The sequence below is a fragment of the uncultured Roseivirga sp. genome (genome assembly GCF_963973945.1).
Lineage (GTDB): Bacteria > Bacteroidota > Bacteroidia > Cytophagales > Cyclobacteriaceae > Roseivirga.
The window spans coordinates 1-90,648 of record NZ_CAXBBV010000015.1 but is presented as its reverse complement, the minus strand read 5'-3'; the positions used below and the strand labels follow the sequence as shown (position 1 = coordinate 90,648).

The following is a 90,648-nucleotide window of genomic DNA, read 5'->3' as shown; positions in this document are numbered from 1 at the left end:
GATCAGGGATCAGGGATCAGGGATCAGGGATCAGGGATCAGGGATCAGGGATCAGGGATCAGTTAAGACTGAGTTTTTTCCAGCAATTTGAGTTCCCCACTTCACTGTTTTTTTTACTTTATTATTTCCTGATTTACTTGTTTACTGCTTTACTGATAACTGATTTCCGATTTATTGATCAACTGTTTTCTATTTTCCTGATCAACTAATCCCCCATAACTAACTACCAAATTTACCCCGTAAGGCAGCTAACTTACTGGCCATATCTCCTTCTGATTCTTTTTGAACTTTGGCTTTTGGTTTCGGCTTTTCGCTCTTCTTGACTTGAGGTTTTGCTTCGCCTTTCATTGAAAGTGAAATTCGTTTTCGGCTGGCATCCACTTCGAGTACCGTAACTTCTACCCTTTGCTGAACACTGACAATGTCGGCAGGATTGCTCACAAATGTATCGGACAAATGGCTGATGTGCACCAAACCATCCTGATGCACACCAATATCTACAAATGCACCAAAATTGGTCACGTTGGTTACAATTCCCGGTAGTTTCATGCCTGCCCTTAGGTCTTCCATGCTATTCACACCCTCCATAAAACTGAAGGCTTCAAACTGCTCTCTAGGATCACGACCTGGCTTGGCCAATTCGCTTAGAATATCCTTTAGGGTGGGTAAACCAATTTGATCGGTGATGTACTTTTTCAGGTCGATTTGCTTTCGGAGTTCCTCTTTCTGAATGAGGTCCGTAACCGAGCATTTCAAATCCTTCGCCATTTGGTTGACAATGGCATAAGATTCTGGGTGAACCGCACTCTCGTCCAAAGGATTGACGGCTCCGCGAATTCGTAAGAAACCAGCCGCTTGTTCAAAGGCTTTTTCACCCAAACGGGTTACATTTTTTATAGAGGCCCTGTCCTTAAACGGACCGTTCGAATTTCTGTATTCTACAATATTTTTGGCCAACTGTGGCCCCAAGCCCGCTACATAGGTAAGCAATTGCTCAGAAGCCGTATTGACTTCCACCCCAACGGCATTTACACAACTCATCACCACATCGTCCAATGAATGCTTTAATGCGCCTTGGTCTACATCGTGCTGGTATTGCCCCACTCCTATGGATTTCGGGTCAATTTTTACCAATTCCGCCAAAGGATCCATCAGCCTACGTCCAATAGATACCGCTCCTCGCACGGTAATGTCTTCATTCGGAAATTCATCTCTGGCGATTTGCGAAGCAGAATAAATAGAGGCGCCACTTTCATTCACCATCACCATGGTAATGGATTTTGGCAGCCCCAAGCTATTTACAAAAGTTTCTGATTCTCGGCCCGCAGTTCCGTTGCCAATGGCGATGGCTTCGATATTAAATTTCCCTGCCAAATGCTTAATGGTAGCGCCCGCTTTGGCGGTTTGTCTTTGTGGTTCGTGTGGGTAAATAGCTTCAAAATGAAGCAGTTGCCCTTGTTTATCTAAACAGACCAATTTACAGCCCGTTCTAAAACCCGGGTCGATGGCCATTACATTTTTACTGCCCAAAGGAGCTGCCATCAGTAGTTCTTTCATGTTTTTAGCAAATACCTCGATGGCTTCTTCATCTGCTTTTTTCTTGGAAATCATGCGTAGTTCCGTTTCCATACTCGGCTGAAGCAAACGCTTATAACCATCTCTAATGGCCAATTTCATTTGTTCTGCACTTTGCGAATTTCCTTGTATCAAGTGTCGATCGAGCAATTCAATAGCATCCTCTTCTGGCGGAACGGTATCCAACATCAGGAACATTTCGCTTTCGCCCCTGCGCATGGCCAAAACACGGTGCGAAGGAGCCTTGGCTACGCTTTCCTCCCAGTCGAAATAATCTCTGTATTTCTGCGCTTCTTCTTCCTTACCCGGATATACACGGGCTTTGAAAACGGCTTTTTCTTGGAAGAACCTACGCATTTTTGCCCTTACCTCCTGATCTTCATTGATCCATTCGGCCATAATATCACGCGCACCTTGTAAGGCTTGCTCAATATCTTCCACTTGCTTTTCAGCATCTACAAAGTCAGCGGCTTTGACGTAAGGATCAGCATTGGTTTGTTCAAAAATAAGTTTCGCTAAAGGCTCTAGTCCTTTCTCGCGGGCAATGGTGGCCTTGGTTCTGCGCTTTGGCTTATAAGGCAGGTAAATATCTTCTAAGCGGGCCATGGTTTCGGCCTCGTTTACCTGTTTCTCAAGCTCGTCTGTAAGTTTGTCTTGCTCTTTTAGTGACTTTAAAACCGCTTCTTTTCTTTTGTCCAGTTCGCGCAGTTGCAACACTCGATCACGAATGGACGCAATTTCAACTTCATCTAAACTGCCTGTTAATTCCTTTCTGTAGCGAGAAATAAAGGGCACTGTACCTCCTTGGTCCAAAAGTTCTACAGTGGTGGCTACTTGTTTTGGGTTGATAGAAAGTTCTGTAGCGATTCGCTGAAAATGTGCTTGCATGTACTGGTCGTGTTCTTAAAGGCAACAAAACTAAACAAAGATGAATTGCGAGAAAGGGTTTAAACCGAAAAGATGTAAACAATTCAGAGTTTAGAATTTAAGGATTTAAAGTTTAGAGTTTAAGGATTACGAATAAATTCTTCTTTGGAAGCGTTCAGGCTTTTCTATAAAGCATATACACATATTACTCACGAAGGATTGAAAAAATAAAATCACCCTTGGACAATATATACCTTCAGTAAACTTCCTTATAGCGACCAATATTTGGATGCTATAAGAAAGTTTTAATAAATTACATGAGATACATGAGCCAAAACGTGGCGTATACATAACGTTGTGCGCAATGTCTCGAACGACAGTAACAAAGAAAAACGGGAAAACTGAAAACCGATTAGAGTAAGCACCTTAAATTAAAACTGACCAAATATGACATCAACTTTTAAATTTTTACTTTCTGTGATTTGCTTTACAGCATTTTCGACTATTTCTGTTTTAGGACAAACAACTGATGAACAAAAGCTTTTGTACAAAACTGGAAATCCAGCAGATTGGCCTAAAGACCAAGATGCAGTTGTGTCTGCACCAAATAACCATAAAATTTTATTTGAAAATGACAAAGTAAGAGTTTTGGAAGTAACTCTTGCGCCAAAAGAATTAGAACCTGTCCATCATCATCAGTGGCCAAGTGTACTTTACATAATGGAAGCAGGAGATTTCATAGACCGTGATGGAGAAGGGAATATAATTATGGATACTCGTAAAATACCTGAACCTCTTGTTTTTCCTTTGACAATGTATAAGAACCCAGAAGCACCACATTCGGTGGAGAATTTAAGTGACACTAAAACAATTAGGTTGATTAGAGTGGAAATGAAGCCGTAAAAACTTCTACAGTTAACAAAATTACGAACGCATAACAATGGCTATAAATAATTGCTTGCTCTCGCCTACTTACGAAAATCTCCGCGAATTATCAGTTTGGTGTGTACTTGCAAACTTAATCGCTAAACCACGCTACTACTCATACACGAGACCGTTAAAACAAAGGTTCGGGCACTTTTGGAAAGCAACCACATTATTAATTTCATAAGTTCAGCGTCAATATTGAGTTAAATGCCCAACCCAAACCTCCAAATCATTACAGACAATTTCTACAAGCCACTACGCTTTGAACTCACCAACTTTGAAGCAGAAAAGGAAAGTCAAGATTACGGAGCCTGCACATTCGAGCTAAATGGTTTACAGATTGTGAGTAGAAATGCGAAGATCACTCCTACTAAAATTGGGCAGTTTGTTACGCTTTGGAAACGATTAAACAATGGCCCAATCCAGCCTTTTGATGTTTCGGACAGTTTTGATTTTGTAATCATCAATGTGCGTTCTGAAAATCAAATTGGGCAGTTCATTTTCCCAAAAAAAGTATTGATTGAAAAAGACGTTTTTACCACTCCTTCCAAAGAAGGAAAAAGGGCCATTCGGGTGTACCCTTTATGGGACAAACCTTTGAGTAAGCAAGCCCTCAAAACACAGCAATGGCAATTGGATTACTTTCTAGCGATTGATGAGGTCGGTAAAACGGATGTACAACGCGCCAAAAAGCTGTATTCAAAAGCCTAAACCTAATCTTCAAAGAAGCTAAATAAGGAGTATGGATTTGTCTTATTGACGGGCTTCGTCTATCTTCCTGTCATCGTCCCATTAGCTTGGACGCATTTGATTCTATTCTACTAAAGAAATGCTTATGAAAAAATCATCGGTACTGAATATAGCGGCTTACTTTGTGCTGCTCTTTTTGGGCTTTTTACCAACGGCCAATGCACAAAAGGCCGTTCCTGTATTCGAAAATGGCGAAGCACAGATTGTTCCCGCCTTCAACGATCCTGAAAAATGGATTCGACATGACCTTTGGGTTGAAACTGAATTTGACACGGATGGAGACGGCAAACCAGACCGTATGCATGTGGATGTTACCCGTCCGTACCAAACCGATACAGAAGGTTTAAAACTGCCGATTGTTTACGAATCGAGCCCGTACTTTGCCGGAACCGCTTCTTTGGCTGACGGTGTATTATGGAACGTTAAACACGAATTGGGCGCTACCCCACCTGCAAGGGTAAACCCTACAGTAACGCGCAGAGGCGAGCGACCAATCATTTCAAATTCTCAGATTAGAACTTGGGTGCCGCGCGGCTATATCGTGGTGCATTCTTCCTCTCCGGGCACAGGCCTTTCTCAGGGCTCTCCTACCGTGGGTGGCGACAATGAATCATTAGCACCCAAAGCGGTGATTGACTGGCTGAACGGAAGAGCAAAAGGCTACACCAGTCCTGACGGAAATGAAGAAGTAAAAGCATTTTGGAGCACTGGAAAAGTGGGCATGACGGGTACTTCCTACAATGGAACATTGCCATTGGCAGCTGCTACCACGGGTGTTGAAGGTTTGGAAGCCATCATTCCTATTGCACCGAACACCTCCTACTACCATTATTATAGATCAAATGGCTTGATTAGATCTCCGGGAGGCTATTTAGGCGAAGACATTGATGTGCTTTATGATTTCATTCACAGCGGTGATGAATCGAAACGTGCTTATAACAATAAGGCCGTAAGAGACACGGAAATGAAGAACGGCATGGACAGAATCACGGGTGATTACAATGACTTTTGGGCAGGCCGTGATTACTTGAATGATATGGGGCCAATGAAGGCTGCTTTACTGATGTCGCATGGTTTTAACGATTGGAACGTGGTGCCAGAGCATAGCTTACGTATTTCTGAAGCCGCCAAGGCAAAAGGCATTCCTACTCAAATATATTACCACCAAGGCGGACATGGTGGGCCTCCCCCTATGTCGATGATGAACCGTTGGTTTACGCGCTATTTACATGGCGTTCAAAATGGAGTAGAAAATGATGCGAAGGCTTGGATTGTCAGAGAAAACGACCCCAATGACAAGCCCACTGCTTATGCCGATTACCCGAATCCAGAAGCCAAACCTGTACAGTTCTTTTTGTCGAAAGGTGCTCCAAAAGCAGGTGGCATCAGCACAAAACGTTTGGCTAATCAAGGCAAAGAGACTTTGGTAGATAATTACTCTTTCTCAGGCTCCACTTTAGCCCAAGCCGAAATCACCGACCACAGATTGCTCTACGTTTCTCCAGTACTTACTGCGCCAGTGCATATTTCTGGTACCGTGAAGGTTTCCATTAAACTAGCGAGCAGTAAACCAGCCGCCAACCTTTCCGTTTGGTTGGTTTCCTTACCATGGACAGAAGGTAGAAACTCTAAAATTACCGACAACCTGATTACCCGCGGTTGGGCCGATCCTCAGAACTATAAATCATTAAGAGAAAGTGAGCCTTTGGTACCGGGTAAATTCTACGAAATGTCTTTTGAATTGCAGCCTGACGATCAAATCATTGCTGCTGGACAGCAAATTGGCGTCATGATTATGTCTTCCGACCGTGAGTTTACGCTTTGGCCAGCACCAGGCACCGAACTCACCGTTGATTTAGACGGCACCAGCATTTCCATTCCTATTGTAGGTGGCACAGCCGCTTTTGAAAAGGCAGTGAAGAAGTAATGAGTACTGTGTAATTGGTATTGCGTAAAAAAGATTAAAGCCCGTTTCTTCTGGTAGAAGGAACGGGCTTTTTTATTGGGTATCTCACTAATCCTCGTTTGCAACAATGATTTCAGAATAAGTCAAATTCACCTCTGCGTCACTCCGCGCTCCGTGCGGTTTAATGATCGTTCTGTATTGCTGAAAAACCCCGAGGCTTCGCGGGCTTACAGGGCAGCAAGCTTATTTGGTCAAAAAACATCAACTACAGAATGTTCAACACTAAGTCATTCCGTAGGAATCTTTTCACGACCCACAAATCAATTCCCTCTGTGTTTCTGGAAAAGACCTTTACAAGGTGACTGTTCTAGGCGGTAAACTATAAAACAAGCTATTCAGTGGCAGCCAAAATGGTTAAAACCATTGCTCAAAACATTCATTCCTATAGCCCACGGTTTAAACCGTGGGCTATGTGTTCCCCCTGCCTATCTCAACCGTTTTAACGGTTTCTACTGATAGACCGAGACATTCCGCCCTAACTATTCTTCTTCACCAACAAGCCACCTAAGGATGGAAAACGATATAGTCATCAGAACACCCTCATAGCCTGCACTATCCTCTCTTGTTATTGCCATTAAGTCCAGTTAACATATTATTCATTTAGCAATAGGAAATTTCTATATTGCTATTTGTCAGTTTATTATGCTTATTACAGGTCATAAACCCTGATTTTTTGCTAAAACTATAGGGCAATTGCCAACAAACACTACCTTCCATAAATTTACTGTGCTTTATGCATAGTCTGGTACGGCAAGGTGTTTTTACATAAAAGCAAAAAGTACAGCTTATGGGTGACGGTTGTCATTGAGTGTATTATTAATACTAAAAACTAAGAGATATGAGAAATGCCTTATGTTATGTACTCCTCTTTATTATTATTTCCTGTAAGCAAGAAGAAGTATTAGTCATTAATGATGAACCGAACGCTGCTTTCCCTTTAGTATTGTCAGTTAACGACATCGTTCCCGGTGAAATTCAGCTTACTAGTATCAAATTGCATCCTTCTTCAGAAGGTGGAATATACTTGGCAGGTTACAGCTCAGGAGTGAATATTAGTGATAAAGGACAACTTAACTGGCAAATCAATGAGAGAGTCTTCCATGACAACAATACAAAAGAAGTAGTCAGGCATGACATTAATGATAAAGATGTAAGAATATTTCAAATCAATAATATCGGGAAAGATCAACTGTTATATAGTTTTTCAAATGACCACGGTATACTAGGATCTTCCAGCTTGATCCGGATGGGTACTTCTCTTTACTTTTATTGGAGGACAGGACAACCAGGATATGAGCAAGTTGTCAATATCGCATCTCTGAATTCAGAGGGCCAATTAAACTGGAAGAAAGAAATTGACTTTGCGGATTATGTTTATGAAGATATCGTAGCACATAACGGCTTTTTGTTTGTGACGTATGGTGACCGTAATAATCTAACCAGGGTTAATGGTATTTCGGTGACCATTCTTAATGACTCAGGAGATATCGTTAACGATTTTGAGTTGACAACAGATTTGGCAGATTGGAATATCGCTGAAACGTTTGTAGAAATACAAGCAGACGATGGTTACATTTATTCCAATACCGCCAAAAATGATTCTGGGCTATTGCGCAAAAGCAGAATCGCAAAATATACGTACGGTGGCGAATTAGTGAGTGAGGTTGAGGTTCTTTATTCCAAAGATTTTCATGTTGTTGACAAGCAAGTATATACCGTTGGTAATGAATATGAAATTGACCCTGACACACGCAAAGGTCACCCATTCGTTATACACTTAGATGAAAATTTAAACGTTTTGAACATCAGGAAATTCGATAACATCGAGACCAGTTGGAATGCAATTACGGTTTCTAATGATGTGGTCTATTTCTATTTTCACACATATACATGGAATCCTGAATCACCTCTGGCACCTGATAGCCTATATATAGATACGTTAACGTTCAAATAAGGGGAGTATCAATTTTCAATGCATCCAATTCTCAACTGAGTGTAGTCTGCAACTAGGCTTTCCCACTAATCCTCTGGTCTTAGCGAGACGCTATCACTAGCGGGGTAATAGCCTACAAAATGGTTAAAACCATTGCTCAAAACATCCATTCACATAGCTAAGGATTTAAACCTTGAGCTATGTGCTCCCTTTCCAATTTCAACCGTTTTAACGGTTTCTACTGATAGACCGAGACTATTCTGCCCTTATTGATCTCACTTTGGTCTTCGCCTCTCCCTTAAATCCGAATTGTCATTGAAAAACTAACAGATGTAGATTTGAGTTTAAGAATAATGAATAGTTAAAAAACTGCCTAGAACACCGAATATGGCCAATTGAAAAATGGAATAGAAAATTAAAAAATCCGGCATGTGTTCAACCGAAAGGATAATGCTAATTTGCACGCAACGAGCCATATAAAAGACCGCTAGCCACTAGCAAATTAAAACATTGTGAATGAACGAAATCAGAAGGTTTATTGAAAATATAACTCCAATGAACGACTCTGATTGGCTGTTTTTTTCTTCAAAGCTGCAAGAAGTAAAACTCAAAAAACATTCTATTCTATTAAATTCTGGAGATGTTGAGAATCATTTATCCTTTATATCAAAGGGAATAGTCCGACTGTATATACCAAGAGAGGAAAGTGATTTAACTTTTGGCTTTGTATTCGAAAATGAGTTTGTCACAGCTTACGATTCATTTTTAACACAGGTTCCTTCCGAATATCAAATTGAAACATTGGCCGAAACAGTTCTTTGGAAAATTTCTCTCGAAGACTTACAAGAAGTTTATGAAAGGACAAGCAGTGGAAACATTATCGGACGTAGAATGGCTGAAAACATGTTCTTACTAAAATCTAAAAGAGAACTTTCTCTATTGAGCAAAACAGCAGAAGAAAGATATTTGGATTTGTTCTCCAGCCGTCCAAAGTTACTACAGCAAATTCCATTAAAATATATTGCCTCGTACATTGGTGTTACTCCACAAGCATTGAGCAGAATAAGGAGGCGCATTACTTAACTTGGGTTCATTGTATCCACCTAAGTGTTTTCTGAAATTTGTATTTCATACTTCAGAAAAACATGAAACCACTAATTCTACTTTTACTAAGTTTTACAGTCTCGATTTTTGTAATTAAAATCATCAAAACAGAGTATGATTTTGCCTTATCCGCAAGAATTGCAATGTCGATAATGCTTCTTTTTACAGCCATTGGACATTTTGCCTTTACGAAAGGAATGTCAATGATGATACCTGAATTTGTTCCTTTTAAAGAAAGCGTAGTTTACTTAAGCGGAATATTTGAAATTCTGTTAGCATTAGGTTTACTAATTCCTAAATTTCAAACAGTATCTGGGTGGGCACTTGTTATTTTTCTCCTGCTAATGTTACCAGCCAATATATATGCTTCTATGAACAAAGTGAATTACCAAAAAGGGACATTTGAAGGAAATGGTCTTACTTATTTGTGGTTTAGAATCCCATTACAATTCCTGTTTATTGTATGGACGTATATAAGTGCAATCAAAAGTAATTTCTAAGAGTATCAAGTCAGGGCTAACAAGGTATAGAGATACTAAGGGTTAAACATCAAGCCCAAAGGACAGCTCAAGCCTTAAAAAAATTCTCAACGTGTTCTTTACCAATGGGTCAAGAATCATAACACGATGTTTTTCGGAAAATTAAGTATTCATTCAGGTGAATGAGTAATTAAAAAGCTACGTTTATACTGGCGTATCATTTATATAGGTAAATAAAAAATTTCAAGGATATACGTCACTTTTGTGACTAATACATAACGTGGGCACTAATTGGAAAACATAAAATGACAAAAATCTATTTCATAATAATTCTTCTTTTTACAGTAAACAGAGTTGTATCCCAAAATTTATACGAAGAAAAGGGGTTTGGCAGTTCAATAATTCTAAAATCTGAAATTTTACAAGAAGACAGAGATATTCAAGTTTTCTTACCTCTTAACTACAACGGGAATTCAAAAAAGTATCCAGTTCTTTATGTGTTAGATGCCCAGCGCTATTTCTTAAATGGCATCGCATTTCAACAAAACCTTACTTGGCAGGAAATTGCCCCAGAATTCATTGTTGTTGGAATTAATACTGACCCGGTAAAAAGACGTAATTTATTTTATGAAGAGTCTTCTAAGTTCATCCAGTTCCTAGAAGAGGAACTGATTCCTGAAATAAACTCAAAATACGAAACACTCAATGAGCGAATTTATTTTGGATGGGAAATGGCAGCGGGACTCGGTGTTCAGATATTTGCGAACAAACCTTATCTTTTTAAAGGTTTTCTTTTATCAAGTCCTACACATATATCAAAAGATCGCTTAGAAAGCGTAAGCAAAATGTTGAAAACTAATACGCAAAATGAGTTAAAGCTATACACGGCATTAGGAACTGTTGAAAATTGGGCAACAGAATCCATGTCTTCCTTAGATTCTATTTTTCAAAGGCATCCAGCAAAAAACGTACAATGGAAATACAATCTTTCAGATAAAGAGAATCACTACACAACTCCGTTGACTACTATAAATGAGGGGTTGAAACTATTTTTTAGTGACTATGGACCAATCCGATTTTATTCAATTAATGAGTTCTTAGATTTTGGTGGTATTAAAAGACTTAAAGAACACTATCAAGATAGAGGTAGAAAATATCAAATTTCAGAAGAGATTCACGCTGACACAAAACACTATCTTTTGTTACAAGCTCATAAAGAAAACAATTTTATAATATTTAAGGAGCTAGTATCGGAAATGGATGGGAAAAAATTCATTAAAAATTACTATCGACAAGCTAGCTGGTTCAGTAGGTTTTCTAGTTTTTATCTTGACAATAATAAATTGGAAGACGCTCTAGAAATTTTAGAATTAGGGCTCGAAAAATTTCCCAATACTTCAATTTTACAAAATGAGATGGGAAATTATTTTAAGCATGGTGGAGAACTAAAAAAAGCAGAGAAATGGTATAAAGAAGCCATTGCTACTGCAAGAAAAAATAGAGAGCCTGAATTATCTATGTATCTAAAAAACTTAGAGTCATTACAATAAGACGTCACTCGGCACAACCGAGCGACTGGCTGTAGTAGCCTATAAAATGGTCAAAACCATTGCTTCAAACATTCATTCCCATCGCCCAGGGTTTAAACCGTGGGCTATATGCTCCCCTACCAATTTCAACCGTTTTAACGGTTTCTACTGATAGACCGAGCATTCCATTAATCCTCATTTGTAACGAAGATTTAAGCCAAACTCACTGAGGCATAGTATTACTACATCTCGTTCTAACCTTATCATCTCGCCTTCTTTTACTCTTAGCGAGACGTTAAAGCTAGTAGAACCTATATACTGATAAAGAAATTTTAATAAATTACATGAGCTTTATTAAGCGTAAAAGAGCATTGAGATAACATTGAGCATACTGAAGTGAAATGAATACCTCCCAATTTTTTGAAAAGATAAGAACCTACTATAATATTTCTGAACAAGCAGAACGGGCTTGGGAAAGGCTTTTACAACAAAAGGAGTATAGAAAAGGCGACAATGTTCTTAACATTGGACAACACCCCAAAAAAATGTCCTTCGTTGTAAGTGGACTACTTTCGCAGCATTACATTGGAGAAAATGGAGATGCAGTAATAAAGTATTTTTTTCCAGAACAGCGAATAGCTGCTTCGTTGAGTGCGATGTTGGCTAACAAGCCAAGTGAGTTTTCCATTACCGCACTTGAAGACACCACCGTTCTGGAGTACGACTTTTTTGAGTTTAGAAAGTTGTTTGACCCTTTTCCAGATTTGGCTCGTTTTTACATTGCCTACAACGACCTTCATTGGATCATAGAAAAGGAGCCACTAGAAATTACTTTTAGAACAGAAACTGCGGCTAAAAGATATGACGACTTTCTTCAAAAGTACCCAACATTGGTTCAACGCATTAAAAAACATCACATCGCTTCTTACTTGGGCATTACCCCAACACAATTGAGTAGAATACTTCTTACCAACAAGTAATTTTTTTCACTTTCTCAACATATGTAAAAGTTTAAATCCACTGGTTGCCAAATCTTTGTGTCATCATTAACAACTAAAAAATAAAAAGATGGCAACAAAAGTTTTTATTAACCTACCGGTAAAGGATCTCGACAGATCTATGACATTCTTTAAAGATTTGGGCTTCAGCTTTAACCCTCAATTTACCGATGAAAATGCAGCAAGTATGATAGTGAGCGAAAACATATTCGTAATGCTGCTTACAGAAACGTATTTCAAAACATTTACCAAAAAACCAATTAGCAATGCAAAAGAAAGTACGGAAGTACTTATAGCATTGGACACAAATTCAAGGGATGAAGTCCAACAGATTGTTGCAAAAGCCCAAGAGTTAGGTGCTACTATTTACAATGAACCGCAAGACCACGGCTGGATGTACCAACACAGTTTTGCAGACTTAGATGGACACCAATGGGAGTTTGCATACATGGACATCACACAATTTCCAAATGAATAACCTTAAACCTTATTAAAATGAAAAAGAATAGAATAATTTTTTGGATCACAACAAGCATCATCTTTTTGTGGGAAGGACTGATGCCACTAAGTACCTTACTATTTGCGCCCGAATACATTAATGCAGGCACAAAACCTTTAGGCTATCCTGACTATTTCGCTTATGTATTAATCATCTGCAAAGTATTGGGAGCAATAGCCATTATGCTACCAAAATTACCAAACAAATTGAGAGAATGGGCTTATGCTGGTTTAACATTTAACCTAATATTTGCTGTAATCAGCCACATTGTGGTAGACGGGAACATCGGCTACATTTTAACTCCTGTAGCAATCGGTGGCATACTTGCAGCCTCATACATTTATAACTTAAAAATGAAAACAAATGGCTAAGACAGACTATAGAACAATTGAAGAGTATCACAAAGTGTTTAGTGGCGACACACTAGAAAGAATGCAAACAATTAGGGAACTGGTGCACAAAGTTGCACCAGAAGTTGAAGAGGTAATCAGCTACCAAATTCCTGCTTTCAAGTTAGGCGACAAATATCACTTAATTTACTATTGTGCTTTTCCCAAACACCTAACCATATCAAGTCCTTGGAGCGAAGCAATGCTGAAAGAATTTGAAGTAGAATTGAAAGATTACAAAGTTTCAAAGTCGGCTATTCAACTTCCGCTAGGCAAACCTTTGCCCTTAGATTTAATAAAAAGAATTTTAGAGTTTAGGAAAAAGGAATTTGAAGCAAGAAAGAAGTAAAAACTGCCTAAAACAAAGTATTGCCACGGTGGGGGCTGACAGAAGTAACTGATCAGTTGCGCTGCTATCAGCTTTTGTTTATACATTCGGCTGACGATGCTCAAAGTCCCCCATTGCGGCAATGGCAGAAGTAAATACAGCTAAGCAAAGAGCTGCTATTCAATAGTGAAAGTCACATTAGAAAAACAACGTGGAAACGACAAACAAAAAAATAGATAAGGCACTCATTGACAAGTTGTTTCTTTTAATTCCATCAGGCACAGTTGAAATGAGAGATGACAGAACCAAAGAAGCTTGGTTGTCCGAAATAGACTCATTCAAACTATCGAAATTTCTAGTGACGCAAGAGTTATATGAAGCAGTAATAAAAGAAAACCCGTCAACATTCAAGGGAGAGAAATTACCTGTTGAAACCGTTTCGTGGATTGATGCGGTAAATTTCTGTAATGAACTATCTGAATCTTTAGCAAAAGATAAATGCTATACTATTGACTTAGCAACTGAAAGTATAACCTTTAATTCAAAGGCAAATGGGTTTCGGTTACCAACAGAAGCTGAATGGCAATATGCTTGTCAAGCAGGAACTAAAGAAATCAGGCACGGTGAATTGAGTAACATTGCTTGGTTTAAAGCTAACTCAAATAACCAAACTCAAACAGTTGGACAAAAGAAGCCTAATGAATGGGGACTTTATGATATGCTAGGTAATGTTTGGGAATGGTGTTCAGACATCTATGACGAATCTGTTTATGGGTCTTATCGCATTTTTCGTGGTGGCGGTTGGTGCGACCAAGAAAGGAGCGTTATGGCAACCAATAGAAGAAGGAGTCATCCAATAAAGTTTAAAATTGATGACCTTGGGTTTAGAATTGCGCAAAACAAATAGCACCCCACTAACCCTCATCTATAATGATGATTTAGGTCGACCCATCTTAAAAAACCTAACGCACTCTTCTGAACTGTCATTCAGGGCAAACGAGCGCACTCACATTCCCATGGATTAAACCGTGTCTCATGTCCTCCCCTACGGTCCGCAAAGCTGAGAAAATGCAATCGCCATTGTACAAATTATCACCAAACTTTTAACTTTAAATTTGAGTACTATACAAAGGTTAGCGGTCACAATAAATGAGTTTTAAACTTTGAATAAAACAACAGACATAAGGAAGGTTTTTATGCCGTTTCAACCTGCCACAAGGTTTGAACCTGAATTTACACTCTATAAAGAACATCTACCCGATTCAAGACTGGCTCCTTATATCTATTACTACTGGGAGTTTAAAACTATTAAGCCTTTACTAAATGGCCTAGAGTATAGAGTTGTACCTAATGGTTGTATAGATATTTATTTTGAGCTACAACAGCCCAGCAAAAGCATTGTAACCGGATTTAGCGATAAAAGCTCTAGTGTAACATTACAAAACGAATTTCATTATTTCGGCATTTGCTTTATGCCATCCGTTTTTCCCTTGATTTACAATATCAATGCAACAGAACTTACAAACAGGTACTTCGATTTAGGTTTGGTAGCACCAAACACCGCTAATTTTATTACAAATGAATTAGACGCAGAGCTTAGCTCGTCAAGAATAATTGATTCACTAAATACTCATTTTTTGAATTTGACGAATAGTAAAGCTTTTAGAATTGACTATAGATTGCTTGACGCTATTGATTTAATCTTTAAAACAGGTGGGAACTTATCCTTAGACGCTGATCTTAAAACTGGTTTAAGCCAAAGACAGCTTAGACGGTTGTTCAATTTTTATATTGGTAATAACCCAAAAACATTCTGCAAAGTAGTCCGCTTTCAAAGCTTTCTACAAAAAAATACAATCTTAAAAGTAGCCGCATCAAACTTCGACTATCTTGATTATGGCTATTATGACCAGTCTCATTTTATAAAGGAATTTAAAACCCTATTCGGAAAAACGCCCCGTCAAGCTTATTGAATAGAATAAGTATGTCCGATTTTTACTATTAATAAAATAGTGGCGATGCGACCTTTACACTGTTATACAATAGCAATAAAAGGTATGAAGCAAACAACTCTATTCTCTATTACTGTATGCTTAGCAGCTAATTTATTTTTACAAACGGGCTTAAAAACCAAAAATCGACAAACCATGAAAATGAATGCAGGCGTAATCACTAGCAAACTGGCCGAAACAAAGGATTTCTATACCAAAACCTTAGGGTTTGGTGTCACATTTGAAAATGATTTTTACCTTTTGTTACACACGCCAAATAAAGAAGCCGAAGTCAGTTTCTTACTTCCAAACCACCCAAGTCAGCAGCCCCTTTTTCAACAACCATTTCAAAATCAAGGTATGTATTTGACCATTGAAGTAGATGATGTAGACAACATTTATCAAGAATTGAAAAGAAAAGGTGTAGAAATAAAAATTGACATTCGAGATGAGCCTTGGGGCGACAGGCATTTTGCTATTCAAGACCCAAATGGAATTGGGATTGACATTGTGACCTATGCGGAACCAGAAGAAAAATAGCAAAAGTATTTCTGACAAAGATTTAATAGCTAGTTAGTCACGCTCTCAGGTTTAGCCTTATGACTAGTTATTTTGACTTAATGATAGAATTTGTCGGAATATACCCTGTTAAATGTTGTCATCACCCCCCTAGTATATACTGTAATCATATGAAATTTGTAAACATATAGTTCGCGATCATATCGTAAAGGTGCCGAATTGACGCTATTTCCGATAACCGCTCTTAATGACTTTAGGAATTCTATAACAATGAAATATGATGATTAGAGGTATAAAAATCACTAAAAATCTGGGAATTGCATTTGTACTGTTCTTAGGTTTTGCTTGCTCGCAACAGAAAGGCCTTGTTGATGACCTACAATCTTTCACTACTACGCTTGATGTTCATCTTGAGGCCATTGCCAAAGGTAATCTTGAACAGCTTGCCCCTACTGTTTCTGAAAGTGTAATTATGATTGGCCCAGATGGGAGAAAGTATGATGGCAAAGATGCCTTTATGGATTTACACAAAAATTGGTTTGCATCAAGCAACTGGAAATGGGACGGAAGAATATTGAAAACTGAAAGTAGCGACTCATTGGGATTTGGGCTTGTGCAATATAAATACACCGAAAACGACTCAGCAGGTCACATTACGCTTGAAAGCAATGCATACTTAATACTTGTTTTCAAGAACTCAGCCCTTGGGTGGCAACTAACGCATGATCAAAACACCTCAATACCAACAATTAAATAATTAAAAGTGTACAGTTAAAAATCTAACAAAATGACAAACAAAGAAATTGTAAAGCAATTACTCAATGCTTTTTTGAAGCACGATGTTGAAAAAGCACTTTCATTTATGAGTGCTGATGTAAAAATGGGTTGGCCAGGCTTTTTCGACCTAGAACCTGGCAAAGAAGCTATTCGGGAATTTTACTTAGACATTCCCCAAATGGTATCTAGTAAAATCGGTGAATTCATAGAAGAAGGCAATACTGTGGTAGGCACTGGAATGGTTACCGCAAAGCACCAAGATGGCTCACTTAAGAACAGTTTCTTTTGTGACATCTACAAACTTGAAAATGGAATGGTGAGCGAAATACAAAGCTATATGGTCTTTGAAGCTAAGAAGGAAGAAGCCTAAATAACTAAGTACAAAGCCAATCTAAAATCGGGAATCAGCATGACTTTCAAGTGTAGAATAGTTGTGCTGGTTTACGAAAGAAACATTGTTGAATCGTAGATAAGGAGAGTATAAGTTATTGTGAAAAAGAAACGATCATCAGTGACCATACCTATAAACTTATACAAACCTGACACGCAATGATTTTAAGTGTCGAATACAGCAAATGTAAACTATAAGCGAAATGTTGAACTCTACTAAAGGTCTTATCTTCATTCCTGACATCAGCGGATTCACCAGTTTCGTTAAAAAAGTGGAGATTGAACATAGCCGGCTGATTGTAGAGGAACTACTAGAAGTTTTGATAGATACCAATGAGATGGAACTCATTGTTTCCGAAATCGAAGGAGATGCTATCCTATTTTACAAATTTGGTGAAAAGCCGAACTTAAAAGTGGTTCACCAACAAGTGAAGAAGATGTTCACGGCATTCCACAAAAGCCTGATGGCTTATGTAAGCAGAAAATATTGTCAGTGCGAAGCTTGTCTCTCGGCCTCGGACCTTACGCTAAAAGTGATTACTCATTATGGCGAGTTTACAGAATACAATGTAAAAAACTTTAGTAAACTCATTGGAAAAGATGTTATCGTGGCCCATGAGCTACTCAAAAACGACATTGACCATCATGAGTATTGGTTGGTTTCGGAAGGGCTATTTAAAAAGAGTGAAATGCAATCGGAAACGGTAGGTTCTATTATTTGGACGGGGGGACAGAAAACTACAAAAGATGAAAACATCCCTTTCCACTATTCATCATTAGGATATTTAAAAAGCAAAATATCAGTTGAAACACCTAAGAAACCCAACCTACAAACCAAAAGGAAAGTGATTTCCATTTCTAAGACATACAATACTGATTTGATTACCTTATTGCATGCCACAGCCGATTTTACCTATAGAAATCAATGGGTGAATGAAGTAAACAGTGTTGAAGTACAAAACCATTTTCTTCCGCGGATCGGTATGCGCTGTGTAATGAATTTACCCCGTAAAAAAGTAACAATCATTGCCAATCATTACATATTCGGTGAGCATAAAATTGAATTTAGTGAAACAGAAGAGAGCACAGGTTGGCTCTCGTACTATACACTGGAAAAACTAGAAGACTTTAGAACCCTACTTACATTCAACTACTACATTAATGACCAGTTGTTTTCGGGGTTTCTTTTCAAACTTCTAAAACAAGCCAGACTAAAGAAGATCACAGAGAAGTCGCTAACAAACCTAGAGGGACTTGTAGAAAAACTGGGAGACTCCATTAGAATAAAGGCTCAATAATGAACAGCATATCCCCATCCATTATATAGGATGAATGTGCTAAAAATAAGACTTACAGAAAGCAGAGAGTTCATTACTCTCAGCTTAGTGTTTCTTAAAAAATATTCTAAACATGAAACAAACTCAAAATATCTCAAAAACAATCGCGGTAATGTCAATGTCTCTTGACGGCTTTGTCGCTGACAGCAATGATGGTGTGTCCGAAGTCTTTGATTGGTATTTCGCTGGCGATATAGAGGTCGAAGCTGGTGGAGCAGATGCCATGACCTTTCGCCTATCACACCCTAGTGCCGAGCATTATAAAAATCTTGTGAGTGAATTAGGCGCAGTCCTCACAGGTAAACGCACCTTCAATGTTGCTCAAGGATGGGGCGGAAATCACGGTTGGGGTCCTGCATTCGTACTGACCCATTCTGTACCTAAGGGTTGGCCAAAGCCTAATTCTAATGTCCATTTTGTTACTGACGGTCTCGAGTCTGCAATTGAGCAAGCTAAAGCAGCGGCAAATGGAAAAGCAGTTGGAATTCATGGTGCTGACACCATCCAGCAATGCCTGAACGCAGGCCTGCTTGATGAGCTACATATTGACATTACAGCAGTTCTTCTTGGTTCGGGTGTTCGGCTTTTCGAGCATCTTGAAAACACCCCATCCACCCTTGGTGACCCTATCGTAATATCAGGAAAAGGGGTCACTCATCTGCGTTACCCAGTAATCAAGAAATAAGCCATTAAAAGAAACACAATGTTAACCTACGTACACCCGAAATTACCCATGCGAGACAAAACCCAATCAAAAAATTACTACCTAAATCAATTGGGCTTTGTGGAAGTGAGCGACTATGGAGATTATCTAATTCTGTCTAAAGACAATATAGAAATTCACTTTTTCGAATTTAAGGAGCTCAAACCAAGAAAAAACTATGGACAAATTTACATCAGAACGAATGATATTAACGAACTCTATCAATTTCTAATTGACAACAATACCACCATACACCCCAATGGTAAATTGGAGATTAAGCCTTGGGGACAAAAAGAGTTTTCAGTACTCGATCCTGATGCTAACCTTATAACCTTTGGGCAAAGTATTGAATAAGAAAGAACATCTCAATTCAAAAATTTAGGGCTACCGCTGCTTCGGCAGCACATAGCATTTAAATAAAGTTAAAACCAGTAAAGAAACACGAATACAGTCAGTAAGGAGTATTATTTAAAATCAAAAATTAAAATCATGAGTAAAATTTTCTTTGATAATGGAATCTCGCTTGATGGATATTTCGCAGGCGATAACAGAAGCCCTCAAAATCCAATTGGTGATGGCGGCACTTCAATTCACAATTGGATGTATAAGCAAAAAGCATTTTTCAAAGCCCTTGGAATGGAAGGCGGAGAAGAAGACGGTATAGAAAGTAAGCTGATAGAGGACACATTTGCAAGAACTGGCGCTTACATAATGGGGAAAAACATGTTTAATGAAGGCGAAGTGAACTGGCCAGAAGATCTTTATAAAAGAGATGTATATGTTCTAACACATGAAGAAAGAGAGCCTTGGGTTCAAAAAGGAACAACTACCTTTTACTTTATCAATGACGGGATAGAAAGTGCCTTGGAAAAAGCAAAGCAATCTGCCAACGGAAAAGACATAAGAATACAAGGTGGCGCAGAAACCATACAGCAATTTCTTAACTTAGGCTTAGTAGATGATTTCATTCTCCATATCACTCCAATAATCTTAGGCAGTGGTATTCGTTTGTTCGACAGCATTGACAAAAGTGTCTTTGATTTAAGTATTGAAGAAGTAATACCTTCAAAACTGACTACACATATTAAATACAAGCTGATAAATAAGCGCTAGACAAAACATGGAAAAGAGCAAACTACTTCAGATGAATAATATGGGGATCGTTGTAGAGAACCTCGACAATGCAATATCCTTTTTTACAGAAGTAGGCTTAAAACTCGAAGGGCGAGCCATTATCGAAGGTGAATGGGCTGGAAAAGTAACCGGACTTGGAAATCAGTCTGTTGAAATTGCAATGATGGTTACACCCGATGGGCATAGCCGACTGGAGATTTCTAGGTTTATCTATCCCAAAACCATATCAGACCATCGAACAGCACCTGTCAATTCTCTTGGTTATTTACGTATCATGTTTACTGTGAACAACCTTGATGAGTTGGTATCCCGACTCATAAGACTAGGTGCTGAGCTCGTTGGTGAAGTGGTTCAATACGAAAATTCATACAAGCTCTGTTACATTCGAGGAGCAGAAGGATTGCTTGTTGGGCTTGCCGAGCCGCTAGAGTAAATCTATTTAACCCCAGTATAACAGAACCTGACCGAAGACCTGAATAGCAAAATGTATGAATAAAGCACTGAAGGGTGTTCTTCATAAATAATCAGTGAACGACCAAGGCCATGTTATAACTACTTCATTCCATTACATATGATTTACATAACTCAAATCATTTACATTCAACCGGGTAAAGAAGACGCATTTCATGATTTTGAGGATGTAGTCATACCACTGATTTCTAAATACAATGGGCAATTATTACTTAGGTTACGCCCTTCTGATGTGAGTGTAATTGAAAGAAATATTGAAACACCATACGAGATTCACATTGTAGAATTTACAAGTCAAAAAGATTTTGATAATTTTAAATCAGATGAAGAAAGAAACAAGGTTTTGCACTTGAAAGAGCAATCCATAAAATCTTCAATACTAATACAAGGTGAAAAGTTGTGAGTATTAGAAAACAATCGCTACTAGTTAAGCTAACCATTTGTCTTCTTTTCTCCCCTTATCTGTCTAATTTAAAAGAAGGTCAATGAAAACCCCTCAACAACAAATAATAGGAAGTTGGAAACTGAATAATTTTGAATTAAAAAATCTGACTGTAAACAAATCTATTTTTCCTTACGGAAAAGAGCCTATTGGGATTTTAATATTTAGTGCTGACGGTTTTATGTCTGTTTCAATAATGTCAGACAACAGAATCAACTTTGAGGTTGAATCATTGCAAATGTCGTCTGCAGAGGAAAAAATAAGTGCTATTGATACATATCTGTCATACGCTGGGAAGTGGAGAATAGAAAACGACAGAATCTATGTTGAAGTAATTACTTCTCTATTGCCCAATTGGAAAGACAAAGAACATTACAGAACATTTCAACTGAATGATAAAACACTGTCATTTCAAACCCCAAAAATGAAACAGGGAGACTTTGATATATTAGTTGAATTGGACTGGGTAAAATTTTAAAAAGACCAATTACGATGTTCTCTCCCTTAAATCCATTTTAAAAAATCGCTCACCCCTTAAATGGCATGAAAAAGAAACAAACAAAACGAGTACTCAAACTCACACTTATTCTTGCTAGCATCGCCTCTTTGTTTTTCGTACCTTGGATTTTGGTTTGGGCTTGGATATTACCGCTACCAGACAGCCTTCAAGAACAGGCAAATGAAGCCCTAGATCATGGGTTTGAAGGAATTATTGTTTACGTAGATGAAGCTGGAAAACCACCAGCATTTTACGCAGCTGGCTGGCATAACAGAGAGGATAAAATCCCTGCAAATCCACATGCTCTATTCAAGCTCGCCAGTCTTAGTAAGTTATATACCGCAGTGGCCATAACAAAGCTTGTGGCTGATGGCCGCTTGTCATTGGATAAAACCCTTGCTGATTACCTTCCAGAACTTGTAGGAAGAATCGAAAATACGGATGCAATTACTTTGAAGATGATGGTGCAGCACAGGAGTGGTATTCCAAATTATACTGACACACCTAATTATTGGGCTGCCCCAAAAGAAAGCAACCAAGAAAATCTCGAATTAATACTCGATAAGCCAGCCAACTATAGGCCAGATCAGGACTATGAATACAGCAACACCAATTATTTGTTACTTGCCGAAATCATGGATAAAGTGCTGAGATATCCTCACTTTCAATTCATTCAGGAGGAAATTCTAAACCGACTTCAACTTAAAAACACTTTTGCCTCGCTTGATGGCGTGAATATAGATGATGTAATGAGTGGCTATCATGTGGGCCACCCTTATGACCTAAAAACTGACAAGCAAGGAATGTTAGCATCAGCAGAAGATGTGGGCATATTTTTAAGAGCTTTAAACGATGGGTCATTGTTTGATGCAGGTGAAAAGGACATCTATTCATCCATTTATGAATATGAACATAAAGGATGGGTGCCTGGCTACCAGAGTATTGCCAAGTATCACAAAGACATTGACACCGTAGTCATTCAATTCACAAACACTACCGATCCTAAATTGTACAACTGGAATTTAGCAGACATTATCTATAGTCGAATTATCAAAATACTCAAGCGCAAAAAAGACTCATAGCTTCTTCACAGGTAAAGGGCAACACTAACATCTGTCTATTAAGAGTAAATAGTGGACGTTTATTTTGGATTAAGGCCTTATTCAAAGGCTCCTTCTCAAACTATCCAGCAATCAAACTTTATGGAACATTAGGTGAGAAAAGAAAAGCGACCGAGAAAGAAGTCAGTCTATTAAATAGAAGAATGAAATTCACAAACGGCTTTAAGGGCAACACCTACTTGTGGAAAAACATGGAGTTTGTTAGAGAAATAAAGTTCACAAAAGCCGAGAAAATAAACCTTGGAATGATGACCAAGCAACTATAAGAAGAGCCCCTTCCTACTAAGGTTTCAAAAGCCTTGTTGGTAAATACTTACCTAAAACATCTCGTTCGTTAGAAAAATTGCGTCTTATTACTGGCATCTACGTCCTATACTCCAAACGCTCGTCAATCATCTAAATCAAACAATGACCAAAAAAATCTGTACAATCCTCCTAACAATCATTTCGCTTTCTGGCTGTAGCACTGATTCCATTTCATACTTTAACCAAGAACCACCTTCCAACACTCCTCAGTTGTTTGCTCCATCACTAGTGAATACAGACAGTATAGAGCTCAATATTGTTTTTAACTCTACCAACACAGAGATGTTTTTCTCAAGAATTGTAAACGGAAGCTTTATAATCCATCACACAGAATTAATAAACGGAATATGGTCTGATATAGAACCCATTCAAATGTACCCCGATAGTATTTCTATTTCAGTAGCCTGTGACCCTACAATTACACAAGATGGAAAGACAATGTACTTTCTCGGTGTTGATCCAAATAATTATACCAGTAATGTGACCACAGATGAGCTTTACACCATCCCTCCTGATATTTACAGGAGCGAAAAAGTAAATGGAAAGTGGCAATTGGCAACAAAATTAGAGTTCGGGATTTCAACAGAACATCTAGAGTCTTATCCTGTTGTTGTGACTAACGGAAGTCTATACTTCCAATCTAACCGACCAAGCACTAATGGAGGAAGAAACACCTATCGTGCAGAGTATTTAGGAGACGGTAAGTTTAGCGCTCCAGTTTATGTTAGTGTGGCTACTGAGGGACGAGAGTTAATTTCTTATGTTTCGCCAAATGAACGCTATACCATTACCAATGGCAACAATAAATTCCAAATTGCCTATAAGCAAAACGGTGAATGGTTAGCACCTATTGAAGTACCCTTGGCGTATGAAAAGGGTTGGAATTACTATTGTCCATACATGACACCAGACGAAAAGTATTTTATCTTTTCAAGAAGGTATAATAACCCCTTAAAAAAAGGTTGGGCCGGAGTTGAAAAATCAGAAGTCTATTGGGTAAGTGCAGGTGTAGTTTTTGCTTCAAAGAAAGACTAAGCTGGTAAATATCTCTCAAGCATAGCGAGCTTTGATTAAGCTAAATTTCTTCTTTTTTCTAAGGCTTTCCGTTGACTTCTTCTAATGACTGGGTAACTCAATACAGCACCTAGAATAATTAGTGTTCCGTAATAAAAACCAGCACTCATTTCTTCATTTTCACCGTAAATAATCACTGCCAGAATAATTCCATAAACAGGCTCTAGGTTAATTGTAAGGTTTACTACATAGGCCGTAATTCGCTTCATTAATTCTACTGAAGCAGAAAAAGCATATACCGTACAAACCACAGAAAGAATAAACAATAAGCCCCAGTCTCTGGTAGTAGGCAGGGCGTATATTGTGGTTTCTCCCAAAAAGAAGTGTTTGTAAAAGGGAATAAAAATGGCAATACCAATGGCTGCCGAGGCCATTTCATAAAAGGTAATAGTATACTGCGACAGTCTATGGGTCATTTTACCATTCAGTACTGAAAACAATGCAGCCATAAATGCAGAAGCCATGGCCAAGCCTAGCCCCAATGCATTGTTAAATTCGAAACGAAAGATGACATAAAGCCCACTGATTACAACCAAGCCCAAGACCACCTCAAACAGCCTGATCTTTCTCTTGTTAAATAGAGGCTCAATTAGGCTCGTCCAAAAGGTAGTAGTGGCCATTCCTGCCAAACTCACGGAAACATTAGAAACCCTAGCTGATTCGAAGAACAAAAACCAATGAGCAGCAATTATAAAACCTACCAAAATTAAAGGCGTAAGCTCAGCGCGGTTAACCTGAAATGTCTTTGATTTGAAATACATAAAACCCGCCAATACAACACTGGCCAATGCAGTTCTGTACATCACCACATCAGTAGACGGGATAGTCATTTCATTACCAAGAATTGCGGTGAAACCCCATAGAAAAACAATAAAATGAAGTTTCAAAAAGTCCTTAGAAGAGGCTTCCATTACTTAGGAACAAAGCGATAGATAGAGAAACCAAGCATAGTAAAAATAATATTAGGCATCCAAACTGCAAGCAAGGCATCCATTGAGCCTGCCTCAGCTATGCTCTTTGTAGCGATAAACAAAAGTATATAAATAAAGGCTAACAAAAAGCCCAAAGCGATCTGAAAACCAACTCCTCCCCTTGTTTTTCTAGAAGACAAAATCACACCAATAAAGGTCAGAATAATAGCGGTAAACGGAGACATAAACCTGGTCAGCTTTTCAATATGATAAATTGGAATATTGTCAGCACCCTTTTGTCTCAAGTCTTCAATATAACTATACAACTCAGGAATTGTAAGTGTTTCTTGGAGGCCTGTTTGGCTCGAAAAATCCTGAGGACTCATATTGAGTTTTATCAAAGTGTCTTCTACGTTTTCGTAACGAAACTCTTCATTTAGCTCATTAAACCTACGGATATTCCAATCTCTTAAATTCCACGAGGTAGAGGTAGAATCCCAAACAATTTGCCTAGCAGAAATCTTATAGAGCATTTTCTTATCTACTATTTCTTCCAGAGTAAAGTTACTTCCAGAGTTTCTGTAATTGTTGTAAGATCTTAGATAAACATAGGTGGTTGGGCTCACTTTAAAATGGACATCTTCACCAGAATAGACAAAGGGTTTGTCTGCAAAATATTCGTTTTCAAATTTCACCCTAAACTTATTGGCTTCAGGAATAATCCACCCTGTAAAGGCAAAGCTAATTACTGCTATAATCATTGCGCCACGTAAAAATGGCTTGAGCATTCTAGGGTAGCTCACCCCTCCTGCTAAAATGGCCACAATTTCTGTATGACTCGCCATTTTGGAGGTAACAAATACAGCAGCGATAAATACAGTAATAGGCGTAATTAAATTGGCAATATAGGGTGCATAGAAAAGAAAATACTTGATGATTAACCAAGTGCCCACTTCATTTTTTATAAAGTTTTCATTCCTTTCAGAAAAAGTAAGAATGAGCACAATGGCTACCAAAATACCCACTACAAAAAGGAAAGTTGTGAGGAACTTGGTTAATATGTACTTGTCCAGTATTTTCATTTAGAGGCGTTGAGTCACTTTTTTGACCATTTGGTTCTTCCAATCAACAAACGTGCCTGCTAATATCTGTTTTCGAGCTTCTTTAACCAACCATAAGTAAAAAGTTAAGTTATGAATACTGGCAATTTGTGCTCCCAAAATCTCTTTGCTCGTAATTAAATGTCTTAAGTAAGCTTTAGAGTAGAAAGTACTGTTATAGCCTCCCAAATTCGGGTCAATTGGGCTATGGTCGTTTTTCCACTTTTCATTACGCATGTTTAAAATACCTTCACTCGTAAACAGCATTCCGTTACGGGCATTTCTAGTCGGCATCACACAGTCAAACATGTCTACGCCCAAGGCAATTCCTTCTAAAATATTTTCAGGTGTACCTACGCCCATTAAATAGCGTGGTTTATCCTTAGGTAGAATGTCACATACAATTTCCGTATGCTCATACATCATTTCGGCTGGCTCACCAACAGATAGCCCTCCAATGGCATTTCCTTCACGTTCAAACGAAGCTATGGTTTCAGCCGACTTCACCCTTAAATCTTTATAAGTACTCCCCTGCACTATCGGAAAAAGCGTTTGGCTATAACCATACTTTCCCTCGGTAGCATCAAACCTGTCGCAGCAGCGCTTAAGCCAACGATGCGTCATTTCCATAGACTTGCGCGCGTATTCATAGTCACAAGGGTACGGAGTACACTCATCAAAAGCCATCATGATATCCGCTCCGATTGTGCGCTGAATATCCATTACACCTTCTGGGCTAAAAATATGCTTAGAACCATCAACGTGTGACTTGAAGGTTACGCCCTCTTCTTTAATTTTTCTGGTACCTGAAAGCGAATAAACTTGGTAACCACCACTATCCGTTAAAATTGGCTTGTCCCAACCATTAAATTTATGAAGTCCGCCAGCGGCTTCAATTACTTCTAACCCTGGCCTTAAGTACAAATGATATGTATTCCCTAAAATGATTTGCGCCTGAACATCATCTTTCAATTCGCGCTGATGTACCGCTTTAACAGACCCTGCAGTGCCTACAGGCATAAAAATAGGTGTTTCAATTACACCATGGTCTGTGGTTATTTCCCCCGCTCGGGCCTTCGATTGTTTGTCTACTCCAGCTAAATTAAACTTCATTCCTCATTTTTGATCGCACAAAAATAGCAGGAATCATTTATTCTTATTTCATTCAAGCATCATTTCGTTTTCTGTGAGTTTAGAAATTATCTTTTGGTCCGTATTTATTCTGTCTACAGCTATTCAACTGTACTATCACTGGGTATATTTTAACCTGTTGCCAAAGCACTCCTCTATCAGTAATAAAGAGGTTTATCAATCACCAGTATCAATAGTTGTTGCCGCCAGAAACGAGGCAAAACTTTTACCAACATTGATTGCTGTATTGCTGAATCAGGAATACCCCACTTTTGAAATTATAATTGTAAACGATCGATCTTCTGATGGCTCTGAAGCTTTGCTCAATTCGCTCAAGGTAGAAAACCCAAAACTTAAGGTGATTCATGTTCATAATCTCCCTGAAGGTTGGAATGGTAAAAAGTACGCATTACAATTAGGTATTAAAGCAGCTCAAAATGAACTCATATTACTGACAGACGCGGATTGCTTACCAAAGACAAATCAATGGATCAGTAAAATGGCAGGAAGCTTTAAAGCGGAAACCGACTTTGTTTTAGGTTTTTCTCCTTATAAAACTGAAAAGGGTTTTCTAAACCAAATGATACAGTTTGAAACACTGTTAACGGCCGTTCAATACCTCTCGTTTGCAATTAAAAGACAACCTTACATGGGAGTAGGCAGAAATTTAGCCTACCGAAAGTCAGTTTTTCTAAAGCATTCATTCCAAGGTTTTCAATCTAAAACGGGAGGCGATGACGACCTTTTTGTGAATGCCCATACAAATGAATTGAATACCGAAATCTGTATTCATTCAGAGGCCCATCTCATCTCCATCCCAAAAGCAAGTTGGGCAGAATATTTCACTCAAAAAGTAAGGCATTTGTCGGTTGGAAAAAACTATCGTAAAAAAGATCAAACGAGATTGGGCCTTTTTGCGTTAAGTTCGCTGATCGGATGGATAATGCTATTTTTAGCAATTTTAATGGGCTTCAATATTACATTCACTTTGGTGATTATCGGTATCAAGAGCTTGTCATTTTATGTTATCTTTACCCGTTCAGGTCGCAAACTGAAAGTGAACATGGCCTATTGGGCACTTCCATTCCTCGATCTGTGTTTCAATTTGTATTACCCAATGGTGGGATTAGTGGCGCTAATAGCAAAAAAGGTTAAATGGAGTTAGGTAAGCAGTTTTCTGACAAGGCACTCAAAGATTTTAAATTAATAGACCTGGCAGTTGAAAATCATGATCAACAAGCGTTTGCGGAGTTATTACAACGATATCGCAAACCCGTGTATCATATGATTTTAAAAATGATTCGGAATGTTGATGATGCCGAAGATTTAACAATTGAGGCTTTTGCTAAGGCATTCAAGAACCTTCACAAATTTAAAAAAGACTTTACTTTTAGTACTTGGCTGTTCCGAATTGCCACAAACAATACCATTGATTTTATTCGTAAGAAAAGGCTCGACACCATGAGCCTCAATACTTCTTTTAGCGATGACAATGGGGAATCTGTAAATATTGACGTTCAGGATAAAAACTTGAACCCTCAGGAAGAAGCCATTAAAGCTCAAAAGATTGAACTGGTTCAATTGTTCGTTACCAAGTTGCCAGCCAAATATCAGCGATTGGTAAAGCTGCGCTATTTTGATGAGCTCAGTTATGACGAAATAGCGAAAGAACTAAATGCACCTTTGGGCACTGTTAAAGCGCAATTACACAGAGCTCGTGAATTAATGTATGACCTTGTGAAAGGTAAAAAGGAGCACATCTAATTCTTTTTTGTTAATTCGCACTCAAATGGAATTAATCAAAAAGCATTTCCCGAACCTTACAGAAAAGCAAATTGCTCAATTTGCCCAACTAAAGCCTTTATACACCGAATGGAACGAGAAGGTAAATGTGGTGTCTAGAAAAGACATAGAAAACCTTTACGAACGCCATGTATTGCATTCTTTAGGAATTGCTAAAGTTTTTAAGTTTCCTGAAAACACCGATATTCTTGATGTAGGAACTGGAGGTGGTTTCCCGGGAATTCCATTGGCCATTATGTTTCCTGAGTCTAACTTTCATTTGGTTGACTCCATTGGGAAGAAGGTTGTGGTGGTTAAAAATATAAGCGAAGCATTAGGGCTTAAAAACGTAGTGGCTGAACAAGCGCGTGCCGAAAGCATTAAGCACAGAAAATATGACTTTGTAGTAAGCCGAGCTGTAGCTCAACTCAAAGAATTCTACCCTTGGATAAAGCATAAGTTTAAACCTACTGCAGAAGTAGCCTATAAAAGCGGTTTGCTTTATTTAAAAGGAGGCGATTTAACTGCCGAGATCAAAGAGTCTAAATTGGTAAAAGTCCGTGTTCACAACCTAGAAAAATTCTTTGAACCAGAGTTCTTCGAAACCAAAAAAGTAGTTTTCGTTCCTAGGCAGTAATTAGTTAGTTCGTCTTTCGAAGCTTTCTTCTTGTTCTTGAGGTTTTGCAGTATAGATGAGAATACTGTACACCCCTACTAACGTTCCGACTGGGAAATTGATAAGCCCAATAATTCCATAGACAAGCGCAGGCATCATGGCCCATTTACGGCCATTTACTAAACCAAAGCCTATTACAATTTTAGGAATAAGAAAAACTACAGCAATTCCCCAGAGTATAGAGTCTATAAAATCAAATATCCACAGCGCTTCTGGAGGCATGGGATCATTATCCATTGCAGCCATATTCAAAATGAAATCCATAAAGAAATCATAGAATACTAAGCCAAGCAGACCAAGGGCACTAAAAGTAATAAATAGTATTCCGAGGATTTTCTTGTGAGATGGGTCAGTAAAATTCATAGTTGCTAATTTTACTTCAATATAAAAAAACCCCGATAAATCGAGGTTCTTTTCGTCAGCAGCATTTACCGCTTATTCAAATCTTAAAGCTTCGATTGGATCTAACTTCGAAGCTTTATTAGCAGGAATTACTCCCGATACCAAGCCTACAAATACACATACAACCAAGCCAACTATAATCCATAGCCACGGAATTACAAACGCTCCGCCCATTGCTTTCGCCAGTATATTTCCAATTCCAATTCCCATCAAAGCACCAACTATACCACCCATTTGGCAAATCACAATCGCCTCAATCAAAAACTGTTGGCGAATTCTGGTTGGTGTAGCTCCAAGTGCCTTTCTAATCCCTATTTCTCTGGTTCTTTCAGTTACTGACACCATCATAATGTTCATTAACCCCACAGCCGCACCTAAAAGCGTAATAGCACCTACAACCAAACCACCAATTCTTAATCCATTGGTCATGTTATCCAAAGCTTCGGTAGCAGAATCCGATCTTACAACTTCAAAAGAATCTTCTTCTCCTAATTTGTTGCCTCTAATCTTACGCATATACCCCGTAGCCTCGCCCATTGCATAATCAATTTGTTCTGGGTCTTGAAGCATAACTGTAATGTTATATCTCATTCTACCGCTTCTATCCAGTCGCTTTGCATTCAGAAGTGGGATAATAATATTTCTATCCTCTTCGGTATCTCCCCCAAAACCACCTTTTTCTTCCAGTACACCAATTACACGGTAGTTGTTACCATAGAATTTAACTGTCTTGTTTAGAGGGTTTTCATTTTTATCGAAAAGTGCTTTAACTACTTCCGTTCCTAGAATACAAACGTAATTTCCGAACTCAATTTCTAGAGAAGAGAAATTACGACCTTGTTCAATTTTTATATCCTTTATAGAAAAGTAGTTTTCATCTCCACCCGTAATACTAGTATTTGGGTTGGTCTTCTTTTCTTCATACTTAATCTCTGCCGAACCAGAAGCTCTTGTATAAATAGTTACTGTAGAAGGAAAGTTGAAGTCTTCCTTAAAGCGTACGGCTTCGTCATATTTAATAGGAGCATAAGATCGCTCCCTTCTTCCATTCATGTTTCTTCTGGCAGAAGAACGACTATCTACATCGAAGCTATTGGCCCCTAAACCCGACATGCTGGATTCAATTTCGCTTTGAATACCATCTACGGCAGTAAGCATTCCTACCAACGAGGTGATTCCTATGGCGATAATTAGACCTGTCAAAATGGTTCTGAGGGTATTCGATTTAATCGACTTTATTCCTTCCCTAACGTTTTCTCTGAAATTCATTGAGATAAAATGAGTTTTTGATCGTTACGAATTTAGTCAACCGTTGGTCAGATATTACCAACAAATTTATAAATTCAACGATCGTTCTGTTAAACGGTTCATAATCCAGTTCACTATGAGAAGACTTTTGATTTTATTGATTTTGGCTACGTTTAGCCTTAGCGGCCATGCATCCAAAATACTGATCCCAATGGATCTTTCTCAATCAAATCACCTAAAAGCCTACGGTATTGCTTACTGGGTTCTCAGTAAAGACGTAACAATCGACTGGATGTTAAATTTTAGGGGAGGAAGTTTTTTATTACCCTCTTCAGCGAACATAGAAAAGGAGTTAGTGATCCGTGGAGTGAGCTATGAAGTAATTTCTGATGCTACGGTTGCCCAATACGAAAGTCAGATTGCTTCGCCTTCTTCAAACATGGACATGATGAAATTAGAGAAAGTGCCAAAAATTGCGGTTTACTCTCCTAAAACTAAAATGCCTTGGGATGATGCTGTAACCTTAGCACTAACTTATGCTGAAATTCCCTACGACATAGTATATGATGATGAATTAATGGCCGATGAATTACCAAAATATGACTGGCTTCATCTTCACCATGAAGATTTCACAGGCCAATACGGTAAGTTTTATGCTACTTACTCACCTTATAGTTGGTATCAGCAACAACAAAAAGATTATGAAGCTTCGGCCAGAAAACATGGTTTTGCAAAAGTATCGCAATTAAAACTGGCTATTGCTCAAAAAATAAGAACGTTTGTTGCTGGAGGTGGCTTTTTGTTTGCCATGTGTTCTGCTACTGATTCATTCGATATTGCGTTAGCAGCCAACGGATTAGACTTTATTGAAGCCATGTATGATGGTGACCCTGCCAACCCTGCTGCCGAATCTCAGTTCGATTTTTCGCAAACTTTGGCTTTCGAAAATTTCAAGCTGAAAAAGGATCCTTTAGAATATGAATTCTCGGACATAGACAACACGGATGCCAGACGTTCTCGATCTTTAAATGAAGGAAATGATTTCTTTAAATTGTTTGAATTTTCTGCAAAATGGGATCCTATCCCTACCATGCTCACCCAAAATCACACACATTTAATCAAAGGGTTTTATGGTCAAACCACTGCGTTTAAGGCGAGGGTGATAAAACCAGATGTGGTAACCATGGGACAAAACGATGCAGCTGAAGAAGCTAAGTACATTCATGGCGTTTTTGGAAATGGCTTCTGGACCTTCTATGGTGGTCACGATCCTGAGGATTATCAGCATCGGGTTGGAGAAGAACCTACCGACTTAAACCTCTACCCTAACTCTCCGGGTTACAGATTGATTCTGAACAACATTCTATTTCCTGCAGCTAAGAAAAAGAAAAGGAAAACTTAGGCTTTATCATCTTGGCCTTTCAACTTCTAATTCTCATTTAATGCATTCTATCGCCTCTTACTTCGAGCGACTTAATGATTTTTGCCTCTTCATTTAAGAATTCCTTCCACCTGTTGAGCACGTAGTCTTCTGGCATATAGTGTTTGGCCAAACTGATAAAGTTTTTGTAATGCCCCGCTTCTGACACCATTAGTTCATAGTAAAACTTTTTTAGCTCTTCGTCTTCAATGTTCTGAGAAAGAATCTTAAACCGTTCACAGCTTCTCGCTTCAATCAAGGCATTCATCAATAGCCTTTCAACTAATTGTTGATCTCGGTTTCCTCCTTTTCTAACCACTTTTTGAAGCTGAATGACATATTCATCCTTTCGGGCTTGCCCAAAAGACATTCCTCTTTTTTTAAGCTGCTCCAAAACTCTTTCAAAATGATTCCATTCTTCTGCTACAACAGGTGTAATCATTTCGACCATTTCGGTTTTTTCTGGAAATAGAATAATTAGCGAAATGCACGAAGAAGCGGCTTTCTGTTCGCAATAAGCATGGTCAACCAATATTTCTTCGATATTCATTTGAGCTACATTTACCCAACGTGGGTCGGTGGGTAGTTGCAGCCCTAAAAGGTGATTGCTCATTTCATCATTCATGGTTCAAAGTTAAGTGCTCGGTTCACATATTAAAAAGTAGAACTATTATGCATCTAGTTTTTATTGAACATGCTAAATTGCAACATATTTTAAAAAGGAAATTTGATTATATCAATCATCAAACAATTACATTATGAAGAAAACACTACTCATTTGCCTTACCCTACTGGTATCGTATGCTGCTCAGTCGCAAACGGCTGACTCCGTTAAATGGGAAAGAAAAGGCTCTTTAGGTTTTACCTTCGCAAACGTTGGCCTATCAAATTGGGCCGGAGGGGGTGAAAGCTCGGTTTCATTGGGTACAATTTTCAACGCTTCTGCTACTAAAAACACAGCTTTTTCTACATGGAAAAATCAAGTTGATTTTGCTCTAGGAGGTGCTAAACTTGGTGATAAAGATTTTAGAAAAACAGATGACGCCATCATTCTTTTGAGCCAGTATAAAAGAAAAATCAATGAGAAATTTGGCTATGGCGTTTCAGGTATTTTAAGAACGCAATTGCTTGAGGGTAACAATTATGTAGACGATCTATTGAACCCGGGCGAGCAAATCGCAGAGAAAATATCCAACTTTATGGCACCGGGTTACCTTTCTATAAACTTAGGTATGGAATATAGCAGCGGAGATGTACTGACGGTTTCTTTTGCTCCTGCTGCTGGTAAATTTACTTTTGTAATGGACGATGAGCTTTCAGCTGCAGGTGCTTATGGTGTAGATCCAGGCGATAAAGTAAGGGCTGAGTTTGGTACAAACATTCTAACTACTTTGAACTTGAAGTTGATGGAGAACATCTCTTTCCAGTCTAACCTCAACTTCTTTACTGCATATGACAGCTTTGGAAATGTAGACACAAACTGGGAAACATTATTGGTAATGAAAGTGAACAAGTGGTTCAACGCTACCTTTGGAACGCAGTTGATTTACGATGACGATATTCTTATTAAAGGTGAAGATGGAAGCCTTTCAAAAGAGATTCAGTTTAAGCATGTTTTAAACCTTGGTGTTAACTTCAAGCTATTTAGCACAGGCAACTAAAAAGGGTTTCTGTTATTTTTCAAGCCATTCTGTAAGGTTCAGTCAATCAAATTGATACAGCCTTCAGAATGGTTTTTTTGTTTGAACCTACTTTCAATTAGTTGTAGAAAGACCAACGCACTCCCAAATCCAAAGTACGTTTTACACCTGTGTAATAAGGGGTTAAGAAGTAACCATCAGCGATAATTCCTTGGTTAAAATGCGCAGACTTTACAAAGAAATGGAAGTTCTGTACTTTAAAATTCAAGAATAAATCGGCTTTTAAGAAAGCATCATTCTCAAAATCATCCTGTAAGAAGTATTGTTGAACAATAGGATTGTAAGTGTTTGCATAGTACGCAGAACGATAGTGTAAATCAATCCCTGTATGGATTATCATTTTGCCATCAAATATTACGTTTTTATACGCTAACTGGCCATTGGCCAAGATATCTGGTAAGCGATAAAGGTCGCTAGAGCCACCCGAAACGGTATTGTAATAGAAGCTGCTAGACCACTTCCACCTTGGAGCCAACTTAAAATCAAAATGGAAACCAGGTGCTAAAATTACTATGTCACTCCCTGCTTGGCTCGGACGCTTGTCTTGGTCATAATACAGGTAATTAGCAATTCTGTTGAATCTAAGTAATGGTCTAAAACTAAGCCCTGCTGTATTCAACTTAACTTCACCATACAGATTTTCTGATTGTTCATTCTTAAAACTATTGATCCAGTAGCCTTGTTGTCCTGCGTACAATTCAGACAGGTAATTGGGCATACTAGAGACTTTAGAGACTCTGGCATCAAAGAAATTACTGGTAAAGTCTCCTTCAATAAAAAAGCCACCACCTACTAAGTATTCGCCTGAAGCTTTTAAGAAAATTTTGGGCGTAATTTTTTGTCTTAGAGTACCACCCAAATAGCTTTCTAAATCGGCACCCTCTCCACCTAAAATCCTGTTGTCATATTTCAAATATCGAGAGCGATAAAACACCGTATAAGAGAAACTTTTGGTGTACCCTTTTATTCCAAATTCATTCGATAGCTCATTGTAAGTTGTTCTATCCATGATAGAATCTCTTACCAAATTACGACCGACAGGTTTGTAAATAAGTGAGTCTGATCCACCTAAATTATACACATCCGTATATCTTACCACCTGATTATAGAAAGTACCAGAATGATACACTTGAAATACTGAATCTAAATTGTACTGTTGAAAAATATGTATCCCGCCACGCTTGTCGTAGCTTTCGGCATTATCTAGTACTACGTTGGCATCTTTATATTTGAAATAAGTAGCCTCCGCTCCAATCTCATCATTGGCTGGGTCGATGGCAGGGTCAAGAATTCCACCTTGCTCATCAACACTAAATTTCATTTGAGTTACATTGAACAAAGCCAAATAGCGCGGCAATTTTTTGGGTCGAATAAAGCCAAAGAAGTTATAGTTAGTTCCTTTCGATTGAAAATCACCTGTACTTAAAAAAGCTACCTGTTTTTCTGCTCTAACACTTTTATACTGAAACCCCAAATTGAGATAAACACTATCGTTTAAAGCAAAAACGATGTCTGTTCCTCCCCTTCTTCCACCACCAAAAACTACATTGATTTCGGTAAAGGGTGACTTGGTATCGAAGTACTTAATATCCTCTGGACCAACATAAAACTCATCATAAGCATTGTATCCTGAGCGTCTTCCAATGGTCATTGAAGGTTCATAATATAGGTTTCTATAAGCTGTACCTAAATTCCCAAGGTTCTGTCCTAAATTTCCATTCCTTTCTATATCGGTATATCTATGAAGGTTATCGGGAATAGTATCTGGATAATTAAAAACTAGATTATTGAATTTGAAGTTCTTCTCGTAAGTATATCGTGTGGTTAATGGCCCATAAACACTTTTAACAGTATCTTTTAAAAGCCTATTTTCTCTTTGACTCTTAAGAGAATCTCGGTTTACACTAAAGGTAGTATTGCCTTGAGAAAAGGCAGTGTAACCCAGCACCAACAAACATGAAATAAATAATACCCTCTTCAACACGCCCAAAATTAACAATTCAATTGAGGTTTTTCTTTTGTTCTAACACTTTAAACAGTCGACTGGTAAACTTATCTTCTTCTTCTAGTTCAAACCGAATTGGAATATAAAATACTATAGCCTTCTTAAAAAGTAAATGATCGGCAAGTGTCAAAAGTCGTACCATGTCTTTTTCGGTAGTAATAATCTGTATCTCTTCTTTTTGGGCTTTTAAATAACTCAACAAACCATCTAAGTCTTTTGATGTAAAACCGTGGTGATCCTGATAAACAAATTCTTGTTTTAAGGCATAGTTTCGTTCAACCTCACTTTTAAACATTCTATTATTTGCTATTGCTGTAAGCAATAAAACGGTGCTTCCTTTGGGTAAACTATCTGGTTGATTTTTAAAAACTGGTAAGGGAGTGTCATAAATGATTCTACTAAAGAACACAGGCTTTTCTCCTAAATAGACTTTTACATTCGCCTTAATTTCTCTTCGCTCCTGTTCATCAATGGTTTCGGGGCTTTTGGTGATAATAACACAATCAGCCCTTTTAGCTCCACTTCTGCTTTCGCGTAATTCACCAGTAGGTAAAATGTAATCTTCGTAAAAGGGGTGATTAAAATCGCTCAAAAGAATATTGAAATCTCTTGCCACTTTTCTGTGCTGATAGGCATCGTCTAAAAGAAAAACCTCAATATCTTCCTTCTCCATTATAGCAGAAGGAATGGCCAAAACCCGTTCTTCACCAACACAAACGGAGATTTTTGTTCCGAATTTTCTGTAATACTGAAATGGCTCATCCCCCATGGTTTCGGCAGTATCAGCTTCAGATGCCATTCTATAACCTCTGGTTTTTCTTCCGTAACCTCTACTTAAAGTGGCCAGCTTGTAATCTTCTTGAAGTAACCTGATTAAATATTCCACCATTGGAGTTTTGCCGGTGCCTCCCATAGAAAGGTTGCCTACAGAAACAATTGGGCGATCAAACTCTACCTGAGACTTCTTACCTATATTATATAGGTGATTTCTGAAACTCATTAGCCAACCGTAGAGTACAGAAACAGGAAATAATAGCCAACGCAGGAGCTTCATTCTATTCAGGTTTCTATCTTAGCACTTTAAAAGCTGTAAAGATGGTAAAAATCAAGGAGATCATTGAAGTACTAGAAAAACTTGCTCCACCCACCTACCAAGAATCTTACGATAATTCAGGGTTGATTACTGGAGATAAAAATTGGGAAGTAAGGGGAATCATGGTGAGTTTGGACTGTATTGAAGCCGTTATTGACGATGCTATTGATAAGAAATGCAATATGATAGTTGCGCACCACCCTATCGTGTTTAAAGGCCTTAAAAAACTGAATGGTAAAAACTATGTGGAGCGCACTATTATTAAAGCCATTAAAAATGACATTGCCATATATGCCATTCACACCAACTTAGACAATGTGTATTCTGGTGTAAATCAAAAAATTGCCAACCAAATTGGACTTAAAAACACAAAAATTCTTGCACCCAAAAAGCAGCTCTTAGAAAAACTAGTCGTTTTTATTCCTAAAGATGACACCAATAAAGTGCTTGATGCCTTACATCGCGTTGGTGCTGGTGAAATAGGAAATTACTCCCACTGTAGTTTCAAAGTAAATGGAACAGGCAGTTTTAAACCCAATATAAATGCGAACCCCGTAATTGGTGAGCGAGGTCAACTAGAAGAAGTAAATGAAGACCGAGTAGAAATAATGTACCCGAATCATTTAAGTCGTCAAGTGATTGGCGCTTTAAAAGCAGCACACCCATATGAAGAGGTGGCCTATTACATCAGTCAACTAGAAAATGAGAATCAAGAAGTTGGATCGGGCATGATTGGGCAACTTGAAAAAGAAATGACCTGTCAAGAATTTTTGGCCCATTTAAAAGATTCTATGCAGCTAAATACAATTCGCTATACTGCAAAAAATATGGATTCTATTAAAACTGTAGCCCTTTGTGGTGGCGCGGGTAGCTTCCTTTTAGCTTCTGCCATGGCCCAAAATGCCGATGCTTTTGTGACGGGAGATTTCAAGTATCATGAGTTCTTTGATGGTGAAGGAAAAACGATGATTGCAGACATTGGGCATTATGAAAGCGAAAAGTTTACAAAAGAGCTTTTGCATTCATTTTTGACAGAAAAATTTGCTAATATTGCAACCTATTTTACAGAGGTGAATACGAACCCCGTTAAGTACTTCTAAAAAAACGTGAATGGAAAAGACTGTAGCACAAAAACTTGACGCCCTTACTAACCTTCAGAGAATTGATTCTGAATTGGATGAAATCAAAAAAGTAAGAGGTGCCCTACCTGATGAAGTAGCTGATTTAGAAGATGAGATCGCTGGATACCAGACTAGAATTGACAAATTCAAGTCTGAAGCTGGAGATCTTGATACTAATATTGCTGATTATAAAACTCAGATTAAGAACTCAGAGGCATTAATCAAAAAATACAATGAGCAACAAATGAACGTGCGTAACAACCGTGAATATGATGCCATTACTAAAGAAATTGAACTTCAAAATTTAGAGATTCAAATTTCTGAAAAGAGAATCAAAGAAGCTTTCGCTAAAATAGAAATCAAGAATGGCGAAATAGCCAAGACTGAAGAAGAACTAGCAGAAAGAGCAAAAGATTTGAGCAGCAAAAAAGGCGAACTCGAAACTTTGACTAAAGAAAGTCATGATGACGAGCAGAAGCTGATGAACGCTAGAACAAAAGCGACTAAAGACATTGAAGAAAGACTTTTGGTTTCTTACACCAAACTTCGCGACAATGCAAGAAACGGTTTGGCTGTAGTGCCTGTTGATAGAGGTGCTTGTGGTGGTTGTTTCAACGTTGTTCCTCCGCAAAGACAAGCAGATATTCGCGAGCGCAAGAAAATCATTGTTTGCGAGCATTGTGGTAGAATCTTGGCTGATGTTACTGACGAAATCGTTAAAGAAGAGGCTAAGCCGAAAAGAAGCAGAAGAGCTGCAACAAAAGCATAATTCGTTTTTGATGTTCCAAAATATATTGAAATGGGTAGGCGTTTTCGTCTATCCATTTTTAGTTTTATTCCTCCCCCATACTGCCCAAAGTCAGACTTCTGATTTTGATGCCATATACAAAACTACACTCGATTTAGATTTCAAAAAGTCTTCATCGCTCTTAAAGCAATTTCCCGAAGTCGAAATTCCATTTGGTCACCTTTACATTGCCAACTTGAATGATGTGCTCGAGCTCATTTTTAGTGAGAACGAAGACAGATATAACCTACTAAAGCAAAACGAAGATACCAGACTCGACCTTATTAGTGACTCCGAGGATGATTCGTCTTATAAGGATTTTGTTAAAGGTGAAATTAAACTTCAGTGGGCATTTGTGAAACTCAAGTTTGGTCATACCCTCAGTGGTGTTTGGAGTCTGCGAAATGCCTACAAAACGGTACAAGACAATATTGAAAAAAATCCAGACTTCAAGTTGCATTACAAAACAATGGGCTTGCTACAAGTTATTTTCGGAGCTGTTCCTGATAACCAGCAATGGATTTTAAATGTACTAGGTTTAGAAGGTGATGTACAAAATGGACTGGCTCACTTAAAGTCCCTTTCAAAAGAATCAACTCCATTTTCTATAGAAGCGAGGCTCATTTCTTCGATGATAGAATCTTATTTGTTAGAAGAGCATAACAGGGCCTTAGAAGGACTTAATAGTAACACTTCGAACCACATCTCAATGGCCGAGGTTTATATTACCTCTCTTATTTTAATGAAATCCCATAATGCTCAAGCAGCTTCCCAAATGCTAAAAGAAGCAATAGAAAGGCCAGAGCCCTCTCCTCTTTTATTTGAGTATTTACTGGCCGAAGCACTTTTTCAGGGAGGAAATTACAACGAAGCGAAAACGCACTATTTAGTATACATAAATAGGTTTGAAGGAAGAAATCAACTCAAAGATTCTAGAATGAAAGTAGCCATGTGCGAGTACTTTTTAGGAAAGAATATATCATTCAAAAATTATTGGGAAGAAGCCAAGCAAACCAAAGGTGCTACCTCCGAAGCCGACAAAAATGCGGATGCTATTTTAGAAGCTAAATCATTTCCCAATTTTAGATTACTGCAAATCAGATATGCCATTGATGGGGGCTATTATAAACTAGCTAGCAGAACCATAAATAAAATAGATACTGGAAAATTAAAGTTTGATGAAGTCCATGAACTCACCTATCGAAAAGCGAGATTGGCCCATCTAACAAACAGTTACGATCAAGCGCTGATGCTTTATAATGAAGTGATTTCTAACACAGAAGCTTTATCAGATTCTTACTTTGCTCCAAATTCCTATTTACAAATGGGGTACATTAAAATGGAAGAAAATGACAATGAGCAAGCGAAACTATATTTCAATAAAGTATTAGAGTTCAGAAAGCATCCGTACAAAAACAGCCTTGATAGCAAAGCCAAGATTGCTTTAGCGGCTATAGATGCTTTAAATGACTAGTTTCGTTGTATCGATCAAGCACAAAGGTACTTCCCGTAAAAGTAATTTCGTAGAGGCCTAAATTGTTGTGTAAAAAGTAATCCATCCCACTCAGAGGGTAATTGAACATAATTGCTAGCATTAGCCTCATTGCTCGCCCATGCATGCAAATCAACACGTTTGGCTCATTTTCCTTTGACATTATGTAGGCCAACCCAGCACGTAACCTTTTCGCCAAACCTTCTGGGCTTTCACCACCTTCAATTGCCTTGTGGGTCTCTCCTTTTTGCCAACTGCTAATCATATCGAAGTAATAGGCATGTTGCTCTTCGTTTACCTCAGCGCCTTCATGAATTCCCCAGCTTATTTCATCCAATTCAGGCAAAGCCTCAAAAGCTAAGCCCTTCTGCACAAACCCCTGCATAGATTGAGCGGTTCTTTTAAGCGATGAAGTGTACAATTTACTGAAAGGAACATTCTTGTAAGCATCGTAAAAAGCCTGAGCCTGAGCCCTTCCCATTTCGTTTAGGTCAGAATCTACACCTCTTCCCTGCACAATTCCCTGCTTATTAAAATCTGTTTGTCCGTGACGTGTGAGGTAGATTTTTTTGATCATCAATTTTGTTCTATTTTTGCCCAATTCAGGCACAAATCTAGAAACTAATTCAGAACCACCATGTTCCAACCCGGAGTTAATATTTCAATGGTCAATCAGTTTAATAAGAATACTATGGTTGAGCATTTGGGCATAGAAATAACAGAGGTTGGTGCCGATTTCATGCGTGCTAAAATGCCCGTTGACCAGCGAACAAAGCAGCCTTTAGGCCTATTGCATGGCGGAGCTTCAATGGCTTTGGCCGAAACTTTGGGTAGTGTTGCTGCCCATTGCGTAGTAAACCCAGAAAAGCAATATTGTGTAGGTTTAGAAATCAACGGAAACCATATTAAATCCGTAAAGGAAGGCTGGGTTTATGCTATGGCAAAACCACATCATATTGGAAGAAAGACACAGGTCTGGGAAATTAGAATCACCAATGAAAGCAATGACTTGGTCTGTATCAGTAGAATCACCATGGCGGTGATGGATAAAAAGTAACAAATGAATCAAAAGCAATCTGCAACATCATCCCTCGACCTTTCGGGATATGAAAAGTCTCATGCTATAAAATCTATATTTCAGGCAGCCATTCATATGGATTTGCCGTTGGCCATTTGGCGATTGCCCCATCAAAAGGAAATCAATCTTATGGTTTCATTCAGTAAAGTGCGAGAAATACAAAGGCCTGACTTAGAAACTTCAGACAAAGGCTTTGTTTTCGCGCCTTTCGATACCGAGAGTAAGGCTACTTTATTTATAAAAAGTGACTTCCATCTATCTTTTGATTTCAATGAAGTCATTCAACATAAGGACATAAGTAATAGTGAAGGAGCTCTGCGTTCAAAATTCCTTAAAGAAGTAAGGCGTCAAATTAACAAGGGGGAAGAGAAACTAACCTACCATATTCATGATCAAGCTTTAATAGAAGCAGATCTTGAGTATAAGGATTTAGTAGCCCTTGGCGTAGAAGCCATAAAAAACAATACGCTGCAAAAAGTAGTGCCCGCCAGATCGAAAACCATTTCGCTCAATAGTGATTTTGATTTGATCACTAAATATCTACAGCTGTGCGATGCTTATACAAATGCTTTTGTTTCGGTTGTTTCAATGCCAGAAACCGGAACTTGGCTAGGTGCAACGCCAGAATTATTGCTAGAAGTAAATCACTCAGAGTTTAAAACCGTGGCTTTAGCAGGCACTCAAAGAAGAGACATTGATAAGCCCATTTCTGATACTGCTTGGACACAAAAGGAAATTGAAGAGCAAGCCTTGGTAAGCCGATACATTATCAACTGCTTCAAGAAGATTAGGCTTAGAGAATATGAAGAGAAAGGGCCAAAAACGATTATCGCAGGAAACTTACTTCATCTCAAAACTGAGTTTGAAGTAAATATGAAAGAAACTAATTTTCCAGAATTAGGTACAGTGATGCTGGAATTATTGCATCCAACTTCGGCTGTAGCTGGAATGCCCAAAGAAGCTTCTATGGCCTTTATTAAAGAACATGAAGGAATCGATCGCTCATTTTACGCTGGTTATTTAGGACCTATTCAAAACGAACAAAAAACCTCGATCTTTGTGAATCTTCGCTGTATGCAGTTATTAGAAAGTAACGCAATACTGTATGCTGGTGCTGGTGTAACTGAAGATTCTGTGGCCCAAAAGGAGTTTGAAGAAACCGAAATGAAATTCAACACGCTACTCAATATTTTGAATTCAGCCTCTTGATCCTTCAGCACATCTACGATATCGCAACAATTTGTGCCGCACATGGTATTGAAACTGCTATAATTTCGCCAGGTTCAAGGTCGGCTGCCCTCACTTTGGCCTTTGTTCGCCATCCAAAAATTGAAACGAAAGTAATTCCTGACGAACGCTCTGCCGCTTTCATTGCAATGGGAATTGCCCAACAACAGAAAAAGCCCGTAGCCCTGATTTGCACCTCTGGTTCGGCCGCCTATAATTATGCTCCTGCCATAGCAGAAGCTTTTTATCAAGAAATTCCATTACTGATACTTACAGCAGACAGACCACCTGAGTGGACAAATCAGTATGATGGCCAAACAATTCAGCAATCGAATATTTATGGAAAGCATGTTTTGGCTAGTTACGACTTCCCAGTTGAGGTAAATCATAATGATGCCAAATGGCATTGTAATAGAATAGTAAATGAGGCCATTGGTACTTGTACAAACCATCAAGGGCCAGTACATATTAATGTACCAATACGCGAACCGTTTTATCCAGACAGCAATGAATTAGTAAGTTTCCCCGAAGTAAGAGTAATTGCTACGACTCCAATACACGGTGCAATTGACCGAATGGACTGGATAGACTTGGGCAACAAATGGCAAAAGCATCAAAAAAAAGCTATTGTAATTGGTCAAATGCCTTCTTCAAAGGCCTTGCATACTGCTCTTTATCGCTTTGCTGAAAAAGCAGGTATTCCAATTATAGCCGATGTTATTGCAAACCAACACGATTTACCTGGGGTTATTCATAACCAAGATTCTTTCTTAAATCCCCAACTAAATACTACGCACAAGGGGTTAGCCCCAACCCTACTAATTACCATTGGAAAATCTCTGATTTCTAAAAACCTAAAGCTATACTTAAGAAATAACCCACCTCAGGAGCATTGGCATATTTCTTCTTCTGAAAAGCTCAATGACAGCCTCCAGCACTTAACAGAACTTATTAAAATTGAGCCAGAGATTTTCTTCTCTGAATTCACTCATTATGTAGGTGGAAAAGGTAGTTTCAGCTATTTAAACCAATGGCAAAAAGCCAATCATACCATTGAAGAATTAAGAACTGAGTTTTTCAAAATGAGGAGGTTTAGTGAGTTTCAAGCATTTAATTCGGTAATTCACTCGGTTCCTGATAAAGCTAAGCTTCACTTCGCAAATAGCATGTCTATTCGCTATGCTAATATCATTGGTACTCCGAAAAATAAACAGCTTGAGGTTTTTGCCAATCGAGGAACAAGTGGAATTGATGGAAGCAATAGCACTGCTGTTGGTGCGGCATTGTCTCAAAAATCACCAGTAGTGCTCTTTACTGGCGATATGGCTTTCTTCTATGACCGAAATGCATTTTGGCACAATTACAACTTAAAAAACCTTAGAATCATTGTTTTCAATAATCACGGTGGAGGTATTTTTAGAATGATTGACGGCCCAAAACGTCATCCTGAGCTTGAAGAATACTTCGAAACCAAGCAAAAACTGAATGCCGAAAATACAGCCAATGACTTTGGGTTTGAATACCATAGTTGCTCAAACCAAAAGGACTTGAAAGAATGCTTACAAACGTTTTTTGAATCATCCAAAAACGCTAAAATCATTGAAATTCAAACCAATTCAGAGCGAAATACAGAAGTGCTTATGGAATATAAAAAAACTATCTTAGACGCTTTTAAAGCTTAGAAATAGTCATCCTATTTATTAGCAGATCGAGTATTTACATAATCTATTGGCATTAAATCGCCCATCTTTTCAATAGCCCAGTAATCAGCCACTAAGTAATCCAGTGGATTGTAAACATACCCACTTTTCTCAAATTCAATGTAGGTTTTACCTTCGAGAAGACGGAATTGAGAACGCTGCTTATTTCCGTAAACAGGTACATTTGAAACATTAACGACAGAGCCCATTTCAGAAGAAATCAACTCTTTTGTGTAAGTAACATAAAGTATATTTTCAAACTCTAACCGTTTTGAGTTTTCAGATGAACCTGGTTTTAGAAACTGGTATAAATCCAGTTCATTTTTATCCAAATATCTTTTGTCATCAACATCTTTTGCCATCTGTACCATATAGCCATCTTCCTTCAGTTTATTATTGAATAAGCTGCTAAAAAAGTGATCTACGGACCCCATATAGGCGATTTCTCTATTCTTCAACCATCTCGCCCTAGGCTTCTTATCTCCTCTAAGTTCTTCATATGAGGGGTACCCCCAATAAGATGAGTATTTCTCCTTGAAGCTTACCATATAACCTTCCAAAACATATTTAATTCTATACCCTAATGCTCTGTTCTCAATGATCAATGGCTCACTCGCAAAAGCTTCAAAAGTATTATTCTCTTGATCAAAATAGAAATTTATCACATCTTCATTAAGAATTTTACACTGCTTGGCAAATGCGGATGTACCCAAGAAACCTATTTTAAAATCTTCAAGATTACGTCTCCATTCGTCATCCTTCTTTGCTGTTACTGTTACTCCTTTTATTACTCTCGTTTCTACTTCCAGTTTTGCATTCACCTCAAACGTTTGAGGCTCAAAAAACTGAACAGATTGGGTATATGTCTTGTATCCAGAAAATTTGATAATTAAGTCATATGACCCTGATTTTGGTATTCGCAATACAAAGTCTCCTTTTTCATTCGTGACCGTACCCACTGTAGTATTAGCCAAGAAAACAGAAGCAAAGGGAAGGGTTTCTCCCGTCTGCTGGTCTGAAACATTTCCCTTGATGACAAACTGAGATGAGCTTTGCCCAAAAACAGAAAAGGTTAGAAAAGTGAGAAAGGCGAACGTTAAGGTTTGAACTCTAATCATAATGAATTAAAATTGGCCTATGAGCGGCAAATTGATTTGGAATGGGACAGAAAGTTATTTTTCAAAATTGCCTTTATCGCAAGAATCAAGCCATGATCAGTCCTATATTTCATCCGCTAAGTTCATAAATGAATGGCAGTCTGGCAAGGAAAGTTTTGCTCAAAATACGTCTGGTTCTACAGGAAAACCCAAAACAATTTCTATTTCCAGACAGCAAATGATTGCCAGCGCTAAAAGAACGGCTAAAGCACTAAATATAAACAAAGGTACTTCTGCACTTCTCTGTATCAATCCTGAATTTATTGGTGGTAAAATGATGTTGGTTCGCGCGATGGAATTTGAATGGAACCTTACTTTAGTTCCTCCTTCTTCGAACCCTGAAGAACACCTAAAAAAGAATACCCCCTTTTCATTTGCTGCACTTGTTCCGTTGCAGTTGCAGAGTATGTTAGGCACTGAAAAAGGAAGGGCGCAATTGAATAATATTGATACCATTATTATAGGTGGAGCCCCTATAGGCCCTCAACTCGAAGCTGAGATGCAATCACTTTCAGCCAAAGTATTTAGTACTTACGGAATGACTGAAACCGTTTCGCACATTGCCTTAAAAAGCATGAATGGCATCCATAGAAGTGACCTCTTTCAAATATTAGATGGCATTTCTGTAGCAATAGACGAGCGCAATTGTTTACGAATAAAAGCAGACGTTACCCTTAATGAATGGGTTCAAACCAATGATGTAGTGGAACTCAGAGGGTCGGAGTTTAAGTGGCTAGGTAGAGCCGATTTTGTAATTAATTCTGGTGGAGTAAAAATACATTTGGATCAACTAGAAAGTGATATTGAAAAGCTACTGAATACGGAGGTAGTACTTTTAAAGCAAAATCATGATCAACTTGGAGAAACCTTTGTAGCAGTAATCGTCAACAGAAGCAATAAAACCTCAAGTGAGCTGAAATCTATTTTAGAATCGTCTTTGGCTAAATACCATAAACCTAATGAGGTTTATTTAGTAGACTCATTACCTAGAACTTCCTCTGGAAAGGTAGACCGACTGGCCCTTTGTAAACAACTCAAAATAGACCAAAGCTAATTCAGCTTTGGCGTATTATCTTTAAGTTTAATCACCTCTTGCTGAAGATCTAAGACAATACTTTTCAATTTTTCAAAGTCCATGGTATCGTCAGAATAATCTGGCAAGTCCATACTAAGGTAAGCTTTGGCTTCCCAAATTTCAATTACATCACTTACTGGAATATCATATGGTGAATAAGCCTTATTATCCGACACCAAAAACAACTTTCCATTTTCTGCAGTGTAATCAAAAACTCGCTTATAGACCACCCCTTCCTCTTTTGACAAAATCACATAACAACGACCATTTTTAATATCGCCTACATCCTCCAAATATTTACCAATTACAATAGTACCCGGTTTAAGAGGAAGCATAGAATCACCAGTAATTTCAAAAGCGCGATAAGTACCTGATTTTGGTAAGTTTGGCAACTGAAACTTAGGAAGCTCTTCCAAGTATTCAGGATCGGCATAACCATTTAAATATCCAGCGGAAGCCTTTTGAGGAATAAGGTCAATCAGCTCTTCATTATTACTATCTACCGTGATAGAGAGCACTTTTGATGATGGTTTTCGTGGTGCAACTAATTTTTGAATTTGCTCTTCATTGAGGTTAGAAAGGTCTTTAGAGATCAGAAAGTCCACAGGCACTCTAAACACTTTCGACATATTGAGCAGATTATTTAAACGAGGGTCTGCCCTGCCTTCTTCATAAGCTCCTACAAGCGATCGTTTAATATCAATTTTATCTGCAAAATCGCCCTGAGTCCAATTTTTAAGTTTTCTCAAGTGCTTAATATTTTCTGAAACTACGCTCATGGTGAAGAATTTAAAAATCAAAAATACTAATTATTTTAGATTGAAATCAAAATATTTTAGCATTAGTTCTATTGATTTTTTTGGCACATTAGTTGGTTAGAAAGCATAAGTCAAAACAACCAACAACATGTCAAAATATCTTTTAATACCTGCCCTATTCTTTCTCTTTCCTATGTTTTCAAACGGTCAATCTACTTTTGGTTTAAGCCTAAATGGCTTTGCTCCTGTAGGAGAATTAAAAAAAGATTCGCCCGAGATATGGGGTGGAGGCCTCAGCTCTGACATTGCTTTTCAAATCAACGGCTCTCCTATTCATTTAGGCGGCATGATTGGCGTAACTCGTTACGGCTCTGAAGTTCGTGATGGCTGGCATGGTGAAGATTTAGGTGATGTTAGAGTTAGAAGAAATAATCAAATGGCCTATTTGCTTGGACTAATCAGAGTTAAACCTCCCGTTTCTGGAAATATCCAACCTTATGTCGATTTCTTTGGTGGCTTTAGTTATATCGCCACTTCATCGCACTTTAGAGATGGCCCTTTACAAGAAGAATGGGACTCCGTTACCGACATCGATGATTTCGCTATGAATTATGGCTTCGGAGGAGGTTTAGAGTTTTTTATCAACGAGTTTGTAAGCATAGACCTCAACATAAAAAACATTAAATCTTCCAGCGTTAATTATCTAACCCCACAAAGTGTGAGCTATAACAAAGTGGATGAAGTGTATGATTTCACTGTAAGAAAATCTCGTTTCGATCATCTAAATTTCGGCTTTGGCATTAAGCTTCTCATCAGCGAATGGTAATGAAAGCACTAACCATTCACATGGAATTGTTTGCGCTCTTACGAATTGAATTTCTCTTTCTGAGTACTTGGATTAAATTGTTAAAATTTCATTTTCAATCAAATCAACGACTTAATGAGTATTCAGCATTTAAAGCTATTTAGACCTTCAAAAATCAGATCGATTTTGGGTCTAACATTCATGCTATTTTCTGCTTTAGCCTTTGGCCAAAAAGTAGACATGAATCTTTTCAAAGACATGAAAGCCCGAAGCATCGGGCCAGCTGCCATGAGTGGTAGAATCACGGCCATTGATGTAGTAGAAAGTAACCCTGAAATTATTTATGCAGGTGCCGCTTCTGGTGGTTTATGGCGTTCAACTGGTGGTGGCCTTAACTGGGAGCCTCTTTTTGACGATGAAGCCGTGCTTGGCATTGGTGCCATTTCTATTTATCAGAAAAATCCAGACATTATTTGGGTAGGTACTGGTGAAGGAAATCCTCGTAACTCTGTTAGCGGTGGTTATGGTGTTTACCGTTCCATCGATGGAGGTGAAACTTGGGATTTGATGGGCCTTGAAAAAACCCGTAACATTCATAGAATCTACATTCATCCAGACAATCCTAATATCGTTTATGTTGGTGCAATTGGTTCTCCTTGGGGTGAACACGAAGAAAGAGGCCTTTTCAGAACCAAAGATGGTGGAAAGACATGGGAGAAAATCCTTTATACAAACAACCTTACTGGTGTAGCCGATATGGTAGCCGACCCTTCTAACCCAAACAAGATCTTTGTTGCCATGTGGGAACATAAAAGATGGCCTTGGTTCTTCAAATCAGGAGGCCCAGGTTCTGGACTTTATGTAACTAATGATGGTGGTGACACATTCAAAAACCTTACTGGAGAAAAAGGATTACCAAAAGGCGACTATGGTAGAATTGGTTTAGCTATCTCTAGAAGCAGACCAGATTACGTTTATGCCATGATCGAATCAAAGGCCAATGGTCTTTATCGTTCAACAGATGGCGGTATAAACTGGGAATTAAGAGCAGCCTCTGCTACTACTCAAAACATTGGTGATCGCCCATTCTATTATGCCGACATCTTTGTAGATACAAAAAACGAAAACAGAGTATATAGCCTTTTCTCTAGAGTTTCTAGATCTGAAGATGGTGGAAAATCTTGGGAAGAAATCATTCCTTACTCTGGGGTTCACCCAGATCACCATGCATGGTGGATTCACCCTGAAGATCCTTCTTATATGATTGATGGTAATGATGGTGGTTTGAACATTACACGTGATATGGCCAAAACATGGAGATTCACTGAAAAGCTTCCTGTGGGTCAGTTCTACCATGTAAACGTAGACAACGAAATGCCTTACAATGTGTATGGCGGAATGCAAGACAACGGTTCATGGGTTGGACCTGCTTATGTATTTAACTATGCAGGAATCAGAAACCACGATTGGCAAGAATTAAGCTTTGGTGACGGTTTTGACGTAGCTCCTATTCCTGATGATTCAAGATACGGTTACACCATGTCGCAGCAAGGAAATGTTACTCGATACGATAAAGAAAGTGGTTACACCAAAACTGTGAAACCAACAGCTCCGGATACTGCCACCAATTTAAGATTCAACTGGAACTCGCCAGTGGCAGTTGACCCACACAATTCAAACAATGTTTATTTTGGCTCTCAGTTTGTTCATTACAGCACGAACAGAGGAGATGACTGGACAATAATTTCTCCAGACCTTTCGACTAACGATCCTGAAAAACAAAAGCAAAACGAAAGTGGCGGATTAACCCTAGATGCAACTGGTGCCGAAAACCATACTACTATTATTGCCATTGCCCCTAGCCCGGTTGATAAAAATGTGATTTGGGCTGGTACTGATGACGGAAACGTACAAGTAACCAAAGACAAAGGTCAGAACTGGACTAATGTAGCAGCTAAGCTTCCTGGTTTACCTGCTGGTAGCTGGATTCCTCAAATCAAAGCCTCGCACCATAATGCTGGTGAAGCTTTTGTAATTGCAAACGACTACAGAAGAAACAACTTTACTGCATACGCATACCATACTATGGATTATGGCCAGACATGGACTAGAATTGTAGATGATAGCGATGTATTTGGCTACACGCTTTCTATTCTTCAAGACGAAAGAGAGCCTAACTTGATCTTCTTAGGTACTGAAAATGGCCTATATGTAAGCTTTGATAAAGCCCAAAACTGGAACAAGTGGAACCACGGTTATCCAAACGCTTCTACTATGGACTTGGCTTGGCAAGAAAGAGAAGACGATCTAGTAATCGGTACTTTTGGTAGAGCATTCTATATTTTAGATGATTTAAGGCCTTTGAGAGAAATGGCTGCCAAAGGTGTTGAGGCTGTTAAAAAGTCTGATATTGTAATGTTCGATATTGCTGATGCTTATCAAATGACCTATCGTCAGCCTCCAGGGATGCGTTTTGCTGCAGATGGTGGCCCATTCGAAGGTCAGAACAAATACTTAAGCTCTGCTAACGTGAAGTTCTGGGTAAGAGATGACGCTAAAAAAGAAGAAGCCGTTGACGACAACAAATCATCTCGTAGAAAACGTAATAGCAAAGAAGCAGAAACAACCGAAACTCCTGCTGTAAAGTTGCCTACCAAGGTTAAAATGATTGTTCTAAATGCTAGTGGTGATACTATTCGCACCAGAACTTCTAACATCAAAAAGGGTGAAATAAACACTGTATCTTGGAACTTAGATAGAAGAAACCCATATCCTGTTGAATTCTCTGGTGGAGGAGGCGGTAGATTTGGTGGCTTCGGTGGAGGCGGTGGCCAAGACCGTGAGCAATCTGCAGGATCAGCCCTACCGGGTACTTACAAGGTGGTTTTAGAGTTTGGCGATCAACAAGTTTCTAAAATGGTGAAAGTACACCTTGACCCAAGAATGGAAATCAGCATGTCTGAGCTTCAAGCCAATAAAGCTTTTGAAGATCAAGTATTGAAAATGTCTCAGTCTTTCGCTGAAATCACAAACAAAGTCAGATCTGCGAACGAAATCATTGAGAAAGTGGAAGCACAAATGAAAAACGTTGATGCTGACAAAGTGAAGGACTTGAAAAAAGCAGTTGAGACAGTAAAAGAGAGTTTCTTGCCTGTTAGAAAGCTTACTATTGGTGTACCTGGAGAAAGAGGTCAAGCAGTGGTAAGAGAAAGTTTTACAACGGCCAACAACTTTATTCAGGAAGCCAGACGATACAACAACTCTCGTATGGGAACACCTGGTGAAACAGAAAAAAATGCTGTTAGAAAAGCAGAACAAATGATAAAGCTAACTGAAGAAACAACGAATGAGTTTTTCAATACAGCTTGGCCTAAATTTAAAGCTGCTTATGACAAAGCTGACTTGAGTTTCTTCAAGGACTTTGAATAAAGTATAAAATAAAAATTAAGCAAAAAGGCTACTCATTAAACTTGAGTAGCCTTTTTAGTTTTATAACAGAATCAATTCACCTTGCCTACACTATATTGAAATCGTTCGTTTTCATCTAGATGAATAACATAACGGTATGTAGCCCCTGCTTCCATTCCCGCCCACTGAAACAGCGCATCACTTGGCTTTACAATTCCTAATTCAGAGTTGTATTCAAAAGTAATCGAGTCGGCCACATAAGAATTACGAAACAAGAAAGTATCAGAGGTTTGACCTGTATTGATAGTTCCATAACTATGGGTAATTCCTTCTAAATGAATCGACACCAACTCTAAAGGCAAAGGTGCTTCATTCTTTATGCTTAAATGAACCATTGCGCTATCATCTGATTTATCGCAAGAATAAAGTAAAACTGAAGCAAGGGAAATAAGGAATATGCATTTTCTCATGACATTAAGCTAGACAGAATAAAGCTGTAATTGGTTGGAAAGCCTTATCAAATAAGGCTTTATCCAAATCATAAATCTTTTTTCTTGTGCTGCCGAGAACATTAGCTCTAAAAATAGTTAGTAGCATATGAAATCCTCATCTGATTTTTACATAAGAAAGAAAGTTTGGGTAACCTTTATCATCATAATAATGGTGATTAGCGGTGGTATATACTTTAGTTATGACAGCTACCAAAAGCTTACCAACTCAATCGACTCACTCTCTCAGCCAGATGAAAAAACACCTCTGATCCAGAAAACTATTCAGGGAATTACCAAAGCCGAAAACTATATTCAGTCATACATTCTAACCTATGATAACGATGCTTATGTAGCATATCAAAACGAAATAAAACAGACACAACTCAGTATTGATGAGTTAAAAAGAAGAATGGCAGAAGATAGCCTTCAAATTCAAAGGGTAGATTCGCTCGAAATCCTCTTTCTCCAAAAGCTTAATTACTTAAGCGATTTTTTGCTAGCGAAAAAGAATAGACAGACCAAGAATTTCAGCACTGAAGCCCTTGAGCAAATAAAACAAACAACTACCGACAGCACCAGTACAGAATCTAAAATATTGGCAAAGCTGAAAACGACCGAAGAAACCAAACCTGTTATAAAACAAGACTTTGTAGCCACAGAGTATAAAGAACCAGGGCTATGGGAAGGCATAAAGCGTTTGTTTGGTGCTAAAAACATTAGGGTAGATACTGTTACAACCGTTCAGAACGACACAGTCAGAACAACAGAAGTGGTTATTGATACACTGACACTGGTAGATTATAACCCAGACACCATGCTGCTTAGGGTAAAAGAAATTCTTCAACAAGTGGCCAATCAAGAATTTCGGAGTCAATATAATCTCTCTTCCAAGGAACTGAACTTGTTAAGACAAGATATGCGCTTAAGGGCTGAGATAGACGAGATTATTGGGCAGTTACAAATCTACGAACAAGAAAACGCAGCTAAAAAGCGTCAAGAAAGTTACGAGATTTCGCGTGACTCCACTTTTGCAGTATTGGTCATTGGTATTGTCGGCATTGGCTTTGGTGGCTTCTTCCTGATTGCCATTGGTAGAGATTTAACTAGCTCCTACTATTTAAGTAAGCGATTGGAATTGGAAAAGAACAAGGCCAATCAACTTGCTAAAGTAAAGGAAGAGTTTTTGGCCAACATGAGTCATGAAATTAGAAATCCGCTAAACAGCATTCTTGGTTTTTCCGACCTAATGAAAAACACTGAGTTAAATACAGAACAAAGAAAATACTCCAATGCATTATCTGAAAGTACTGAGTACCTAATGACATTGGTAAACGACATCCTTGACTTTTCAAAGCTCGATTCAGGCAAAATCAACCTCCAAAAAAAGCCCTTCTATATACCAGATTTACTTGCTCAAATGGAAGATACCTATTCACTTCAATGCGAGAAAAAAGAACTGGAATTTACGGTTTCATATGATCCAGATTTGCAAGAGGTCGACTTGATTGGAGACGAATTCAGACTAAAACAAATTTTGATCAACCTGTTATCTAACTCAGTCAAATTCACCGATCAAGGCAAAATAGGGTTACATGTATCTTCTCATAAAAAGTTAGACCGATATGACCTTACCATAAAAGTAAAAGACACGGGAAAAGGAATAGCACCCTCAAAACTCAAAGGGATTTTCAACTCTTTTGAACAAGAAGATGCTTCGGTGACTAAAAAGTATGGTGGAACAGGCTTAGGCTTGGCGATTGTTAAAAAGCTTGTAGAGGCAATGAAAGGCAAAATCATGGTAGAAAGCCAACCAAACAAAGAGACGGTCTTTACTTTTAAACTACAACTCCCTTATCAAAAACACAAAATGAAAAATGATCAAGATCAAACTAAAACCCCGTTACTAGATGCTGCAAATGCACATTTGGTAGTGATTGAAGATGACCATTGGAATGCCACATTGCTAAAAACCATACTTCAGCCTAAGGTAAAAAGATTGTCTGTTTTTGAAATTGGAACAGAAGCCTTAAGCTTTATTAAAAGGGAACATCGCTCTATTCACCTTATTCTCACAGACATCAACATGCCTCAAATCAATGGCTTTGAAATTTTAGAAGAAGTGAAGAAAATCAATAAAGATTTACCCGTAGTAGCGGTTACTGCCCATTCACTACCCAAACAGTTAAAGGAATTTAAAGCGGTTGGCTTTTCAGATGTACTTACAAAACCTTACCAAGAAAAGGCAATTAACGAACTCCTAAAGAAACTCCTCGGACAATTATACCTTGCTCCAGATAATGATGAGATGGGTAATCAAAATGCTTCTCCATTAAAATTTGATTTTGAGCGTATTAAACAGTTTTCAGGCGATGACGAGGAATTGTTGGCTGATTTAATTCGAGAACTCATTAAAAGCAATGACAAAAACGTAAATGATTTTAATCAATTCCTTGCATCTGAAAACCTAGTACTATTGGCCAATACAGCACACAAAATGGTTCAAACATACGACAGTATAAACCACACCCCTATTTCAGAAACATTGAAGAGCATTGAGGTTTATCATCAATTAGGAAAACATGAAAAAATGCTTGAAACTGCTCATGAGTTACAGCCCACACTACTTCAAATGAATAAAGAATTGTTGGCGCTTAAATCTCAATGTTATACTTAGCAATTTTATTATACAGCGTTGATCTATCAATATTTAAGAGTTCAGCAGCTTTCGATTTATTGTACTTGGTTTCCAACAAAACCTTCTCTATTGTTTCCTTTTCTTGAGCTTCTTGCATGGCTTTCAGGTTATGTAACAATCCTCCATTGGTTGGTTTTTCCTCTATCAACTTTTCGTTCTTGGTCGTTTTTGGCTCATCAAGCTCACTTATCAATGTTTTAGGAATTTGAGCCAATTGAACCTCATCTATTTGACAAAGTAATACCGATCGTCTAACTATATTTCGTAATTCTCGCAAGTTTCCTGGCCAACTGTACTGTCTAAAAACTTGCATTACTTCATAAGAAAAGCCTTTTACTTCTTTCTCTAACTCTTTATTTGCTTGATCTAAAAAGAAGCTTAAGTATTCACCCAAATCACCCAAACGGTTTCTGAGCGGTATAAGCTTCAGTTCAAATTCATTCAATCTGTGATAAAGATCTAACCTAAACTGTTGTTCATCTATGGCCTGTTGCATTTTTTCGTTTGTTGCTGATATCAACCTGACGTCTACCGATATATCGGTTTCGCTACCCACCCTTTTGATTTTTCTTTCTTGTAAAGCCCTAAGCAACTGCATTTGAACATCATAGGGTAAATTCCCCACTTCATCCAAAAACAATGTACCACCCTGAGCCAATTCAAACTGGCCTTTTTTATCCTTAAGCGCACCAGTAAAAGCACCTTTTACATGACCAAAGAGCTCACTGGCTGCAAGTTCTTTTGAAAGCGCACCACAATCTACCGCAATAAAAGTTTCGCCAGCCCTCTTGCTGCTTTCATGAATCATTCTTGCCGCATACTCCTTACCCGTACCGCTTTCTCCCAAGAGCAAAACGCTCATTTGCGTTGGAGCTACCAACTGAATATGCTCCCAAAGTAACTTAGAGCCTTCCGATTCACCAATGATATATTTCTTCTGCGATGTATTCGACTTTCTTGTTTTCTCAATTTTAGGAGCAGTTTCCTGCTTGTCTTTCTGACTTAAAGCGGCCTGAACAGTCAGTAACAACTCATCTGGATTTACAGGTTTGGTAACAAACTCAAAAGCACCAAGTTGTATTGATTTAACCGCTGTGCGAATATCAGAGTAGTTTGTCATCAGAATAATGGCCATATCAGGTACCTTCCCTTTAATCAGTTCTATCAATTCCAGTCCATCTAAATCTGGGAGTTTGAAATCGGTAAGCACCAAGTCAGGCATGTCGTTGCCCAAGCTCTCCATAGCTGATTTTGAAGTGTAAACAGAATCTACCAAAAAACCATTTCTGCCTAAAAAAGCCGAAAGCATTTTATTAAATGAGGGGTCGTCATCGACTACTAAAATTCTCTTTTGCATTGAGGTATATAAAAAATATGTTTCCCTACCAACGCACAGCATTGCGCTCGGTATATCTGAACTCAAACTTACTTCCTATTTAATCCATAAAAAGGCTAAAATGTTTAAATGAATTAACTGATAACCGAAAATTCTCAATTCTGAAATCGTTAAGCTTTCACCAATTTGCTAGCTTTGAACTATGTCCAAAAATAGCCTCTACCTCCGTTTTGTTCGCCAAATACTCCCCTCTCCTTTTGCCATAGCGGTTATCTTAACCCTTCTTACTTTTATATTGGCAATGGCTTTTACAGAAAGGCCCGAAAATGCGGGTTCTGCCCACAGCCTAGTGATTTTAGGCTACTGGGAAATTGGCTTTTGGGAGCTGCTAGAATTTACCATGCAAATGGCCTTGATTCTGATATTAGGACATGCTTTGGCACTGACGCCATTTTTCAACAATATCATCGACCGCTTTACGACCTACTGTAACACATCTGCCAAAGCTGCTTTTACCATTAGTTTGCTTACTATTTTGGTGAGCATGGTCAACTGGGGCTTGTGTTTAGTTTTTGGAGCTATTTTTGCAAGAAAAGTAGCCGAACGAGCCAAAGCCAACGGATGGAAAATGAATTACCCATTATTAGGTGCTGCGGGTTATAGTGGCATGATGTGCTGGCATGGAGGGTTTTCAGGTTCTGCTCCATTGGCTGTAGCCAGCAATGACCATTTTCTTATCCAAGAAATTGGTCAAATCGGAATAGGTCAAACTTTACTTTCCCTATCCAACATTCTCACGTTTGTCCTACTTCTTATTATCATTCCCTCAGTGTTCTATCTGTTAGGAAAAAGGAGTGCCGATTCAGAAATCAATACAGTTTTCAGAAAAGAAGTACATCGCGAAAATGAAAAAGGTCATGGAGCGGAAAGGATTGACAACTCTAAAATTGCAGCAATTGCCTTAGGCGGAATCATTTGTTTTATTGCTTTAAGAAAAATATGGGTCAGTCCTTCTCTGGTGGGCTTGTCCTTTATTGATCTGAATTATATTAACTTCTTCTTTTTTGGTTTAGCTGTTTTGCTTCATGGTTCCTTTTCTAAATTTCTTTCTGCCATAGAAGAAGCCATTGGTGGTTCAGCGGGAATTATCATTCAATTTCCGCTTTATGCAGGCATTATGGGCATTATGAAATATTCAGGCTTAGGTGCTTTGTTATCTCAAGGCTTTATGGAAATATCCACAGTAACTACATTGCCAATTTTCACCTTTTTTAGTGCAGCCATTGTTAATATTTTTGTTCCTAGTGGTGGCGGCCAATGGGCGGTGCAGGGCCCAATTGTGACCGAAGCTGCGCAAAACCTTGGTGCCTCTGTTCCTAAAACCATAATGGCACTTTCTTATGGCGACCAACTGACAAACATGCTTCAGCCTTTTTGGGCCTTACCGTTATTAGGCATTACCAAACTCAAAGCAAAGGATATCCTTCCCTATTCATTTTTAATCATGTTGGTAGGCACGGTCATTTTCATTTTTTCCCTTTTGGTGCTTTAAGCCTTAATTTAGAATCGTTAAGAATACTGATTCTAGGGGCTTTTAGTGTTAAATCCGCATTTTATTATTTGCGAAAAGTGATAACTTTGCCAACCCTTGACGAGTTATATTTTATTTACCCAAGAACCCTAAAATTCCATTATGGCATTTGACATAGACATGATTAAAGCTGTTTACGCGAAATTCCCTTCACGTATTGCAGCGGCAAGAAAAGCGGTTGGAAAACCCCTTACCTTATCTGAAAAAATTCTTTATTCACACCTTTGGGACGGAGACGCCACCTCAACATTCGAAAGAGGTAAGTCTTATGTAGACTTTGCTCCAGACCGTGTAGCCATGCAAGATGCTACAGCTCAAATGGCCTTACTTCAGTTTATGCAAGCTGGAAAGCCTACCGCAGCAGTCCCTTCAACAGTACATTGTGATCACTTAATCCTTGCTAAAGAAGGCGCTAAGGACGATTTAAGAAATTCATTAACTGCTTCTGGCGAAGTTTTCAACTTCCTAGAGTCGGTTTCTAACAAATACGGCATTGGTTTCTGGAAACCAGGCGCAGGTATTATTCACCAAGTAGTATTAGAAAATTATGCATTCCCTGGCGGAATGATGATTGGTACCGATTCGCACACCGTAAACGCTGGTGGATTAGGAATGGTAGCCATTGGTGTTGGTGGTGCCGATGCTGTAGACGTAATGGCAGGCATGCCTTGGGAGCTAAAATTCCCTAAACTAATTGGTGTTCACCTTACAGGAAAACTAAATGGTTGGACGGCTCCTAAAGATGTAATCTTGAAAGTTGCGGGTATTCTTACCGTAAAAGGTGGAACTGGCGCCATTGTAGAATATTTTGGCCCTGGTGCTAAATCAATGTCTGCGACTGGTAAAGGAACCATCTGTAATATGGGTGCCGAAATTGGTGCTACTACTTCTACTTTTGGTTACGATGAATCTATGGATCGTTACCTAAGAGCAACAGATAGAGCTGATGTAGCCGATTTAGCAAACGAAATCAAAGAACACCTTACTGGTGATGATGAGGTTTATGCTAACCCACAACAATATTTCGATCAAGTAATAGAAATTAACTTAGACGAGCTTGAGCCTTACATCAACGGACCATTTACACCAGACAGAGCTACTCCAGTTTCTAAAATGAAAGAGGAAGCTGAGAAAAATGGTTGGCCAATGGACGTGGAATGGGGCTTGATTGGTTCTTGTACCAACTCTTCTTACGAAGATTTATCAAGAGCCTCTTCTATCGCACAACAGGCGATTAATAAAAATTTAAAAACGAAATCAGAATTCGGAATTAACCCAGGTTCGGAACAAGTACGCTATACAGCAGAAAGAGATGGACTTTTAGGTATTTTCGAAGACTTGAACGCCACCATCTTTACAAACGCTTGCGGGCCATGTATTGGTCAGTGGGAAAGAACAGGTGACAATAAGAGAGTAAACACAATTGTACACTCTTTCAACCGTAACTTCTCAAAAAGAGCAGACGGCAACCCAAATACCCACGCTTTTGTAACCTCTCCAGAAATGGTGGCGGCCATCGCAATTTCGGGTAACTTAGGTTTCAACCCTCTAACTGATACCCTAACCAACGAAAATGGTGAGCAAGTAAAATTAGACCCACCAGTGGGTTCTGAGTTGCCAGCCAAAGGTTTTGCGGTAGAAGATAACGGTTACCAAGCGCCAGCAGCAAATGGTAGCAGTGTAGAAGTTATTGTAAAACCAGATTCTAAACGCTTACAGCTCCTCGCTCCTTTTGCTCCATGGAACGGAAAGAACATTACAGGTGCCAAGCTTTTGATCAAGGCATTTGGAAAATGTACTACCGACCACATTTCTATGGCAGGCCCTTGGTTGAGGTTTAGAGGTCACTTAGATAACATTTCTGACAACTGTTTGATTGGTGCGGTAAACGCATACAATCAGTCAACCAATTTGGTGAAAAACCAATTGACAGGAGAATATGGTCCAGTACCAGCTACAGCTCGTCAATACAAAGCAGCAGGCGTTCCATCTATCGTTGTGGGTGACCACAACTATGGTGAAGGATCTTCTCGTGAGCATGCGGCTATGGAGCCAAGGTTCTTAGGTGTAACTACAGTTTTGGTAAAATCATTTGCCAGAATTCACGAAACCAACTTGAAGAAACAAGGAATGTTAGGTTTGACTTTTGCAAATGAAGCGGATTACGACAAAGTACAGGAAGATGATACCATCAACTTCTTAGACCTTGATAAATTCACTGAAGGCAAGCCATTGAATATTGAGTTTGTACATGCCGATGGTTCTAAAGATGTAATTGTGGCCAACCATACTTACAACGAAGCCCAAATTGGCTGGTTCAAAGCGGGTTCTGCCCTTAACTTGATTAAAGAGGAGAACAAGAAAAGTTAATATAGTATTGAGTAGCTAGTACTTAGTATTTAGAAATATTGAAAAGCCTGATTCGTAAGAGTCGGGCTTTTTTGTATTGGTTAGGTCAGAAGTTTTAGGGAACTTATTGATTTTTGTTTCCAACACTGGTTTAAATGATAAGTACTCAACTGTCGCAGGTTCTCCGAACCTGTGACGATTATAAACTAGGACTCCAGTCCTTGTCTGCTTGATTACAAGCCCCCACTTCGATATAGCTAAAATTAGCCCTTTGCGCCTCTCAGCGTTCTTTGCGGTTAGTTTAGCTACCTGTGTTTCTGAAAAAGACCCCTACGGGGTGACTGTTCTGAGCAGTGTGTAATAGTGTTGTCTCTTTTGTAAAGCACAGTTCGGTAGCAATCTCCCACCAACCGCCCCCCTTGCTTTGTTGAAGCAGTATTTTTACTTTCATCGCACAAAGCTTGGGAGCATACCTGAGGTTTTCAAATATTATTTTTAAGTAAAAATTGAAGGTTGGAAGATCAACTAAAGTCAAATTCGTTCAAAATAGAGCCGTTAAATCAAGAATTCTATGATTCGGCCATCAACTTTCTTGAACAGGTATTCCACAAAGAGCAGAGCATTCCAAAAGAGTTAATACCTCTTAAAAATGATAGCGAAAAATGGTGGTGCATTATAAGTGATGGTGAAGTACTGGGCATTGTTGCAGCTTGGAAAATCAAATCTGAATGGCATTGGGGTCGACTGGCAATTGATAAGAAACTAAGAGGGCTTGGTTTAGGAAAAAAGATTGCCGTTAAGTCTTTGAATGATTTGTTTCACATGGGAATAGAAGAAGTATATATTGACGCTAGAGACATTACAGTTAGTTTACTTCTGAAAATTGGAGGGAAAATTACTGGTAAGAAGACGAGTTTTTATGGTGCTTCAATAACCCCTATGAAAATTATGAAGAACGATTTTATTCATATTAACACATAAGAAACAGTACTTAAATGAGCTCAATCGAAGTATCAAGCTGCTCATGAAGTTATCTCAGAGTACTTTACCGTTCACTTATCTGCATTCTCAAAAAAGCCATTAGAAGTACAGGAACTGCCTGATTGCTCTGAGTTTTATATAATTTGTAAATTGAAACATGAGTAGAGGATTTGTAAAGGAAGATGATCAGGAAGAAATACCTCTTGTGCCAGCAAGGGTCCATTTACCTGAAGGTGTAACAAACTATGTTACTCCATTAGGTATGAATGAGCTTTTGGAAGAAAAACAAAAGCTTATAGATGAGAAGGATCAGCTAGAGTTTACGAATGAAAATGAAAAACGAATTGCGGTCAACCATATCAATGCAAAACTGCAATTACTCAATAATAGAATTTCTACTGCCAAACTTATAAAGTTAGAAGATCAGCCGAAAAATGAAGTACGGTTTGGAGCTTGGGTAACTTTAAAAATTGGTAGCCAAACCAAACTCCAGCGATACCAAATTGTGGGGGTAGATGAAGCGGATATAGCTAAAAGAAAGATCTCATTCATTTCTCCGATTGCTCAAATATTGACAAACAAGAAAGTTGGAGAGAAAGCCATATTAAAGTTGGCAAAAGGAGATCGGGTTTTTGAGGTTATACAGATTGACTATACACCATAGGGACAGTTCGGCTATTTCTTTCTCACATAAATTGTTTTTTGTACTTCGCACACCACCTCTCCCTCCGTGTCTGTCACTTTCAGATCGAATAAATAATCCTTTTTCCCAGCCGCAGTTACCTCTTCTCGTATTTGGGTCAAAAGTGGTTCTGTTAATTCAAAAACACATTTTACGGTACCTCTACCTGGTTTTTTAAAACGAATGGAAGCAGCTTTATCCCAAACAATGTAATCACGGCCAAGGGTGTTCATCAACAAAAGCATATAAAACGGGTCGCACATAGAAGCCAAAGAACCACCATAGTGAACTCCTACAAGGTTTTTGTTCCACCAGCGAAGTTTCAATTGCACTTCGGCCTTCATAAAATCATCAGACAAATAGGTGAGTTTAATGCCTGCTCCCATAAATGGAGGGTACCAATTGATCAGTTTCACTTTTTGCTTGCGAGAAAGTAGTGGCATAATGTCTATTCTTTTATAAACGCGAAACGTGTTTTGTTCTGAAACTCTTAGCTTTGTGCTTCAAATTTATCATAACATTTCATGACAGCAGAAATACAAACCGAAAAAGGGGTAATGAAAGTTGAGTTCTTTGAAAAGGACGCCCCAAACACAGTAAAAAACTTTACTGACTTGGCTAAAAAAGGCTTTTATGATGGTCTTACTTTCCATCGTGTACTTCCAAACTTCGTAATTCAAGGCGGTTGCCCTAATGGTACTGGCGCTGGCGGACCTGGTTACAAAATCGATTGTGAGTTAGATGGCGATAACCAATACCATGACCGTGGTGTGCTTTCTATGGCCCACGCTGGTAGAAATACTGGTGGTTCTCAGTTCTTTATTTGCCACAGCAGAGACAATACTGCTCATTTAGATAGAAACCACACTTGCTTTGGTAAGGTAGTAGAGGGCGTAGATATCGTTGATGAAATCCGTCAGGGTGATAAAATCAATAAGATCGTTGTAAGCGAAGATTAGTCCGCATAATTATATAAAAGCCTCGGTTTGAAGTTCGAACCGAGGCTTTTCCATTTTACTATGGGTAAGTTACTTCAACTGCCCCAAAACTAAATTACGATAGCCCATAAGTGCATCCTGAGTAGATTGGAGATTCTCTTTGAATGCCGCCATGCCCTTAGGTTCAATATCGAGGGTGGCATTTAAGACATCTCGGTAATAGTCGGCCCAAGTATTAATAATATCTTTTTGCTCTGTAAGATCACCGCCATTGGCCAAGGCATCTTTACTCAACTTCAATTCAGCTTGTAAGCGCATAGTTGCCGACATAGAGGCTTCGAGAAGTACCACATGTGCCAAACGATCGCTGTTTTCAGTAAGCATTAAAGAGATAATCATCGCGCCAATTCCTACATTCTTTAAAGTCACAGGCGATACTTTGTCTATTCTATCTTGGTCGGTGTGGTAAAACTGATCGGTAAAATGCCAAAGCAATAAGCCCGGAATATTAGCTTGAAGGAATGGCGTGTGATCGCTTCCCCCTTCAAATGGATTATAGTTTACTTCCCAATTCTTTTTATCACCAATCATTTCGAAAACACCAATGGTCAGGTCATTGAAGTAGTGAGGCTTCAATTGCTCCTTTTTCAAAGGCCTTCCTCCCCACTCTGAATGTTTTTCTTTTCCTCTTGTCCAGATTGCGCCCGGGTCAGGCATTTTTTCTATTAAGAAAGAGCCACCAGTAATGGCCGTGTTCTCTCCTACCATGTCCAAACTCATTCCCCATTTAATGCCTTTTGCACGTTCGGTGTCTTCTTGTACATATCTGCGGGTTGAAACGATTTCATCACCAAACAAATAGGTAATGGTGCGCTCAGGGTTCACTTTTCCGGCTTTTAAAAGCCTTGCTGTAGAAGAGGCTACTTCACCTAAAGCTCCTACTCCACTTGCATTGTCATTGGCACCTGGTTCTTGTACGTGTGCACTGAACACAAATCTTTCATCGGGTAATGTGCTACCTTTCACTTCGGCCACTAGAGTCAACTCTTCAGACTCATAGATTTTGGTCTCCAAGTTAATTTTCACTTTTGTTTGACCCGCCATTACTGCTCTTTTCAAAATTTCATGTGCCCTAAAAGAAAGCAAAACACCAAAAGCTTTGGCTTCCGCGTCATTAGGTATTCCTGTGAAAGAAATAGAGTTCTGGTGTTTTTCTGGCTGGTTATAGCCCGGCAAACCATAGGTAATTACACCTGCCGCACCGTGCTTTTTAACGGCTTCATTAAAGGTACGCCCAGGGCTACCCTCAGTCATTACTACCTTACCTTTCAAGTCCAATCCGTTCAGGCTTTCGGCAGATACTTTTTCAACATACACCACTTCAAATTCTTTTTCGCCCCCCGTACTGTAAGAATAGGAAGCAATCATATTGAAGTTAGTTTTCAGGTTTAACAATTCTTCATTTCCAATTTTCAATGAACCTGAAACTGGCTCCCAAGTAGGGCGTGACATGGCTCGCTTCTCAATTCTGTAAGTAAGTCTATCAGTTGCTTTTGCATTTTCTTCTAACACGTAGCCTGCTTTTTTCAGCTTTTCTACTACATGGTAAATACTATTGTTAAAGCCCTCGTTTCCGGCCAAACGCCAATATTGCTGCACATAATCTACAGTTTCAAAAGCCGATTCTTGATTGAATTCAGCATCAGCCATATCATAGTACTTCTCTATAAATGAGTCTAACTGCTGGGCGGTAGCCTGAAACGCACTCAAAGTAAGCCCAACAAACAAAATCAGTGTTCTTTTCATTTTGAATTGATCAAATATGGTTCTTGAAAATTTGTCTACTCTATAAAGCCCAGTTCATCGAGCTTTTCATAAATCTCTAAACAAATCCATGCATCGGTAGCTGCATAGCGAATTTGCTTTTCTGTTAACTGCTCTACTTCCCAGTTTGAGGTTTGAGCCGATTTGGAAATTCGAATTCCCATAATCATGCCTGCCAAGTTTCTGGCACCAACATTTTCTGCTCCAATTTCTACAAACTTCTTATTCAGGTCTAAAAAGCCTTGTTGATTGAAGTTTTGTAGGTTGTTTAACAAGTTAAAGTCATCTTCTAAACCTATTCCAACTTTGGTAATATTGGGGTTTTCCATAAAATCAACAATGCAAGGCAAAAGCCCTGAATGCAATATTCTAAGCAGATATACTTTCTCTGGTGTTCCAATTTGGATCAGCGAAATTTTTCGAATTTGGCCTTTTTTGAACGTAGGTTTAGCTTCAGTGTCAAAACCCACTACATCAAACTGATTAATTTCATCCATTGCCTGTTGAATGGATTCTTCTGTGCTTGCAATGACCACCTTTCCTTTGTAAGCAGAAAGCGGCAATTCCATTAATTCTGCCTTGGTTATTGATTTGGTAAAACTCATTCGGCAGTATCTAGCTCGTCAGTTTGTTCATCATTTGAAGGCGTAATTCGTTTTATCTTAATATTAAGATAAGCGAACGCAACCGTCATTAAAGGACTTATTAAATTGAAAAAAGCGTAAGGTAAATAGGCACCTGTAGCTACTCCCAAAACTCCTGAATGATAGGCTCCACAAGTGTTCCAAGGAATAAGTACCGAGGTGACAGTTCCTGAGTCTTCTAATGTTCTAGATAGATTTTCTGGTGCAAGCCCTTTACGTTTATAAATATCGGCATACATTCTGCCTGGTACTACAATGGCCAAGTATTGATCTGATGCTGTACCATTAAAAAATATAGTAGTACCAGCAGTAGCAGCCACCAAAGAACCCGTTGAATTTACTTTCGAAATTACTGCGGCTGCAATTCTTTTTAAAAGACCAGTTCCTTCCATTACCCCACCAAAAATCATAGCAGAAATAATTAACCAAACAGTTTTGAGCATGCCTGCCATTCCTCCAGAAGTTAGAAGCTCATCGACCATGGCATGCCCCGTAACTACTCTAATATCTCCATATAGAGATTTCATAACTCCTACAAAAGTAACCTCCCAGTTAGCACCTTCCCAACCAGCTACCGACACAATCACATCTGGTTGAAAAATAAGTGCGAAAACAGCCCCCAACAGCGCTCCAATCAGAATGGCCGGAATAGCTGGCATTTTCTTTAGAATCATCCCAATTACGGCCAAAGGCACTAAAAACAGCCATCCGTTAATATTAAATTTTGAACTGATTGCAGTCAAAATCTCTCCCGTTTCAGTAATCTCACCGCTACCAGAACTGGTAAAGCCCAAAATTAAAAACAGAATTAAAGCGATAACAATTGACGGTACAGTGGTTAAAGTCATGTACCTAATGTGAGTAAACAAATCTGTTCCTGCCATGGCAGGTGCTAAGTTGGTAGTATCTGACAATGGCGACATTTTATCTCCGAAATAGGCACCTGATAAAATAGCCCCTGCTACCATGCCCTCATTTATACCTAAGGCCTGTCCAATACCAATTAAGGCAATACCAACAGTGGCTGCGGTGGTCCAAGAGCTACCTGTAGCCATAGAAACAATAGAGCATATAATACAGGCGGCAAAGAGAAATATTGTTGGGTTAAGAATTTGTAAACCATAATATATCATGGCGGGTACAATTCCACTCAGTAGCCAGGTACCTGCCAAACAGCCTATTAATAATAGTATGATGATAGAGGCCATGGCCGAACTAATACTTTTCACTATCCCATTTTGAATAGTGTCCCATTTGTAGCCCAACCGAAGTGCTACCAAGGTGGCTACACCAGCTGAAAGGATTAAAATTATTTGATTTGAGCCATCTAAAGCTGAATCACCAAAGATTCGAACATTAATAAAAAGGGCTACTACAAGAAAAATGATCGGGATAAAAGCCTGAAAAAGTGTAGGCGTTTTATAGGTATTGGTCATAGTTATTATAAAGTCAGGATTTGAAGATAAGAAGATTTATTTTATTCGAGCATTAGAGATGCTAAACGCTGCCCAACTTTACTGCCAACGGCAACTCCCATACCCCCTAAGCGCACGCCCAAAACTATATTTTCACTGTGTTTTTTAACAATTGGTTGCTTTGTTTTTCCAAAAGCCATAATGCCTGCCCATGCCATATCCACTTCAAAACTATGGTTAGGAAGAAGAATGGTTCTCAAGTCTGATTTCAGTTTATCTAAGATAAGATCGCGCACCTCAAATTCTGTACTCTCTTCCCCTTGAATATCTAAGTTTCTTCCTCCTCCAAAAATGATTCGGTCTTCATAATTACGGAAATAGTAATAGCCTTCTTCATAATGAAAAGTGCCTTTAAAGGGAAGTCCTGCAATCGGTTTTGTAACTAAAACTACACCCCTACCTGGTTTAAGCTCTGTTTCTGGTAAGAGCTTTCGGGTAAATGCATTGCTGCAAATGGCCAGCTTTCTAGCTTTAAAACTTACTTGTGATGTACTAACTGTTACGCCTTCTGGGGTTTCTTCAAAAGAAAGCACTTCGCAATTGGTAAATACTTTAATGCCCAATTGCTGGGCGAAGGCTTCTAGCGCCTTCATCATCTTACCTGTATCAATCTGCGCCTCCAGCGGGTTTTTGATCAGCGACTTTACCTGCTGTTGATCAAAACCAAATTCACTAATTAAGCCTGCTGCTTCCGAATATACATTTTGCCCAAAAAGTGGTTTGAGCAATTCATTTACTTTTTCAATTGAATTCAAGGCTTCCAAATCATTCTGAAATAGTAGCTCATAGCCTCCATAATTTTTGAAGCCGATATGATCATCTCCTAAACGAGAACGAAGAAGTTCAAGCCCCATCCAGCGAAATTCAACTAGTTCTTGTACTTCCGTTTCAGTCATTCCCTTCAAGTCATTCATGATTTCCGTAAGACTACCAAAACAGGCAAAACCTGCATTTTTTGTACTGGCACCAGTTGGGAAAATCCCTCGCTCTAATATAACTACCGACTGCTTAGGGTACTTCTCCTTGATGGAAACCGCTGTAGAAAGTCCTACAATCCCTCCTCCTATTATTATATGGTCGAAACTTGTAAATGATTGTCTTTCCCAAAAACTGAGCATATTCTATGTATTTAAAGAAACTTGCCTAAATTAATTGAAAAATGTAAACCATGTTCGATCCTGCCCAACTCTTAGAAAAAGCAAAAACGTCAAAACGCCATTTAGCACTACTTAATTTTGGGCTGTTACGTATGATCCCTTTTAATAAACCTCATGGAATTAAGATTGTAACAATTGGTGATAAATCGGTTAAAACCCGCTTTCCATACAAACGAAGTAACCTTAACCACATCAAAGGACTTCACGCTTGTGGGCTGGCTACCGTATCTGAGTTTACTACTGGTATTGTTTTACTATCTACATTAGATGCCAAGCAATACCGTATCATTATGCAGAAAATGGAAATGAACTATCATTACCAAGGCAAAATGGATTCATTTGCTGAGTTTTCTGTATCTGAAGAGTGGCTCCAAACCGAAGTAATCGAGCCTTTACAAACTCAAGAGTCGATTGTAGTGAATTGCGAAGTAAAAACTTATGATAGTGAGGGAAACCATCTAACCACTGGCAATATTTATTGGCAAATCAAGGCATGGAATAAAGTTAAAACAAAAGCTTAACCACTGGTATAAAGGGAGTTTGCAGCATTGTGGCTTTCATCTATCTTTCTCAAGACTGAAAACTTAGACAAGCCTTATGAAAAAGTTACTCTTTGCCTTATTAATTGCCGCAGCCGTTGTTTCCTGCAAATCTCCAAACACTTCCAACGAAGCTGGATTTATCACCTTATTGGGAAATGATACACTGGCCGTAGAATCGTTCACCAAATCAAATGATTTATTTTCGGCAAAGGTTGTATTACGATCGCCTAGTATTTCTTTAAGAAAATATGATCTCACTTACGCAAATGGCGACTTTTCAACTTTAGAAGTAACTGATTACGATCCAGCTCAAGGCTTTAATGGCGCTGGAACTTTAGTTCAAAGAATGACCAGACAGCAAGATAGTCTTGTTGTAGAATCGGAAGGCAGAGACGGAATGACCTCTAGAACTGTGGCTTTTGAAAAAGGTATGCTCCCATTTATAGATATGGTGCATTGGCCTTATGATTTGGCTTTTAACAATGCAGTTAAAAATCCAAATGACAGTATTAACCAAAGACTTTGGACGGGCAGAAGCTTTTCTACTTTTGTAATAGCCAAGGAAGGCAGTGATAGTCTAACAATCCGTCACCCTTCAAGAGGTGTTATGGGGGTAGATATTGATACCAATGGTGATATTCAATTATTAGACGCTGGGCTTACCACAAGAAAACTGAAGGTACGCAGGGCTAAAAATGTAGATATTAATAAGGTGGCGGCATCTTTTGCGGAAGACGATAAGAACGGAAAAAAATTTGGAGAACTTTCTGGCGCACCCGAGGGGCACTTTGAGTTTAAAGGTGCCGAGTTTGATGTTTCTTATGGTTCTCCTCAGAAACGCGGTCGCGAAATTTTTGGGGGCATAGTGCCTTGGGGTCAGCTTTGGAGAACGGGTGCAAATAGAGCTACACACTTCAAAACTTCAAAAGATTTAAAAATCGGAGATTTAGACATACCTGCAGGTGAATATACCTTTTTCACCATTCCTGAACCTAATGGTGGTACTTTAATCATTAATAAACAGACGGGGCAAAATGGTCAATCATATAATGAAGAAAGAGATTTGGGTCGTGTTCCTATGAAAATCAGCAAGCAAAATGAAATTACAGAGCCTTTCACCATTAAAGTAGTGGAATCAGACAAAGGTGGGGTGATTCAATTAATTTGGGATCAAACCATTTTCTCTGTCGACTTTACAGTCCAATGATCATTCGGATTGAAGTAATTAAAAACTGAATAATACTGGACATTTTTATACATCCAATTTTTCGTTTTTCACAACCAAAACTAGGTTGTAGTATTATAAAAATATGCGACCTAATGATTAGGTAACGATTTGGCAATAAACGCCCTTTTGGAAAAGTATATTATTATGTGTTAATTCATGTCGGCACTTCGACCAAAGGTGCCAAAATTACTTTAACCTAAACACCCGTGTGATGCAATCATTTACCATGAATTCCCTTTTTGGAGGGCTATTCATATTTCGTAATAAAGGCCAGCGCTACAAAGTAAGCAAAAGTGACTTTTACGAAGGAAAGAATTTTTTAGCCAACCAGTCGCGCCTCCTCAACCTTACAAAAGACCTAAGAAACACCAATCAAATAAGCACCGATAAAAGCATTCGTTTTTATGGGATGAACTTTGGGCAGACTACTAAAGATGCCGTACAGCATTTAGGGAAGCCCAACTATATTTCGCGCAAGAAGTCTGCATTAAAAAACCATAAAATTCTTTTCTATAGAATTACCGTTTGCAATGTAAACTGTGTACTTCAGTTCCATTTTCTGAAAGATCAGTTCTTTTTAGGAGTCATAGAAGTTAAAAACACCTCTACCAAAATACATAAAGAAATCACTGATTTAGTAAGAAAAAAATACTTTGTAGAACAAGAGGATTGGGTAGGCATATTGAAAGACAGTGAAAACAACACGCTCGAAATAAAGGAAGGGATGATTCAAAGGATGACATACCTTACAGGAGATCAAACCCTAAGAAATGAAATACAATCGCAAATAGAAAAGATACGTGATTTAAAGGAAAAACATGGCCAATTAAATCACGATATGATCTTAAAGATGATCTAAGAAACTTACACCTAAACACTACTCATTAAAAGAGTCGGGAGATCTTCCGACTCTTTTTTCGTTTTCCCTATTTGGGGAATGGTATTAAGCCAGTATCTTTAGACTTCTAGAAAACACCTTTTTTGATGAAATCCAAAAAACGTAGAAGTACGCACTGTAGTAATTGTGAGAGTGCGTTGGAAGAAAGTTATAACTTTTGCCCTACCTGCGGACAGTCCAATACCGATAATAATATCACCTTTTCAATTCTGATCAGGGAGTTTTTAGACAATTACCTTGGAGTAGATTCTAAGATGGCAAACAGTATTATGCCGTTTTTATTCAGCCCTGGTAAACTCACGAATAGATTTCAGGATGGTAAAATCAAACATTTCATCCACCCTGTAAGGCTCTATTTAGTACTCAGTGTTGTTTACTTCTTTGTTGTCTCACACCTCCTTAGTTTCGATCTTAGAGAACTAGGTGACGATAGTTTTAACATTCCTGCTAGGGCTGACATTGAGGAACTCCGCAATGATCCAGATTTTGCTATTCTTACAGATTCATTGAAAATAGAAGCCTTAAATGATTCGCTGGTCAGGCAATTTATTGGCATAAATAACTTCAACGTACTCTATGATTCCCTTGTGAGCAGGTACGATTCCGCTATTATAAACAATACTGAGGTTGCGCTTAACGCAGTAGACCTGATTGCTATTAACGAGGATGAGCATTTTCTTGATAAAACCAACAGATGGGCAAGAGACAGACACCTGAGTGACGATGATTTTATGGATTCACTAATGGGAGGTAAAGGTCGTTATAAGATTTTTAATGTTACAGATACTACTAGCAGTGAAGATGCTCGACACCTTAAATCGCAAGTGAGAAAGGTTTTTAAAAATGAAGAAGGTTTCAAAGGCTTTATTCTTGGCAATCTGCCAATTATGATGTTTTTGCTTATCCCTCTTTTTGCACTCGTGCTTAAAGTAGTTTATGCCAGACGTAACCACCTCTATATAAAACACATTGTGCATGCACTCCATGTACATTCCTTTGCTTATTTCATGTACGCCATTAGCCTTCTTATAATTTTCAAGCTACTAGTGGGTCATGTTCAGTGGCAATGGATTGTAGGAATAACCACCTTTATTGGAGTGAGTACTTATGTATACATTTCCTTCTTAAATGTCTACAAACAAGGCTGGTTTAAAACCCTGGTTAAGTTTAACATTGTAGGCTTTATTTACATTATACTCTTACAGATTTTCTTCAGCTTCGAAATCTTTATGAGCTTCTGGTACTATTAATGAATTGCTTTTAACGATTTGTAATTGGCTTCAATAATTTTATCGGCCAATTCTTCTGTAATTGAATCAGAAATAAACAGGGTTTCGAACTGAGATGGGGCCAAATAAACGCCATTATTAAGCATTTCTCTAAAGTATTTGCCAAACATGGCCGTATCGCAGTTTTTGGCCGAGTCAAAATCAGTTACTTTTTGGTCAGTAAAGAAAATACTAATCATTGAGCCAATCCTGTTCATGGTATATGGCAGCTCTAGCTCATCGAGGTTCTTCTGAAAACCTTCTTCTATTCTTTGGGTAATATTGGCCAAACGATCATACAAACCGTTTTCGTCCTTAATTTGATTTAACATTGCAAGCCCTGCCGCCATTGCCACGGGATTTCCTGAAAGGGTTCCTGCTTGATAAACTGGCCCTACCGGTGAAACGAAATCCATTATTTCTCTTTTACCACCATAAGCCCCAACAGGCATTCCACCACCAATGATTTTCCCTAAAGTAGTTAGGTCAGCCTGTACATTGAAAACGCCTTGAGCTCCTGACTTAGACAAACGGAAGCCTGTCATTACTTCATCAAAAATAAGCACTATTCCGTACTGATCGCACAGTGCTCTTAAACCTTGCAAATAACCTTCTTTGGGCAGAATGCAGCCCATATTCCCAGCAACTGGCTCTAGAATAATAGCTGCTACCTCATTCCCAACTTCGGAAAGCAGTTGTTTCGCTTTCTCAAGGTCGTTAAATGGAAGTGTTAATGTATCCTTAGCAGTACCCTTAGTTACCCCAGGACTATCCGGTGCTCCCATTGTCATTGCTCCAGAACCTGCCGCAATTAAAAATGAATCACCATGCCCGTGGTAACAGCCTTCAAATTTAATAATCTTATCTCTGCCCGTATACCCTCTAGCTAAGCGAACAGCTGACATGGTAGCTTCTGTACCAGAGTTTACCATTCTCACTTTTTCAATGGATGGAAACATTTCACAGATCAATTCGGCCATTTCAATTTCAGCATTAGTAGGTGCGCCAAACGAAAGGGAGGTTTTAACTGCTTCGATTACAGCTGCTTCAATTTTCTCATTTGCATGACCAAAAAGCATTGGCCCCCATGAATTTATGAGCTCAATAAAGGCGTTGTTGTCTTCATCGTACATAAATGCACCTTTGGCTCGCTTTATAAATAATGGATTTCCGCCTACGGCTTTAAAGGCACGAACAGGAGAATTTACGCCACCTGGAATAGAGTTTTGAGCTTGATCAAAGAGTTTTTGACTGCGAGAAGTATTGAGCATTGGGAATTAATTATTTGATTTTTTGACTTTAGAGTCTACCATTCTTAAAATCGGGGTGTACCTGTTGTCGTTTGTTAACTGATAATTAAAACTCTCCGTTAACTCACCCTGTATTGTATTAGTAGTTTTCAGTCCAAACTGAAAGTACTTTCCGTATTGAGATAACAGTCGACCGTAAGTAACCATGATGTCATAACCAATGTAAGCATCACCCAAACGGTCTTCCTTTTTTGGCACAGCGGAGAACATTTCTAAATAGCGTTTTCTGAATTCTCTTACCGATGCTTTATCATAATCAATCCAGTTTGAACCTGTAAATACAGCTTCTACCCTTTCAAGCTGTTGAAAAGAAATCGATTGTTCTGAACTCAACCAACGCGATGAGCCTACATAGTAAATTGTATCTTCTCTGGCATCGATACCACTGATTACACTCGCGGAAAGTGAGGGAATATCTGAAGCAATAAAAATATGCCCAATGCTGTCGGGCATAATTCCCAATTTTTCTTCTCGAAAATCATCTCCTGAATACTTCTCCCATCTCTTAACTCCTGCATCTAAGAGAGAATCCATTTCGGCAATCATTCTCGCACGTTCAGCAGAATCTTTATCAACCTTAATTTTTTCAACCAACATCTGTTGAATTTTTGCCGATTCATTCGGCCTTACCATTTGCTCAATTACTACATTGAAAGTATCCTTCTCTATAAGTCTTCTGTAAAGCTGGGCTCTTGGCTTATCTGCTTCACTAGCATAAAATATGGCCACATTCTTATTTTTGGTAAGGTGCTTTCGGGTATATTCTGCCGCACTGATTGCCAAAGATTCATTACTTGGGTAATATAAAAACGCAAATGGGTTGTCAATCAAAATTTCACCATTAGAAGACAATGGGTTAATGAAATTGATTTTATTCTCTTTAGAAAATCGTACCACTTCACCAATCGGCCCTGGGTATGCTGGACCAACTATTAAATCTAACTCTTTAAGCTTCGGGTCAGCCAAAATAGCACGGGTGGTTGTGGCGCTGGTCTTGGTATCGAAAGTCATCAAATTGATATTGATATTCTCTTCTGCCAGTTTTTCTAAGCCTAACTTCATTCCCTGAAGAAACCGAACAGGCCAATCATTCATCATTCTAACAAGACTGATAGAGTCTGATCCGTATTGAAATGGGAAAAACAATCCAATGTTGTATACTTCCTTTTTAGGAGAGAAATCTACCCCATCAATATTTACTTCGGGGTTAATTTTGAAGGTAGTAATCAAGCTATCAATTAAAACCAGATTACGATCCATTACGCTCTCTGTAAGCAGCAATGTCAATAAACGTGAAGCTACAACTGGGTCGGAATGGCTTTTTAAAAGAGATTTTAAATGGTTTCTGTCTTTTACATTAGAAACCGACTGGCTTTTTAAAGCTTCAATTTCATCCTTAAAACTCTCGTCATCAATCAACTCTAAATAATTAAGGCCTTCTTCAAAAGCACCTTCTTCAAAAGCAATTTTTGCTTGCCAAAAGTTAACCTCATTTACAGACTCAGACCAATCTGGATATTTCTCTTTTAACTGAGTAAACAGTTGCGCTGCCATGGCAGCATCACCTGAATGGTATGCTGAAATGGCTTGGTAAAAACCAGCATACCTCACCAAATCATTATCCTGTTCCAATGAACTGATTTGCTTAAATCTGCCCATTGCCAATGCATATTGTTCTCTATCTAACAAGCCTTTTGCTTCATCAAACATCATTTTAACGTCTTGCGCAATGGCTGAAGAGCCAACAAGAGATAGAAAAACAAGTATTATAAAACAGCGGGTCTTCATCATTATTTTTACTCCCATTCTATTGTAGCGGGTGGTTTAGAGCTTATATCATAAACCACTCTGTTTACTCCCTTTACTTGATTGATAATTTTATTTGAAACGTCCTGTAAAAACTCATATGGCAAATTACACCAATCAGCCGTCATTCCATCTACACTGCTTACTGCTCTGAGCGCCACTACTTTTTCATAGGTACGTTCATCTCCCATTACACCAACCGACTGAACTGGGAGTAGCATTGCGCCTGCCTGCCATACATCATCATACAAACCAGCTTCTTTTAGCCCATTGATAAAGATGTAGTCTACTTCTTGAAGAATGGCTACTTTTTCAGCAGTAATATCTCCTAATATACGGATTCCCAAACCTGGTCCCGGGAAAGGATGTCTACCTAGAATATTTTGATCAATATCTAACGACTTCCCTACAAGCCTTACTCCATCTTTAAAAAGTGTGTTCAATGGTTCTACAACCTTCAAATTCATTTTATCAGGTAAACCACCAACGTTGTGATGCGACTTTATTGTAGCCGATGGGCCATTAACAGAAACTGACTCAATAATATCTGGATATATAGTGCCTTGGCCTAACCATTTAACGCCTTGAATCTTCTGTGCTTCTTGGTCAAACACTTCAATAAAAACACGACCAATGGCCTTTCTTTTCCCTTCAGGATCAGAAATTCCTTCAAGTGCTTTGTAGAATTGGTCTTTTGCATTAACGCCCTTTACGTTCAAGCCCATTCCTTTGTAGGACTCTAAAACGCTCTCGAATTCATTTTTTCTTAAAAGACCATTATCAACAAAAATACAGTGTAAGTTTTCGCCAATGGCTTTATGAATAAGTACAGCCGCCACAGAGGAATCTACTCCTCCTGAAAGACCAAGCACTACTTTATCGTTCCCCAATTTTTCTTGAAGTTCGGCCACAGTTGATTCTACGAATACATCTGGTGTCCAGTCTTGACTACACTGAGCGATATGTACCACAAAATTCCTTAGTAACTCTTTTCCTTCAGTTGAATGAGTTACTTCTGGGTGAAACTGAATTCCGTAAGTTTCTTCGCTTCGAATTTTATATGCGGCTACCTTAACACTTGGCGTACTGGCTATTACATCAAAATCAGCTGGAAGATCAGAAATGGTATCTCCATGCGACATCCATACTTGTGAACCCAAATTGATTTCTTTCATCAAATCCGACTGCATGTCCACATGATTCAATTTAGCACGACCGTATTCTCTTATTTCAGAAGGTAATACATTGCCACCAAATTTTTGAGCCATAAGTTGGGCGCCATAGCAAACACCTAATAAAGGTAGCTTACCCCTGAATTGACTAAGGTCTAAATCAGGAGAACCTGCATCTCTTACAGAACAAGGACTTCCTGAAAGAATGACTCCTTTTATGTCGTCTGTAATGGGTGGTATGTTATTGAAAGGGTGGATTTCGCAATAGACATTGAGTTCTCTAACTCTACGGGCAATTAGTTGAGTATACTGAGAACCGAAATCCAGAATAAGTATCTGTTCAGCCATGCGCAAAAATAATATTCAACTCGACTAATCACTAATAAAAGACAAGTAATTGTGTCCCTTCTTTAGAGGAAAAAAGATTAAATTCAGCAGTGGCATTAAGTACACTCCCTAACCCTAGGCCATACCATATATATTATCGGCTTTTTGAGTTTCTAAAATTTCTGAATTGAACGATCATGGCAGGATACTCTGGCTCACCACTTCTTAAAAAAATGGGCATCAAAGATGGATTCAAAATTATGGTTTTAAACAAACCCGATTATTACTGGAATCTCTTTGACAGCCTACCTAGCAACCTTCACCTTGTCGATAGTCAAAGTGAAGATTTAGTCGATTTTATTCATTTTTTCACAAAGTCTGAAGAAGAGCTTCAAGGCAAAATTCTAAACTTAAAATCACAACTTAAGCCAACTGGGATGCTCTGGATTTCTTGGCCTAAGAAAGCCTCTAAAGTGCTAACTGATATTGATGACGGTATTGTCAGAAGCATCGGGTTAAAAAGTGGCTTAGTAGATGTAAAGGTTTGTGCCGTAGATGAAGTTTGGTCTGGATTAAAATTTGTTTTCCGTTTAAAGGATAGGCCTTAATGTAAATTTTAATTCGGTGAAAATGAAGATTCGCCAAATATTCATTCATCAAAGCCATACACGGTTAGATGAATCTCATTTTAAAGAAACCATTCATGTAATCTTTGTACCCGTCTTTTGCCTACGGTCTAAATTGAAGTAATTTAACGCGGTTCAAATCAATAACTATGAAATTTAGATTTACAAAAAACACTAAGATCGCTAGCTTTTTGCTATTCTTATTGTGCTTTGCGGCTCCGTTTGCACAAGCGCAAAAGATTCCGGCCAACGTAGCCGACAGAATTCACTTTAGAGACATTGGCCCTACTCGCCAAGGTGGTCGATATGTGGATTTTGCAGTAGTCGACAAATCAACCAAAATTATATATGCTGCAACCGCTTCGGGTGGCGTATGGAAATCTGTGAACAACGGAATTTCTTGGGAGCCAATTTTCGACAATGAGAATATTATTTCAGTAGGTGCTATTGCCGTAGACCAACGCAACAATGATGTAGTTTGGGTAGGTTCTGGTGAAGCCAATAACTCAAGGAGTTCATACTGGGGAAATGGTATTTATAAATCTACTGATGCAGGTAAAACATGGACCAACATGGGTCTTCCTGAATCGCACCATATTGGTAGAATCCTGATTGACCCTAAAAACTCAGATGTAGTTTACGTAGCGGCATTGGGTAAGCTTTATTCAGACAACCCAGAAAGAGGTTTGTACAAAACCACTAATGGCGGAAAAACTTGGTCAAAAGTACTTGAAGTTAAAAAAGCAGACGGAAAGTTTATTGGTGTGGTTGATATGGCCATGAGCCCTAGCGACCCTAACACTATTATTGCTGCTGCTTACGATAAAATCAGAACACCTTGGACCTTCAATGAAGGTGGAGAAGGAAGTGGAATCTACAAATCAACCAACGGTGGTAGAACTTGGAAAAAACTTTCTAAAGGTCTTCCAGGTGGTTTCTTAGGTAGAATTGGTGTGGCTTATGCACCTAGCAATTCAAAAGTAGTATATGCCAATGTTGAAAACGTAAACGTTGATGGTATTTCTACAGAAGAAAGAAGAAGAATGTTGGAGATTGGTATTCCTTTAGAAAGAAATCAGTCTGTAGACGGAACAGAAATGTATCGCTCTAACGATGGCGGAGAATCATGGAGAAAAATCAGCCCTGATGGAGAAGATATTGGTGGTGCACCTTCATATTACTATCAGCAAGTAAGAGTAAACCCAAAAGACCCTGACCATGTGTATGTAATTGGTATAGGAATGTGGGAATCTAGAAACGGTGGGAAAACTTGGGAAACTCCTTTCAGATTCGGTGGAGACAACCACGCCATGTGGATTGACCCAGCCGACCCAGAGCACATGCTTTTAGGTTATGATCATGGAATGGGAATCACCTATGATGGTGGTAAAACTTGGTACCATCCAGATGAAATTCCATTGGCTCAATTCTATGCAGTAGATGTTGACATGAACTACCCATACAATGTATATGGTGGTTTACAAGACAACGGTTCGGTAAGAGGCCCAAGCTCTAAAAGAGGTGGTTCTTCTATCGGTTTAGAAGATTGGAACCGTACAGGCGGTGGAGATGGTATGTACAATGTAGTTGATAGAACCAACAACAGATACCTATATAATGAATCACAATTTGGCCCGCTTTCTAGGCTAGATATGGAAACAGGCGAAAGTAAAGGTATTCGTTATACGGGCGATCGTAATATGCGTTGGAACTGGAATGCTCCAATAGTAGTATCTCAACACAACAGCGATATTATATACCATGCAGGCAACAAAGTGGTTAAATCTAATTTCAGAGGCGAAAGCTGGTCAGAAATCAGTGGTGACTTAAGTAAGAACGATCCTGTAAAAGCCAACGGAACGGGTAATATCCAGTACGGAACAATTACCACGCTTGAGGAATCACCAATTGATGCGAATGAGCTTTGGGCAGGTACAGATGATGGGAATTTACAAGTAACCCGTGACGGTGGTAAAACATGGACTAACTTAAATGCTAATGTACCAAACAACCCTGAGTACTGGGTAACTAGAGTTGAAGCTTCAGCCCATACTCCAGGAACAGCCTATGTTTCATACAATGGAATGCGTAGAGATGTTTTCAACGCATACCTTTATAAAACAACAGACTATGGAAAAACATGGACTTCATTAGCATCTGGCCTTCCAAACGAGCCAGTAAACGTAATCCGTGAAGACCACAAAAACCCTAATTTGTTATTTGTTGGTACTGAGCTTTCAGTTTACGCAAGTGCAGATGGCGGTAAAAACTGGGCAAAACTTAGCAATAACTACCCTACTAACCCAGCTTACGACATGGTGATTCACCCAAGAGAGAATGAGCTTGTGGTAGCAACACATGGTAGAGGTATATTCATTGCAGACATTACTCCTTTGCAAGGTCTAACTTCAGATGCCTTTAATTCTGATGTTACATTATTCGATGTACAGCCTGCTGTACAATGGGTACGTGGCTTAAGCAATACTTCGGCTTACACCAACTTTAATGGAGAAAGCCGTGCAGACGGTGTTCACATTAATTTCCATGCAAAAAATGCTGGTAAAGCGACCATTAAAATTTTTAAAGGTACCAGAGAAATTTACAAAATGGAGGTTAACGCCAAAGCTGGATTAAATCAAACAATCTGGGGAATGAATGAAATTACAGGCGAAAGACCAGCAAGTGATTTGCAGCAAATGAGAGCGCGTTTCGAGCGTTTCGGAATGAGTGGTGAAGATTTGGAACAAAGAATTGCTCAGGCTAGATACATGACCAAGTCAATTCAACCTGGTGAATTCACCATTGTGCTTGAAATGAATGGAAAGAAACAAAGTAAAGACACCAGAGTACTTCAAGACATCTGGTACAAAAAGTAATCGTTTTTAATTTTGAATGTATAAAGACCGTCTAAAAACCATTTTTAGACGGTCTTTTTTTTGATGCCCAATTGACTTTGAGGTTTCTGTTGTTTAGGACATAGACGTACAAGCATTTTCTAGTTACCTACCTATCAAAATAATTCCCTAAAACCTCCTGCTAAGCCAAGCCACAGCTCTAATTGGAGCATATTTAAAGAGATTTTAGTACCTCAAGTATTCAATAAGCATTTATTCAACTACTCTCTAGTAATAGCGTTTGAAGTTCTCAGTGTCATTCTTCTAGGAGCGTTTTCCAAAACGTACCTCATTCTAGCTATTTGACCTTTGGTGAATACACTCATGCATTCGTCAGAAGTGAGGTTCATATAGTTATTGGTTGGCGCTACCGATCCATCACATGCCAATGGAATATTGCCATTACAACCGCTGATAGATCTACTTACAAAAGGAGTGTCTTGAACAAAATCATCATATTCAAAACAATCCTCTCCTTCATGTGCTAAGCCCCAAAGGTGTAAAAGGCCGAGAAAGTGCCCCATTTCGTGAGTTAAAGTTTTACCTAAATTAACTGTGCCGTCTACAGTCGAAAATCCAAAATGGAAGGAATTGACCATAACGCCATCGCCAATAGTTGCAAGGCCACCCTCAAGTCCAGGTAAATCGGTCGAAGGAAAGGATGCGCGACCAGCTAAGGTGTTTGGAGGAAGTGCGTAAACCCAAATGTTGATATATTTTTCAGGATCCCAATTGGCTAGCTTTGGTAGTCTATCGAATAAATCTACGTAATCGTTAACTCGAGGAAATACATCAAAATAATTCACTCGATTAATTCCATTGGTCATTTCACCTTCAGGAGTAAACTCTGCTAATTTAAATTGAATGAAAGCATCATCGCTAATAGGAGAGTTATTTTCACCAAGTGTTCCTTTCACTCGTCTAAAATCATTGTTAAGACCTTCAATCTGTTCCTTAATTTTACTTTCAGCTAAATTTATGCTCCCTCCAATATCTTCACCATCATGAATTACATGTACAACAACTGGTAACGTATAAAGCGTTGGCTGATCAATTATGGGAACATCTGGTTGGTTATCAGAATCTTGTGTACAAGCACAGATGAGTATGAATGCAGTAAGTATTAAAAACGTTTTCTTCATTTAAATTTGACCCGTTTAAAAGTAAATATCAGAGATACGGAGATGCCATTCTCAGGTTGAGAAAATCCACTTTTAATCAGTAAAAAGTTGATGAAATTTATTCACCCAAAATGGGTTGATTACTTAATTGTAAAAGAGTCATCCTATTTCAGTACAACACCACGGGATTGCTCAAATAATTTTGTTTACTTCGTGATCTCAAAAATCAGTATTCAATGCGCATTAAGATTATCCTTTCAGCCCTTTTAGTTTTCGCGGTAGCAGTAAGCTGTAAAAAAGAAAGCGTTCCTCAAAAACCATTAGACTTCAATTTTAAGGTTAAAATGTCTAAAAGGATCAATGACGCAACCATCATTAGTGGGTTTTATGGTCATTTGAAGGAGTATGTAGGCCAAGATAGTGTTGGGGTTCCTGTTCAGAACAGCATTCTTCTGTATGATATCACCCATAAAGAAGCCATAGAAAGTGTTGCTTACCAAAGCGAGGGAACTACTTTTTATGACCTTAAGAAGCTCGAAAAACAGGACATAAAGCCTAAATTGACTGTAATTCCAAACAAGCAAGGGTTTTATCAATTCGACTTGGGTGACCTTGAATACTGTGTACTTATAGAAGTGAAGAAAAACACAGGCTACTATAGAGGCGGCATGCAAGTATTCAAAGGTACTTCTGATCAATTGAATGACAGAGAGCTTCGAATCGACTATAAGTCGAAACGTTAACCACCTCTTCCATTCTATTACTCTTATTTCAACCTCAAATTTAACGAGACTTAGGCTTAGTTTATTTAAGCCAACCCATCGGCTCAACTTTGTTGTAAATTCTTCAAAAAGCTAAAGATTTGTTACCTTTTGGTATTGAATGCCGTCAAAACATTCAATATCAATTGGAATATTGTGCTCCACTTTTTTCACTATTAAAAATTGTCAACTCAATCATGCAACAAATCACACAGTTTAAGAACTACTTTTTAGTACTGCTACTAATATGCTGCGCTAGCTTTAACACAAGAGCGCAAGGAACAAGACTACTGCGCCAACCTACAATGAGCAGCACGCATATTGTCTTTATTTATGGAGGGGATTTATGGCTTACAGATAGCAATGGGCAAAACTTAGTGCGCCTTACAAGTACCCCAGCAGTGGAAAGTGACCCGCATTTTTCACCAGATGGTAATTCAATTGCCTTTACTTCCAATCGTTCAGGAGGTAATTCTGTATACACAATTCCTGTAACAGGAGGCACACCTAAAAGGCTTACCTACCACCCTTCAGGGGCAATATCTAGAGGCTGGACCCCCGATGGAAAAAGGGTGCTATATGCCAGCTCAAGAGAAAGCGCTCCAACATCCATCAATCATTTGTGGACTATTCCAAAGGAAGGCGGCCCTTCTACCCAAGTAAGTGCCCAATGGGGAAATAATGGAGACTACTCCCCTAACGGAAAGCAAATTATTCTGGACAAGATGAGTCGCTGGGAAAGTGAATTTAGAAATTACAGAGGCGGACAAAACACTCCCCTGATCATTCTCGATTTGAACAGCCAAAACGAAACTTTGCTTTCTAACGAGAAAACCATAGATATTCTGCCTGTATGGATGGGCGAAACCATTTATTTCCTTTCAGACAGAGATTGGATTATGAACGTATGGGCTTACGAAACCCGTTCTGGTCAGTTCAAACAAATCACCAAATTCAAGGACACCGATGTTAAGTGGTTAGGTAAGGGTAACAATGAATTGATTATTGAAAGAGAAGGCTATTTGCATAAACTAAACCCTGCCAATGGAAAAACAACACAACTCAATATTAACGTAGTTGGTGATTTCCCTTGGTACGAAACACAATGGGAAGACGTGAGCAGAAGAGCCCGTTCAGTTTCACTTTCTGCTTCGGGTAAAAGAGTAATTATGGAAGCCAGAGGCGAAATATTTACTGTACCTACCGAGTATGGCGATGCCCGAAACATTACGCAAAGTTCTCATACGGCCGATCGTGCCCCTATATGGTCACCAGAAGGAGAAAAGATTGCTTGGTTTTCAGACGCAAACGGAAAAGGCTACTCTTTAATGTTGGCCAACCAAGACGGACTTTCCGCACCAGAAAGCATTAGTATTGGCGAGTCAAAAATGGCATGGGAGCCTACTTGGTCTCCTGACGGTAAGAAAATTGCCTTTGTTGACGATGATGTGAGAATACGCGTGGTTGACCTTGAGAGCAAGACCATTACAACGGCCGATGTAGGAGGCAACAACTTAGAACGCGGCTCAACGGGCATCACTTGGTCACCTGACTCTAAACATTTGGCTTATGCCAAATCGGGTTTCAATAACCTGAGAAGAATTATGGTTTGGTCATTGACCGACAAAAGCGTGAGGCCTATCACCAATGAATTGGCAGACTCCTTCTCTCCTGCTTGGGATTTAGACGGGAAGCATATGTATTTCTTGGCCAGCACCGATTTAGCGTTGGCTTCTGGCTGGGCAAACACAAGTTCAATGTCGGCCGACCCGCAATACGCTGCTTATGTAATGCTGCTACAAGAAGATGCAGAATCTCCATTTGTTCCGCGCAGCGATGAAGAAGAAGTGAAAAAGAAAAAGGAGGAAGAAAAAGAAGACAAGGATAAGGACAAAGAAACAAAAGAAGAGAAGAAAGATGAGGCAATAAGAATTGATGAGCAAAACATTGAAAGACGTACCATTGCGCTTCCTCTGCCCATATCAGGTTATGTTTCTATGCTCGCAGGTCCGAAAGGAAGTGTATTCATTAGCGAAAGAAAGCCTGGTAGTTGGAGTTTAACCCTCAATAAATTCACACTTGAAAAAAGAGAGTCAGAAGAGTTTTTAACTGGCGTGGGTCAATTTTCAATGTCGGCTGACGCTAAAAAATTATTGGTGCAAGTAAACGGAAGTTGGCAGGTAACCAGCCCCTCTGGATCAAGCGGAAAAGGTGGCAAGTCGGTAAAAGTAAATCTTCAAATGAAACTAGACCGTGGTCAAGAATGGAAACAGATGTTTGAGGAAGCATGGCGTTATGAAAGAGATTACTTCTATGACCCAAACATGCATGGTCGTGATTGGCAGAAAGTGTACGACAGATATGCTCCACTTGTTCCATACATCCGTCACAGAACCGATTTGAATTATATACTAGACCAAATAAATGGAGAAATGTCTGTTGGCCATAGTTTTGTTGGCGGTGGAGATTTCCCTTCTGTTGATCGCTCTAAAGTAGGTTTACTCGGTGCTAATCTTGTAGCAGATAAAAACTACTGGAAGATCACTCGAATCTTCACTACTGAAAGCTGGAACCCAGGGCTTACAAGTCCTTTAGATAGGCCAGGCATGAAAGTAAAAGAAGGGTATTACTTGGTGGGAATTAATGGAAAAGAACTCACTGCCTCTCAAAATCCGCATGAATTTCTAGACGGTACTTTAGGCCAGCAAACTTTGTTACACTTTAATGATAAGCCCAGTTTTAAAGATTCGTGGACGGAAATTGCAGAGCCTATTGGCAGCGAGAACGCTTTAAGACAAAGGGCTTGGGTTGAAGACAACAGGCGCAAAGTGGACGAACTTTCAAATGGTAGACTGGCCTACGTTTGGGTACCCAATACTAGCGGCCCTGGTTATGTATCCTTCAATCGCTATTATTTTGCACAGCAGCATAAAGAAGGAGCTGTAATTGACGAACGATTTAATGGAGGCGGCTTACTAGATGATTACATGGTTGATTTAATGACTAGGGAAGTACGTGCAGGCCTTACCAATGAAGTACCCAATGGTAGAGCATTTCAGCTACCGGCAGGTATTTTAGGGCCAAAAGTATTATTGATCAACGAAATGGCGGGTTCTGGGGGAGATTTCTTTCCGTGGGTATTCCGTCAGCAGAAAGCAGGACAATTGATTGGCGCAACCACTTGGGGTGGGCTCGTTAAATCTTCCACTCATTATGCTTTGGTAGATGGAGGTTCACTTACTGCACCTGATAATGCCGTTTTCGATCCAATCAATAATGAATGGGTGGCGGAAAATAAGGGAGTAGCCCCTGATATTGCTGTAAGACAAGATGCCAAAGCTTTATCGCAGGGCAACGATCCTCAATTGGAACGGGCTGTACAAGAAGTATTGAAGTTGCTTAATGCACAGGGAACGAAGAAAATAACCCCGCCTCCTTATTCAACTCCAGCAAAAAAAGGAAACTAAAAAAGAAGGCTCCAAAGCAGTAACGCTGCTTTGGAGCCTTAAAAATTAACGCCAATTTCTTAATTAGTTTACTTATAAATCTATCAGCTACAGGTAGCAAACAACTACTCGAAACTTTTCTACTCTGATCGAAGAGAATAAACTATAACAACTTTAGCTCTCTCGTAAGCTCAGTGAATGAAGCCCTTGAGCTTCGAACTTAAATCACTTTCTACGCTAAAGTTTGTCTTGGTTAATGAAATGCAAAGTTTCTACACCACAAATATGTAACCTAGCCCTTAATTATTATTAGATTTCATCCATTCTAATGCCACCCTTTCGTCAGAGAACAGGCGCATATCTTTGAAGCCATTACGGAAATTAAAGTTTTCCCAAACCTTATAGTCATTGATATCATTAGAAATAAGAATAGCCCTCCTAAAACTCAACTCTATACCTATGCCCTTCAGCTCTTTGGCCAAAATTTCCATTTCCTTTTGATTCGCAAATAATTGGGCTTCTCTAAGGTCTGTAATTACCTTTCGGCATTTATTCTCACTAGCAATTTGCGCTACTTTCGACAGATAGTTCGATGCAAGATCTTTCGTTAGTACTCCTTCAATCTTACCAAATACATGATTCAACTCATCATCATACCCCACCATCAACAACATACAATCTCCTTTGTTTAGGGTGCAAAGATAAGCCTAATCACTCATAAATCAATCATTAATTACTCATTATCAGATAGTTATAATTAATTCTAATGATTATAGCAAATGCAAAATGATTCTTAGGTAAAGAAGAAATTCACCAAATATTAAATCAGTGATTTCCATTCACATCAATAAAATACCGCTTAACGAATCAGTAGGTAACTGGTTTCATTCCTGACTCATCCAAAACATTTCTAAGCCACTTTGCACATCATGCAACGAATGCTCCCACCGCCATACTTTTCAATGGTAGGGATTGGAACAGAAACTAGCTTAGAATAGTTAGAAAGCCTAGATTTCTGATCGGCAGAAAGTGATTCATAGGCAGTTTGAGACATCACCAATACGGACTCACCCTGACTATTGGTTACCTCCAACATATTCCCAGCGAAAGCATACATTTGATCCATGGTAATCTCTATCACTTCATGATTCGTGCGCTCTAAGGCACTTGATATGTCTTCGCGTTGAAGTAGAGGAATCGCATCTAAACAAATCACAGCATACTTAGCGGCCAAGCACATCAACACATTGGTATGGTAGATGGCCTCATCGGTCTTATTAAAGGCTTCAAATAAGATGGCTTCGTAGCCCATCAATTCACAAAACTTATCTAATACTGCTGGATGGGTCCTTGTAGAGAGGCATGCATACAGAACTTTGTTATCATAATCGAGGATGATACTGCCCGTGCTCTCTAAAAATTTATCCTCCGCCTCAAATGAGGAAAGATCAATTACCTCATCCACCTTAATTCCTTCCTCAGCAAGCTGAGTCAATACCTCTTCCCTTCTCTCCGATCTCCTACTCTCAGTCATCATAGGGTAAAGTAGCACTCTCCCATCGTCATGAAAAGAGACCCAGTTGTTTGGGAAAACAGCATTGGGTTTCACAGGACTATCTGAATCGTCTAAAGCAATCACATCAATCCCCTCTGAGCGCAGCTTACTCACCGCCTCTTCAAACTCCAGTTTGGCTTTGTTTTCAATGGCAGCAATTTCATTCGCACCCTCCCGGCTTTGGAAAGAATTTGAACGAGCAGTAGAAGGATCGAAGCCGAAGTGTTTCGGCCTCATCATCATAATTCGTTTGGCAGCTTGTTTAGACATGCCGCAAAGAAACATTATTTCTTGAGAATCCGAGTAGAAAATCCCAATCCAAAAATAAAATCTGTTTCTCCAAGATTATTAGTCAAGTCGAAGCCAGTGTATACATCCAATTGAAGATTGTTGTTCACTAAATAAGTTACACCCATGTCTACATTATGAGTATTTACCCAGTCGTTTCTTAGGGTACCAAACAACTCAAGAAAGGCTCCCCAATTGGGTTGAAAAGCATATGAACCCACCACAGAATACTCTAAATAAAAAGGACCACTTTTGACAGGAACGAAGCCTCCAAGCCCGTAACCCAAAGTCAGTTTCTTGCTTAAAGTGTTGGAGAAATTTAACCTAAGATTTATCAAATCTTGTTCCATATCTTCATCAAAAATATCGGTAACATACTCTGCTAAAAACGAGGTTTGAGGAACAAACCCATCTTCGTTTAGAACATGGAACTTTGCACCTATCCAAGTTGAAGCAAATTGAACATTCCCTTTAACTACTACATCACCATTGACTTTTCCACGGTTAACGTAAACGTTCTGAGCCAACCTTAACTCTACCTTGTCACTCACACCATACCTCATCTGAAGGAAATTTAAAGTAAAAGTTTCCACCTTGGCATTATCAGACAAAGCTCCTCTTGAAGGAAATCCAACTTTTGAATACCCGATCCCTGATTCAATTTGAAAAACACTTTTTGGCACTACAAACGAAGAGTAAGTCTGCGTAGGACGATCAGTAATTATCGAACCCATAGCTCCTTCATTGGCCTCTTGTGCAAAAACTCCATTGGCCATCAAGCTGAAAACCAACATGGTAAAAAATACGTTCTTTTTCATTTTTCGACTCATCTAAAAATTTTACATTAAAAATTAAAAATCAGATATTTATACACTTTCTACTTATGTCTTTCTTTAAGAATTGAGATTACATCTTTTAAAGCGTATCCTTTGGCTTCCAAGAGCACCATATAGTGAAATAACAGGTCTGCTCCTTCGTTTAAAAACAGTGATTCATCGTTGTCTTTTGCTTCAATTACCAACTCTACCGCTTCCTCTCCTACCTTCTGTGCAATCTTATTCATACCCTTTGAAAACAGATGAGACACATACGATTCTTCTGGAGATTTTGTTCTTCGCTCTTTAATCACTTGTGTCAGCTGATCCAAAAATTCTACCCCAATTTCATTATTTTCTTCGAAACAAGTATCATCCCCTGTATGGCAAGTTGGGCCTTCTGGTTTTGCTTTTATCAATAAGGTATCGCTATCACAATCTATCAAAACCTCTTTGCAATAAATATAATTATTTGAAGCCTCCCCTTTTGTCCACAGCCTGTTTTTAGAACGACTAAAGAAAGTCACTTTACCTTCTGATAGGGTTTTCTCCAAGGCTTTAGCATTCATGTAACCGAGCATTAAAACCTTGTTCGAAACTTGGTCTTGAATGATGACAGGAACCAGTCCATCCCCTTTTGAAAAGTCTACTTCGTTTGTGTTTTTTAGTACTCTCATTTTTCTATTCTTACTGGGATATTATAGCCCTTTAAATAATTTTTTAAATCTGGAATTGACACCTCTTTGAAGTGAAAAATACTGGCTGCCAAAGCGGCATCAGCAAGACCAACTGTGAAGCTATCGAGGAAGTGTTCTTGGTTGCCAGCTCCGCCTGAAGCAATGACAGGAATGGACACTGAGCCCGAAACTTTAGCCGTAAGTTCGTTCGCAAAACCGGCTTTGGTTCCGTCATGATCCATAGAAGTCAGGAGTATTTCACCCGCCCCTCGCTCCTCTACTTCTTTCGCCCAAAGTAAAGTTCTTCTTTCGGTAGCAATACGCCCTCCACTTACATGCACGATATGTTCGCCTTCTACAAAGCGAGAGTCCATAGCGACCACTACACACTGACTTCCGAATTCACCGGCCAGTTCACTCACCAATTCAGGACGCATCACAGCCGATGAGTTGATAGAAATCTTATCTGCCCCTGCATTCAACAAAGCCGATACATCTGCAATGGAAGAAATACCTCCACCGACTGTAAACGGAATATTGATTTGGGACGCCACACGCTTCACCAATTCTATCAGCGTCTTTCGCTTTTCCACCGTAGCGGTAATATCTAGAAACACCAATTCATCGGCTCCTTCTGCAGCGTATATAGCAGCAAGCTCAACGGGGTCGCCTGCATCACGTAAATCAACAAAGTTGACTCCCTTTACGGTGCGTCCATTTTTAATGTCGAGACAGGGTATGATTCGTTTTGTTAACACCTTTTTGGTTTTAAGTTCTTAGTTTATTCAAAAGAGGCCAGTTCCTCTAGGCCAATTCTTCCTTCATAATAGGCCTTTCCTACAATGGTTCCGAACATGCCAGCTTGCTCTAATTTCTTGAGGTCATCCAGTTCAGCCACTCCTCCGCTCGCAATCAGCTTTAGCTTTGGGTAGCGCTTCAGAATATCATCATATAAATCAAATGAAGGCCCTTGTAACAGACCATCCTTGCTTACATCGGTACAGATCACGTACTCTATTCCTGCGCTCACATAGTCTTCCAGAAAGTCGAAAATGTTCATTCCCGAACCTTCTTGCCAACCGTTGATGCGCACTTCGTTGTGGTGCACATCGGCACCGAGAATAATTTTATCCGGACCATATTTCTTAAGCCAACTCAGTACCAAAGCTTTGTCTTTCACTGCAATACTTCCTGCTGTAATCTGTGCTGCGCCAGCTGCAAAAGCCATATCAATCGCTTCATCCGACTTTACACCACCACCAAAATCGACATGCAGACTGGTATTGGACGCAATTCTCTTGAGCGTTGGCTCATTTACTATCTTGCTGGCTTTTGCGCCATCCAAATCGACTACATGAAGTCGTTTGATGCCTGCAGCTTCAAATTTTTGAGCTACTACGAGCGGATCTGAAGCGTACTCGGTTTTTTGAGCGTAATCGCCTTGCGTGAGCCGAACGCATTTCCCATCTATAATATCTATGGCTGGTATGATGTGCATTGTTTCTGGTATTGGGTCAATAGTCAATAGTCAATAGTCAATAGTCAATAGTCAATAGTCAATAGTCAA

The 90,648-nt window shown here is 38.9% G+C and carries 82 protein-coding genes; 53 read left to right on the top strand and 29 right to left on the bottom strand.

Annotated features, from left to right (window positions below; genetic code table 11):
• Nucleotides 1–219 precede the first annotated feature (219 nt).
• Nucleotides 220–2,463 carry a Tex family protein gene (locus AAC026_RS18080; protein ID WP_339701040.1) on the bottom strand — a complete coding sequence of 748 codons (2,244 nt, stop codon included), beginning with the start codon at nt 2,461–2,463 and terminating at the stop codon, nt 220–222.
• Nucleotides 2,464–2,889: 426 nt separating this feature from the next.
• Between AAC026_RS18080 and AAC026_RS18075 the strand changes: the two genes are divergently transcribed.
• The 25 genes from AAC026_RS18075 (at nt 2,890) to AAC026_RS17955 (ending at nt 24,069) form a co-directional block, all read left to right on the top strand.
• Complete coding sequence (locus AAC026_RS18075) at nt 2,890–3,345, top strand: hypothetical protein (protein WP_339701038.1); 456 nt, start codon at nt 2,890–2,892, stop codon at nt 3,343–3,345.
• Nucleotides 3,346–3,576: 231 nt separating this feature from the next.
• A complete protein-coding gene (locus AAC026_RS18070) occupies nt 3,577–4,080 on the top strand; it encodes a MepB family protein (RefSeq protein WP_339701036.1) in 504 nt (167 codons plus the stop codon).
• 124 nt (nt 4,081–4,204) lie between these two features.
• Nucleotides 4,205–6,046 (top strand): Xaa-Pro dipeptidyl-peptidase, encoded by a 1,842-nt coding sequence (locus AAC026_RS18065; protein WP_339701034.1) that lies wholly within the window; start codon nt 4,205–4,207, stop codon nt 6,044–6,046.
• Between the two features lie 877 nt (nt 6,047–6,923).
• On the top strand, nt 6,924–8,039 hold the full coding sequence (locus AAC026_RS18060; protein WP_339701032.1) for a hypothetical protein: 1,116 nt from the start codon (nt 6,924–6,926) through the stop codon (nt 8,037–8,039).
• A 495-nt stretch (nt 8,040–8,534) separates the two neighbouring features.
• The gene (locus tag AAC026_RS18055) at nt 8,535–9,101 is read left to right on the top strand and encodes a Crp/Fnr family transcriptional regulator (protein ID WP_339607707.1); all 567 of its coding nucleotides are present in this window, start codon (nt 8,535–8,537) and stop codon (nt 9,099–9,101) included.
• A 62-nt stretch (nt 9,102–9,163) separates the two neighbouring features.
• Nucleotides 9,164–9,622, top strand: coding sequence for a hypothetical protein (locus tag AAC026_RS18050; RefSeq protein ID WP_339701030.1), 459 nt, complete (start codon nt 9,164–9,166; stop codon nt 9,620–9,622).
• Nucleotides 9,623–9,906: 284 nt separating this feature from the next.
• Nucleotides 9,907–11,151, top strand: coding sequence for an alpha/beta hydrolase-fold protein (locus tag AAC026_RS18045; protein WP_339701028.1), 1,245 nt, complete (start codon nt 9,907–9,909; stop codon nt 11,149–11,151).
• A gap of 380 nt (nt 11,152–11,531) precedes the next feature.
• The gene (locus AAC026_RS18040) at nt 11,532–12,110 is read left to right on the top strand and encodes a Crp/Fnr family transcriptional regulator (protein WP_339701025.1); all 579 of its coding nucleotides are present in this window, start codon (nt 11,532–11,534) and stop codon (nt 12,108–12,110) included.
• An 88-nt stretch (nt 12,111–12,198) separates the two neighbouring features.
• A complete protein-coding gene (locus tag AAC026_RS18035; RefSeq protein ID WP_339701022.1) occupies nt 12,199–12,606 on the top strand; it encodes a VOC family protein in 408 nt (135 codons plus the stop codon).
• A 17-nt stretch (nt 12,607–12,623) separates the two neighbouring features.
• The gene (locus tag AAC026_RS18030) at nt 12,624–12,998 is read left to right on the top strand and encodes a DoxX family protein (protein WP_339701020.1); all 375 of its coding nucleotides are present in this window, start codon (nt 12,624–12,626) and stop codon (nt 12,996–12,998) included.
• Nucleotides 12,991–13,365 carry a DUF1801 domain-containing protein gene (locus tag AAC026_RS18025; RefSeq protein WP_339701018.1) on the top strand — a complete coding sequence of 125 codons (375 nt, stop codon included), beginning with the start codon at nt 12,991–12,993 and terminating at the stop codon, nt 13,363–13,365. Before AAC026_RS18030 ends, AAC026_RS18025 begins: the two co-directional genes overlap by 8 nt.
• Nucleotides 13,366–13,555: 190 nt before the next feature.
• Complete coding sequence (locus tag AAC026_RS18020; RefSeq protein ID WP_339701015.1) at nt 13,556–14,251, top strand: SUMF1/EgtB/PvdO family nonheme iron enzyme; 696 nt, start codon at nt 13,556–13,558, stop codon at nt 14,249–14,251.
• Nucleotides 14,252–14,507: 256 nt separating this feature from the next.
• The gene (locus AAC026_RS18015) at nt 14,508–15,317 is read left to right on the top strand and encodes a helix-turn-helix domain-containing protein (RefSeq protein ID WP_339701013.1); all 810 of its coding nucleotides are present in this window, start codon (nt 14,508–14,510) and stop codon (nt 15,315–15,317) included.
• Nucleotides 15,318–15,401: 84 nt separating this feature from the next.
• Nucleotides 15,402–15,875: a VOC family protein gene (locus tag AAC026_RS18010; protein ID WP_339701011.1), complete on the top strand. Its 474-nt coding sequence runs from the start codon at nt 15,402–15,404 to the stop codon at nt 15,873–15,875.
• A 256-nt stretch (nt 15,876–16,131) separates the two neighbouring features.
• Entirely contained in the window at nt 16,132–16,611 is a 480-nt protein-coding gene (locus AAC026_RS18005; RefSeq protein WP_339701009.1) for a nuclear transport factor 2 family protein, read from the top strand.
• A gap of 30 nt (nt 16,612–16,641) precedes the next feature.
• On the top strand, nt 16,642–17,001 hold the full coding sequence (locus tag AAC026_RS18000) for a nuclear transport factor 2 family protein (protein ID WP_339701008.1): 360 nt from the start codon (nt 16,642–16,644) through the stop codon (nt 16,999–17,001).
• Between the two features lie 223 nt (nt 17,002–17,224).
• Complete coding sequence (locus AAC026_RS17995) at nt 17,225–18,319, top strand: DUF2652 domain-containing protein (RefSeq protein ID WP_339701005.1); 1,095 nt, start codon at nt 17,225–17,227, stop codon at nt 18,317–18,319.
• Nucleotides 18,320–18,431: 112 nt separating this feature from the next.
• Nucleotides 18,432–19,043 carry a dihydrofolate reductase family protein gene (locus AAC026_RS17990; protein WP_339701003.1) on the top strand — a complete coding sequence of 204 codons (612 nt, stop codon included), beginning with the start codon at nt 18,432–18,434 and terminating at the stop codon, nt 19,041–19,043.
• 18 nt (nt 19,044–19,061) lie between these two features.
• Nucleotides 19,062–19,415 carry a VOC family protein gene (locus AAC026_RS17985; RefSeq protein ID WP_339701000.1) on the top strand — a complete coding sequence of 118 codons (354 nt, stop codon included), beginning with the start codon at nt 19,062–19,064 and terminating at the stop codon, nt 19,413–19,415.
• A 135-nt stretch (nt 19,416–19,550) separates the two neighbouring features.
• Nucleotides 19,551–20,174: a dihydrofolate reductase family protein gene (locus AAC026_RS17980; protein WP_339700998.1), complete on the top strand. Its 624-nt coding sequence runs from the start codon at nt 19,551–19,553 to the stop codon at nt 20,172–20,174.
• A gap of 7 nt (nt 20,175–20,181) precedes the next feature.
• Complete coding sequence (locus tag AAC026_RS17975; RefSeq protein ID WP_339700996.1) at nt 20,182–20,628, top strand: VOC family protein; 447 nt, start codon at nt 20,182–20,184, stop codon at nt 20,626–20,628.
• A 138-nt stretch (nt 20,629–20,766) separates the two neighbouring features.
• Nucleotides 20,767–21,069, top strand: coding sequence for a DUF1330 domain-containing protein (locus AAC026_RS17970; protein WP_339700994.1), 303 nt, complete (start codon nt 20,767–20,769; stop codon nt 21,067–21,069).
• 82 nt (nt 21,070–21,151) lie between these two features.
• A complete protein-coding gene (locus AAC026_RS17965) occupies nt 21,152–21,586 on the top strand; it encodes a lipocalin-like domain-containing protein (protein WP_339700992.1) in 435 nt (144 codons plus the stop codon).
• Between the two features lie 65 nt (nt 21,587–21,651).
• Nucleotides 21,652–22,689 carry a serine hydrolase domain-containing protein gene (locus AAC026_RS17960; protein WP_339700990.1) on the top strand — a complete coding sequence of 346 codons (1,038 nt, stop codon included), beginning with the start codon at nt 21,652–21,654 and terminating at the stop codon, nt 22,687–22,689.
• 447 nt (nt 22,690–23,136) lie between these two features.
• Complete coding sequence (locus tag AAC026_RS17955; RefSeq protein WP_339700988.1) at nt 23,137–24,069, top strand: hypothetical protein; 933 nt, start codon at nt 23,137–23,139, stop codon at nt 24,067–24,069.
• Between the two features lie 35 nt (nt 24,070–24,104).
• Here the strand turns inward: AAC026_RS17955 and AAC026_RS17950 are convergent, their stop codons facing one another.
• Genes AAC026_RS17950 through tgt form a run of 3 tightly spaced genes read right to left on the bottom strand, consistent with a single transcriptional unit; the run spans nt 24,105 to nt 27,232 of the window.
• Nucleotides 24,105–25,019, bottom strand: a complete 915-nt coding sequence (locus tag AAC026_RS17950; protein ID WP_339700986.1) for a DMT family transporter — start codon at nt 25,017–25,019, stop codon at nt 24,105–24,107.
• Nucleotides 25,019–26,101 (bottom strand): LptF/LptG family permease, encoded by a 1,083-nt coding sequence (locus tag AAC026_RS17945; protein WP_339700984.1) that lies wholly within the window; start codon nt 26,099–26,101, stop codon nt 25,019–25,021. The genes AAC026_RS17950 and AAC026_RS17945 overlap by 1 nt, the downstream gene beginning before the upstream one ends.
• Nucleotides 26,102–27,232, bottom strand: coding sequence for a tRNA guanosine(34) transglycosylase Tgt (gene tgt, locus AAC026_RS17940; protein ID WP_339700982.1), 1,131 nt, complete (start codon nt 27,230–27,232; stop codon nt 26,102–26,104). It lies immediately after the preceding gene.
• A gap of 157 nt (nt 27,233–27,389) precedes the next feature.
• On the opposite strand from tgt, the gene AAC026_RS17935 reads away from it, so the two are divergent.
• From AAC026_RS17935 to rsmG, 3 genes are read left to right on the top strand one after another with little or no spacing between them, the layout of a single operon-like run.
• On the top strand, nt 27,390–28,415 hold the full coding sequence (locus AAC026_RS17935; protein ID WP_339700980.1) for a glycosyltransferase: 1,026 nt from the start codon (nt 27,390–27,392) through the stop codon (nt 28,413–28,415).
• A complete protein-coding gene (locus AAC026_RS17930) occupies nt 28,406–29,014 on the top strand; it encodes a sigma-70 family RNA polymerase sigma factor (RefSeq protein ID WP_339608168.1) in 609 nt (202 codons plus the stop codon). The genes AAC026_RS17935 and AAC026_RS17930 overlap by 10 nt, the downstream gene beginning before the upstream one ends.
• Nucleotides 29,015–29,039: 25 nt before the next feature.
• Nucleotides 29,040–29,669, top strand: coding sequence for a 16S rRNA (guanine(527)-N(7))-methyltransferase RsmG (gene rsmG, locus AAC026_RS17925; protein ID WP_339700978.1), 630 nt, complete (start codon nt 29,040–29,042; stop codon nt 29,667–29,669).
• Here rsmG and AAC026_RS17920 read toward each other — a convergent pair whose 3' ends face one another.
• Together AAC026_RS17920 and AAC026_RS17915 are read right to left on the bottom strand one after the other, a co-directional pair.
• On the bottom strand, nt 29,670–30,071 hold the full coding sequence (locus tag AAC026_RS17920; RefSeq protein WP_339608170.1) for a hypothetical protein: 402 nt from the start codon (nt 30,069–30,071) through the stop codon (nt 29,670–29,672).
• Nucleotides 30,072–30,143: 72 nt separating this feature from the next.
• Complete coding sequence (locus AAC026_RS17915) at nt 30,144–31,379, bottom strand: ABC transporter permease (RefSeq protein WP_339700976.1); 1,236 nt, start codon at nt 31,377–31,379, stop codon at nt 30,144–30,146.
• 115 nt (nt 31,380–31,494) lie between these two features.
• Between AAC026_RS17915 and AAC026_RS17910 the strand changes: the two genes are divergently transcribed.
• On the top strand, nt 31,495–32,760 hold the full coding sequence (locus tag AAC026_RS17910; RefSeq protein ID WP_339700974.1) for an asparagine synthetase B: 1,266 nt from the start codon (nt 31,495–31,497) through the stop codon (nt 32,758–32,760).
• Nucleotides 32,761–32,797: 37 nt separating this feature from the next.
• Here AAC026_RS17910 and AAC026_RS17905 read toward each other — a convergent pair whose 3' ends face one another.
• Entirely contained in the window at nt 32,798–33,403 is a 606-nt protein-coding gene (locus tag AAC026_RS17905) for a tRNA-(ms[2]io[6]A)-hydroxylase (RefSeq protein WP_339700971.1), read from the bottom strand.
• Nucleotides 33,404–33,536: 133 nt separating this feature from the next.
• Between AAC026_RS17905 and AAC026_RS17900 the strand changes: the two genes are divergently transcribed.
• Nucleotides 33,537–34,439, top strand: coding sequence for a DUF3078 domain-containing protein (locus tag AAC026_RS17900; protein ID WP_339608690.1), 903 nt, complete (start codon nt 33,537–33,539; stop codon nt 34,437–34,439).
• Between the two features lie 97 nt (nt 34,440–34,536).
• Here AAC026_RS17900 and AAC026_RS17895 read toward each other — a convergent pair whose 3' ends face one another.
• Both AAC026_RS17895 and lpxK read right to left on the bottom strand, forming a co-directional pair.
• Nucleotides 34,537–36,459, bottom strand: a complete 1,923-nt coding sequence (locus AAC026_RS17895) for a putative porin (RefSeq protein ID WP_339700968.1) — start codon at nt 36,457–36,459, stop codon at nt 34,537–34,539.
• Nucleotides 36,460–36,478: 19 nt separating this feature from the next.
• The gene (gene lpxK / locus AAC026_RS17890; RefSeq protein WP_339700965.1) at nt 36,479–37,537 is read right to left on the bottom strand and encodes a tetraacyldisaccharide 4'-kinase; all 1,059 of its coding nucleotides are present in this window, start codon (nt 37,535–37,537) and stop codon (nt 36,479–36,481) included.
• Nucleotides 37,538–37,578: 41 nt separating this feature from the next.
• Here lpxK and AAC026_RS17885 point away from each other — a divergent pair, with 41 nt between their 5' ends.
• From AAC026_RS17885 to AAC026_RS17875, 3 genes are read left to right on the top strand one after another with little or no spacing between them, the layout of a single operon-like run.
• On the top strand, nt 37,579–38,676 hold the full coding sequence (locus AAC026_RS17885; protein ID WP_339700962.1) for a Nif3-like dinuclear metal center hexameric protein: 1,098 nt from the start codon (nt 37,579–37,581) through the stop codon (nt 38,674–38,676).
• Nucleotides 38,677–38,686: 10 nt separating this feature from the next.
• Nucleotides 38,687–39,466 carry a C4-type zinc ribbon domain-containing protein gene (locus tag AAC026_RS17880; RefSeq protein ID WP_339608694.1) on the top strand — a complete coding sequence of 260 codons (780 nt, stop codon included), beginning with the start codon at nt 38,687–38,689 and terminating at the stop codon, nt 39,464–39,466.
• A 10-nt stretch (nt 39,467–39,476) separates the two neighbouring features.
• On the top strand, nt 39,477–40,958 hold the full coding sequence (locus AAC026_RS17875; protein ID WP_339700960.1) for a tetratricopeptide repeat protein: 1,482 nt from the start codon (nt 39,477–39,479) through the stop codon (nt 40,956–40,958).
• Here AAC026_RS17875 and AAC026_RS17870 read toward each other — a convergent pair.
• Nucleotides 40,936–41,553: a histidine phosphatase family protein gene (locus AAC026_RS17870; RefSeq protein ID WP_339700958.1), complete on the bottom strand. Its 618-nt coding sequence runs from the start codon at nt 41,551–41,553 to the stop codon at nt 40,936–40,938. The two genes, AAC026_RS17875 and AAC026_RS17870, sit on opposite strands and share 23 nt — an antisense overlap.
• A gap of 60 nt (nt 41,554–41,613) precedes the next feature.
• On the opposite strand from AAC026_RS17870, the gene AAC026_RS17865 reads away from it, so the two are divergent.
• From AAC026_RS17865 to menD, 3 genes are read left to right on the top strand one after another with little or no spacing between them, the layout of a single operon-like run.
• Entirely contained in the window at nt 41,614–42,033 is a 420-nt protein-coding gene (locus AAC026_RS17865) for a hotdog fold thioesterase (RefSeq protein WP_339700956.1), read from the top strand.
• A 3-nt stretch (nt 42,034–42,036) separates the two neighbouring features.
• Nucleotides 42,037–43,263: a chorismate-binding protein gene (locus AAC026_RS17860; RefSeq protein ID WP_339700954.1), complete on the top strand. Its 1,227-nt coding sequence runs from the start codon at nt 42,037–42,039 to the stop codon at nt 43,261–43,263.
• Nucleotides 43,260–44,963: a 2-succinyl-5-enolpyruvyl-6-hydroxy-3-cyclohexene-1-carboxylic-acid synthase gene (gene menD / locus AAC026_RS17855; protein WP_339700951.1), complete on the top strand. Its 1,704-nt coding sequence runs from the start codon at nt 43,260–43,262 to the stop codon at nt 44,961–44,963. Before AAC026_RS17860 ends, menD begins: the two co-directional genes overlap by 4 nt.
• Before the next feature lie 11 nt (nt 44,964–44,974).
• Here menD and AAC026_RS17850 read toward each other — a convergent pair whose 3' ends face one another.
• Entirely contained in the window at nt 44,975–46,099 is a 1,125-nt protein-coding gene (locus AAC026_RS17850) for a carboxypeptidase-like regulatory domain-containing protein (protein ID WP_339700948.1), read from the bottom strand.
• Nucleotides 46,100–46,118: 19 nt separating this feature from the next.
• Between AAC026_RS17850 and AAC026_RS17845 the strand changes: the two genes are divergently transcribed.
• On the top strand, nt 46,119–47,192 hold the full coding sequence (locus tag AAC026_RS17845) for an AMP-binding protein (protein WP_339700945.1): 1,074 nt from the start codon (nt 46,119–46,121) through the stop codon (nt 47,190–47,192).
• On the opposite strand, the gene AAC026_RS17840 is transcribed toward AAC026_RS17845, so the two are convergent.
• Nucleotides 47,189–47,992, bottom strand: coding sequence for a helix-turn-helix domain-containing protein (locus AAC026_RS17840; RefSeq protein ID WP_339700942.1), 804 nt, complete (start codon nt 47,990–47,992; stop codon nt 47,189–47,191). The genes AAC026_RS17845 and AAC026_RS17840 overlap by 4 nt on opposite strands.
• Before the next feature lie 127 nt (nt 47,993–48,119).
• Between AAC026_RS17840 and AAC026_RS17835 the strand changes: the two genes are divergently transcribed.
• Nucleotides 48,120–48,797 (top strand): hypothetical protein, encoded by a 678-nt coding sequence (locus tag AAC026_RS17835; protein WP_339700939.1) that lies wholly within the window; start codon nt 48,120–48,122, stop codon nt 48,795–48,797.
• 114 nt (nt 48,798–48,911) lie between these two features.
• Complete coding sequence (locus tag AAC026_RS17830; RefSeq protein ID WP_339700936.1) at nt 48,912–52,205, top strand: hypothetical protein; 3,294 nt, start codon at nt 48,912–48,914, stop codon at nt 52,203–52,205.
• Nucleotides 52,206–52,276: 71 nt separating this feature from the next.
• Here AAC026_RS17830 and AAC026_RS17825 read toward each other — a convergent pair whose 3' ends face one another.
• Nucleotides 52,277–52,654 carry a hypothetical protein gene (locus AAC026_RS17825; protein ID WP_339700933.1) on the bottom strand — a complete coding sequence of 126 codons (378 nt, stop codon included), beginning with the start codon at nt 52,652–52,654 and terminating at the stop codon, nt 52,277–52,279.
• 127 nt (nt 52,655–52,781) lie between these two features.
• Between AAC026_RS17825 and AAC026_RS17820 the strand changes: the two genes are divergently transcribed.
• Nucleotides 52,782–55,349 carry an ATP-binding protein gene (locus AAC026_RS17820; protein ID WP_339700930.1) on the top strand — a complete coding sequence of 856 codons (2,568 nt, stop codon included), beginning with the start codon at nt 52,782–52,784 and terminating at the stop codon, nt 55,347–55,349.
• Here the strand turns inward: AAC026_RS17820 and AAC026_RS17815 are convergent.
• A complete protein-coding gene (locus tag AAC026_RS17815) occupies nt 55,327–56,727 on the bottom strand; it encodes a sigma-54 dependent transcriptional regulator (RefSeq protein WP_339700927.1) in 1,401 nt (466 codons plus the stop codon). The two genes, AAC026_RS17820 and AAC026_RS17815, sit on opposite strands and share 23 nt — an antisense overlap.
• A gap of 181 nt (nt 56,728–56,908) precedes the next feature.
• Here AAC026_RS17815 and AAC026_RS17810 point away from each other — a divergent pair, with 181 nt between their 5' ends.
• The 4 genes from AAC026_RS17810 (at nt 56,909) to AAC026_RS17795 (ending at nt 62,291) form a co-directional block, all read left to right on the top strand.
• On the top strand, nt 56,909–58,258 hold the full coding sequence (locus AAC026_RS17810; protein ID WP_339700924.1) for a TIGR00366 family protein: 1,350 nt from the start codon (nt 56,909–56,911) through the stop codon (nt 58,256–58,258).
• A gap of 141 nt (nt 58,259–58,399) precedes the next feature.
• Nucleotides 58,400–60,667, top strand: a complete 2,268-nt coding sequence (locus AAC026_RS17805; RefSeq protein ID WP_339700921.1) for an aconitate hydratase — start codon at nt 58,400–58,402, stop codon at nt 60,665–60,667.
• Between the two features lie 492 nt (nt 60,668–61,159).
• Nucleotides 61,160–61,627 carry a GNAT family N-acetyltransferase gene (locus tag AAC026_RS17800; protein ID WP_339700918.1) on the top strand — a complete coding sequence of 156 codons (468 nt, stop codon included), beginning with the start codon at nt 61,160–61,162 and terminating at the stop codon, nt 61,625–61,627.
• Between the two features lie 157 nt (nt 61,628–61,784).
• Nucleotides 61,785–62,291: a GreA/GreB family elongation factor gene (locus AAC026_RS17795; RefSeq protein ID WP_339700916.1), complete on the top strand. Its 507-nt coding sequence runs from the start codon at nt 61,785–61,787 to the stop codon at nt 62,289–62,291.
• A gap of 11 nt (nt 62,292–62,302) precedes the next feature.
• Here AAC026_RS17795 and AAC026_RS17790 read toward each other — a convergent pair whose 3' ends face one another.
• Nucleotides 62,303–62,752, bottom strand: a complete 450-nt coding sequence (locus AAC026_RS17790) for a DUF4442 domain-containing protein (RefSeq protein WP_339609116.1) — start codon at nt 62,750–62,752, stop codon at nt 62,303–62,305.
• Between the two features lie 81 nt (nt 62,753–62,833).
• On the opposite strand from AAC026_RS17790, the gene AAC026_RS17785 reads away from it, so the two are divergent.
• The gene (locus AAC026_RS17785; protein WP_339700913.1) at nt 62,834–63,268 is read left to right on the top strand and encodes a peptidylprolyl isomerase; all 435 of its coding nucleotides are present in this window, start codon (nt 62,834–62,836) and stop codon (nt 63,266–63,268) included.
• 69 nt (nt 63,269–63,337) lie between these two features.
• On the opposite strand, the gene AAC026_RS17780 is transcribed toward AAC026_RS17785, so the two are convergent.
• The 4 genes from AAC026_RS17780 to AAC026_RS17765 are packed head-to-tail and all read right to left on the bottom strand — an operon-like array spanning nt 63,338 to nt 68,308.
• A complete protein-coding gene (locus AAC026_RS17780; RefSeq protein ID WP_339700910.1) occupies nt 63,338–65,053 on the bottom strand; it encodes a M28 family peptidase in 1,716 nt (571 codons plus the stop codon).
• A 35-nt stretch (nt 65,054–65,088) separates the two neighbouring features.
• On the bottom strand, nt 65,089–65,676 hold the full coding sequence (locus tag AAC026_RS17775) for a 3'-5' exonuclease (RefSeq protein ID WP_339608172.1): 588 nt from the start codon (nt 65,674–65,676) through the stop codon (nt 65,089–65,091).
• Nucleotides 65,673–67,151, bottom strand: coding sequence for a Na+/H+ antiporter NhaC (gene nhaC / locus AAC026_RS17770; RefSeq protein ID WP_339700907.1), 1,479 nt, complete (start codon nt 67,149–67,151; stop codon nt 65,673–65,675). The genes AAC026_RS17775 and nhaC overlap by 4 nt, the downstream gene beginning before the upstream one ends.
• Nucleotides 67,152–67,192: 41 nt before the next feature.
• The gene (locus AAC026_RS17765) at nt 67,193–68,308 is read right to left on the bottom strand and encodes an FAD-dependent oxidoreductase (RefSeq protein WP_339700904.1); all 1,116 of its coding nucleotides are present in this window, start codon (nt 68,306–68,308) and stop codon (nt 67,193–67,195) included.
• 50 nt (nt 68,309–68,358) lie between these two features.
• On the opposite strand from AAC026_RS17765, the gene AAC026_RS17760 reads away from it, so the two are divergent.
• The 4 genes from AAC026_RS17760 to AAC026_RS17745 all read left to right on the top strand — a co-directional run bounded on the left by AAC026_RS17760 (nt 68,359) and on the right by AAC026_RS17745 (nt 72,265).
• Nucleotides 68,359–68,868 carry a DUF4442 domain-containing protein gene (locus tag AAC026_RS17760; protein ID WP_339700901.1) on the top strand — a complete coding sequence of 170 codons (510 nt, stop codon included), beginning with the start codon at nt 68,359–68,361 and terminating at the stop codon, nt 68,866–68,868.
• Nucleotides 68,869–68,944: 76 nt separating this feature from the next.
• Nucleotides 68,945–70,096 (top strand): DUF2911 domain-containing protein, encoded by a 1,152-nt coding sequence (locus AAC026_RS17755; protein WP_339700898.1) that lies wholly within the window; start codon nt 68,945–68,947, stop codon nt 70,094–70,096.
• Between the two features lie 232 nt (nt 70,097–70,328).
• Complete coding sequence (locus AAC026_RS17750; protein WP_339700895.1) at nt 70,329–70,976, top strand: hypothetical protein; 648 nt, start codon at nt 70,329–70,331, stop codon at nt 70,974–70,976.
• A gap of 125 nt (nt 70,977–71,101) precedes the next feature.
• A complete protein-coding gene (locus AAC026_RS17745) occupies nt 71,102–72,265 on the top strand; it encodes a DUF3667 domain-containing protein (RefSeq protein WP_339700892.1) in 1,164 nt (387 codons plus the stop codon).
• Here the strand turns inward: AAC026_RS17745 and hemL are convergent.
• The 3 genes from hemL to guaA are packed head-to-tail and all read right to left on the bottom strand — an operon-like array spanning nt 72,262 to nt 76,919.
• Entirely contained in the window at nt 72,262–73,554 is a 1,293-nt protein-coding gene (gene hemL / locus AAC026_RS17740) for a glutamate-1-semialdehyde 2,1-aminomutase (protein ID WP_339700889.1), read from the bottom strand. The genes AAC026_RS17745 and hemL overlap by 4 nt on opposite strands.
• Before the next feature lie 6 nt (nt 73,555–73,560).
• Nucleotides 73,561–75,384, bottom strand: a complete 1,824-nt coding sequence (locus AAC026_RS17735; protein WP_339700886.1) for an ABC transporter substrate-binding protein — start codon at nt 75,382–75,384, stop codon at nt 73,561–73,563.
• A 5-nt stretch (nt 75,385–75,389) separates the two neighbouring features.
• Nucleotides 75,390–76,919 carry a glutamine-hydrolyzing GMP synthase gene (gene guaA, locus AAC026_RS17730; RefSeq protein WP_339700883.1) on the bottom strand — a complete coding sequence of 510 codons (1,530 nt, stop codon included), beginning with the start codon at nt 76,917–76,919 and terminating at the stop codon, nt 75,390–75,392.
• A gap of 176 nt (nt 76,920–77,095) precedes the next feature.
• On the opposite strand from guaA, the gene AAC026_RS17725 reads away from it, so the two are divergent.
• Together AAC026_RS17725 and AAC026_RS17720 are read left to right on the top strand one after the other, a co-directional pair.
• Nucleotides 77,096–77,506, top strand: coding sequence for a DUF3052 family protein (locus tag AAC026_RS17725; protein ID WP_339700880.1), 411 nt, complete (start codon nt 77,096–77,098; stop codon nt 77,504–77,506).
• 167 nt (nt 77,507–77,673) lie between these two features.
• On the top strand, nt 77,674–80,400 hold the full coding sequence (locus AAC026_RS17720; protein ID WP_339700877.1) for a hypothetical protein: 2,727 nt from the start codon (nt 77,674–77,676) through the stop codon (nt 80,398–80,400).
• A gap of 239 nt (nt 80,401–80,639) precedes the next feature.
• Here AAC026_RS17720 and AAC026_RS17715 read toward each other — a convergent pair whose 3' ends face one another.
• Nucleotides 80,640–81,560, bottom strand: coding sequence for a M43 family zinc metalloprotease (locus AAC026_RS17715; RefSeq protein ID WP_339700874.1), 921 nt, complete (start codon nt 81,558–81,560; stop codon nt 80,640–80,642).
• Between the two features lie 215 nt (nt 81,561–81,775).
• On the opposite strand from AAC026_RS17715, the gene AAC026_RS17710 reads away from it, so the two are divergent.
• Together AAC026_RS17710 and AAC026_RS17705 are read left to right on the top strand one after the other, a co-directional pair.
• On the top strand, nt 81,776–82,282 hold the full coding sequence (locus AAC026_RS17710; protein ID WP_339700871.1) for a hypothetical protein: 507 nt from the start codon (nt 81,776–81,778) through the stop codon (nt 82,280–82,282).
• Nucleotides 82,283–82,497: 215 nt separating this feature from the next.
• A complete protein-coding gene (locus AAC026_RS17705) occupies nt 82,498–85,767 on the top strand; it encodes a PDZ domain-containing protein (protein WP_339700868.1) in 3,270 nt (1,089 codons plus the stop codon).
• 278 nt (nt 85,768–86,045) lie between these two features.
• On the opposite strand, the gene AAC026_RS17700 is transcribed toward AAC026_RS17705, so the two are convergent.
• The 6 genes from AAC026_RS17700 to hisA all read right to left on the bottom strand — a co-directional run bounded on the left by AAC026_RS17700 (nt 86,046) and on the right by hisA (nt 90,579).
• Complete coding sequence (locus AAC026_RS17700) at nt 86,046–86,420, bottom strand: hypothetical protein (RefSeq protein ID WP_339609562.1); 375 nt, start codon at nt 86,418–86,420, stop codon at nt 86,046–86,048.
• A gap of 236 nt (nt 86,421–86,656) precedes the next feature.
• Nucleotides 86,657–87,571 (bottom strand): arginine deiminase-related protein, encoded by a 915-nt coding sequence (locus AAC026_RS17695; protein WP_339700865.1) that lies wholly within the window; start codon nt 87,569–87,571, stop codon nt 86,657–86,659.
• 14 nt (nt 87,572–87,585) lie between these two features.
• Nucleotides 87,586–88,407, bottom strand: coding sequence for a transporter (locus AAC026_RS17690; RefSeq protein WP_339700862.1), 822 nt, complete (start codon nt 88,405–88,407; stop codon nt 87,586–87,588).
• 59 nt (nt 88,408–88,466) lie between these two features.
• Entirely contained in the window at nt 88,467–89,081 is a 615-nt protein-coding gene (hisIE, locus tag AAC026_RS17685) for a bifunctional phosphoribosyl-AMP cyclohydrolase/phosphoribosyl-ATP diphosphatase HisIE (protein ID WP_339700859.1), read from the bottom strand.
• Nucleotides 89,078–89,839, bottom strand: coding sequence for an imidazole glycerol phosphate synthase subunit HisF (gene hisF, locus AAC026_RS17680; protein ID WP_339700856.1), 762 nt, complete (start codon nt 89,837–89,839; stop codon nt 89,078–89,080). The genes hisIE and hisF overlap by 4 nt, the downstream gene beginning before the upstream one ends.
• 23 nt (nt 89,840–89,862) lie before the next feature.
• A complete protein-coding gene (gene hisA, locus AAC026_RS17675) occupies nt 89,863–90,579 on the bottom strand; it encodes a 1-(5-phosphoribosyl)-5-[(5-phosphoribosylamino)methylideneamino]imidazole-4-carboxamide isomerase (RefSeq protein ID WP_339700853.1) in 717 nt (238 codons plus the stop codon).
• Between the last annotated feature and the right edge of the window lie 69 nt (nt 90,580–90,648).

Bases quoted from the DNA above. Each gene is read 5' to 3' on its own strand.
- AAC026_RS18080 (WP_339701040.1), bottom strand. From the start codon at position 2,463: ATGCAAGCACATTTTCAGCGAATCGCTACAGAACTTTCTATCAACCCA.
- AAC026_RS18075 (WP_339701038.1), top strand. From the start codon at position 2,890: ATGACATCAACTTTTAAATTTTTACTTTCTGTGATTTGCTTTACAGCA.
- AAC026_RS18070 (WP_339701036.1), top strand. From the start codon at position 3,577: ATGCCCAACCCAAACCTCCAAATCATTACAGACAATTTCTACAAGCCA.
- AAC026_RS18065 (WP_339701034.1), top strand. From the start codon at position 4,205: ATGAAAAAATCATCGGTACTGAATATAGCGGCTTACTTTGTGCTGCTC.
- AAC026_RS18060 (WP_339701032.1), top strand. From the start codon at position 6,924: ATGAGAAATGCCTTATGTTATGTACTCCTCTTTATTATTATTTCCTGT.
- AAC026_RS18055 (WP_339607707.1), top strand. From the start codon at position 8,535: ATGAACGAAATCAGAAGGTTTATTGAAAATATAACTCCAATGAACGAC.
- AAC026_RS18050 (WP_339701030.1), top strand. From the start codon at position 9,164: ATGAAACCACTAATTCTACTTTTACTAAGTTTTACAGTCTCGATTTTT.
- AAC026_RS18045 (WP_339701028.1), top strand. From the start codon at position 9,907: ATGACAAAAATCTATTTCATAATAATTCTTCTTTTTACAGTAAACAGA.
- AAC026_RS18040 (WP_339701025.1), top strand. From the start codon at position 11,532: ATGAATACCTCCCAATTTTTTGAAAAGATAAGAACCTACTATAATATT.
- AAC026_RS18035 (WP_339701022.1), top strand. From the start codon at position 12,199: ATGGCAACAAAAGTTTTTATTAACCTACCGGTAAAGGATCTCGACAGA.
- AAC026_RS18030 (WP_339701020.1), top strand. From the start codon at position 12,624: ATGAAAAAGAATAGAATAATTTTTTGGATCACAACAAGCATCATCTTT.
- AAC026_RS18025 (WP_339701018.1), top strand. From the start codon at position 12,991: ATGGCTAAGACAGACTATAGAACAATTGAAGAGTATCACAAAGTGTTT.
- AAC026_RS18010 (WP_339701011.1), top strand. From the start codon at position 15,402: ATGAAGCAAACAACTCTATTCTCTATTACTGTATGCTTAGCAGCTAAT.
- AAC026_RS18005 (WP_339701009.1), top strand. From the start codon at position 16,132: ATGATGATTAGAGGTATAAAAATCACTAAAAATCTGGGAATTGCATTT.
- AAC026_RS18000 (WP_339701008.1), top strand. From the start codon at position 16,642: ATGACAAACAAAGAAATTGTAAAGCAATTACTCAATGCTTTTTTGAAG.
- AAC026_RS17995 (WP_339701005.1), top strand. From the start codon at position 17,225: ATGTTGAACTCTACTAAAGGTCTTATCTTCATTCCTGACATCAGCGGA.
- AAC026_RS17990 (WP_339701003.1), top strand. From the start codon at position 18,432: ATGAAACAAACTCAAAATATCTCAAAAACAATCGCGGTAATGTCAATG.
- AAC026_RS17985 (WP_339701000.1), top strand. From the start codon at position 19,062: ATGTTAACCTACGTACACCCGAAATTACCCATGCGAGACAAAACCCAA.
- AAC026_RS17980 (WP_339700998.1), top strand. From the start codon at position 19,551: ATGAGTAAAATTTTCTTTGATAATGGAATCTCGCTTGATGGATATTTC.
- AAC026_RS17975 (WP_339700996.1), top strand. From the start codon at position 20,182: ATGGAAAAGAGCAAACTACTTCAGATGAATAATATGGGGATCGTTGTA.
- AAC026_RS17970 (WP_339700994.1), top strand. From the start codon at position 20,767: ATGATTTACATAACTCAAATCATTTACATTCAACCGGGTAAAGAAGAC.
- AAC026_RS17965 (WP_339700992.1), top strand. From the start codon at position 21,152: ATGAAAACCCCTCAACAACAAATAATAGGAAGTTGGAAACTGAATAAT.
- AAC026_RS17960 (WP_339700990.1), top strand. From the start codon at position 21,652: ATGAAAAAGAAACAAACAAAACGAGTACTCAAACTCACACTTATTCTT.
- AAC026_RS17955 (WP_339700988.1), top strand. From the start codon at position 23,137: ATGACCAAAAAAATCTGTACAATCCTCCTAACAATCATTTCGCTTTCT.
- AAC026_RS17950 (WP_339700986.1), bottom strand. From the start codon at position 25,019: ATGGAAGCCTCTTCTAAGGACTTTTTGAAACTTCATTTTATTGTTTTT.
- AAC026_RS17945 (WP_339700984.1), bottom strand. From the start codon at position 26,101: ATGAAAATACTGGACAAGTACATATTAACCAAGTTCCTCACAACTTTC.
- tgt (WP_339700982.1), bottom strand. From the start codon at position 27,232: ATGAAGTTTAATTTAGCTGGAGTAGACAAACAATCGAAGGCCCGAGCG.
- AAC026_RS17930 (WP_339608168.1), top strand. From the start codon at position 28,406: ATGGAGTTAGGTAAGCAGTTTTCTGACAAGGCACTCAAAGATTTTAAA.
- rsmG (WP_339700978.1), top strand. From the start codon at position 29,040: ATGGAATTAATCAAAAAGCATTTCCCGAACCTTACAGAAAAGCAAATT.
- AAC026_RS17920 (WP_339608170.1), bottom strand. From the start codon at position 30,071: ATGAATTTTACTGACCCATCTCACAAGAAAATCCTCGGAATACTATTT.
- AAC026_RS17915 (WP_339700976.1), bottom strand. From the start codon at position 31,379: ATGAATTTCAGAGAAAACGTTAGGGAAGGAATAAAGTCGATTAAATCG.
- AAC026_RS17910 (WP_339700974.1), top strand. From the start codon at position 31,495: ATGAGAAGACTTTTGATTTTATTGATTTTGGCTACGTTTAGCCTTAGC.
- AAC026_RS17905 (WP_339700971.1), bottom strand. From the start codon at position 33,403: ATGAATGATGAAATGAGCAATCACCTTTTAGGGCTGCAACTACCCACC.
- AAC026_RS17900 (WP_339608690.1), top strand. From the start codon at position 33,537: ATGAAGAAAACACTACTCATTTGCCTTACCCTACTGGTATCGTATGCT.
- lpxK (WP_339700965.1), bottom strand. From the start codon at position 37,537: ATGAAGCTCCTGCGTTGGCTATTATTTCCTGTTTCTGTACTCTACGGT.
- AAC026_RS17885 (WP_339700962.1), top strand. From the start codon at position 37,579: ATGGTAAAAATCAAGGAGATCATTGAAGTACTAGAAAAACTTGCTCCA.
- AAC026_RS17880 (WP_339608694.1), top strand. From the start codon at position 38,687: ATGGAAAAGACTGTAGCACAAAAACTTGACGCCCTTACTAACCTTCAG.
- AAC026_RS17875 (WP_339700960.1), top strand. From the start codon at position 39,477: ATGTTCCAAAATATATTGAAATGGGTAGGCGTTTTCGTCTATCCATTT.
- AAC026_RS17870 (WP_339700958.1), bottom strand. From the start codon at position 41,553: ATGATCAAAAAAATCTACCTCACACGTCACGGACAAACAGATTTTAAT.
- AAC026_RS17865 (WP_339700956.1), top strand. From the start codon at position 41,614: ATGTTCCAACCCGGAGTTAATATTTCAATGGTCAATCAGTTTAATAAG.
- AAC026_RS17860 (WP_339700954.1), top strand. From the start codon at position 42,037: ATGAATCAAAAGCAATCTGCAACATCATCCCTCGACCTTTCGGGATAT.
- AAC026_RS17850 (WP_339700948.1), bottom strand. From the start codon at position 46,099: ATGATTAGAGTTCAAACCTTAACGTTCGCCTTTCTCACTTTTCTAACC.
- AAC026_RS17845 (WP_339700945.1), top strand. From the start codon at position 46,119: ATGAGCGGCAAATTGATTTGGAATGGGACAGAAAGTTATTTTTCAAAA.
- AAC026_RS17840 (WP_339700942.1), bottom strand. From the start codon at position 47,992: ATGAGCGTAGTTTCAGAAAATATTAAGCACTTGAGAAAACTTAAAAAT.
- AAC026_RS17835 (WP_339700939.1), top strand. From the start codon at position 48,120: ATGTCAAAATATCTTTTAATACCTGCCCTATTCTTTCTCTTTCCTATG.
- AAC026_RS17830 (WP_339700936.1), top strand. From the start codon at position 48,912: ATGAGTATTCAGCATTTAAAGCTATTTAGACCTTCAAAAATCAGATCG.
- AAC026_RS17825 (WP_339700933.1), bottom strand. From the start codon at position 52,654: ATGAGAAAATGCATATTCCTTATTTCCCTTGCTTCAGTTTTACTTTAT.
- AAC026_RS17820 (WP_339700930.1), top strand. From the start codon at position 52,782: ATGAAATCCTCATCTGATTTTTACATAAGAAAGAAAGTTTGGGTAACC.
- AAC026_RS17815 (WP_339700927.1), bottom strand. From the start codon at position 56,727: ATGCAAAAGAGAATTTTAGTAGTCGATGACGACCCCTCATTTAATAAA.
- AAC026_RS17810 (WP_339700924.1), top strand. From the start codon at position 56,909: ATGTCCAAAAATAGCCTCTACCTCCGTTTTGTTCGCCAAATACTCCCC.
- AAC026_RS17805 (WP_339700921.1), top strand. From the start codon at position 58,400: ATGGCATTTGACATAGACATGATTAAAGCTGTTTACGCGAAATTCCCT.
- AAC026_RS17795 (WP_339700916.1), top strand. From the start codon at position 61,785: ATGAGTAGAGGATTTGTAAAGGAAGATGATCAGGAAGAAATACCTCTT.
- AAC026_RS17790 (WP_339609116.1), bottom strand. From the start codon at position 62,752: ATGCCACTACTTTCTCGCAAGCAAAAAGTGAAACTGATCAATTGGTAC.
- AAC026_RS17785 (WP_339700913.1), top strand. From the start codon at position 62,834: ATGACAGCAGAAATACAAACCGAAAAAGGGGTAATGAAAGTTGAGTTC.
- AAC026_RS17780 (WP_339700910.1), bottom strand. From the start codon at position 65,053: ATGAAAAGAACACTGATTTTGTTTGTTGGGCTTACTTTGAGTGCGTTT.
- AAC026_RS17775 (WP_339608172.1), bottom strand. From the start codon at position 65,676: ATGAGTTTTACCAAATCAATAACCAAGGCAGAATTAATGGAATTGCCG.
- nhaC (WP_339700907.1), bottom strand. From the start codon at position 67,151: ATGACCAATACCTATAAAACGCCTACACTTTTTCAGGCTTTTATCCCG.
- AAC026_RS17765 (WP_339700904.1), bottom strand. From the start codon at position 68,308: ATGCTCAGTTTTTGGGAAAGACAATCATTTACAAGTTTCGACCATATA.
- AAC026_RS17760 (WP_339700901.1), top strand. From the start codon at position 68,359: ATGTTCGATCCTGCCCAACTCTTAGAAAAAGCAAAAACGTCAAAACGC.
- AAC026_RS17755 (WP_339700898.1), top strand. From the start codon at position 68,945: ATGAAAAAGTTACTCTTTGCCTTATTAATTGCCGCAGCCGTTGTTTCC.
- AAC026_RS17750 (WP_339700895.1), top strand. From the start codon at position 70,329: ATGCAATCATTTACCATGAATTCCCTTTTTGGAGGGCTATTCATATTT.
- AAC026_RS17745 (WP_339700892.1), top strand. From the start codon at position 71,102: ATGAAATCCAAAAAACGTAGAAGTACGCACTGTAGTAATTGTGAGAGT.
- hemL (WP_339700889.1), bottom strand. From the start codon at position 73,554: ATGCTCAATACTTCTCGCAGTCAAAAACTCTTTGATCAAGCTCAAAAC.
- AAC026_RS17735 (WP_339700886.1), bottom strand. From the start codon at position 75,384: ATGATGAAGACCCGCTGTTTTATAATACTTGTTTTTCTATCTCTTGTT.
- guaA (WP_339700883.1), bottom strand. From the start codon at position 76,919: ATGGCTGAACAGATACTTATTCTGGATTTCGGTTCTCAGTATACTCAA.
- AAC026_RS17725 (WP_339700880.1), top strand. From the start codon at position 77,096: ATGGCAGGATACTCTGGCTCACCACTTCTTAAAAAAATGGGCATCAAA.
- AAC026_RS17720 (WP_339700877.1), top strand. From the start codon at position 77,674: ATGAAATTTAGATTTACAAAAAACACTAAGATCGCTAGCTTTTTGCTA.
- AAC026_RS17715 (WP_339700874.1), bottom strand. From the start codon at position 81,560: ATGAAGAAAACGTTTTTAATACTTACTGCATTCATACTCATCTGTGCT.
- AAC026_RS17710 (WP_339700871.1), top strand. From the start codon at position 81,776: ATGCGCATTAAGATTATCCTTTCAGCCCTTTTAGTTTTCGCGGTAGCA.
- AAC026_RS17705 (WP_339700868.1), top strand. From the start codon at position 82,498: ATGCAACAAATCACACAGTTTAAGAACTACTTTTTAGTACTGCTACTA.
- AAC026_RS17700 (WP_339609562.1), bottom strand. From the start codon at position 86,420: ATGTTGTTGATGGTGGGGTATGATGATGAGTTGAATCATGTATTTGGT.
- AAC026_RS17695 (WP_339700865.1), bottom strand. From the start codon at position 87,571: ATGTCTAAACAAGCTGCCAAACGAATTATGATGATGAGGCCGAAACAC.
- AAC026_RS17690 (WP_339700862.1), bottom strand. From the start codon at position 88,407: ATGAAAAAGAACGTATTTTTTACCATGTTGGTTTTCAGCTTGATGGCC.
- hisIE (WP_339700859.1), bottom strand. From the start codon at position 89,081: ATGAGAGTACTAAAAAACACAAACGAAGTAGACTTTTCAAAAGGGGAT.
- hisA (WP_339700853.1), bottom strand. From the start codon at position 90,579: ATGCACATCATACCAGCCATAGATATTATAGATGGGAAATGCGTTCGG.